The organism is Limimaricola soesokkakensis, from assembly GCF_900172345.1.
GTDB lineage: Bacteria > Pseudomonadota > Alphaproteobacteria > Rhodobacterales > Rhodobacteraceae > Limimaricola > Limimaricola soesokkakensis.
In genome coordinates this window covers 112,582-222,332 of record NZ_FWFY01000004.1, presented here as the reverse complement: position 1 = coordinate 222,332, position 109,751 = coordinate 112,582, and the positions used below count along the sequence as shown (strand labels likewise).

Here is a 109,751-nt window from a genome sequence, read left to right as displayed (position 1 = left end):
AGCTTGGCGCCGCCGGTATAGAATTCGGGGGCGTTGCCCTCGTCATGCTCGATATGCGCGTGTTCGGAGCAGAAGACCGCGTCCCAGGGCTTGGCCATGCAGCCGAGGATCAGCGCGTTAGCCGCGGTGCCGGTCGCCACGAGATGCACTTCGGCCTGCGGTGCCTCGAAGATCTCGCGGATGCGTGCGCGGACCCGGTCCATCGCGCTTTCCGAGCCATAGGCGCGCTGGTGGCCGTCATTGGCCTTGGCGATCGCCTCGAGAATCGCGGGATGGGCCGGTCCGGCATTGTCGGAGGCGAACTGCATCAGACGGGTTCCTCGATGATGTGATCTTCCCAGTCGTCGTCATCGACCTGGGTTTCCGGCACGGTACGGCCCGCCATTGAAACCCCGGCGCGGTGCACCGCCTCCCGGTCGCCCGAAATCAGGTGGTGCCAGTCATGAAGTGGCCGGCCCTCGGCGCGCAGCCGGTAGGCACAGGTGGCGGGCAGCCAATACATCGTCTCGGCGATCTTCTCGGGCGTCAGCACGATGCATTCGGGCACGTATTTGTGCCGCGTCGCGTATTTCGTGCACAGGCAGGTCGCACCGTCGAGCAGGCGGCAGGCGACGCGGGTCAGCGCCACCTCTCCGGTGTCCTCGTCCTCGATCTTGTTGAGGCAGCACTTGCCGCAGCCGTCGCAGAGCGCCTCCCATTCCTTGCGGTCCAGCTGTTCGAGCGGCAGTTCCCAGAACCTGTCACGCATCGGCCAATACCTTCCGGGCGCGGGCGCAGTCCGCGTCCATCTGGGCAATCAGCGCGTCGAGGCCGTCGAACTTCTCCTCGCCGCGCAGATACTCGACCAGCGCCACCGAGATCTCGGCGCCGTAGAGATCGCCCTTGAAGTCGAACAGGAAGGTTTCGCAATTCGGGTGGTTCTCGCCGAACATCGGGCGCACGCCGATCGAGGCAGCGCCGTCATAGCTGCCGGCATGCGGCCCGGTGAGCACGTCGACCTTGACCGCGTAGACGCCGAAGCGCGGCAGGTGCAGCCCGTCGATGGTCATGTTCGCGGTCGGAAAGCCCAGCTCGCGGCCGCGTTTCTCGCCATGGATCACCTCCCCCTCGAGCCGGTGCAGGTGGCCGAGCATGGCGGCGGCGTCGCGCGGTCGGCCCTCGGTCAGGGCGCGGCGGATCGCGGTCGAGCTGACCTCGCCCGCATCGAGAGCCACCAGCGGCGAGACGGTGACGCCGAATCCGTGCTCGCGGCCCAAGTTCTCCAGCATCGCGGCGTCGCCGGCGCGGCCCTTGCCGAAGCGGAAATCGGCGCCGATCACGACATGGCGCAGGCCGAGACCCTTCGCGATCACGTCGCGGGCAAAGGCGTCCGGGGTAAGCGCCGCAAGGGCGGCATCGAAACGCAGCTCGAACAGCCGCTCGACGCCGATCTTTTCCAGACGGTGCGCCCGCGCGACCCGGTTCATCAGCCGGAAGGGCGGCGCATCGGGCGCGAAATATTCGCGCGGATGCGGCTCGAAGGTCATCACCCCCAAAGGCGCGCCGAGACGCGCGGCCTCGGTGCGGGCCAGGTCGATGACCGCCCGGTGGCCGAGATGCACGCCATCGAAATTGCCGATCGCGGCAGCGGCGCCTCGATCAGTGGCGGGGATGTCGGTGAAGTCGCTCAGGATGCGCATGGCGCCCTGCGTAGCGGCGGGGCGGGGCGCGCGCAAGCGGGGCACGCGCCGCCGCTCATCTCAGCGCAGGAAGCCCATCGCATAGGCCGGCGCCTGCCGCTCTTCGCGAAGATGCGCCTCGAGCCGGCCGGCATCGGGCTGGCCGCTCGGCGCGGTGCCGGTCTCCTCGGCCGAGAGGCCGCCGGTGATGAACAGCGCGTCGAGCCCGGCGCCCGCCGCGCCGGACACATCGGTCTGCGGGCCGTCACCGATGCAGATGATGCGGTCGTCGGCAATATCGGGATTGATCTCGGCCAGCCGGCGCCGCGCCAGATCGTAGATCGGCGCGTGCGGCTTGCCGAAATAGAGGCTCTCGCCGCCCATCTCAGTGTAAAGCCGCGCCAGCGCGCCCGCGCACCAGACCCGCTCGTCGCCGCGATCGACGATGATGTCGGGATTGGCGCAGAGCAGCTTCAGCCCGCGCGCGATCGCCTGCTCGAATTGCGGGCGGTAGACGTCGGGCGCGGCGTGCTCGTCCTCGGGGCCGCAGCAGACGATGCCTTCGGCCTTTTCGAGATCGGTGCGGGTGACCGGAACCGGGTCCTTGATGATCTTCAGCGGCTCGAAGAAGGCCTCGTCGCGTTCGTCGCCGATGAACCAGACCTTCTCGCCGACCACGCCCTCATACATCGCGGCGCGGGCCGAATCGCCGGAGCTGGCGATCGAATCCCAGCAGTCGCGCGGCACGCCGAGCCCTGCGATCTGGCTCTCGACAGAGGCGCGCGGGCGCGGCGAGTTGGTGACCAGGATCACCTTGCCCCCGGCTGCACGAAAGCCGCGCATCGCGGCGACCGCGGCCTCGTGAGCCCGCACGCCGTCATGCATGCAGCCCCACAGATCGACGAAGGCGGCGTCGTAATCGCCCGAGATCTCGGCGAAGCTCTCGATGATCCTGGTCATGCGCCTCAGACCTTCAGCACGGGGATGATCTGCTTCTTGCGGCTCATCACGCCGGGCAGCACGACGCTGTCGCCCTCGACTGTCGCGTCGAAGCTCTTTTCGGCGATCGCCTTCACCGTGTCGTTGGGGATCAGCATCGTCGCCTGCTCGGCCAGGATGTCGACCACGAACAGGAGCACCTCGTCGGCGCCGTCCTCGGCCGCGACCTTGGGCATCGCCTCGAGCAGCGCCGCCTTGCGCGACAGCACCTGGTCGGGCGAGGTCGTCTCGAGCACCGAGACGCGCAGCTTCTTGCCCTCGATGGTGGTTTCCTTGCTGTCCATGCGCAGCAGCTCGGCCTCGGAGAAGGCCGAGACGTCGGATTTGGCGGCGAACATCTCGGCCGCGTAGTCCGAGACGTCGAGGCCGAGATCGGCGGCGAGGCGCTCGGCCAGCGCCTGGTCGGCCGGGGTCGTGGTGGGCGAGCGGAATTCCAGCGTGTCCGACAGGATGCAGGACAGCATCAGCCCCTTGATGCCCTCGGGCATCTCGGTCGCGACGTGGCCCATCAGGTCGTGCATGATGGTCGCGGTGCAAGCCAGCGGCTTGATGGTGATGTCGATCGGGCCCTTGGTCTCGAGCCCGCCGAACAGCTTGTGGTGGTCGATGATCGCGGTGATGTCGGCCTTGTTGATCGAGGCGGGCAGCTCGGCGGGGTTGTTGGTGTCGACGATCACGACCTCCTGGCCCTCTTCGACGTCGTCGATGATCTGCGGCAGCTCGAAGCCCCAGCGCTCGGCCACGAATTTCGCCTCGGTGTTGGGCTCGCCCAGAAGCCGGGCCTCGGCGGACTGGCCGCGCTGCGACAGGTACCAGGCCCAGATGAGCGGCGAGCCGGTCGAATCGGTGTCGGGCGCCTTGTGGCCGAAGACGAGCGTGGTCATGGGGGAAATCCTTCGGAGAGATACGGGTGAACGGGTCGCGCGCCTTATAGGCAGGGGCACGAGGCTTGTCACCCGCCCGGAGGTCCGCCGGCGGCAGGGGTGGCGCGTCGGGGAGGGGCGGCGCGGTGAGCCGCGCCGCCCCTCGTTTCACCGGACGGGCTCCGTCATTGGCCTGCGGCTCACCAGCGCCCGCAGGCGCGGCCAGATGCCGCCCGCCGTGGCGCGGGCCGCGGGGGGATCGTCTTTTGCGGCACGCAGCAGGGCCAGACCGGTGCCGGTATGCGGCATCTCCAGATCGAGCCGGGCGGGCCCGCCGCGCCGGACCCGGGGGCGATCTTCCCACGGGGCGGGGCTGTCGGGCTGAGCGCGGTGATCGACGATGTAGAAAGGCGGATGCATGGGATGTTCCTTTTCATCCTTGGGTTGAGTTTCCGGACATGGCTCGGCCGTGTCCGGGGTGGTGCGGCCACGCCTCTCCCGGCCGGTGGCGCGGGTCGCGCCGCCAGGGCAGGATGGAAACGGCCGCTTGCGGGTCTCGCCCTAGAGCGGGGAGGCGCGCGGGGGATGGAGGATCGTCGCGCAACTGCCTGCGCGCGCAGGCGTGCCGGATCGCGGCCGCCCGGAGGCGGCGCAATGCGGCACGGTCTGGCGCGATGCGCGTCGCGCGATGCGACAGGCAGCGGCGGTCGAGCGATCGACCACGTCAATACGGGGGGTCATGGACTGGGCCCTGGAACTGGTAAAATCGACAGGCGGAGGCGGGGGCAAACCGGCCTTCCGCCAGAGGCGGTGGCGCGGCATTCAGCCGTGAGAGAAATATCCTCGAGTCATAAGCCGCCCTCCCGATCCGGGGTTGTCCTGACGGCATCATGCACGAACGCGCCGTTCTGAGAAGCCCCTTTTTCAGGTTTCTCGTGCGCGCCCGCGAGGCGTGACATTTCCGCGTCGCGGGACGCTTGACAGCTCCGTGAGCCCTGCTTACCTGTCTCGTCGTTGGCACTCACCGACAGGGAGTGCTAATGCCCCTCCCGGGGGCATGGGAACATACATACTGCTGAGGAGCTGCAGAGATGGCATTCAAACCGCTTCACGACCGGGTCCTGGTGCGTCGCGTCGAGGGCGAAGAGAAGACCAAGGGCGGTCTGATCATCCCCGACAACGCCAAGGAAAAGCCGGCCGAGGGCGAAGTGATCGCCTGTGGCGACGGCGCCCGCAAGGACAATGGCGAGCTGATCGCGATGGCCGTCAAGGAAGGCGATCGCGTCCTGTTCGGCAAGTGGTCCGGCACCGAGGTCACCGTCAACGGCGAAGAGCTGCTGATCATGAAGGAAAGCGACATTCTCGGCATCATCGCCTGAGACCCTCGCTGACCCTTTCCCACTGAATTCAGATCAAGGAGCACTCACATGGCTTCCAAGGACGTCAAGTTCGACACCGATGCCCGCAACCGCATGCTCAAGGGCGTCAACACGCTCGCCAACGCGGTCAAGGTGACCCTCGGCCCCAAGGGCCGCAACGTGGTCATCGAGAAATCCTTCGGTGCGCCCCGCATCACCAAGGACGGCGTTACCGTCGCCAAGGAAATCGAACTCGAGGACAAGTTCGAGAACATGGGCGCGCAGATGGTGAAGGAAGTTGCTTCCCGCACCAACGACGAAGCGGGTGACGGCACCACCACCGCCACCGTGCTGGCCCAGGCCATCATCAAGGAAGGCCTGAAGTCGGTCGCCGCCGGCATGAACCCGATGGACCTCAAGCGCGGCATCGATCTCGCCACCGCCAAGGTCGTCGAGGCGATCAAGGCCGCCGCGCGTCCGGTGAACGACAGCGACGAAGTCGCCCAGGTCGGCACCATCTCCGCCAACGGCGAAGCATCGATCGGTCGCCAGATCGCCGACGCGATGCAGAAGGTCGGCAACGAGGGTGTCATCACCGTCGAGGAGAACAAGGGCCTCGAGACCGAGACCGAAGTCGTCGAGGGCATGCAGTTCGACCGCGGCTACCTGTCGCCCTACTTCGCGACAAACCCCGACAAGATGGTCGCCGAACTCGAAGACTGCATGATCCTGCTGCACGAGAAGAAGCTCTCCTCGCTGCAGCCGATGGTGCCGCTCCTCGAGCAGGTTATCCAGTCGCAGAAGCCGCTGCTGATCATCGCCGAGGACGTCGAGGGCGAGGCTCTGGCCACGCTCGTCGTCAACAAGCTGCGTGGCGGCCTGAAGATCGCCGCCGTCAAGGCGCCGGGCTTCGGTGACCGTCGCAAGGCCATGCTGCAGGACATCGCGATCCTGACCGGCGGCCAGGTGATCTCGGAAGATCTCGGCATGAAGCTCGAGAACGTCACCATGGACATGCTCGGCACCGCCAAGAAGGTGTCGATCACCAAGGACGAGACCACCATCGTCGACGGCCATGGCGACAAGGCCGAGATCGAGGCGCGCGTTGCCCAGATCCGCACCCAGATCGAGGACACCACCTCGGACTACGACCGCGAGAAGCTGCAGGAGCGGGTTGCCAAGCTCGCCGGTGGCGTCGCCGTCATCCGCGTCGGCGGCATGACCGAGGTCGAGGTGAAGGAGCGCAAGGACCGCGTCGATGACGCGCTCAACGCGACCCGTGCTGCGGTGCAGGAAGGCGTGATCGTCGGCGGCGGTGTCGCCCTCGTGCAGGCCGGCAAGTCGCTCGAAGGTCTCGTGGGCGAGAACTCCGACCAGAACGCCGGCATCGCCATCATCCGCCGCGCGCTCGAAGCGCCGCTGCGCCAGATCGCCGAGAACGCCGGCGTCGACGGCGCCGTGGTGGCCGGCAAGGTCCGCGAGTCGACCGACCTGACCTTCGGCTTCAACGCGCAGACCGAGGAATATGGCGACATGTTCAAGTTCGGCGTGATCGACCCGGCCAAGGTGACCCGCACCGCGCTCGAGGACGCAGCCTCGGTCGCCGGTCTGCTGATCACCACCGAAGCCATGATCGCCGACAAGCCCAAGAAGGACGAGGGCGGTGCCCCGGACATGGGCGGCATGGGCGGCATGGGTGGCATGGGCGGCATGATGTAATCTGCCGCGATCTCACCGATCCGAAGGGGAAGGGGGCCGAAAGGCCCCCTTTTTCCGTTTGCGCAAACCCCCTTGCCCCCGGTGCATGCGCGCGGCATGGATCGCCCGGTCCGCGCCGGATCGATGGGAGACCCCATGCTGTTCTTCGTCACGATCACCATCTCGGGCCTGCTCGCCGGCGCGCTCAACGCGGTCGCCGGTGGCGGCACCTTCCTGACCTTCCCGGCGCTGGTATGGCTCGGCCTGCCGCCGATCATGGCCAACGCCACCGCCACCATCGGCGCGCTGCCGGGCTATGCCAGCTCGGCCTGGGGCTACCGCTCGGATGTCAGCGCCGAGGGCACGCTGGGGCTGCGCGCGATCATCGGCCTGGGGGCGCTGGGCGGCCTTCTCGGAGCCGGGCTGCTCCTCGTGACGCCGGGCGCGGTGTTCGAGGGGCTGGTGCCGTGGCTGCTGCTCGTCGCCACCGTGCTGTTCGCCACCGGACCGCGGGTGCTGGCCTTCGTGCGGGCGCGCGGCTTCGGCCCGGCGGGGCCGGTGCTGTCGGGGGCGGCGGTGCTCGCCGTGTCGATCTATGGCGGCTATTTCAACGGTGGCCTGGGCATCCTGCTCTTGGCGATGCTCGGGCTGATCGGCTTCGTGAACCTGCACGGCATGAACGGGCTCAAGGTGCTGCTCTCGGCGGTGCTGTCGCTGGTCTCGGCGGCGGCCTATGCCGCGGCCGGACTGATCGACTGGGACGCGGCGCTGATCATGGCGGTGGCGACGACGATCGGCGGCTATCTGGGCGCGCGCGGTGCCAAGCTCATCCGCATGGATCACCTGCGCATCGGCATCACCGCCGTCGGTCTGGTGATGACCCTGCTATTCTTCGCGCTCTAGAGCAGGATCGGCTCGAGCGGATCGTAGCCCGGCGCGTCCCCGTCTTCCCAGGCGACGGCGGCGAGGCTGTCGGGCTTGACCCTGAGCCCGGCCATTTCGGCGCGCGTGACCCAGCGGCGATGGCTCACCACCCCCTCGGGATCGATCCAGTCGCCATGCGGATCGCCCGAGACCAGTTCGCAGCGGAAGTAGAGATCGACCTGATGGAAGCCGCGCCGCTGGTGGTGGAACTCGTTGACGAGGCAGGGCGCGCCCACCGCGACCTCCAGCCCGCATTCCTCGCGCAGTTCGCGCGCGAGATTGTCGGGCAGCGAGGCATGCGGTTCGACGCCGCCGCCCGGGGCGCACCACAGATCGTCGCGGCCCCTGTAAGCATTGACCAGTAGCAGGCGGTTCTCGCGCATCAGGATCGCGCGCACGGCGAGGCGGACGGGGGCTGTCATGGCGCGACCATGGCCGTGGCGGCGGGCGCAGGCAAGACCGGCCTGTGCGCGGCCGCCGCGCCACCTATGTGATGTGCATGATACGCCCCGTCCTGATGCTGTCCGTCTGCCTCGCCCTGCTCTCCGCCTGCGCCCGCGCCGCGCCGGAGGAGACGGCGGATTGCGTCGTGTTCCTCCATGGTCTGGCGCGCACCGATCTCAGCTTCGCGCCGATGGCAGAGGTGGTCGAGGCCAACGGCTACAAGGTGGTCAATCGCGGCTACCCCTCGACCGAGGCGCGGATCGAGGATCTGGTCAAGGCGGTGCCCGACGACGTGGCGGCCTGCGGCGACCGCACCGTGCATTTCGTGACCCATTCGATGGGCGGCATCCTCGCCCGGCTCTGGCTCACCGATCACCGCCCGGCGAAGATGGGCCGGGTGGTGATGCTGGCGCCGCCCAACAAGGGCTCGGAGCTGGTCGACGTGTTCGGCGAGTTCGAGCCGTTCGAATGGATCAACGGCCCGGCAGGGTTGCAGCTCGGCACCGACCCGCAGAGCCTGCCGAACCGGCTCGAGCCGCTGCCCTCCTACGAGGTCGGCATCATCGCCGGGGATTCTTCGCTCAACCCGGTCTTCTCGGCGCTGATCGAGGGGCCCGATGACGGCAAGGTCTCGGTCGCCTCGACCCGGCTCGACGGCGCGGCGGACCACATCACCCTGCCGGTGAGCCACACCTTCATGATGAACAATCCGCTGGTGATGGCGCAGGTGCTGGCTTTCCTGCGGCAGGGCCGTTTCGACCGTGAACTGAGCCTCGGCGGCGTGCTGTTCGGTCTCGACTAGGGCGGCGGGTCTTCGCGCGGTCCTGTACCGCGTCGGAACCGCGCCATGGATCGGTGGTTCGACTCATCACACACGCGCTGCGCGACCGAACTGCGGGCGGCGCGGTCCCACCGTCCAGGAGGAAGGCTGCGATGACCTACAGGACCTTTGAGGAGGACCGGCGCGCCCGGCGCGCACGCCATGCGGCGCAGCCCGGCGGCGCGGCGCTGGCAGTCGGCCTCGGATTGCTGCTGCTCGGCGGCCTGGCGGCCCGGCAATACGCCGGGCAACAGGCGCCGCGCCGCCCGGCCGACAGCGCCCCCGGCCGCACCGCCCGGCGAAGACGCTTCGGCGATTACGCCGTCACCGGTCGCAGCGTGACCATCAACCGTCCCCGTCGGGATATCTACGATTTCTGGCGCGACTTCTCGAACCTGTCGAAGTTCATGGAAAACATCGAGAGCGTTCACGCGTCGGGCGATATCACGCGCTGGACCATCAGCGCCCCGATGGGCCACGCGGTCGACGTCGTCACCCGCATCGTCAGCGACCGCCCCGGCGAGGAAATCGCCTGGCGCTCCACCGAGGACAGCGAGATCGACACCGAGGGCAAGGTGATGTTCCGAGATGCGCCCGGCGCGCGCGGCACCGTGGTCGAAACGGTGATCGCCTACCGCCCGCCTATGGGCGAGCTGGGCCGGATCGTGGCCACGCTGTTTCAGGACGAGCCGGGCGTGCAGGCGCGCCGCAACCTGAAGCGGCTGAAGATGCTGCTCGAGACCGGCGAGATCGCCACCAATCGCAACCGCAACGACGGCTGAGGGGGCCAGAGACATGCGCGCACTCACCTATCATGGCAGCCACGACGTCCGCGTCGACACCGTGCCCGACCCCGAGATCGTCAACCCGCGCGACGCGATCATCGAGGTGACCTCGACCGCGATCTGCGGCTCGGACCTGCATCTCTATGACGGGGTGATCCCCGGTGTCATGTCGGGCGACATCCTCGGCCACGAATTCATGGGGCGCGTGGTCGAGACCGGCTCGGGCTCGACCCTGAAGAAAGGCCAACGCGTGGTGGTGCCCTTCACCATCTCCTGCGGCCAGTGCTTTCACTGCAAGATGCAGCAGTTCTCGGCCTGCGATAATTCCAACCCGGCCGAGAAGCAGGACCTGACCGAACCGCTCTATGGCCATCCTTTGTCGGGCTTGTTCGGCTATTCGCACCTGACCGGCGGCTATCCGGGCGGGCAGGCGGAATATGTCCGGGTGCCGTTTTCGGATGTCGGTCCGATCGTCATCCCCGAGGGCATGGATGACGACGAGGTGCTGTTCCTCTCGGACATCCTGCCGACGGGCTGGATGGCTGCCGAGAATGCCGACATCACCGAGGGCGACACCGTCGCCGTCTGGGGTTGCGGCCCGGTCGGGCTCTTCGCGGTACAAAGCGCGCGGATCATGGGGGCGCATCAGGTGATCGCCATCGACCACCATCCGCACCGGCTGGAGCTGGCGCGGCTGATGGGTGCCAAGGTGATCGACTACACCCAGACCCATGTGCTCGAGGCGCTGATGGAGATGACCGGCGGCATCGGCCCCGACGCGGTGATCGACGCGGTCGGCATGGAAAGCCACGGCTTCGCGCCCGACAACGTGTTCGACACGATCAAGCAGAAGGTGGGCATTGGCGCCGACGCCCCGCATGCGCTGCGCATGGCGATCATGGCGGTGCGCAAGGGCGGACGCATCTCGATGCCCGGCGTCTATGGCGGCTTTGCCGACAAGTTCCCGCTGGGCGCGTTGATGGAGAAGGGGCTGCAGCTCAGGACCGGCCAGACCCATGTGCAGCGCTACACCAAGGACCTGCTGCGTCGGATTCAGGAGGGCGAGATCGACACCACCTTCCTGATCTCACACCGGCTGCCGCTCGAAGAAGCCCCGCGTGGCTATGCCAACTTCAAGAATAACCAGAACGAGTGGACCAAGGTCGTGCTCAAGCCCGGCACGGCGGCGGTCTAAATTCGGTATGTGCCCGAGAGTCGAGGGGCGGGTTTCCCGACCCCTCGGCGCGTAGGGGGCGGCCAACCGGGCGGTTGGCCGAAACCGCGAGAAGGGGTGCGTCTCGTGGAGAATAGCCGCGGTTTCCATCGTGCCGCCGCTTGAGCTCGTGGAGAGCGCGCTGGCAAAGCGCTTGGCTTACTGGAATGGCGGGCCTCGCCCCTAAGGCGGGGCCATGGTGAGGCACCGGCCGTCCCTGCATGCGCGAAGGTGATCCTCCGCCCCTTGTTTTGCGGCGCGCGGGCGCTTCTTATGGGATGTATCGCAAGCCTCGGGGGCACCGCCTCATGGAGATCCATCTCGAGAAGATCGACGCGCGGCGCAATTGCTACCGCTTCTACGAGATCACCGTCGAGCCGGATCTCTTCGCGCAGGCGGCGCTGGTGGTGCGCTGGGGCCGGATCGGCGGACGTGGGCGTTCGCGCATCGCCGGTTCGGGATCGGTGCGCGAGGCGCAGGATCTCGCGACACGCCTGCTCAAGCTCCGGCTGCGCCACGGCTACGCGCTGCGCTGAGCGCCGCCGTGGTAGCTGACAGGCGGACGGTTTCGATCTCCATCCACCGAGCTTGACCGGTCGACCCTGTCCGGCCGGAGCGCGACGGCCGCACCTCCGGCCGGTGCCGTTCTCAGGGCCAGAGCGCCCAGAGATAGATCCCGTAGCCGGCCAGCAGCAGGGCACCCTCGCGGCGGGAAATCCGCAGCCCGGTCCAGGCGAGGCCGACGACGGCGAGCGAGGCGGCGATCATCACGAGGTTGTCGAAGCTCAGGATCTCGCTCGGCACGTTGCCGGGCGACACCATGGCGGTGACGCCGGCGATGCCGAGGATGTTGTAGATGTTTGAGCCGATAATGTTGCCGAAGGCCATGTCGGCCTGCTTGCGGATCGCCGCCATCACCGACGTCACCAGTTCCGGCAGCGAGGTTCCGATCGCGACCACGGTAAGACCGATCACCGTCTCGGAGATGCCGAAGCTGCGCGCCAGAGTCGTCGCGCCCTCGACCAGCAGGTAGCCGCCATAGACCACCAGGGCGAGACCGCCCAGCGCGGTGAGGAGCGAGACGGGCAGGGAGGTGGTGCCGTCGGGCGCCAGCGCCGGGTCGGCGCTCTGGGCCGCATCGGCCTTTTCGCGCACGGCACCACGGCTCTCCTGGCGGAACGCCATGTAGATGTAGAAGGCGAGCGCGGTGACGAAGGCGGCGCCCACCGCCACGCCCAGGGGCATCAGCAGGCCCAGCGCGGCGAAGCCCAGCGCGACCACCACCATCACCGCGCCGTCGCGCTTGAGCGCGGCCGAGGCCACGGCGATCGGGGTGATCAGCGCGGCGCCGCCCATGATCAGCAGGATGTTGGCGATGTTGGAGCCGACGACGTTGCCATAGGCGATGCCCGGCGCGCCCTTGAGCGCCGCCTGCACCGAGGTGACGAGCTCGGGCGTCGAAGTACCGAAGCCCACCAGCGTCAGGCCGATCACCAGCGGCGACACGCCCAGCCGTTCTGCGACGCGCACCGTGCCGCGCACCAGAAATTCGCCGCCGAGCACCAGCAGCACAAGGCCCGCGACCAGCGACAGCCACATTCCCATGTCGGATTCCTTCTCACCATCCCGAGGCCGTGGTTCCGGCCTTGCGCAGAGATGGGATGGCGGGCGGGGGTCCGACAAGCGGTCGGACCCCTCGGGGCGCGAATATCTTTGCGCCGTGTCGTCGAGCGTGCCGTCAGGCGGCGCGCAGCCTTGCCGGCATCAGTCCCGTTTCTTCCATCGAGACGGCGCGGCCCTCGCGGATCGACATCTGCGCGGCGATGCCCATGGCCACGGCGGCCCAGCCATCCTCGAGCGTCACCTCGGCGCGGGCGCGCTGGCCGCGCACCAGTTCGAGGAAGCGCGCATGCTGGTAGAAGGTCGAGCCGTTGTGGTCGCCCGCCTCCAAAAGCGCCGGATCGACCGGGATCTCGCGGATCTCTGGGCCCTTGGGCTCGCGCGGGCTGATGATCAGCTGCGGCACCGGCGGCTCGCCCAGATGCTCGGGCCAGAACCGGCCCGGCCCCGGCACGAGCGCGTCGATCCGTGCCCGCGGCCCGACCGCCGTAACCTCTTCCTGGTAGCGCGCGCCCTCGGCGAACATGCACAATTCCAGCAGGGCACGACCGCCGCGCGCGAAATCGACGATCACATAGCCATTGTCGAGCACGTCAGGCGCCACGCCCTCGTAATTCTCGTCCTGGTGGTTCACCGCCTGGCTGCCCGAGGCCATGACCCGCACCGGCTCGTCGCCAAGCGTGAGCCGCATCAGGTCGAAGAAGTGGCAGCACTTCTCGACGAAGGTGCCGCCGGTGAAGCGGTTGAACCGGTTCCAGCCGCCGACCTTGTGCAGGAACGGGAAGCGATGCTCGCGGATGGTGAGCATCTTGATGCCCCCCGTGGCTGCCTGCGCCTCCTTGAGGAAGGCCGCGATGGGCGGCATGTAGCGGTACTCCATCGCCACCCAGACCGGGGCGGGGTAGCTGTCGCGGAACGCCGCGAGCCGCGCCGTCTCGGCCGGGTCGGTGAAGAGCGGCTTCTCGACGAGGACCGGCAACGGCCGGGTGCGGGCGATCTCCTCCATCTGCTCGAGATGGCGGAAATTCGGGCTGGCGATCAGCAGGCAGTCGAGCCCCTCGGTCGCCATCAGATCGGCGACCGAATCGCACAGCCGCGCCTCGGGCGCGAGCGCCTGCGCCTGCATCGCCATCTCGGCGTCGGGCTCGAAGATCGCTGCGACGCGCGTGCCGGGCAGCAGCGCGATGTTGCGCAGGTGCTCCTGTCCCATCATGCCGCAGCCGATGATGCCGTAATTGGTGGGCGTGGTCATTGATCCTCCCTCAGATCAGGCGTTGCACGTAATGGGCGCGCGCCGTGTCGAACCATGTTCGCGAGAACTCGACCGGCGCCGGGCCCTGCGCCCAGCTCAGCCGCTCGATGTATCCGGTGATCGTGCCGGGGCGCAGCGTGAAGGCCGAGGGCGCCCAATGCGGCACCTCCCCGATGGTGACCCGATCCTCGGCGCGGGTGATCCAGAAACCGAGATGGGTCTTGTAGTAGAGGTAGAGCGAATCCGCGAGTTTCGCGGGGTCGATCGCGCCGGCCGCGCCGTCGAGCCAGATCTCCTCGATCGCGATGATCGTGTCGTTGAGACGGCGCAGGCGGCGAATCCGCGTGGCGTCCGACGCGGTGCCGAAGCCGGGCAGGTCGGCGGGCTTGTCCATGCGCGCGAGATCGAGCACCTCGGCGCGGGGCAGGCCGCCGCCCTCGGGCAACTCCAGCCGGAACATGGAATAGACGCTTTCGGCCTGGGCATTGCGGCGCACGTAGTTGCCCGAGCCCTGCACCCGCTCCAGCATGCCCTTCTCCGACAGCTCGGCCAGCGCCTTTCTCAGCGTGCGCACCGAAGTGCCCAGACGCTGCGCGAAGTCGCGCTCGGGTGGCAACCGCTCGCCTTCGACCAGCCGCCCGGAGGCGATCTCGCGCACGAGAAGTTCGCTGATCTGCTGGTGGATCGGCAGGGCGGCGGGCGCTTCGGGCATCTGGCGAAAATCTCGCGGTCAAAATTGATGCACCATTGATTTGCATTTGCCGGACTGTTACGCAAGTTGAAATTGCACGCTTGGAGGAGCCCCCGCATGACCGTCGTCCCCATCACCTCGCCCGATCTCGACGCGGTCGAGGTGTCGTGGTTCGCAGCGCTTTGCTCGGATGATTACCGGCTTCTGGGCAAGCCCGACGGCGACCTGCGCTCGTCCTGGGCGCATTGCTCGGAGATCGTGAAGACCGCCGAGGAGCAAGGCTTCCGCAACATCCTCTGCCCGTCCTCCTATCAGGTCGGGCAGGACACGCTGAGCTTCGTCGCGGGCTGCGCGCCGATCACCTCGAAGATCAATCTGCTGGCCGCGATCCGCTGCGGCGAGATGCAGCCGATCATGCTGGCGCGCACTGTCGCCACGCTCGACCACATGCTGGAAGGCCGCCTGACGCTGAACGTCATTTCCTCGGATTTCCCGGGCGAAAAGGCCGAGAGCAGCTTCCGCTACCAGCGGTCGCGAGAGGTTGTGGAGATCCTCAAGCAGGCCTGGACCCGCGACGAGATCAACTACAAGGGCGAGGTCTACGACTTCCAAGGCCTGACCACCGACCCGGCCAAGCCCTATCAGGAAGGCGGCCCGCTCCTGTATTTCGGCGGCTACTCTCCCGACGCGCTGGAGCTGTGCGGCCAGCATTGCGACGTCTACCTGATGTGGCCGGAAAAGAAGGACGATCTCGCCGACCGGATGCGGGCCGTCCACGCGGTGGCCGAGAAATACGACCGCACCCTCGATTACGGCCTGCGGGTGCATGTCATCGTCCGCGAAACCGAGGCCGAGGCGCGCGAATACGCGCAGCATCTCGTTTCCGAGCTCGATGACGAGCAGGGCCGCACGATCCGCGAAAGGGCGCTCGATGCCACCTCGCTCGGCGTGTCGCACCAAGCGCGCAACCGCGAGCTCGCGGATATGGAGGGCTTCATCGAGCCCAACCTCTGGACCGGCGTCGGCCGGGCCCGCTCGGGCTGCGGCGCGGCGCTGGTGGGATCGACCGACCAAGTCTATTCGAAGCTCGAGGAATACCGGAAGATGGGCATGCGGGCCTTCATCCTGTCGGGCTATCCGCATATCGACGAGGCCAAGCATTTCGGCGCCCGCGTGCTGCCGATGATCAAGACCTGCTCGCTGCCGGAGGCCTATGGCCGCGTCCCGGCGGGCACCCCGAAGACGCCGCTCGGCGCAGGAGAACGACGCTGATGGATCGTATCGAGATTTCGCGCGACGTGGCGCTGAGCCGCCTCGTCTATGGCATGTGGCGCATCGCCGACGATTCCGACACCTCGCCCGCCCATGTCCGGGCCAAGATCGACGCCTGCCTCGAGCAGGGTATCACGACGATGGACCAGGCCGACATCTATGGCGGCTACGGCGCCGAGGCGGTGCTGGGCGCGGCGCTGAAGGAGGATCCTTCGCTGCGTGACCGGATCGAGATCGTCAGCAAATGCGGCATCGTCGCGCCGATGGGTCGCCATGCCGACAAGACGGTCAAGCATTACGACACCTCGCGCGCCTATATCGAGCAGGCGGTCGAGACGAGCCTGCGCGACATGGGCATCGAGTATCTCGACCTGCTGCTGATCCACCGCCCCGACCCGATGATGGACCCCCGCGAAACCGGCGCCGCGCTCGACGCGCTGGTGGCGAGCGGCAAGGTCCGCGCCGTCGGCGTCTCGAACTTCCGGCCCTGGGACGTGGAACTGCTGGAATCGGCGATGGACACGCCGCTCGCCACCAACCAGATCGAGATCTCGCTGAAGGAGCTCGCGCCCTTCACCAATGGCGATCTCGCCTATCACCAGCGCCGGAACATCCCGCTGATGGCTTGGTCGCCGCTGGGCGGCGGCGACCTGATGAGAGGGCAGGGGCCTGTGGCCGAGCGTCTCGACCGCATCGCGAGGGCGCAGGGCGTCGACCGCGCCGCCGTCGCGGTGGCCTTCCTGCTGGCGCATCCGGCGGGCATCTTGCCGGTGCTGGGCACCAACAACGTCGAGCGGATCGCGAAGATTTCCGACGCGCTCAAGGTGGAGATCGACCGCGAAACTTGGTTCCTGCTCTACGAGGCCGGTCTCGGCACCGAAGTGCCATGAGCGCGGCGGCCGAGATCACCGGCTTCGTGCCGGATGCGGAGAACACGCGGCTCCTGCGCGATGCCTTCGGCCGCTTTGCCACCGGCGTCACCATCGTCACGGTGGCCGGCGAGGACGGTCCCGTGGCGATCACCGCCAACAGCTTTTCGAGCCTGTCGCTCGACCCGCCGCTGGTGCTGTGGTCGCCCGATCGCAAGTCGCGCCGCTTCGGGCATTTCGCCCATGCCACGAATTACGTGATCCACGTACTAGCCGCCGAGCAGGCCGATCTGTGCTTCGGTGTCTCCAAGGACGCCTGGAAGCTGGGCGAGCACGATCTGGAGGTGAACGCCGACGGCGTGCCGGTGATCCCCGGCGCGCTGGCCCGTTTCGACTGCACGCGCGAGGCCACGCATGACGGCGGCGACCACGTGATCGTCGTGGGCCGGGTCGATCGTTGCGAACTGCGCGACGGCACCCCGCTCGTCTTCTACGCGGGCAAGACCGCGCGGATCGCGCAGGACTGAGACACCGCCGTATCCTGGGGAGGAGCGGCCACCCGAAAGGGAAGGGGAGAGGAATGGGAGGAGTTCTGGCCGTGCTGGGGCCGCTGGGGCGGCTAAATGCGGCACTCTGCACCGCGGGCCGCGCGATCGGCGTCGTGGCCATCACCGTGATGGTGGCGGTGACGCTGTTGCAGGTCGTCATGCGCTACGTGTTCAACAACGCGCTGCCCTGGCCCGACGAGGCGGCGCGCTTCTGCATGCTGTGGATGACTGGGCTGATGGCCCCCACCGCGCTGCGCCATGGCGGTTTCGTCGCCATCGACAGCCTGCTGATGGCGCTGCCAGTGCGGCTGTCGTCGCTGCTGTCGCTGATCCTGCTCTCGATCTCCATGTTGGTGCTGGTGATGGGGCTCTCAATCGGCTGGGCCGAGGTGAACGGGCTCGGCGGACGTTTCGACACCGCCTCGCTCTATTTGCCGACCTCGTGGTCCCTCGAAAGCTGGTACCGCATTCCGCGCAGCTGGATGATGCTCTCGCTGGTGGTGGGCTTCGCAATGCTGATCCTCGTCAATCTCGAGCTGATGCTGCGCGCCCTGATGGGGCTCTTCGGGGCCGCCGACCGGCTGCCAATGGTCCGTAATCCCGTTCTGGGGAGCGCCGAATAATGCTGGTCCTGTTCCTTCCGGTCTTCCTGTTCTTCCTGATGGTCGGCCTGCCGGTCTTCTTCGGCCTCTTGTTCGCGCCGGGCATCCTGCTCTGGCTCAACGGCCAGGAGCGTGATCTCACGCTGCTGTACCGCAACCTTTACAACGGCATGGACAGCTTTCCGCTGATGGCGATCCCGTTTTTCATGCTGGCGGGCGAGCTGATGAACCGCGGCGGCATCACCCTGCGCCTCGTCGAGTTCAGCCAAGCCCTGATGGGGCATTTCCGCGGCGGCCTCGCGCATGTGAACATCCTGTCCTCGATGCTCTTCGCGGGCCTTTCGGGCTCGGCGGTGGCCGACACCTCGGCGCTGGGCTCGATGCTGATCCCGGCGATGGAGAAGCAAGGCTATACCCGCCGCTTCGCCGCCGCGATCACCGCCGCGTCCTCGGTCATCGGCCCGATCATCCCGCCCTCGGGCATCATGATCATCTACGCCTATGTCATGGGCGAGAGCGTCGCCGCGCTGTTCCTCGCGGGCATCGTGCCGGGCATCCTCGTGGGTGTGGGCCTGATGCTGATCGTCAAGCTGATGGCCGACCGCTACGACTTCCCCATCGCCTCGCGCCGCCATACGTGGGGCGAGCGCGGTCAGGCGAGCCTCAAGGCCTTCTTCCCGCTGCTGACGCCGGTCATCATCCTCGGCGGCATCCTGTCGGGAGTGTTCACCCCGACCGAGGCCGCCGCCGTGGCCGTGGCCTACGCGCTGATCATCGGCCTCTTCGTTCTGCGCACGCTCAAATTCTCCGAGTTGTCGGACGTGCTTTCGAAGGCGGGCATCACCTCGGCGGTGGTGCTGCTGCTGGTCGGCGCGGCGATGTCGTTCAAGACCGTGGTCTCGCTCTCCCATGCGCCCGAGCTTCTGGCCGACTTCATCCTGACCCTGACCGAGAATCCGCTGTTGCTCTTGTTCCTGATCAACCTGCTGCTGTTCGCGGTGGGCATGTTCCTCGACGCGGGCCCGGCGATCATCATCTTGGGTCCGATCCTCGGGCCGGTCTTCACCTCTCTGGGCGTCGACTCGGTGCATTTCGCGATCATCATGTGCGTGAACCTGACCGTGGGGCTGGCGACGCCACCGATGGGGCTCGTGCTCTTCGTCGCGGCCTCGGTCTCTGGCGAGAAGGTCGAAACCATCTCCAAGGCGATCCTGCCCTTCCTCGCGGTCGAGATCCTGGTGATCATGCTGATCACCTTCGTGCCCGAGATTTCCATGACGATCCCGCGCCTGACGGGCTTCGCCGACTGAACGACGACAAGAACAAAGACGACGAGAGCAATAGGGAGGACACCATGCTCAGCACCACATTCAAGGCCGCCGGCCTCGCCGCGCTTCTGGCCGGGACCGCGCTGCCCGCCATGGCACAAGACATCAAGCTGCGCGCCACCGCCAACTCGAACGAGAACGACGAGGATTACGACGGTCTCGTGGTTTTCAAGAACTACGTCGAGGCGGCCTCCAACGGCGCCATCGAGGTCGAGATCTTCATGGGCACGCAGCTGTGCTCGAACGGCGCGGAGTGCCTGCAGGGCGTGGCCGACGGCTCGATCGACATCTACATCTCGACCTCCGGCGGCGCCTCGGGCCTGTTCCCCTATGTGCAGGTGCTCGACCTGCCTTACGTGATGGCCGATGACCGTATCGCCGAGGCCGTGCTCTCGGGCGGTTTCACCCGCACCATGCGCGACATGGCGCTCGAGGATTCGGGCGAAAGCATCCGGCTGATGACGATCGGTAACACCGGTGGCTGGCGCAACTTCGCCAACACCCAGCGCCGGATCGCCACGCCCGCCGACATCGAGGGGCTGAAGATCCGCACCGTTGTCGCCGACCTGCCGCAGGAGTTGGTGCGGGCGCTGGGCGCCTCGCCGACGCCGATCCCGTGGCCCGAGCTGTTCACCTCGCTGCAGACCGGCGTGGTCGAGGGCACCAAGAACGGCATCACCGACATCATGTCGATGAAGTTCCCCGATGCGGGCCTGCAATACGTCACGCTGGACGGCCATGCCTATATGGGCGCGCTGTGGTGGATGTCGAACCAGCGCTTCCAGGAGCTGCCGGACGACATGAAGCGCGTCGTGGTCGACGGCTTCTACCAGCTGCAGCAGGCCACTTTCGCCTCGCCGAAGCGCAAGTCGATCCAGGCCTACGAAGATTTCGTCGCCGGTGGCGGCGATCTCTACGTGCCGACCCCCGAGGAGAAGGCCGCCTTCGCCGAGGCGGCGCAGCCGGTCTACGAGTGGTTCACCGCCAACGTCGAAGGCGGGCAGGAGATCTACGACGCTCTGACCGCCGCCGTGGCCGAGGCCGAGACCGAACTCGAGGCGGTCCGCGCCGCCGACATGAAGTAAGGCCTTCCTGACTGCGCCCGGGGGCGGTGGCCGCCCCCGGGCCTTTCTCGGTGCCGCCAGACCCGTCTGGGGGCATCGATCCTTTCCGAAATCCGTCCTTTCCGCGCCCGGGCAAAGCCCGGCATTACCCCCGCCATGCCCGCCCGCCATGTTCGAAGGAGCCGCCATGACCCGCCTCGCCGATACCGCCCGGAGCCTGTTCCCGGGCGTGGCCCTCGCGGCTCTGGTGGCGATGGCGGCGCAGTTCCTGTCGGAGCATTACGGCGCGCCCGCGATGCTGATGGCGATCCTTCTGGGCATCGCGCTGGCCTTCCTCTCGGAAGAGCCGCGCAGCGCGCCCGGCATCGCCTTTTCCTCGCGCGTGCTGCTCAGGATCGGCGTGGCGCTTCTGGGCGTACGAATTTCCACCGGCATGGTGCAGGAGCTGGGGCTGGGGCTTGTGGGTCTGATCATCGGCGGCGTGCTCGCCACCATCGGCGCCTCGATCCTCGCGGCTTGGGTGCTCGGTCGTGACCGGCTCTTTGCCTTTCTTTCGGGCGGCGCGGTGGCGATCTGCGGCGCCTCGGCAGCGATGGCCATTTCGTCGGTGCTGCCGCGGCGCGAGGAGGGCGAGCGCGACCTGATCTTTACCGTGGTCTCGGTGACCATGCTCTCGACGCTGGCGATGATCGCCTATCCGATCCTCGCCGATCGGCTCGGCTTCGACATGCGCCAGACCGGAGTGTTCCTCGGCGGCACGATCCATGACGTGGCGCAGGTGGTGGGGGCGGGCTACTCGGTCTCCGAAGAGACCGGCGATCTCGCGACGCTGGTCAAGCTGATCCGCGTCACCATGTTGGCGCCCATCGTGCTCGGCGCCGCGCTGGTCATGCGACGCCGCGCGCCCGAGGGGGCCAAGCGTCCGCCTCTGGTGCCGGGCTTCGTTCTGGGGTTCTTGGCACTGGCGGCGCTGAACTCGGCCGGGCTGCTGCCGGGCTGGTTCTCCGAGGCCGCGAGCGCGGTGTCGCGCTGGGCACTGCTGACCGCGATCGCGGCGGTGGGGATGAAGACCTCGCTGAAGAAACTCCTCGATGTCGGCGGCCCGGCAATCGCTCTCGTCGCGGCGCAGACCGCCTTCATCGCGGTGCTGCTGGGCGTGGGGATCGCCATGATCGCCTGAACGGTTTCGCACGACCGGAAGCGCGGTAATATTTGTTGACCAAATTTTGGGTGGCGTTAGGTTTACCTTACGTAAAGTGAGGGAGGACACGATGCGTATTTCCCAGATGACGGCCGCGTTTCTGATGACCGCGGCATTGCCGGTATCTGCGCTCGCGCAGGGCGGCAATGATAGCCTGCAGAAGATGCGGGAGTTCCGGACCACCGGCACCTCGCTCGACATCCCGCAGATCGAGCAGACCGGCGAGAAGGCCGAACGCCTGAAGAGCATCCTCGAGAACATCGAGATGCCCGACGGTTTCGAGATCGACCTCTTCGCCATCGTTCCCGACGCACGCCACATGGCGCTGGGCAACTCGGTGCCGGTGGTCTTCGTCGGCACCCGCAAGGACAAGTTCTGGGCGGTGACCGATCGCGATGGCGACCGCGTCGCCGACGAGGTCAAGGAATTCGCCCCGGCGCTTGATCTCGCCGTCCCCAACGGGCCCTGCATGACCCCCGACGGCTTCCTCGTGCTGGTCGAGCACAACCGGGTGCTGATGTTCCCGGCGGCCGAGTTCTTCTATGAATCGCCCGACGTGGCGGTGGCCGAACTGGTGCCGCAGGGCGAGCTGATCCCGGTCGCGGAAGAGAGCTTCAACCATGGCGCCCGGGTCTGCGACATCGGCCCCGACGGCATGCTCTACATCGCGCTAGGCCAGCCGTTCAACGTGCCCGCCAAGGAGAAGATGGACCTCTATAACGAGCAGGGGATCGGCGGCATCATCCGCATGAACACCGACGGTTCGGGGCGCGAGGTCTATGCACGCGGCATCCGCAACTCGGTCGGCATGGACTTCAATCCCGCCAATGGCGAGCTGTGGTTCACCGACAATCAGGTCGACGGCATGGGTGACGACATCCCGCCGGGCGAGATCAACCGCATCACCGCTGCGGGCCAGAACTTCGGCTTCCCGTGGTATGGCGGCGGCACGACCCGCACCAATGAGTACATGGACGAGGGAATCCCCTCCGACGTGGTGAATCCCGAGGCCGAGTACACCGCCCATGCCGCCGATCTCGGTATGGCCTTCTACGCCGCCGACAGCTTCCCTGCGAAGTATCACGGCGGCATCTTCTCGGCCCAGCACGGCTCTTGGAACCGGACCGAACCGGTCGGTGCGCGAGTGATGTTCACGCCGGTGAACGAAGATGGCTCGGCCGGCGAGCCGGAGGTCTTCGCCGAGGGCTGGCTGACCGAGAATGGCGAGTATCTCGGCCGCCCGGTCGATGTGGCGGTGATGAAGGACGGCTCGCTTCTCGTCTCCGATGACTTCGCCGGGGCGATCTACCGGATCTCCTACAGCGGCAGCGAGGGCGGCTCGGCCGGCATGTCGGGTGGCTCCATGGGCAACGCGGCGATGGAGGGCGAGATGCACGAGAACATGGAGGGCATGCAGGAAGGCATGGGAGAGATGGAGGACATGCAGGAGCACATGGAGGAGATGCAGGAAGGCATGGAAGGCATGGAAGGCATGGAGCACGACGCCGGAAGCGACACGGGCAATTGACACCTTCCGCCCCGCGGTTCGAAGCCGCGGGGCTCCTATCGGAGAGCATGATGACGAGATACCTGATCGGGCCGGTCGTGGCCGGGCTGATACCGATCGCCGCCATGTCGCAAGGCGACGCGCAGGCGGGAAAATCCGCGGCCGGCGCCTGCGCCGCCTGCCATGGTCGCGACGGCATTTCGATGGCACCCGATGCGCCCAATCTCGCCGGGCAACCGGCGGATTACCTCGCCGCACAGTTGCGTGCTTACCGCGACGGCGAACGGGCGCATGAGCAGATGACGCTGATCGCGCAAGGCCTCGAGGATGGGGAGATCGACAATCTCGCCGCCTATTTCGCGGCCATCGAGATCAGCGCGACGATCCCCGACGCGTTGCAGTGAGCCTCACGGCGCGGCGCCGCCCGTTTCGGGAAAGGCGTCGCGCCAGCGGGCCCGGAACAGCGCCTGCTTGTGCGCGTCGAGCGCGATCAGCAGCGCCGGGCCGAGGGCGATGGGGCGCTGCAGGGTCTCGGCCGCCCCGCCAAGATCAAGCGCCGTGCTCTCGCCATCCTCGAGCCGCACGATCAGAAGCGCCTGCTCCAGCGCCACGCGCCCCTCGGGCGAGAGCAGGAAATCGACGAGTTGCGTCGCGGCGCGGGGCTGACCGGCGGTGCTCGGGATCATCGCGGCGCGCGACAGCACCAGCGTGTAGTCCAGCGGCGCCACTACTCCGAGACGCGGGTCGCGGCGCGCGCGGACCAGCGCATAGGACCCCAGCACGTTGTAGGCCACGAGGTAGCGCCCCTCGGCCACGCCGTCGATGATCTCGGCCGAGCAGCAGGTGGCGATGGCCCCCGAACGGCCGAAGCTTTCCATCAGGCCGCCGAAGGTGGTGGCCTCCATGGAGTCCGCGAAGGCAAAGAGGTAGCCCAGCCCCGAACGCTCGATGTCGTAGGTGGCGACGCGGCCGCGGAACGGGCTTTCGGTCGGGCGCAGCAGGTCCAGCAGGTCGAAGCGCGAGCGCGGCACCTGCGCGGGCGGCACGAGATCGCGGTTGTAGACCATCACCGCCGGTTCGCGGGTGACGCCCCACAGCTCGTCGCGCCAGACCAGCGGATCGGGCAGCGCGGCGGTGATGGCCGAGCGGTGCGGCCGGGCGCAGCCCTCGTTCACCAGATCCACCATTTGGTGCACTGCCGAGGAGATCACCAGATCGGCCCCGGCACGCCCGGCGGCGCAATCCGACGCTTGCAGCCCATAAAGCGCGTTCGAGCCCCATTGCTCGTAGGCGACGCGCAGACCGGGCCGGGTTTCGAGAAAGCGCTCGATCACCGGGCCCAGCACCGCGATGTCGGTGGTGGAGCGCAGCCGCAGCGTCTCGGTCGCGCTCTCCGGTCCGAAATCCCGGACCAGCTCCTGAGCGGCCACGGGCGCGGTCATTAGCGCCCAAGCGATAAGAGCGGCGCGGATCACGCGACCGCCCTCGGCAGCGACAGCGCCGCTTCGAAGCCATCCTCGCGCGGGCCGAGCCGCAGCGCGCCGCCATGGCTCTGCGCCACCTCGCGCGCGATGGCGAGGCCAAGCCCGGCACCGCCCGGCGCATGCGAGGCAAAGCGCGCCCCCAGACCTTCGAGGATCGCGGGCGCGGGGCCGGGGCCACCATCGCGGACGAACAACAGGAGGGTGCCGTCCTCGCGCGCCACGCCGAGCCGGATCGGCGCGCGGCCATGGGCCAGCGCGTTGGCGGCGAGGTTCTTGCCGGCCTCGACCAGCGACAGCGCATCGCCGCGCACCACGACCGGGCCCGGCGGCAGGTCGAGCCGGATCGCGGCGCCGCCGGGCGCGTCCTCCAGCGCCTCGTAGATCTCGAGCGCCACGTCGCGCAGGTCGATGGCATTGCGCGGTGCGGTGTCGCTGCGATGGATGATCATGGCACGGTCGAGCATTCGGTCGAGCAGCCGCGACAGCCCGACGCTGCGTTCGTGGATCCGTGCCAGAAGCCGGTCGCGCCGCGCCGGGTCGGTCTCCTCCTGCGCGTCCTGCGCCTGCGCGCGGATCGCCGCGACCGGGGTGCGCAGCTGGTGCGCGGCGTCGCCGATCAGGTTGCGACTGGCGGCGGCCTGCCGGTCGAGACGGCCCATGAACCCGTTCAGCGCGCCCAGCATCGGCGCGATCTCGGTAGGCATCGGCAGGGTGATCGGTGTCAGATCGACCGGATCGCGCCGGGCCAGCGCCCGGCCCAGCCGCTGCAGCGGGCGCAGCGCCGAGAGCGTGGCGAGCCAAGCGAAAAGCCCGATGGCGAGCCCCGCCGTCGCCAGGACGACGAGCGCGCCGCCGGCGATGTCGCGCGCCAGCGCCTGCCGCGCCCGCAGCGTCTGGCCGATGATCACCCGCACCGGTCCCGAAAAGCTGCGCTCGGCAAAACGGCGGGTGACGGCGACGTAGCGCCCGGGCTCGGCCCCCAGTGCACCGTCGTAGAATACCGGCCCGGTGCCGTCCTGACGCGGTGGGGCGGGGGCGTCCTCGGCCCCGGTGAGCGTGGTGCCGTCCGGGCCGGTGACGCGGTAGCGGATCCGATCCTCCGGCGCGAGCGCCAGCATCTGGAAGGCCGAGGCCGGCATGTCCACCAGCGCCGCGCCGTCGCGGATGCTGATCGAGGCGGCGATGTCGCTGGCCGCGCCCAGAAGCAGCCGGTCATAGGCCTCTCGCGCCGCCTGCCGCCCATAGGCCAGCGCCACCGACAGCACCACGATCCCGCCCAGCCCCAGGACCGCGCCCACCGCCAGCGCCACCCGCGCCTTGAGTGACCAGCTCCGCGTCTCAGCCATCGAGGTCGAGCCGGTAGCCGAGGCCGCGATGGGTCTCGATGGAGACCCCGGACCCGGCGAGTTTCTTGCGGAGCCGTGCCACGTAGAGTTCGATCGTGTTGGTGCCGACATCGGCGTTCTCGAAGCCGAACAGCCCGTCGAACAGCCGGTCCTTGGGCATGATCCGGCCGCGATTGGCGATCAGCAGGTTCAGGAGCGCCAGTTCGCGCCGCGTCGCCGTCACCGCCGCCCCGTTCACCCGCAGGCTTTGCGCGCCCGCGTCGAAATCGAGCCCGGCCAGCGCGATCCGGTTCTCGGCGCGCCCGGCCTCGCGCCGGATCAGCGCCCGCAGCCGGGCCTCCAGCTCGCGCAGGTCGAAGGGCTTCACGAGATAGTCGTCCGCACCCTCGTCGAGCGCGCCGACTCGGTCCTCGACCGAGAACTGCGCGGTGAGCACCAAGACCGGGATGAGATCTCCCGCGCGGCGGCGCTCGCGCAGGAAATCGCGGCCCGAGCCGTCCGGCAGGTTCAGGTCGAGCACGATGGCGGCATAGCCGGTGATGTCGATGCAGGCGCGCGCATCTGCCAGCGTCGCGGCGATGTCGCAGGCAAAGCCCGCCCGCCCTAGGCTCGCGCTCGCGGCCTCGGCGACATCCGGCGTGTCCTCGACGATCAGTATCCGCATGCGCTCCTCCGGCTGCCCAGCATAGGGGCGTCGCGGCGCGGAAAGAAGCCCGAAGCCGTGGCATGACAGCTTGATGACAGCTTGACGCGGCACAAGGGCGGACGAGGCTGCCGGAGAGTGCTCCGGACGGCCAGAGACCACAGGGAGGACAGACATGACCATCACGTTCCGCCGCGGCCTGATCGCCGCCGCGTTCCTGGGCACCGCGCCCGCCGCGCTTATGGCGCAGGACTTCACGCCCGAGAACCCCGAATGCATCGCCCCCGCCAACCCGGGCGGCGGCTGGGACTTCACCTGCCGCCAGGTCGGCAAGACCCTGCAGGATCTCGGCCTGATCCCCTCGACCATGCAGGTCGTCAACCTCGCCGGCGGCGGCGGCGGCGTGGCCTTTGCCGAGGTCGTCAACAAGCGCAAGGATGACAACGGCCTGATCGTTGCGGCCTCTTCGGCCACCGCGACCCGGCTGGCGCAGAACGCCTATCCCGGTAACACCATGGACCAGGTGCGCTGGCTGGGCTCGGTCGGCGCCGATTACGGCGTGATCGCGGTCTCCGCCGACAGCGAGGTGCAGGACCTGCCGCAGCTGATGGAAATGATCAAGAACGACCCGACCTCGGTGTCGATCGGTGGCGGCTCGGCCGTGGGCGGCTGGGATCACCTCAAGGTGCTGATCGCGGCGCAGGAAGCCGGCATCGAGGATGTGCGCGGCGTCAAGTACATCGCCTTCGACGGCGGCGGCGAGGCGGTGACGCAGCTGCTGGGCGGCTCGCTGCAGGCCTTCACCGGCGACCTGTCGGAATCGACCGGCTTCATCGAATCGGGCGACATCCGCGTCCTCGCCGTTCTGGCGCCCGAGCGGCTCGCCGGCGAGTTCTCTGAGATCCCGACCGCCAAGGAGCAGGGCATCGACGCGGTCGGCGCCAACTGGCGCGGCTTCTACGGCCCGGGCGAGATGTCGGACGCGGCCTATGACTACTGGTCCGGCGCGATCGACCAACTCTATTCCAGCGAGGAATGGCAGGCGATCATGGAAGCCAACGGCCTCGCGCCGCTCGACCTGCAGGGCGAGGAATTCCAGGCCTTCGTGCAGGAATCGGTGAGCGAGATCACCGAGCTGTCGAAAGAGATCGGCATCATCCAGTAACCGCCCCAAGGGGCAGGGACGGGACGCCGCCTTCCGGCGCGCCCCGTCCCGCAATTCCGGGAGGGTCGCATGAGCGATCGCATCTTCGGCGGCATCGGTCTGATGCTCTCGCTTCTCTACATCTGGCGCGCCACCCTGATCCCCGACAGCTTCATGTCCGACGCGGTCGGGCCGCGCGCCTTTCCCTATGGCATCGCCGCCGTCATGGCGCTGGCCTCGATCTGGTTCCTGATCAAGCCCGACCCCGAGCCGGAATGGCCCCGCCTCGGCCGGCTGGCCGAGATCGGATTCGCGGCGATGGTGATGATCGCCTACGCGCAGCTGCTGCCCGAGTTGGGCTTCGTCATCTCGACCGCCTTTGCTGCCGCCTACCTGACCTGGCGGCTCGGCTCGTCGCCGCTGCAAAGCGTGCTGATCGGTGTCGGCACCTCGCTCGGGATCTACGCCATCTTCCATCTCGTCCTCGGGCTCAGCCTCGCCCGTGGGCCCCTGGGCTTCTGAAGGAGCGATCATGGAACTGCTCGCATCACTCGGCGACGGCTTCGCCGTCGCCCTCACCTGGCAGAATCTCGGCCTCGCGCTGATGGGCTGCTTTCTCGGCACGATCATGGGCGCGCTGCCCGGCCTCGGGCCGTCCAACGGCGTCGCCATCCTGATCCCGCTGGCCTTCACGCTGGGCCTTGGCGCGACGCCCTCGCTGATCCTGCTGACCTCGGTCTATTACGGTGCCATGTATGGCGGGCGGATATCGTCGATCCTGCTCAACATCCCGGGCGACGAACCGGCGATGATGACTTGTCTCGATGGATATCCGATGGCCCGCAATGGCCGCGCCGGCGAGGCGCTGGCGCTGTCGGGCATCGCCTCCTTCGTCGGTGCCTTCTTCGCGACATGGGGCCTCGTGCTGCTGGCTCCGCAACTCGTGAAGGTGGCGCTGCTGTTCGGCCCGGCGGAGTATTTCGCGCTCTTTGCGCTCGCCTTCATGACGCTGGGCGGCGTGTCCTCGACCAACCAGGCGAAATCGGCCTTCGCCGCGGCGCTGGGCCTCGGCCTCGCCATGGTCGGCGTCGACACCCAGACCGGCGTGCCGCGCTTCACCTTCGGCGAGGTGCACCTCTATGACGGCATCGACTTCCTCGTCGCCATCGTCGGGCTGTTCGCGCTCTCGGAGGTGTTCATCTTCCTCGAGCATCGTGGCACCGACAAAGATGCCAGCACGGCGCCGAAGCTGAACATCGGCCGCATCACCCCGTCCTGGAAAGTGTTGAAATCCTGCACGCCGACGATGATCCGCACCACGATCCTGGGCTTCATCGCGGGCGTGCTGCCCGGCGCGGGCGCCTCGCTCGGCTCCTTCATCTCCTATTCGATGGAGAAGAAGCTGGTCGATCGCGACAACACCTTCGGCACCGGCGACCCGCGCGGCGTGGCGGCCCCCGAGGCCGGCAACAACGCCGCCGCCGGCGGGGCGCTTGTGCCGATGCTGGCGCTGGGCGTGCCAGGCTCGGGCACCACGGCGGTGCTGCTGGCGGTGCTGCTGTCGCTCAACATCACGCCCGGCCCGCTGCTGTTCACCCAGAACCCCGACGTGGTCTGGGGCCTGATCGCTGCGTTGTTCATCGGAAACTTCATGCTGCTGGCGATGAACATCCCGATGGTGGGGCTGTTCGTGCGGGTGCTGATGGTGCCGCCGCGCATCCTGATGCCGATCGTCGCGATGGTCTCCTTCGTCGGCATCTACGGCATCTCCGGCTCCAGCTTCGACCTGATGGTGATGGTCGCCTTCGGCGTCGCCGGCTGGCTGCTGCGCAAGCTCGACGTGCCGCTGGTGCCGGTGATCCTCGGCACGCTTCTGGGCAACGCCATGGAGGTGAACATGCGCCGCGCGGTGACCATCGCCGATGGCGACTACTCGGTGCTGTTCGGCTCCTGGCTGACGCTGGCGCTCTGGGCCGTGGCGATCATCGGCTTCGTGCTGCCGATCTTCGTGGGCGGCGTGGTCAAGGCGCGGATGCGCGGCGCGGCCCAGCGCGAGGCGGCGATCACCGACTGATGCAAGCGGACGGGACGGGGGCGAGAGACCCCCGCCCGGAGCGGGGGAGAGGCACGGGCCGCGCGAGGATGCGCGGCCTGTGCGCGTTCAGGCGAGCCCCACCGCCCGCAGCAGCGCCTCCTGCCCGAAGGGCTTGGTCAGCACCCGCGCCTGCGGCAGGTTCTCTGCGCCGGGCACCGTGTCGCGGCCGGTGGCGAAGATCACCGACAGATCCGGCTGGCGCGCCACCGCGTCGCGCGCCACCTCGAGGCCGGAGCGGTCCGGCAGGCCCACATCGATCAGGAGCCGGTCCGCCGGTGCCGCCTCCAGGAGCGCCAGCGCCTGCGCGCCCGTCGCGGCCTCGCGCACCTCGGCGCCCGCGGCCATCAGCATCTCCACCAGATCCAGCCGGATGAAGGTGTCATCCTCGCAGACCACGACCCGCAGGCCGCCAATGCCCTCGGTCCGCGCAGGCATGACCGGGGCCGGGGCCACAGCCGGGGTAGGCGCAGGTCTCGGCGTCGCCTTGCTCGGAGCGGCGGCGCTCTCCGATCCGGCCGGTCGGTCGAGCAGTTCGCGCAGCCGCCGCGCCAGGGTCTCGCGGCGATAGGGTTTGGGCAGCAGCTGGATGCCTTCGTCGAGACGGCCGTCATGCACGATCGCATCGCGCGAATAGCCCGAGGCGAACAGCACCGGCAGCCCCGGCCGCAGCGCCTGCGCCCGCTCGGCCATTTCGCGGCTGGTGAGCCGCCCGGGCATCACCACGTCGGTGAGCAGCAGGTCGAAGCCGCGATCGGATTCGATCACGCCAAGACCGGCATCGGCATCCTCGGCTGTGATCACCGCGTAGCCCAGATCCTCCAGCATCTCGGCCGCAACCTGCCGCACGTCGAAATCATCCTCGACCAGCAGCACCGTTTCGCGACCGCCGAGCACCGGCCCGGCGCTGCGCTGCGGCGCCGGGGCCGCGGTCCTGAGCGAGCGGGGCAGGTAGACCCGTACCGTCGTGCCGCAGCCCGGCGCGCTGTCGATCGTCACATGGCCGCCGGACTGCTTCACGAAACCATAGACCATCGCCATGCCGAGCCCGGTGCCCTTGCCCTCGGGCTTGGTGGTGAAGAAGGGCTCGAAGATCTTCTCGATCACTTCGGGCTCCATGCCGCTGCCGTCATCCTTGACCGAGAGCCGCACGTATTCGCCCGGCACCACGTCGGTCATCGCCCGTGCGGTCCCGGCATCGATCTCGGTGTTGCCCAGCTCGATCGTGAGCCGGCCCTGGCCCTGCATCGCGTCGCGCGCGTTCACGACGAGGTTCAGGAGCGCGTTCTCGAGATTGGCGGCGTCGACCAGCGTGTTCCACAGCCCCGGCGCCACCCGGGTTTCGACCCGCACGCCCTCGCCCACAGCCGAGCGCAGGATCGGGGTCAGCTCGTCCAGCATCCGCCCCAGATCGACGGCGCGCGGCTCGAGCGGCTGGCGCCGGCCGAAGGCCAGGAGTTGCGCCGCGAGCGTGGCGCCGCGTTCGACCGCGCCCATAGCCTGGCCGATCCGCCGCGCCGCCGGCGCATCGGGGCCAAGCTCGCGCTGGGCCAGCTGCAGGCTGCCGGTGATCGCCTGCAGCAGGTTGTTGAAATCATGCGCAACGCCGCCCGCGAGATTGCCGATCGCCTCCATTTTCTGGCTCTGGCGCAGAGTCGCGTTGACCTCCTCGAGCGCCCGGTTGCGGTTCTCGACCCGTTCCTCGAGCGTTGCGTTCAGCTCGGCCAAAGTCGCCTCGGTCGCCTTGCGGTCCTCGATGTCGGTATTGGTGCCGATCCATTGCGCGATCCGCCCTTCGGGGTCGCGCACCGGCACCGCGCGCACCAGGAACCAGCGCCAGCTGCCATCCGCCCGCCGCAGGCGGAATTCGGTCTCGTAAGTCTCGCCACGCGCGATCGAGCTCTCCCAGACCGGAACCACCTGCGCCAGGTCGTCGGGATGCACGATCCGGCCCCAATCCTCGCCCAGCAGCTGGCCGTCGCTGGTGCCGGCATAGGCATGGATCGGGTCGCTGACCCAGTCGAGCATCCCGTCCGGCCGGGCGGTCCAGACATGGGCCGGCATGTTCTGCGCCAAGGTGCGGAATCGCTCCTCGGCGTTGCGCAGCTCGGTCACCGCGCGATGCTGGGCGGTGACGTCGTGGCCCTGTATGAGGATACCGATGGTGCGACCGTTGGGGCCGAAGAGCGGCTGGTAGACGAAGTCGGCGAAGACTTCCTTGCGCTGGCCCTCATCGTCCTCAAGATATGCCTGCACGCCGTGCATGGTGAGCGGCTCGCCGCTGTGCCAGACCTGATCGAGCAGCTCCATGAAGCCTTGCTCCACCACCTCCGGCAGCGCCTCGCGGGCAGGCCGTCCGATCAGCTGCCGGTCGACGCCGACGATCTGCATGTAGGCGCGGTTCGCGAGGCGGAAGACGTGATCGGGTTCGCTGACGATGGCGATGAAGCTCGGCGCCTGGTCGAACACCGTCTCGAAGAACCGCGTTGCCATGCCGAGCTCGAGGTTCTGCTGCGCCACGCTCTCGGCCCGGAGCAGCATCTCGCCTTCCTTGCCGCGCTCCGCGAGCTGCTTTTCGCCGGGCTCTCCGCGATGCGCCCGCATGTACAGGTCGGTCACGTCATGGGTGTTCTGAAGCAAATACTGCACCCGGCCGTCATCCCCCGGGATCGGCGTATGGGTAGCGCTCCAGTAGCGGTGCTCGGCCTGACCCTCGGCATCGGCGATCGGGTAGGGGATCAGCGGCAGGTGATCGGTCCGGCCACTACGAAATACCCGTTCGAAGGAGGCGTGCAGCATCGCCTCGGCTTCGCCCTGGGCGGGAAACACTTCGGGTACGCTGCGGCCCAGCAGCTGTTCGGGGCTGCGCCCGGTGACCTCGCAATAGGCCCGGTTCACCCAGACATAGCGCAGGTCGCGATCGATCAGCATGTAGGCCGTCGCGGCCGATTCGAAGGCCGTGCTGATGTCGAGCGTCATCGGAAAATTCCTGCGATTGCCAGCCCGCCAGATATATCGGCATCGCGCCCGCGAACAAGGAGGAGGGCGGGCCGCAATGCAAATCGGAGCGCGGGGACGGGCGGAACTAGACGCGGCGCCGATCTGGTCAAGAATAATTACCAGTTGCGTTTACGTGGCCGAACCTCAATGATCATGGTGGCCGCGCGGGGGAGCGCCGGCCCAATTGGATATCTGGGAGGAGTTCATGACAGTTACCCCGAAGAAGACCGCGCAGGTGTCGCGGCGTTCGTTCCTGCGCAAGGGCGCGCTCGGCGCGGGCGTCACCGCGGCCGGCGGTCTCGCCGCACCCGCCGTGCTCGCCCAGAGCCCGATCGTCGTGAAGCTGCAGACCTCCTGGCCGGCCTCGGACATCTGGCAGGAAATGGCGCAGGCCTATGCCGATCGCGTCGAGGCGATGTCCGGCGGCAGGCTCAAGGTCGACGTGCTGCCCGCCGGCGCCGTGGTCGCGGCGTTCCAGGTGATGGACGCGGTGAGCGACGGCCTGATCGACATGGCCCATTCGGTGCCGGTCTACTGGTACGGCAAGAACAAGGCCGCCTCGCTGTTCGGCACCGGCCCCGTCTTCGGCGGCTCGGCCGACACCATGCTGGGCTGGTTCTATGCCGGCGGCGGCAAGGAGTTCTACGCCGAGCTGATGGACACGATGGGTCTCGACGTCGAGGGCATGCTCGGCTTCCCGATGCCGGCGCAGCCCTTCGGCTGGTTCAAGAGCGAGGTCGCCAGCGTCGACGATATCAAGGGCCTGAAGTACCGCACCGTGGGCCTCGCGGCCGACCTGATGCAGTCGATGGGCATGTCGGTGGCGCAGCTGCCGGGCGGCGAGATCGTGCCCGCCATGGAGCGCGGCGTGATCGACGCCTTCGAGTTCAACAACCCGACCTCCGACAGCCGCTTCGGCGCGCAGGACGTGGCCAAAAACTACTATCTCTCGTCCTACCACCAGGCCTCCGAGAGCTTCGAGTTCCTGTTCTCCAAGAGCTTCATGGAAGGGCTCGACCCCGACCTGCAGGCGATCATGCGCCACGCGGTCGAAGCCGCCTCGACCGCGAACTCGGCGACCGCGCTGGATCAGTATTCGCGCGACCTGCAAAAGCTCTCCGAGAGCGGCGTCACCGTGCACCGCACGCCGCAGGCGATCCTCTCGGCCCAGCTCGACGCCTGGGACGCGCTGATCCCCGAGCTCGAGCAGGACGAGTTCATGAAGCGCGTGCTCGACAGCCAGCGCGAATGGGTCGAACGCGTGACCTACTACACGCTGATGAACTCGCCGGACTACACGCTCGCCTACGAGCACTACTACCCCGGCAAGCTGGCGCTCTGAGCCAAGCCTGACCGCCCGGCGGCGCGACCGCGTCGCCGGGCCCGCAACCATACGGGACGCGAATGCTCGGATACATCAAATTCGCCGACGCCCTCTCCGCCGCCTTCGGCAAGGTCTTCGGCTGGCTCATCGTGCTGATGACCTTCGGGGTCAGCTACGAGGTCTTCGTGCGCTACGTGCTGGGTGCGCCCACGCCCTGGGCGCTCGACCTCTCCTTCATCATGTACGGCACCTTGTTCATGATCGGCGGCGCCTACACGCTGTCGCGTGGCGGTCATGTGCGCGGCGACTTCCTCTACCGGCTCTGGCCGGTCAGGGTGCAGGCCGCGGTCGATGGCCTGCTCTACATCATATTCTTCTTTCCCGGCGTCTTCGCGCTGATCTTCGCGGGCTGGAAATACGCCTCGCGCTCCTGGCAATACGGCGAGGTTTCGGTCAACAGCCCGGCGGGCGTGCCGATCTACCAGTTCAAGACGGTGATCGTCGCCGCCGGTATTCTGCTCGCAATCCAGGGGATCGCGCAGGTTTTCCGCTGCATCCTCGCGATGCGCGACGGCGTCTGGCTCGCCGCGGCGGAGGATGTCGAGGAGACCGAGCAGCTTCTGATGAAGCAGATGACCGCCCCCAGCGATCACCCGGACATGAAATGACGCGCGGCTTCCGCGTTAACCCGATACGGAGCGCACGCACGTGACCGAACCGCAAATCGCCCTGATGATGCTGGGCGTCTTCATCTGCCTCGTCTTCCTGGGCTTCCCCATCGCCTTCACGCTGATGGCGCTCGGCATCGGCTTCGGCTACTACGCCTATTTCGATGCCGGCCGCATGTGGCGCAACTTCGACCGCCTCGAACCCGAGATCGCCAGCTGGTGGGAGAGCACCTCGACCTGGATCGAGGGGTTCCTGAACAACCGCGTCTTCGACCTGTTCATCAACCAGACCTACACGGTGATGTCGAACGAGGTGCTGACCGCGGTGCCGCTGTTTTTGTTCATGGGCTACATCGTCGAGCGCGCGAACATCGTCGACCGGCTGTTCACCACGCTCAACATCGCCTCCAAGAACGTGCCCGGCTCGATGGGCGTCGCGGCCCTCGTGACATGCGCGCTCTTCGCCACCGCCACCGGCATCGTCGGCGCCGTGGTGACGCTGATGGGCCTGTTGGCGCTGCCCGCCATGCTCAAGGCGCGTTACGAGCCCTCCTTCGCCGCGGGCATCATCTGCGCCGGCGGCACGCTGGGCATCCTGATCCCGCCCTCGATCATGCTGATCGTCTATGCCGCGGCCTCGGGCGTCTCGATCGTCCGGCTCTATGCCGGCGCGCTGCTGCCGGGCCTCGTGCTCGTCGGCCTCTACCTGACCTATGTAGTCGGCCGCTCGATCCTCCAGCCCTCGGTCGCGCCGCGTCCGACCAAGGACGAAGTGCCCGACGTGCCGCTGGGCAAGCTCCTGTGGATGCTCTTCACCTCCTTCTTTCCGCTGGCGGTGCTGATCCTGTCGGTGCTGGGCTCGATCCTCTTCGGCCTCGCCACCCCCACGGAGGCCGCCGCGATCGGCGCGCTGGGCGGCATGGTGCTGGCGGTGATCTACCGCGCCATGACCTTCCAGCGGCTGCGCGAGAGCGTCTATCTTACGGTGCGGACCACGGCGATGGTGTGCTGGCTCTTCGTCGGCTCCTACATCTTCTCCTCGGTCTTCTCCTATCTGGGCGGCGAGCACCTGATCTCGGAGTTCGTCTCGGGCCTCGACCTGACCCCGGTGCAGTTCCTGATCCTGGCGCAGCTGATCATCTTCCTTCTGGGCTGGCCGCTGGAATGGTCGGAGATCATCATCATCTTCGTGCCGATCTTCCTGCCGCTGCTGGAGATCTTCGGGGTCGATCCGCTGTTCTTCGGCATCCTCGTGGCGCTGAACCTGCAGACCTCGTTCCTGACCCCGCCGATGGCGATGTCGGCCTACTACCTCAAGGGCATCGCGCCCCCCGAGGTGCGGCTGACGCAGATCTTCAAGGGGATCATGCCGTTCCTCGCCATGGTCGTGGTCTCGATGGTGCTGGTCTACATCTTCCCGAACCTGGTCTTCGGACTGCCGGAGCTGTTCTATGGGCGCTGAGATGAAAGCGAAGCCGATGCCCAAGGGTCATGTCGCGATGCTCGACCTGTCGGCGCGCGAGCTGCGCGATCGGATGGCGAGCGGGGCGCTGAACGCCACGGATCTGGTGCAGGCCTGCCTCGACCGGATCGCGGCGCTGGAGCCGGAGATCCAGGCCTGGGCCTGGCTCGACGGCGGCTACGCGATGCAACAGGCGCAGGCGCTCGACGCGGCGCGCCGCGCGGGGCGGCCCACCGGCCCGCTGCACGGGCTGCCGGTGGCGCTCAAGGACGTGATCGACACCGCGAAGGTGCCCACACAGAACGGCACCCCGCTCGACGAGGGCAGGGTGCCCCAGCGCGACGCGGCGCTGGTCGAACGGCTGCGTGCCGCCGGCGCCGTCATCCTCGGCAAGACGGTGACGGCGGAGCTGGCGTTCCTGCATCCGGGCAAGACCCGCAACCCGCACGACGCCGCCCGCACCCCGGGCGGCTCCTCCTCCGGCTCGGCCGCCGCGGTGGCCGCCGGCATGGTGCCGCTCGCGGTCGGCACGCAGACGGGGGGCTCGGTGATCCGGCCCGCCTCGTTCTGCGGCACGGTGGGATTCAAGCCGAGCTTCGGCGCGATCCCCCGTACAGGCGTGCTGAGCCAGTCGCCATCGCTCGACACGATCGGCGTCTTCGCACGCAACGTCGAGGACGCGGCGCTTCTGGCCGAGGCGCTTTATGGCCACGACGCGGGCGACCGGGCCACCAGCCTCGCGCCGCCGCCCCGGCTGCATTCCACCGCCATGACGGAACCGCCGGTGCGCCCGACCTTGGCCTTCCTGCGCCCGCCGGGCTGGGATCGGGCCGATGCCGACACGATTGCGGGCTTCGGCGAACTGGTCGAGGCGCTGGGCGAGCAATGCTTCGAGACCGCGCTGCCGGGCGCGTTCGAGGAGGCCGCGACGATCCGCGAGCGGATCAACCTCGCCGAGATGGCCAAGTCCTATTACGGCTATGAAAAGCGCGGCCGGGAGCGGCTCTCAGAAGAAATGCGGGAGGCCCTGGATCGGGGCAAGACGATCCCCGCGCGCGACTACATCGCCGCGCTCGACTGGTCCGACGTGCTCTATGCCGGGCTCGAGGAGATCTTCGAGCGCTGTGATGCGATCCTGTGCCCCGCGGCCCTAGGCCCCGCGCCAGAGGGACATGCCAGCACCGGCGATTCCATCTTCAACGGGCTCTGGACGCTGTGCGGCACCCCCGCCGTCACGGTGCCGATCCTGCAATCAGAAACCGGCCTGCCGATGGGCGCACAGCTCGTCGGGCGGCGCGGCGACGACGCGCGGTTGCTGCGCACCGCGCGCTGGCTCGAAGGGCTGCTGGCCGAGGAGACCGACCCATGCTGAACCGCATCATGACCATCGTGGCGCTGGTCTTCTTTCTCGTGTTCCTGTGGATCCTGATCTCGCACATCCCGCGCCTCGATCTCGGCGGCGTGCTCGTCGTGACGGTGGCGCTGGTACTATGGGACGTCTACACGAGCTCCCGCGAAAGCTGAGACCGGCCTAAGCGCCTGGAACGAAAAAGGCCCCCGCACGCTGCGCGGGGGCCTTTTTTCATTGCTGGATCGGCAAGAGCTCAGACGCCGTGGCCGTGCCAGGGCCCGTGCTTGTCTTCGATGCCGTCGATGCGCTCGAAGCCATGCTCGCCGAAATAGTCGCGCTGCGCCTGGATCATGTTGGCGGTGCCGCGCGCGGTGCGCATCGTGTCGAAGTAGCTCAGGCCGGAGGACAGCGCCGGCATCGGGTGGCCATAGCGCGCGCCCAGCGCCACCAGCTCGCGCAGCGCCAAGTGGCCCTCGCGCAGATAGCGCGCGAAGACCGGCGCCAGCATCAGGTTGCGATCCTCGTCCTCGGCCAGCGCCGCGGCCATGTCGTCGAGCATTGCCGAGCGGATGATGCAGCCCTCGCGCCAGACCTTGGCGATCTCGGGCAGGGGCAGGGCCCAGCCGAACTGCTCGGAGGCGGCGGCGATCATGTCGAAGCCCTGCGCGTAGCACAGCACCTTGCCGGCGATCAGTGCCCGCTCGAGCATCTCGTCGGAGACCTTGCCCTCGGGGATCTGCATCGGCGCGGCGCCGAACAGCTCCTCGCCCTCGCGGCGCGCCGCGACGCGGCTCGACAGGTTGCGCGCCACCACGGCGGCCTCGATCGCCGGGATCGGCGCGGCGAGATGCTGCGCCTCGATCGCGGTCCAGCGGCCGGTACCCTTCTGGCCCGCCTTGTCGAGGATCAGGTCGATCATCGGTTCGCCGGTGTGCTTGTCGGCGGCTTTGGTGACGATCGAGGAAATCTCGATCAGGTAGGATTTCAGCGCGCCCTCGTTGAAGCGTGCGAAGGCGTCGCCGATCGCATCCGCCTGCATGCCGAGACCGTCGCGCATCATGCCATAGACCTCGGCGATCATCTGCATGTCGGCGTATTCGATGCCGTTATGCACGGCCTTCACGAAGTGGCCCGCGCCCTCGCGGCCCATCCACGCGGCGCAGGGCTCACCCTTGAACTTGGCCGAGATCGCTTCGAGGATCGGCGAAACGCGGTCCCACAGTTCCTTTTCGCCGCCGCCCATGATGGCGGGCCCGTGCCGCGCCCCGGCCTCGCCGCCCGAAACGCCGATGCCAAGGAAGGACACATCGTCGAGCTCGCGCACGCGGCGGTTGGTGTCGTGGAAATTGGCATTGCCCGCGTCGATGATCAGGTCGTCGGCATCGAGCAGCGGCCTGAGCGCCGCGATCTGCTCGTCGACCGGCGCGCCGGCGGGCACCATCAGGACGATCGCGCGCGGCTTCTCGATCGCGGCGACGAGTTCCTCGTAGCTCTCGGTCGGGATCACCCGCTCTGCGAGGTCGCCCGCCTCGGCATGAAAGGCGCGGGTGACGTCGCTGCGACGGTTCCACACCGCGATGGGAAAGCCCTTCTCGGCGATGTTGAGCGCCAGCGCGCTGCCCATGGTGCCAAGGCCGATCAGGCCGATCTTCGCTTTGTCCTGCTGTGCCATGAGCGGCGCCTCCCTAGTGGTATACCGGGGGGAGACTTAGCGGCGCGCGCGCTCGGGAACAACCGAACTTGCGGCACGCATTCGCGAATTGGCGCGAGGGCAGGAGGCGGCAATGTCGGGGAAACAAGGCGTCGTGGCAGCCCGTAGGGGAATCGAACCCCTCTTTCCAGGTTGAAAACCTGGCGTCCTAACCGATAGACGAACGGGCCACTCTGACGACGGAACCGGTTTCCCGAAAGGGACCTTGATCCGTGAACCGATGGCAGCCCGTAGGGGAATCGAACCCCTCTTTCCAGGTTGAAAACCTGGCGTCCTAACCGATAGACGAACGGGCCGCTCGTCGGTGAGGCGGTGTTTAGGGAAACAGCCTCGGGGTCGCAAGGGGAAAATCGCGCTGGCGCGAAATTGCCGTGGGGGCAGATTTGTCCCGTTTCTCAGCCCGCAGACGCAGCGTCGTCGAGCCTGAGCTGCACCGAGCGGCGGCCCTTCCAAATGTTGAGATCGAGCTTGCCCGCGAGGTGGAACCGCGCGCCGCCATGGCGCGCGAAGGCCGCGCCCATCGGCCCGTCCATCGCGCCGAAGGCGATGCCGTCGAGCCGCCCGCCGATGCCGTCGCCGAAGGAGATCTTCAGATGGCCTTGGCCGACCTCGCGCACGTGGTGCAGCATCACGTCAGGAAAGGCGAAGCGCGGGGCCGGAGCGGCGGCGCCGAACGGGCCCGCCGCCTCGATCCGTTCCACCAGTTCCAGCGAGGCCGCGCCGGGCATCAACACCGAATCGAGCCGCAGGTCGCGTGGTCCCCCGGCACCGGCACCCTGCTTTTCCAAGAGTTCGGAGAGCCGCGCCATCGCCGCGTCGATCATCCCCTCCTCGACGGTGAGGCCGGCCGCCATCTTGTGGCCGCCGCCACGGATCAGAAGCCCCTCGGCCGCGACGCGGTGGATCGCGGCGCCCAGATCGATACCCGGCACCGAGCGGGCCGAGCCCTTGCCGATGCCGTCCTCGATGCCGATCACCACTGCGGGGCGGTTCGTCGCCTCCTTCATCCGCGCCGCCGCAATCCCGACCACGCCCGGATGCCATCCCGCCCCAGCGGCCCAAGCGAGGGGACCCTCCACGCCGCGCGCCTCGGCCTGCTCCAGCGCGGCATCTCGCACCCGCGCCTCGATCTCGCGGCGCTCGCGGTTGAGGTGGTCGAGCTTCTCGGCCAGCGCCGCCGCCTCGTGCGGATCGTCGGTCGCCAGAAGCCGCGCGCCGAGATCGGATTTGCCGATGCGCCCGCCCGCATTGACGCGCGGGCCCAGCAGGTAACCCAGATGATAGGCGGTGGGCGGCACGTCGAGACCCGCCACGTCGGCCAGCGCCACCAGCCCGGCGCGCTGCCTGCGCGCCATGACCTGCAGCCCGGTGCGCACCAGCGCCCGGTTGACGCCGATCAGCGGTGCCACGTCGGCCACGGTGGCAAGCGCCACCAGATCGAGCATCGCCATCAGGTCCGGCCCGGGCTTGCCCGCCTCGCGCAGCCGCCGGTTCAGTTCGACCAGCAGCAGGAACACCACCGCAGCGGCGCAGAGATGCGCCAGATCGCCGCTCTCGTCCTGCCGGTTGGGATTCACCACCGCGACCGCCTCGGGCAGCGTCTCGCCGCCCAAATGGTGGTCAAGCACGACCACGTCGGCGCCCTTGGCGGCGGCGATGGGCTCATGGGACAGCGTGCCGCAATCGACGCAGATGATCAGGTCGTGGTCGCGCGCCAGCTTCTCCATTGCCGGCGCGTTGGGGCCATAGCCCTCCTCGATCCGGTCGGGCACGTAGAGCGTCGCCTGCAACCCCATCCGGCGCAGCCAGACCAGCAACAGCGCCGCCGATGAGCCGCCATCGACGTCGTAATCGGCAAAGATCGCGATGCGCTCGCGGCGCTGCACCGCCTGCATCACCCGCTCCGCCGCCGCGCCCATGTCGCGCAGGCTCAAGGGGTCGGGCAGGAGGTCGCGCAGCGTGGGCGCGAGAAAGCCTGCCATGGTCTCGGCCGAGACGCCGCGCCCCACCAGCGCGTGACACAGCGGCAACGGCAGGTCGCAGCCTTGGGCCATGGCTTGGGCGAGGCGGTCAGCCTCGGCGGCGGGCCCCACCCAGCGGCGGCCGGTGAGCGAGGCGGAGACGTTGAGAAAATCTGGCATGAGGCCGGTGTCGCGCGAAAGCGGCGCCGATGGCAAGCCCGGACGCGACGCCTCGCGGTCACCACGCCGCGACCGTTCGGCGGCGATGAGGGAGCGTAGAAGGGCGCGACCGCCGCCGCGCCCCCTCGTTCATCTTTCCCGAATACGCCGGGGGGAGCCCCGAAGGGGCGGGGGGCAGCGCCCCCGTCCGCGGGCGGGCCTCAGCGGCCGGGCTGGCTGCGATCGATCGGGTTGCGGTAATACATGCGCCGCACCGAGCCGGTCTTGGAGCGCATCAGGATCGTCTCGGCGGTGAGGTAGCCGCCATCGCGGCGGATGCCCGGCACGAGATTGCCGTCGGTGACGCCCGTAGCGGCGAAGATCACGTCGCCGGTGACCAGTTCGTCGCGCGAATAGATCCGGTCGAGATCCTCGATCCCGGCCTTGCGGGCGCGGCCTACCTCGTCCTCGTTGCGGAACAGCAGCCGGCCGAAGATCTGTCCACCCATGCATTTCAGCGCCGCGGCGGCAAGAACCCCCTCGGGTGCGCCGCCGGAGCCCATATACATGTCGATCCCGGTCTTGGCGGGCTCGGCGCAATGCATCACGCCCGCCACGTCGCCATCGGTGATCAGCCGGATCGCCGCGCCGGTCGAGCGCAGCTCGGCGATCATTTCCTCGTGGCGCGGCCGTTCCAACACGCAGACGGTGATGTCACCCGCATCGGTGCCCTTGGCCTTCGCCAGCGCCGCGACCCGCTCGGCCGGGCTCATGTCCAGCGTGACCACGCCCGGCGCAAAGCCCGGCCCGATCGCGAGCTTGTCCATGTAGACGTCGGGCGCGTGCAGCATCGAGCCGCGCGGGCCCATGGCGATCACGGTGAGCGCGTTGGGCATGTCCTTGGCGGTGAGCGTCGTGCCCTCGAGCGGGTCGAGCGCGATGTCCACGGCCGGGCCCTCGCCGGTGCCGACCTCTTCGCCGATATAGAGCATCGGCGCCTCGTCGCGCTCGCCTTCGCCGATCACCACGCAGCCCGCGATGTCGAGCATGTTGAGTTGGGTCCGCATGGCGTTGACGGCGGCCTGATCGGCGGCCTTCTCGTCGCCGCGACCGATCAGCGGCGCACAGGCGATGGCCGCGGCCTCCGACACCCGGGCGAGGCCGAGCGACAGCATGCGGTCGTGGAATTCGGGAGCTTGGGGCATCGGGGAGATCCTCGGGCAATCGTGAAGCGTTGCCTCGACCTAACCGGGCCGCCGATGCGGTGACAAGCGCGTGAGGATATGTTTGCGCAAACGGTGCGCGCAGAGGCGACGCGCACCCGACCGCCGCCACGGAAATCCGCGGATTTGGGCCTGTTTCGAGGGGGGGCCCTCGCCTCAGACCTGCTCGATACGGATCGCGACGGGTGTGCCCTGCACCACGCCGGTGGCTTCGAAGCCCGACAGCGCCTCTTCGAGGGCCGATCGCGTGGTCTTGTGGGTCACGATCAGCACCGGGGCCGAGACGTCCTCGTGGTCGTATTGCCGCATCCGGTCGATCGAGATGCCGGCCTCGCCCAGCACTCGCGCGACCTTGGCCAGCGCGCCCGGCTTATCCAGAAGGCGCATGCGCAGATAGTAGGGCGCGGGCACGGCGGCCTGCGCGGCGCGCGCGGCGCGCAGCCCCGAGGCGGGCTGGCCGAAGACCGGCAGTCGCAGCCCGCGGGCGAGGTCCATCACGTCGCCCATCACCGCGCTCGCGGTCGGGCCCGCGCCGGCGCCGGGGCCGCGCAGCACCACCTGGCCGATCGCGTCGCCTTCGAGCACCACCATGTTGGTGCCGCCCTCGAGTTGGCCGAGCGGCGAGGAGGCGGGCACGAGGCAGGGCGACATGCGCTGCTCCAGACCGCGCCCGGTCATCTGCGCCACGCCCAAGAGCTTGATGCGAAAGCCCATGTCGGCGGCGTGATTGATGTCCTCGATGGTGATCGCGCCGATGCCTTCGAGCTCGACACCCGAGAAGTCGACCTTGGTGCCGAAAGCGATCGCGGCGAGCAGCGCCAGCTTGTGCCCGGCATCGATGCCGCCGACATCGAGCTGCGGGTCGGCTTCGAGATAGCCCAAGTCGGCGGCTTCCTGGAACACCTCGTCATAGGGCAGACCGGCGCTCTGCATCCGGGTCAGGATGTAGTTGCAGGTGCCGTTCATCACACCCATCACACGGGTCATCTCGTTGCCCGCCAGCGATTCGGTGAGCGCCTTGATCACCGGGATGCCACCGGCGACGGCGGCCTCGAAGCGGATCACTCGGCCTTGCGCCTCGGCCCGTTCGGCCAAGGCCTGGCCATGATGGGCGAGCAGCGCCTTGTTGGCGGTGACCACGTCCTTGCCGTGATCGAGCGCAATCTCGACCACGCTTTTGGCGATGCCGTCATGCCCGCCCATCAGTTCTAGCACCACGTCGACATCGTCGCGCGCGGCGAGCTTGGCGGCATCCTCCTCCCAGGCGTAGGCCGAGAGATCGACGCCCCGGTCACGGGTCCGGTCGCGCGCCGAGACGGCGGTGATCTCCACCGCGCGCCCGGCCCGGGCAGCGAGCAGCTCGGGATGGGTCTGGACAATGCGGACGACCCCCGCGCCGACGGTTCCGAGACCGGCGATTCCGAGGCGAAGGGGAGAGGTCATGGGAGGCTCCGGTCTGTCTGGCTGCGCCGGACTGTTAGCCCGTGAAGGGGATCACTGCAACGCGGCAGGGGGCGTCACGCCCGCATCGAGCCTGTCGCGTGCCGAGGGGTCGATCACCGGCGCAGCCCGCAGCGCCTCGGCCCGCGCGGTCAGGGCCTGCAGCCGGGCGTCCCGCGCCGCGCCTGTCGCGGGCGCGTTCGGCACCGGTCGCGTCGCGAGGACGGCGGCCCGCGCCGCCAGATCCTCGGCGCTCTCGGGCGTGACCCGCTGCGATTGCCGTGCCGCATCGGCCTGAGCCAGCAGCGGCACCACGTCGATCAAGGCGGGCGGCGGGCCCGTACGCTCGGCCTCGGGCACGCGGGCGTCGATCTCGGGGAATTGGGTGCAGCCCACGATGATGAGGACGAGCGGCGCGAGTGGGAAAAGGCGGGGCATCTGGGTCCGGGGCTTGGGCGGTCGGAGCTTAGGCCGGGCCGCGGGTGGCGGCAAGCCGGGGCAGGGGTACTGCAGCGGTGGGGGTGACGGGGCCGCGGGGCCGGGCTATGCCAAGGCCGCAACAGCGGGGACGTGGCGATGAAGATCGAATTGCGGGCGGCGCCCGCACGGCGGGCGATGGCGGTGGGCGTGCTCTACGGCTTTGGCGGCGTTGCCATTTACACCGCGCTGTCCGAGGCCTCGGGCCTCGTCTGGGCGCTGGCGCTCTTGTGCCTCGGGGGTGCCGGACTGGGCGCCGGCGAGGCGCTGCGCCGCGCCACGCGGCTGGGGCTGCAACTCGACGAGGCCGGGCTTTCCGACAGCGCCGGCACGCTGCTGGCGCCCTGGCAGGACATTGTCGCGATCGAGCGCGGCAGCTTCTCGCTGCGACCGTCCAACGGCTTTACCCTTCGGCTGGCGAAGCCCGGCGCGCGGGCCTGGCGGCCAGGGTTGTGGTGGCGGCTTGGCCACCGGCTCGGCGTCGGCGGCGTGACATCGGCCAACGAGACCAAGGCGATGGCACAGGCGATCGAGATTCGCCTCGCCGACCGGGTCGCACCGCTCCCCTAGCAGAGCCTGTCGTCGAGGCTTGCCGTGGCGCTGAAGCATAGCTGGTTCGCGAAGCGCAGCTGCGTCACGGCGCGGTCCTCGAAGGTGAAGGGCGCGAGCCCCACGTCGAACAGAGGCATGTAATCGACCCAGGTCTCGATCAGCGTGGCGACCCTGCGATCGGGCATGTCGGGCAATTCGTCGCGTATCTCGGCCAGCATCGTGTCGGTCAGTTCCGGGATGCCCGTGCCACGCGCTTTGGACCAGCGGACCGTGTAGAGGTCTTGGGCGGCGTCATAGGCGAAGACGCTCACCCGGATCCGTGGCACCCGCCCGTCGACCACCAGGAATTGCTGCAAGCTGTGCAAGCTGTTCAAGTAGGTCGGAGAGATGTAGTTGGACTCCCGGCTCAACGCATCGCCGATCGTGTAGGCGGCGCGCGCGTTGGTGGCCTTGGCGCGGAAGGCGTCGAAAAAGACCCAAGACCCGGCGAAGGCCCAGATCAGCAGCGGCAGCATCAGTACTGCCTCGACCACCATCGCCCCCTCGTCACGGCGGCGCAGGCGGCGGGCGAGCCGCGCGGCGATGGAAAACGGCCCCCTCATGGTTCGATCACGAAGGCAGAGGCGGAGGCCAACGCATAAGCGCCGCCCGACTGGCGCGGCAGCGTCGCGCCCAATCCGCTGGTGGGGAAATAGGGATCGAACAGCGAGCAGGCGCGTAACAGCATCAGCTGGTTCTCCACACCGGCGATGAAGCGGCGCACGGGGATCGAGGTGTCGGCACGGTCGACGCAATCGGCCGCGGCAGGCGGCATGAGCCAGGAAAGCGGATCGAGCGGCGTCATCTCGAGCCGCAGGTTGAGCGCGCAGTCGGGCAGCAGCAACGCGTGTTCGCAGATCGAGGCGCTCACGGTCTGATGCGTGACCGGGGTGAGCGTTCCGAGCCGGATGTCGCGCACGGTGATTTCCAGCCCCCTGTCGAGCATCACCTGCCTGAGCGTCACCATGCCCAGCTCGAAGGTCGACATGACCGCCAGCATCAGCAGTGGGAAGATCATCACGAACTCCACCGCGGCGGCGCCGTCGCGGGCGCGCATCAGGCGGCGCAGCAAGGGGGGCAATCGGTTCATTGGATCAGCCTCAGCGCGTTGATCTGGGTGGCGATCGACGTGAAGGCCGAAGCGATCTCAAGCCCCTCGACGCGGTAGAAATGCGAGGGCGAGGAGGCGCAGTCGGCCATCACCCCGGCGGCATGGGCATCGACCTCGAAGCCGATGGTGAAGACGACGATGCCGTTGGCACGGGCGGCGGCGCAGATGGCCTTGGTCCGCAGATCCTTCTGGGTCGACCAGGTGGTGTCGTAGATGCTGTTCCAGTAATCCTTCACCAAGGAGTTATAATTCTGCCGATAGCGCAGATGATGCGCGTGTTCGCCTATGGACATGCGGTTGAAGAGTTCGGCCCAACTCAGCCGCGTGCCGCGCGGCGCCGTGACCCATGTACGATCCTTGGCCCGGAAATATTGGAGCGGCGCGACATAGACGTAGTAGTCATCCGTGCCGTCGAGCCAGACGTCCGAAGGGGCGATCGTGTTGTAGGGTGGGCGGAGCGTATAGTCGCGGGTGTTCTCGCCATCGGTCATCACGACCAGCACCTTCATCCCCTCGGGGTGGTTGAAGTCGCGCGGCCAGCCTGACAGGTCTCCCGAGACCCGACCCAGCCCGAGCATGCCATTGAGCACGCCGCGGGCGGTGGGGTCGAGCAGCGCCGCGCCCCAGTTCACCCCCATCTCGATCGAGGTCCAGCCACTGGCGCTCAGATTCGCGATCTTGCTCTGCAGCGCGTTCCGATCGTTCGACCACGCCATCACCTCGAAAGGGGAATCGGTGCGGCAGACCGGGTTGTTGTTACGCATGCTGCCATAGCTGCCGGAATTGGTGTTGGCCTCGAAATGGCCAGCCTGGATCAGACCGACCGGCAGCTGCGCGGTGGTCAGATAGGCGGTGGGCGGCAGATCCACGCAGTAGCTGTAGTCATGGCCGCCGAGCAGGCCGTATTGCCGCCCAAGGTCGCGCCCAAGATTGACCTGGGTGGAGTAGGGCACGATCGAGATCGACAGGTTCTCGGGCAGGACGCTCGCGAACATGGTGTCGATGAACTCGGCGCCCGCGCTCTTGAGCCGGGTCAGGCGGTTGTTGCTGCCCATCGAGCCCGAGACGTCGAGCACGAGACCGATCTCGATGTCGCTTACCGATTCGGTGGCCGAGCCCGCGGCGGGGGCAGGCATGGTATCGATCCCGGCCATGCGCAGGAAGGTGGCAGGGACGGGCATCTGCGCGCTGGCGCGGACGGTGCGCGAGTTCAGGGTGTTTATCACCTCGACCTCTTGGAGGGCGTCGGACAGCCCCGCCTTGGCGAAGTGATCGCGCACCACCGTTTCGGGATCGAGGCTCTGCTGCAGGTCGGCGGCGGCCAGCACCGCGCGGTCGAGCGTGGATTGCAGGTGGTTGCGCTTGGCCTCGACACGCATCGTGTCGACCCCGAGTCCGCCGACCACCAACATGATTACCATCACGAAGAGCGAGAAGATGATGACCGAACCACTCTCGTCGCGCCGCAGCCGGCCAAGGCCCTGCCGGGTGCTCAAGACCCGGATCATGCCCTTCCTCTGCCGATCATGCGCGTTTCCCATCGAAGTACCCTTTCGTCGACAGGAGCATCCAACACCGCGGGCATGACCAAACTGGGGCGCTGATTGGTCCGGATCGGTGCATTCCGCCACGCCATTGCCGCAAGGGGTGGTCGATTCTCGCGTTTAGCGGTCTAGGATCGGTCAGGGACCGCCGGGACAGGCCGGCAAGATTGGGAGAATCATTCGCCATGACAGAGCACCAGCCTCAGATGGCAGAGCCGGGCTTTCGCGACTCCGTCGACATGATGTTCAACCGCGCCGTGGCGCTGATGGACCTGTCGCCGGGGCTCGAGGAAAAGATCCGCGTTTGCAACGCCACCTATACCGTGCGCTTCGGGGTGCGGTTGCGCGGCCAGATCCACACCTTCACCGGCTACCGTTCGGTGCATTCCGAGCACATGGAGCCCGTGAAGGGCGGTATCCGCTACGCCTCGACCGTGCATCAGGAAGAGGTCGAGGCGCTGGCGGCGCTGATGACCTACAAATGCGCGCTGGTCGAAGTGCCCTATGGCGGCTCCAAGGGCGGCCTCAGGATCGATCCGCGCGATTGGGACGAGCATGAGCTGGAACAGATCACCCGGCGATTCGCCTACGAGCTGGCCAAGCGCGACCTGATCCATCCCAGCCAGAACGTGCCCGCCCCCGACATGGGCACCGGCGAGCGCGAAATGGCATGGATCGCCGACCAGTACGCGCGGATGAACACCACCGACATCAACTCCCGCGCCTGCGTCACCGGCAAGCCGCTCAACTCCGGCGGCATCCATGGCCGGGTCGAGGCGACCGGGCGTGGCGTGCAATACGCGCTGCGCGAGTTCTTCCGTCACCCCGAGGACGTGGCCAAGGCCAATCTCTCGGGCAAGCTCGAAGGCAAGCGGGTCATCGTGCAGGGTCTCGGCAATGTGGGCTACCACGCCGCCAAATTCCTTTCCGAGGAGGATGGCGCCAAGATCACCGCGATCATCGAGCGCGACGGCGCGATCACCGACGAGAACGGCCTCGATGTCGAGGCGGTGCACCAGTGGATTGCCAAGCATGGCGGCCTGAAGGACTATCCCGGTGGCACGCATCACGCGGATGGGGCGCGCCTGCTCGAGGCGGAGTGCGACATCCTGATCCCGGCGGCTCTGGAGAGCACGATCAACCTGTCCAACGCGGACCGGATCAAGGCGCCGCTGATCATCGAGGCCGCGAACGGTCCCGTCACCGCCGGTGCCGACGACATCCTGCGCGAGAAGGGCATCGTCATCATCCCCGACATGTATGCCAATGCCGGCGGCGTCACCGTCTCCTATTTCGAATGGGTCAAGAACCTCAGCCATATCCGCTTCGGCCGGATGGAGCGGCGCGCCGACGAGGCGCGCGCGCAGCTCATCGTCGACGAGTTGGAGCGGCTCTCCAACGATGAGGGGCTGGGCTGGAACCTGTCGAAGAACTTCAAGGAGCGTTACCTGAAGGGCGATGACGAGCTCGAGCTGGTGCGCTCGGGTCTCGATGACACGATGCGCACCGCCTATCAGGCAATGCGGGAGATCTGGCACAACCGCGACGACGTGCCCGACCTGCGCACCGCCGCCTATCTCGTGGCGATCGGCCGGGTGGCGCTGAGCTACCGCTCCAAGGGTCTCTGAGACCCGGCGGCGGAGGCGGCATGGACTGGAGCGCGCCGCTCGACGGCTATTGCGAAAGGCTCGGCCCCGGTTTGTGGGCCGAGCCGCTGAACCTCGTCTCCAACGCCGCCTTCGTCATCGCCGCGATCTGGTGCTGGCACCGCTCAGAGGGGCTGGGCCTGCCGCGGCTGCTCTCGGCGCTGCTCTTCATCATCGGCATCGGCAGCGCGCTGTTCCACTCCTTCGCCACCGTCTGGGCGATGCTGGCCGACGTGCTGCCGATCGCGGTCTTCATCCTCGCCTATGTCTATGCCGCGAACCGGGTGTTCTGGCGCTGGCCCGTCTGGCTATCGGGGCTAGGTGCCGCCGGTTTCGTGCCATGGGCACTGCTGCTCACCCCTCTTTTCGCGACGCTGCCCTTTTTCGAGGTCTCGGCCTTCTACTGGCCGGTCCCGCTCCTGATCGCGCTCTACGCGGTGCTGCTGTGGCGACGCTGGCCGATGGTCGGGCGGGGGATGGCGCTGGGCGCTGGGCTGTTATGCCTGTCGCTGGCCTTCCGCTCGATCGATGAGACCTTGTGCGAGGCAATGCCCGCGGGCACGCATTTCGCCTGGCACGGTCTGAACGGCGTCATGCTGGGCTGGATGATCGAGCTGATCCGCCGGGCGCTGCTTGCGGGACCGCCCGCTGCCCGCTAAAGCCGGGACCGACCAGACAGGAGAGCCCCATGTCGATCGACACCGACACCGCCCGGCGGGTGGCCAAGCTGGCCCGGATCCGGGTCGAGGAGGAGGCGCTGCCCGCGCTCGCCTCCGAGTTCAACACCATCCTCGGCTTCATCGAGCAGCTGCAGGAGGTCGATGTCGACGGCGTCGAGCCGATGACCGGCGTCACGCCGATGCATCTCAAGCGCCGCGACGACGTGGTTACCGATGGCAGCCAGCAAGAGAAGGTCCTCGCCAACGCGCCCGACGCGCGCGAGGGCTTCTTCGCGGTGCCGAAAGTCGTGGAATAAGGGGCGCAGCGATGACCGAACTGACCAAGCTGACCATTGCCTCGGCGCGCGACGCGCTCCGCAAGGGCGAGATTTCCTCGGTCGAGCTGACCGGCGCGCTGAACGCGGCTGTCGACGGCTCCGACAAGCTCAATGCCTATGCCCACAAGACGCCCGAGATCGCCGAGGCACAGGCCCGCGCCGCCGATGAGCGCATCAAGGCGGGCGATGCGCCCGACCTGTGCGGCATCCCCTTGGGTATCAAGGACCTGTTCTGCACCGAGAACACGCCGAGCCAAGCCGCGAGCCGCATACTCGACGGCTTCCGCCCGCCCTATGAATCCACCGTCACCACGCAGCTGTTCCGTGACGGCGCGGTGATGCTGGGCAAGCTCAACATGGACGAGTTCGCGATGGGCTCGTCGAACGAGACCTCTGCCTATGGCGCGGCGGTGAACCCCTGGCAGGCCGATGACGGCGTCGCGCTGACGCCCGGCGGCTCGTCGGGCGGCTCGGCCGCCGCCGTGGCCGCCGATCTGTGTCTCGGCGCCACCGGCACCGACACCGGCGGCTCGATCCGCCAGCCGGCGGCCTTCACCGGCATCACCGGCATCAAGCCGACCTATGGGCGCTGCTCGCGCTTCGGCATCATCGCCTTCGCCTCCTCGCTCGACCAGGCCGGGCCGATGACCCGCGACGTGCGCGACGCGGCGATCATGCTGCGCGCCATGTCGGGCCACGACCCCAAGGATTCGACCTCCGCCGACATCGCTGTCCCGGATTTCGAGGCGATGCTGACCGGCGACATTCGCGGCAAGGTGATCGGCATCCCGCGCGAATACCATGTCGACGGCATGCCGACCGAGATCGAGACCCTCTGGACCCGTGGCACCGAGATGCTGCGCGATGCCGGAGCGCTGATCCGCGACATCTCGCTGCCACACACGAAATACGCGCTTCCCGCCTATTACGTGATCGCCCCGGCCGAGGCCTCGTCGAACCTCGCGCGCTACGACGGCGTGCGCTTTGGCCACCGCGCCAAGCTGGCGCAGGGCGACGGCATCACCGAGATGTACGAGAAGACCCGCGCCGAGGGCTTCGGTTCGGAGGTGCAGCGCCGGATCATGGTCGGCACCTACGTGCTTTCGGCCGGTTTCTACGACGCCTATTACAATCGCGCCCGCAAGGTCCGCACGCTGATCAAGCGCGACTTCGACCAGGTCTTCGCCGAAGGGGTCGACGCGATCCTGACGCCGGCGACGCCGTCCTCGGCCTTCGGCCTCGGCGCGATGAAGGACGCCGATCCGGTGCAGATGTACCTCAACGACGTGTTCACCGTGACGGTGAACCTCGCCGGTCTGCCGGGGATCTCGGTGCCCGCCGGTCTGGATCACAAGGGCCTGCCGCTGGGCCTGCAGTTGATCGGGCGGCCATGGGAGGAGGGCGACCTGCTCAACACCGCCTACGCGCTGGAGCAGGCCGCGGGATTCGTTTCCAAGCCCGCGAAATGGTGGTAACGGGCGCAGTCGAACAGATCAGGGCCCGGAGTGTCGCCGTGAAACCGCTTGCCTCTCGTATGAACCTCGCCGCCCTCGCCGGCGCCGCCATGGCCCTTTCGGCCTGCGCGTCGCAGCTGCCCGACAGCGGCGCACGCGCCCAGCGCGAGGCGCAGCTGACCGGCCAGAATCAGGGCCAGTATCAAGGCCAGTCCGCCACTTTCGGCGCCCCCTCGGGCGGCGTCATCGCCAGTTCCGAGCTTTCGGCGGCGGGCATCGACGTGGATCGTCGCGGCGGCGTGCAGGCGAGCCCGACCAATGCTGCGCCGGATGTGGCCGCGAACGGGGCCGCGATCTCCGACGAGCAGAGCTTCGAGGCGGTGGCAGGGCGCGAGACGATTCAGTCCGACGCCGAACGCCGAGCCCAGCAGGCGGCCGCCTACCAAGTGATCCAGCCCACCGCGCTGCCGCAGCGCGCCGGCGACACCGGGCCCAACATCGTCGAATATGCGCTGAACGCGCCCAACAAGCGTGGGCAGGAGTGGTATTCGCGCTTCGTCCTCGGAACCATGGGCAATAGGTTCGAGCGCAACTGCGCCTCCTACCGCTCGCCCGACGAGGCGCAGCGCGACTTCCTTGCGCGGGGCGGCCCCGAGCGCGATCCCAAGGGCATCGATCCCGACGGCGACGGCTTCGCCTGCGGTTGGGATCCGGCGCCCTTCCTCGCGGCGGTCGGCCGCTAAAGGCGCGATGCCCGACCCGCTGTCACCGAATCACGGGCCGCGACGCCTTGGCGCGCGGCCCGATCTCGTGGTGATCCACTACACGGCGATGACCAGCCATGACGAAGCGCTGGCGCGGCTCTGCGACCCCGCGGCCGAGGTCTCGGCGCATTGGCTGATTTCCGGCGCTGGCAAGGTGACGGAGCTGGTGCCCGAGGCACGGCGCGCCTGGCACGCGGGCGCGGGGCGCTGGGGCGCGGTGGAAGACGTGAACTCCCGCTCCATCGGCATCGAGCTCTACAACAGGGGCGACCATCCCTTCGCCGGGCCGCAGATGGCGGCGCTCGAAACACTGCTCGCGGGCATCCTCACGCGTTGGTCGATCCCGCCCGAGCGCGTGATCGGCCATTCCGACATGGCGCCAGGGCGCAAGGACGATCCGGGCCCGCGATTCGACTGGCGCAGGCTGGCGCGGCACGGGCTGTCGGTCTGGCCACAGCCGAAACCGGCACGGGGGCCGCAGCCCAGCCCCTCGGTCTTCGATACGGCCGCGCGTGGTTTCGGTTACACGGCGGAGGTCACCCATGCGCAGCGGCTCGCGGCATTCCGGCTACGGTTCCGGCCGCGCGCTTCGGGCCCGGTGGATGCGACCGACATGGCGCTGATCGCCGATCTCGCGGCGCGCTTTCCCGTTGACCGGACCGCGCCCGCACCATAGGTCAGCCGGGCGCGGATGGCTGGATGGCCGCGGGCCCCTTTCGGGTTCGAGGAAAGTCCGGACTCCACAAGACACGGTGCCGGGTAACGCCCGGCCGGGGCAACCCGAGGGAAAGCGCCACAGAGAACAGACCGCCTTGGTCAATTCATCGGGGGTTCGCCCGCGGCGAAACCAGGGCAAGGGTGAAACGGTGGGGTAAGAGCCCACCGCGGGACGGGCAACCGGACCGGCACGGCAAGCCCCACCGGGAGCAATGCCAAATAGGGACCTCGCGCGGGTGCTGATCCGGTCCGCCGGATATCGCCGCAGGGACGTCTGACCCCGAGAGGTCCGGGTTGGCAGCTTCAGGCGCGTTGGCAACAGCGCGTCGAGATGAATGGTCATCGCCGGGGGCGACCCCGGAACAGAATCCGGCTTACAGGCCATCCGCGCAAATCATCGGGCCCGTTTCGCGGTTGACAGCGCGAAGCGCACGGTTAAAAGCCGGGGCTCAGACGTATTCACGCGGGCGCCGTCAACGCGCACGCCCCGCGAGCAGGAGAGACGACCATGGCGAAGCCGACGACGATCAAGATCCGCCTGAACTCGACCGCGGGGACCGGCCACTTCTACGTGACCAAGAAGAACGCCCGCACCATGACCGAGAAGATGGTCGTGCGGAAGTACGACCCCGTCAAGCGCGAGCATGTCGAGTACAAGGAAGGCAAGATCAAGTGATCTGAGCCTCCTCGGCAGAGTTCAAGGCCGCGTTCCGAAGGAGCGCGGCCTTTTTTCTTTTGGCGACTTTGTTCCTGAAATACGCCGGGGGAGCCCCGCAGGGCGGGGGCGGAGCCCCCTCTCGCCATCTCAGACGCCCAACCGGTCGCGCAGCGAGAACCAGGTCATCGCCAGCGTCAGCAGCGGCGCACGGTATCGCGCGCCGCCCGGAAACTCCGGCACCGGCAGGCGCGCGAATGTCTCGAAGCGTCCGGCCTGTCCGGCCACCGCCTCGGCCATCACCCGACCCGCCATGCCGGACAGGGCCACACCGTGCCCCGAGAAGCCGGCTCCCGACAGGATGTTCGGCCCGATCCGCTGCAACGAGGGCAGGCGCGACATGGTGATGCCCAGCGTGCCGCCCCAGACATTGTCGATGCGCACCCCTGACAACTGCGGGAACAGGCTCTCCATCCGCGCCCGCAGCTTGGTCGTGATATCGGTCGGAAAGCCGATGCCATAGCTTTCGCGTCCGCCGAAGAGAAAGCGGCGATCCTCGCTCATTCGGTAGTAGTTCACCACGAATCGCGAATCGGCGACCGCGATGTCGTGGGCCAAGACCTCGCGCCAGCGCTCGCCCAGCGGCTCGGTCGCGGCGATGAAGCTGTTGATCGGCATCACGCGGGTCGCCACCTCGGGCATGATGCCGGGCAGGTAGCCATTGCCCGCGAGGATCACGTGATCCGCCGTCACTCGCCCCTTCGGGGTGTGCAGGATGGCAGGCGCGCCGCGCTCCACCCGCGTGACCTCGGACAACTCGTGGATCGTAGCACCCGCTAGTTCGGCCTCGCGCGCCAGCGCCCTGGCATAGCGCAGCGGGTGGAGATGGCCCGCGCCTTCGTCGATAAGCCCGCCTTGATAGGCCTCGGTCTTCACAATTTCGCGGATCTCGTCGCGGCCGAGCGGTCGGATCGCGTCATAGCCATAGGCATTGGACAGATGCTCGGCCTCGGCGCGGTCCTCGGCCGCCTCGCGCCCCGAATAGGCGCCATGCACCACGCCCGGCAGATAGCGCGCTTCCGGCGCATGGGTTTCGCAGAAGTCGCGCAGCTGCCGCTTGGCCTCTTCGGCGAGGTCCCACAGCTGCCGGGCCGGGCTTTCGCCGAGGCGCTGCTCCAGCCAGAGCTGCCCCTTGTTGAAGCCCGACCCGACCTGACCGCCATTGCGCCCCGAGGCCCCGAAACCGGCGCGATGCGCGTCGAGCACGACGACGTCGAGACCCGCCCGCGCCGCGGTCAGCGCCGCCCAGAGCCCGGTGAAGCCCGCTCCGACGATCGCAAGGTCGCAACGCCGGTCGCCACTCAGCGGCGCACGGTCGGCCGCGGGCTCGGCCGAGGCCACGTACCAGCTGCGCGGCATCTGGCCGGGGCGGTCGTTGCGGTAGAGCGGGTTCATACGTTCAAGAGCAGGTGCTGACGCTCCCATGGGCTGATCACCTGCAGGAACTCGTTGTATTCCGCCCGTTTCACGATCGAGTAGACGCGCACGAATTCCGGTCCCAGCACCTCGTGCAGCTCCTTGGCCCCGTCGAACAGGTCAAGCGCCGCATAGAGCCCTTGCGGGATCTCGTCGGCGGCCTCGTAGGCATCGCCCCGGAACCGCTTGTCGGGCCAGATCTCGTTCTTCATGCCAAGATAGCCGCAGGCCAAAGAGGCGGCGATGCAGAGGTAGGGGTTGCAGTCCATCCCGGCGAGCCGGTTCTCGACCCGGCGCGCCTGCGGCGGCGAGATCGGCACGCGGATGCCGGTGGTGCGGTTGTCGCGGCCCCATTCGAGATTGATCGGCGCGGCGTGATCGCGCACGTAGCGGCGGAACGAGTTCACATAGGGCGCGATCATCGCGATCACGCTCGGCATGTGCTCCTGCAGCCCGCCGATGAAGTTGAAGAAGGCGTCGGTCTCGCCGCCCTGCGGGCCGGTGAAGAGGTTGCGCCCCTTGGCGTCGATGATCGAGTGGTGGACATGCATGGCCGAGCCCGGCTCGCCCTCGATCGGCTTGGCCATGAAGGTGGCGAAGCAGTCATGCTTGAGCGCCGCCTCGCGGATCAGCCGTTTGAAGAAGAACACCTCGTCGGCGAGCTTCACCGGGTCGCCGTGGCGCAGGTTTATCTCAAGCTGGCCTGCACCGCCCTCCTGCGTGATGCCGTCGATCTCGAAGCCCTGGATCTCGGCATATTCGTAGATGTCGTCGATGACGGGGCCGTATTCGTCCACCGCGGTCATCGAGTAGGCCTGCCGCGCGGCGGCGGGGCGGCCGGTGCGGCCCAGCATCGGCTCGATCGCCTTGGCCGGATCGACGTTGCGACCGACGAGGTAGAACTCCATCTCGGGTGCGACCACCGGGGTCCAGCCCTCCGCCTTGTAGAGATCGACGACGCGCTTCAGGACATTGCGCGGCGCGCAGCCGACAGGGCGGCCCTTCTGGTCGTAGGCGTCGTGGATCACCTGCAGCGTGCCGTCGGCGGCCCAGGGCGCGGCGGTGGTGGTGGCGAGGTCGGGCTTGAGGATCATGTCGGGCTCGACGAAGCCCTCGGGGCCCGCCGCCTCGCCCCAATCGCCGGTGATGGTCTGGAAGAAGATCGAGTTCGGCAGGTGGAAGAACTGCTGCTTCTCCCACTTGGCCGCGGGGACTGCCTTGCCGCGGGCGATGCCGGGCAGGTCGGCGATCACGCATTCCACCTCGTCGAGGCGGTGCTGATCGAGATAGAGGCGGGCGGCTTCGGGGATCTCGTCGATCCAGTTCATGCGGCCCCCTTCAGCACGCGGGCCATGCGCGCGGCCAGCACATCGGCATCGACCGGCTTGTCGAGATTGGCCAGCGCCTCGTCGATCTGCTCCTGCGGGACCACGCCGATGGCGCGGGTCGTGGCGAGCCCCTCGATGAAGCGGGCGCCGAATTCGGGGTGGGGCTGAATGGTGAAGACGTGCTCGTCCCAAGCCAGAGCCGCATGGGCGCAGAAATCGTTCGAGGCGACGACACGCGCGCCCTCGGGGCGCTCGACCACCTGGTCCTGGTGCCAGGCGTTGAGCGCGATCTCGCGGCCTTCGAAGTCATAGGTCTTGCGGCCCACCGACCAGCCCCGGTCGAACTTCTCGACCCGGCCGCCAAGCGCCTGCGCGATGATCTGGTGGCCGAAGCAGACGCCCACGAGCGGCATCCGTTTCCCGTGAATCTCCCGGATCAACGCCTCCAGCGGCGCGATGAAGGGATGGTCCTCATAGGCGCCGTGCTTGGAGCCGGTGATGAGCCAACCGGCGCAGTCCTCCGGGCCGTCCGGAAACTCCATCGCCTCCACATCGTAGCGACGGAAGGCGAAGCCATGCCCGTCGAGCAGCCGCTCGAACAGGTCCGAATAGTCGCCAAGTTCCGGGCGCAGCGCGTCTGGCGCATGGCCGGTTTCGAGTATGCCGATCTGCATGAAGCACCGTGTCTGTGAATACCACGGAAGCTAGACCGGGCAGGGGGCCGGGGCAAGCGGTGCGCGTCTCAGCGCATCAACAACCCGAAGCCCCGCGCCCGGCGCGGCGCCGCGCCGGGCAGGTGGCGGTTCAGGCGCCGGCCGATCATCCCCATCACGCCGATCACCACCAGCGTCAGCAGCACGAAATACCCCGCGAGGATCGGGTAGGGCACGAAGGGGTTGAAGGTCTTGTCCGCGAAATAGGAGGCGTAGTAGAGCGCGTCGCCCTGCTGCCGCGACGCGGGAAAGCCCGAGAAGAATACCAGCGTCGTGGCGTGGAACAGGAAGATCGCCTCGTTGGTGTAGGCGGGCCATGCCAGCCGCAGCGTGGTGGGCCAGATCACCCGGCGGAACTTGCTCCAGCCCGACAGCCCGTAGGCGTCCGCCGCCTCGACCTCGCCGCGGGGCACCGAGCGCAGCGCGCCGTAGAAGATCTCGCCCGAATAGGCGGCGGTGTTGAAGAACAGCACCACGGCGGCGCCGAGCCATGCGGAGGTGAGCGCGTCAAAGGCCGGGACCTGCCCCTTGAGCGACAGGAACAGGAAATAAGCGAAGAAGAACTGGATGAAGAGCGGCGATCCGCGAAACAGGAAGATCACCCATTCGGCGGGCTTGCGGAACCACGGCGAGGCCGAGGCCTTGCCCACCGCGAGCGCGGTGGCGAGCGCGAAGCCCGACAGGAGCGCCACGATGCCGAAATAGACGTTCCAGATCATGCCCGAGCCGATCAGCACGAATTGCTGGCACAGGGTGAAATCCGAGCGCGGCAGCAGCCGCTCGCCATAGCCGAGCGAGCGCAGCCCGTAATCCATGAGGGTGTCGTAGCAGCTCATGGCGGGCCTGCCTTGTTCATGCCGATGGGTCCGGTGCGCTTGTGGTTGGCGAGCGTCTCCTGCCCGTGGCTGAGCCGCAGCATGATCCGGTCGAGCACGATCTCGGAGATCCGGGTGAAGCCGAGATAGAACACCAGCAGGAACAGGAAGTACCACATCCGCCAGTCGCCATGCGGGTAGTCGGTGAATTGCGGCGTCTTGGTCGAGCCGAGCTCGCGCGCCCAGTAGACGATGTCCTCGACGCCCAGGAGGAACAGCAGCGGCGAGGCCTTGATCAGCACCATCCATAGGTTCGAGAGGCCGGGCAGGGCATAGACCCACATCTGCGGCACCAGAATCCGGCGGAACACCTGCGCGCGGGTCATGCCATAGGCCTCGGCGGTCTCGATCTGGGGGCGGGGCACGGCGCGCATCGCGCCGAACAGCACGTTGGCGGCAAAGGCGCCGAAGACGAGGGCGAAGGTGAAGACGGCGAGCCAGAAGCCGTAGACCTCGTGCACCCATTGAGCCGAGGTCGAGAGCGGCATCTTGGCCTCGGCGCAGACGATGAAATCGTTGCCCTGCCGGATCGGTTGGTCCCAATCGGGGCATTTCGCCTTGTGGCGAAGCCACTCGATGCCCTGGTCGAGCGCGATCACGAAGAACAGGAAGAAGGCGATGTCGGGCACGCCGCGCACCACGGCGATGTAGCCGCGGCCCAGCCACGACAGCGGCGCGAAGCGCGAGCGCGCCGCCACCGCGCCGCCGAAGCCGAACAGCAGCGCCACCGGCGCCGTCACCGCCAGCAGCAGCAGCACCGTCCCGAACGCCCAGTAGAAGGCGATGTGCTTGCCCGTGGTAAGGTAGCACATGAGCCAGCTCAGGCCGGACAGCGTTTCGGGATCGGAGCAGGATGCGAGCATGGGCGGCTTTCAGTCGGGGCGGCCTGAGGCCGCCCCTTTGAGGGTCATTCGAAGGTCCGGACCTCTTCGCCGAACCACTTGACCAGCAGTTCGTTGAGCGAGCCGTCGTCCTTCATGGACTGGATCGCGGCGTCGAGCTTCTCGCGCAGCTCGGTGTCGCTTTCGCGCAGGCCCACACCGATGCCGCCGCCCAGTGCCACGTCCTCGCCCACGAACATCAGTTCGCCGCCCGAGGCCTCGACGATCGGCACAAGGAAGTCCTTGTCGGCGAAGACCGCGTCGGCCTCGCCCGAACGCACGGCCGCGACGGATTCGTCGGGGGTGGCGAATTCGAGCAGTGCCGCGCCGCTGTCGGCGACATGGCCGGCCTGGATCGTGGTGGCCTGCGCGGCGACGACGCCGCCGGTCAGGTCGACGTCCTCGGAGGTCGCGACATAGGCCGAGGCAGCGGGCGGGTAGTAGTTCTGGGTGAAGTCGATGACCTCGTCACGCTCGTCGGTGATGCTCATCCCGGCGATGATCGTGTCGTAGTTGCCCGAGACGAGGTTGGGGATGATCGAATCCCAGTCGTTGGTGACCCACTCGCAGGTCAGCTCGGCGCGCGCGCACAGCTCGTCGCCCACCTCGCGCTCGAAGCCGTCGACTTCGCCCGCATCGTTGAGGAAGTTGTACGGAGGGTAGGCGCCCTCGGTGCCCAGACGGACGGTCTGGCTGTGGCTCTCGGCCAGCGCGGCACCGGCGGTGAGCGCGAGCGCTGCAGTCGTGAGGATCAGCGTCTTCATCGTTGGGTGGTCTCCTGTTGGGGAAAGTGCCGTGCCCGCTCTCAGGCGGGCTGCGGATGCGGGGCGGAATGCGACAGGAACTGCCGCAGCCGCTCTGACTTCGGATTGCCGAAAAGCTCGGCGGGCGGGCCCTGCTCCTCGATCAGCCCCTGGTGCAGGAACACGACGTGGTCGGCCACGTCATGCGCCATGCGCATGTCATGGGTGACGATGATCATGGTGCGGCCTTCCGCGGCCAGATCCTTGATCACCCGCACCACCTCCTGCTCCAGCTCCGGGTCGAGCGCCGAGGTCGGTTCGTCGAACAGGAGCGCGCGCGGCTCCATGCACAGCGCGCGGGCGATCGCGGCACGCTGCTGCTGGCCGCCCGAGAGCTGCGCGGGCCAGGCGTCGGCCTTGTCGCCGATGCCGACCTTGTCGAGATACTCGCGCGCTTTGGCCTCGACCTCGTCGCGTGGCCGGCCCAGCACCGTCACCGGCGCCTCCATGACGTTCTGCAGGATCGACATGTGGGCCCAGAGGTTGAACTGCTGGAACACCATGGCGAGGTTGGTGCGGATGCGGGTCACCTGCTTGGGGTCGGCGGGGCGGCGATGCAGCCCTTGGCCCTTCCATCGCACCGGCTCGCCCTCGAAGATCACCTCGCCCTGCTGGCTGTCCTCGAGCAGGTTGCAGCAGCGCAGCAACGTCGACTTGCCCGATCCCGAGGAGCCGATCATCGACACGACGTGTCCGGCGGGCGCGCTGATATCCACGCCCTTGAGAACCTCGAGGGGCCCGTAGGATTTATGCAGATCGCGGATCTCAATGACCGGTTTGGTGTCGCTCACGTGCTCTCATGTCCCCTGTCTGGCGAGAGAGTAGGGGACAGTTTCGCAAGAAATGCAACGGGGCCTAGCCCTTTGCCCCGGCGTCAGGCACGCCACGGAAAATCGGTTTACTCAACTTTGCATCCGTTCGGCGGCGCGTTGGCGGGCGCGGGCGCTGTCGGGATCCGAGACGCCGAGCATCGGCGCGACCATCCGCATCAACGCGTCCTCCTCCTCATCGCGCTGCCCATCGGCCAGCACCACTTCCCACAGTGCCTCGATCACCGCCTCGCGTTCCTCGTAGGAGACCGCGTCCTTGATGGCGCGGGTGAAGCGCACCGTATCCGGCGCCTCCGCCTCCATCACCTCGCAATCGGCCCGCAGCGCCGCGGCCGCGCCCTCGCTCAGGGCGTAGCGCGTCCCGAGGATCCGGTCGATGCGCCGCGCCTCCTCGGCGCTGTACTGCCCGTCGGCGCGGGCAATCCGCACCAGGAGCGCACCCAGCGCGAGACGCGCATCGGCATCGGGAAGGCGCTCGGGCGCGGGATCGGTGAGGCGGCGGATGAGGTCTGCAAACATGAGAGCGAATATAGCCGCCCCCGGCCCGGGGAAAAGGGCTCAGCGCTGCGGCATCAGCGTCGCGAAGCGCGCGCTCAGCCATTGCGCCTGTGCGTGGAAGCCATAGGGCGGGTTGACCACGAAGAGACCCGAGCCGGTCATGCCATGCCCGGCGCGGGCCGGGGGAAAGGCGACCTCGTGGCGCACGCCGTCGGGAATGTCGCGCTCCAGCGCGCGCAGCATCGGTGCGTGCGGCGCGTCGCGCAGGAGAGGGTACCACAGGACGAGGGTGCCGACCGGCCATTTCTTCGAAATCCGCCGCATCGCCTGAGGGATGGCGCGGTAATCCTCCTTGATCTCCCAGCTGGGGTCGATCAGCAGCACGCCGCGCCTTGGCTCCGGCGGGGTCAGCGCCACCGCCATCTCGATGCCGTCGCGGCGGTGTACCTGGGCGCGACCCGCCATGGCGGTCTGCAGCGCCGCGTGCTCCTGCGGATGCAGCTCGGCGAGGTGCAGTCGGTCGTCGGCGCGCAGCAGCTGCGCCGCAATTTCGGGTGAACCCGGATAAGCCTGCGAGCCGTGCTCGGCGCGGGTCGCCTCCAGAACCCGGGCATAGGGGTGGTCGGGGGCGAACCAGCCCGCCACCCGGGCAATGCCCTGCGCCGCCTCGCCAGTCTTGGTGGCCTCGGCCGCGTCGAGCCTGTAGAGCGCGCGCCCCGCATGGCTCTCAATATAGCTCAGCGGTTTCGGCTTGCGCGTCAGATAGGCGAGCATCCATGCCAGCAGCGCATGCTTGTGCACATCGGCGAGGTTCCCGGCGTGATAGGCGTGCTGGTAGGACAGCATGGGCGTCTCCTTCGGGTCCCGCACTAGCGGCGGGGCGGGCGCGGGGCAAGCCGTGGCCCACGCACCACGCGCGCAAGAGAGTTGCCCGGGCGCCACGCGCACGAGGGATATGCCCGTACGGTTTGCCTCGCCGCCCGCGCGGCGTATCTTTCGGGCCAAGCCCCATCGAAAAGGACCCGTCATGCGCCGCCTTTCGCTTCTCGCCATCGCCCTCGCGCCGCTGCCTGCCATGGCGGGGGCGCTGGACCAGCCGGTCGCCGATCCGGTCATCGTGCCCGCCGCGCCCGCACCAGCGGCCCCCGGCCGGGTGCTCGCCTTCACGCTGCGCGGCGGCGTCGCGGTCTCGCCGGAATATTTCGGCTCGGATGATTACGAGACCGGCCCGGATCTCGGTTTCACGCTCGACCGGCTGCGCTTTGGCCCCTTCGACATCGGCAATGACGACCCGGATTTCGTCTCGACCGGCTTCGGGCTGCGCGGCTCGTTCCGCTATATCGGCGACCGCGATGCCGATGATGTCGACGGCGTGGCCGGGCTCGATGACGTCGATGCCGCGCTGGAGCTGGGGCTGGGCGCGGGCTACGACACCCGCAATTTCGGCGTTTTCGCGGATGTCCGGCGCGGTTTCGGCGGGCATGAAAGCTTCGTAGCGGAACTCGGCGCGGATGCCTATTTCTACCCCTCCGAGCGGCTGACGCTGCGCGCCGGGCCGCGCGCGCTCTTCGCCGAGGATGATTACGCCCAGACCTATTTCGGCACGCCGGGCTTCGATGCCGATGGCGGCCTGATCTCGGCCGGCGTCGAGGTCGGCGGCATCTACGCGTTCAGCGAGAACTGGGGTCTCGACGGCGCTGTCACCTATGAACGGCTGCTGAACGACGCTGCTGACAGCCCCATCACCGAGGATGAGGAGCAGCTCGGCGCGCGGCTGGGGATCACCCGGCGGATCGATTTCCGGTTCTGAAACAGGCGGGCTTCGTCCCTCGGATGCACGCCGTGGCCTTGGGTGCGGGACGCAACGCGCGGAGTGATGTGATGACACTGACGATCCGGCAGGTGCCGGCCGAGGAGGCTGCCAGCCTCCTGCCGCTGCTGCGGCAGGGACAGGACTTCCATGCCGCAAGGCAGCCACGGGTGTTCCGGACCGATCACGACGATGCCTCCTACACGGTGTTTCTCGAGGAATGGCTGGCCGGTGAGGGGGTGATGGCGCTCGCCGCCATGTCAGCTACGGGCGAGTTGCTCGGCTGTGCCGTGTTCGAGATCGAAGAGATCCCCGCCAAGCCGCTGCTGAAGCCCCGGCGCAACGGTCTGCTCAAGCATATCGTGGTCGATGAGAACTGCCGCGGCGCCGGCATCGGGTCACGCCTCGTCGCCGAGGTGAAGGCGCGGCTGCGCGACGCCGGGATCGATCGGCTCCGGGCGCATCATTACGCTTTCAACGAGGCTTCGGCGGCGATGCTGCGCAAGGCGGGCCTCGTGCCGCATCTCGTTACCGTCGAAGGGGACACCTGAGGCGGATATGAAAAGGTCCGGTCCTTACGGACCGGCCCTTTCGAATTCCGAAGCCGCCGTACTCAGACCAGCCGCGAGGTTTCCACGGCGGCACGCACGAAATCGGCGAAGAGCGGATGCGGCGCGAAGGGCTTGGATTTCAGTTCGGGGTGGAACTGCACGCCGATGAACCACGGATGGTCCTTCCATTCGACGATCTCGGGCAGGCGGCCATCGGGCGACATGCCCGAGAAGCACAGCCCCTTGGCCTCGAGCGCTTCGCGATACTTGGTGTCGACCTCGTAGCGGTGACGGTGGCGCTCTTCGATGCGGCTCGCACCGTAGACCTCGGCGACGCGGCTGCCCTCGGCCAGCGCGGCGGTGTAGGCGCCGAGCCGCATCGTGCCGCCCTTGTCGTCGGTCACAGCCCGCTCAACCACGTGGTTGCCCTGGATCCACTCCTTGAGATGGTAGACGACCGGTTCGAAGCGGCGCTTGCCGGCCTCGTGGTCGAACTCCTCGGATCCCGCGGTCTTGAAGCCCGCGACGTTGCGCGCCGCCTCGATTACCGCGAGCTGCATGCCAAGGCAGATGCCCAGGTAGGGAATGCCGCGCTCACGCGCGAACTGGGCGGTCTTGATCTTGCCCTCGGTGCCGCGCTCGCCAAAGCCGCCGGGCACGAGAATCGCGTGGTAGCCCTCGAGATGCGGGGCCGGATCCTCTTGGTCGAAGCGCTCGCTATCGACCCATTCGACCGTCACGCGCACCCGGTTGGCCATGCCGCCATGGGTCAGCGCCTCCTTGATCGACTTGTAGGCGTCCTCGAGCTGCACGTATTTGCCGACGATCGCGACCTTCACCTCGCCCTCGGCATGGGTCAGCCGGTCGTTCACGTCGTGCCAGCGCGCGAGGTTCGGCTTGGGCGCGGGCGCGATGCCGAAGGCGTCGAGCACGGCCTGGTCGAGCCCCTCGCGGTGATAGGCCAGGGGCGCCTCGTAGATCGACTTGAGGTCGTAGGCCGCGATCACGCTCTCCTTCCGCACGTTGCAGAAGAGGCCGATCTTCTCGCGCTCCTTTTCCGGGATCGGGTGCTCGGAGCGGCAGACCAGCACGTCGGGCGCGATGCCGATCGAGCGCAGCTCCTTGACCGAGTGCTGCGTTGGCTTGGTCTTCAGCTCGCCGGAGGCGGCGACATAGGGCAGCAGCGTCAGGTGCATGAAGATGCACTGGCCGCGCGGCCGCTCCTGCGCGAATTGGCGGATCGCCTCGAAGAAGGGCAGACCCTCGATGTCGCCGACAGTGCCGCCGATCTCGCAGAGCTGGAAATCGACCTCGTCGGCGCCGATCGAGAGGAAGTCCTTGATTTCGTTGGTGACGTGCGGGATCACCTGGATCGTTTTGCCGAGGTAGTCGCCACGGCGTTCCTTCTCGAGCACGTTCGAATAGATCCGGCCTGACGACACGCTGTCGGTGCGCCGCGCCGCGACGCCGGTGAAGCGCTCGTAATGGCCGAGATCGAGATCGGTCTCGGCGCCGTCATCGGTGACGAAGACCTCGCCATGCTCGAACGGGCTCATCGTGCCGGGATCGACATTGAGATAGGGGTCGAGCTTGCGCAGCCGAACCGTGTAGCCGCGCGCCTGCAAGAGCGCACCCAGCGCCGCCGAGGCCAGTCCCTTGCCGAGCGAGGAGACAACGCCGCCGGTGATGAAGATGTAACGCGCCATGGTCGGAAGTACCCCGTGATCGTCGAATGAGCATCGAATGGAAGACTGCCGCGAAACGAAGGCTTCGCGGCATCACGGGATTTGAGGATATCCGGATTCGGCCCGTGACCGCAACCGGGGGCGCAAGATCATGTGGCCGAAATCGGCCAACGCCCAGTGGTTGTGGTGGCCTTTACTCGGCCAACGGCACGACGGGGCCGTCGGTCGGCGCGGGCGGCAGCAGGCTGTCACCCAGATCGGTAACGGGCGCGTCCTCTTCCGCCGGGGTCCCGGTGGTCAGCCGGTCGAGCACCGAACCACCGGCCGAGTTCTCGGCGGCGATGATCGTCAGCGCGATCGAGGTGACGATGAAGGCCGCGGCGAGGCCCCAGGTGACCTTGCCCAGCGCGGTCGCGGCCGCGCGGCCCGACATCACGCCGCCGCCGCCACCGCCCATGCCGAGGCCGCCGCCTTCGGAACGCTGCAACAGAACCACGCCGATCAGCGACAAGGCGAGGATCAGGTGGACGATCAGGACGACGTTTTCCATGCGGACCTCTGCGTGCGGCGGGGTGGGGCGGAACGCGCCGTATCTAGAAGAGGGCGGCCTCTGTCGCAACCCCGAAGTGGGCGGGGGCGGCGGTCGCAGGCCAGTTTGCGGTTTCGCGGAGCCGCGCCCGGCGCTATAGGGACGCCGGATTGAAAGACCGGAGAGGGTACGTCCATGGCGAATGTGGTGGTCGTCGGCACCCAGTGGGGCGACGAGGGCAAGGGCAAGATCGTGGACTGGCTGTCCGAGCGCGCCGACGTGATCGCGCGGTTCCAGGGCGGTCACAACGCGGGCCATACGCTGGTCGTCGGCGGCGAGGTCTACAAGCTGCACGCGCTGCCCTCCGGCGTGGTGCGCGGCGGCAAGCTCTCGGTGATCGGCAATGGCGTCGTGCTCGACCCGTGGCATCTTCTGAAGGAAATCGAGGGTATTCGCGGCCAAGGCGTCGAGATCACGCCTGAGACGCTGATGATCGCCGAGAACACGCCGCTGATCCTGCCGTTCCACGGCGAGCTCGACCGGGCACGCGAGGGGCTCAACTCCGTCGCCAAGATTGGCACCACCGGGCGCGGCATCGGGCCCGCCTATGAGGATAAGGTCGGCCGCCGCGCGATCCGCGTCGCCGACCTCGCCGACGACGCGACGCTGGAGCTGCGCGTCGACCGGGCGCTGGTGCATCACAATGCGCTGCGTGCGGGTCTCGGGCTCGAGCCGATCGACCGCGATGCGGTGCTGGCGCAGCTGCGCGAGATTGCGCCGGCGATCCTCGAATACGCGGCCCCCGTCTGGAAGGTGCTGACCGAGCGCCGCCGCGCCGGGGAGCGGATCCTGTTCGAAGGCGCGCAGGGCGCGCTGCTCGACATCGATTTCGGCACCTATCCCTTCGTCACCTCCTCGAACGTGATCGCGGGGCAGGCCGCGACTGGCACCGGCATCGGCCCGGGCGCGATCGATTTCGTGCTTGGCATCGTCAAAGCCTATACCACCCGCGTTGGCGAGGGTCCGTTCCCGACCGAGCTTGACGACGATGATGGTCAGCGGCTGGGCGAGCGCGGTCACGAGTTCGGCACCACCACGGGCCGAAAGCGCCGCTGTGGTTGGTTCGACGCCTGCCTGGTGCGCCAGACCTGCGCCACCTCCGGCGTGTCGGGTATCGCGCTGACCAAGCTCGACGTGCTCGACGGCTTCGAGACGCTGAAGATCTGCACCGGCTACGAGCTGGATGGCGAGCGCTACGATTACCTGCCCACCGCGGCCGACCGTCAGGCGCGCTGCACCCCGATCTACGAGGAGATGCCGGGCTGGCAGGAGTCGACCGCCGGGGCACGGTCCTGGGCCGATCTGCCGGCGCAGGCGATCAAGTACATCCGCCGCATCGAGGAGCTGATCCAGTGCCCGGTGGCGATGGTCTCGACCAGCCCCGAGCGCGACGACACGATCCTCGTCACCGATCCCTTCTCGGACTGAGGCGGGCATGGCGCGAAAGCTCAGCCACAAAGCGCGGCGACGTTTGTCGCTCTTGATCCTGCTGGTCGGCCTACCGGGCTACATCGTGGTGGCGATCACGCTGGTCGGGTTGATCGAGCGGCCCTCGATCCTGGTCGAGCTGGCGATCTATGTCGGCCTCGGCCTGGTCTGGGCGTTGCCGTTCCGACGGATCTTTCTCGGTGTCGGCAAGGCCGACCCGGAAGAGCGGGACGACGGCTGAGACCGGCGTCGAGCCGAAACGCGAAAAGGGGCGGCACCGTGCGATGCCGCCCCTTTTCGCATGTCATGTGGCCAAGCTCAGCCGGCGCGGCGCTGCGGGTTGAAGCGGCTCGACGGAGCCACGGCAAAACGGCCGCTGCGGACCCGCGTCAGCGCACCCTGCCGTAGCAGCGTGCCGAAGCTGCGCAGCCCGTCCTCGCGGCTGACCGGCTCCGGGCTGGCCTCGCGCACCCGCTCCATCAGCTGCGGGCGCGAGACATCCTCGGCCCCTTCGATGAAGGCGGCATAGGCGGCGGCGGCTTCCAGAAGCTCGCCCAGCTCCTGCGCGCCCATTCGCGCCGCGAAGGCCGAGAAGCTTTCGGAAGGGGTGGGGGCCGAGGTCGGTTCCGCACTGGCCGCGGGGCGGGCGGGCTGCGGCGCCGGTTCGCTTGTATCGGCGACGGAGACCCGGCGCGGCCGCACCGGTGCGGCGCGCTCCTGCGACGGCGCGTCGCTCAGATCGACGCGCTGGGCGGCGACCAGCTTGAGCGGCGCGGGGCGCGGCCGCTCGGACCGGGCCTCTGCGGCCTCGTCATGACCGCGCGGCGGCAGCGCCGGTCGGCGTGGCCGGACCGCCTGGCGCAGATCGTTGCGGAACGCTTCCTCCACCTTGGCGGGGCGCTCCACATCACCCAACCGGCGCGCCGCCTCTGTGGCCGCGACGGCGGCCTTGAGCTGCGAGATCGATTCGCGGCGGCGGCCAGATTCGGGATCCGCCATGCGGGCATCCGTGGCGGACATGATGCGCGACAGATCGGCCTCGTCGGTGGCCAGCGCGTGATGCGCCGTCGACCGGCCCGCGCCCGCGACGTCGTCCTGCCGTGCCTCGACCTCGGCTTCGACGGCCTCGTCTTCATCCGGTTTGGCCTCGGCCGAAGTCTTGGTCGGTGCCGCCTCGTCGTCCTGATCCTCATCCTCGTCCGACAGCGCCGCCACCGCGGCTTCGAGATCGGCATCCGCATCCCGGGTTTCGATCTCGGTGCTCTCGGCCTCGCTCTCCGCGACGGACGATTCGTCTGCCGCGATTTCCTGGGAGGCGGGGCCATCCTGGCCGACGCCCATCTCGCGCTCCAGCGCCGCCAGCTCTTCGAGCAGCGCCCGCTCGGCCTCGGCCGACAGATCCGCGTCTTCGCTGGTCGAAGGAGTCATGTCCTCCTGCGCGGTCTCGGCAGCGGCAGCCTCGGCAGCCGTCTCATCCGTTTCGCGCGCGGCGTCCTCGGCGTCCTGCCGTGCGAGGGCCGCCATGATGTCGGCGTCGGCATCCGCGTCGTCGGAAACCGCGTTCGAAGCTTCGGCTTGGGACGGCGCGGCTTCGGTCGCCTCGCTCACGGCCCTATGTGTTTCGCCACGCGCGACGGCGCGCTCGAAATCGGCCTTGCGCATCCGCACCACGCGGGCACGCGCCGGGCGCGATGCGTCGGTCTGTTCCGCCGCCGGCTCGCTCGACTGGGCCGAAGTGGATTCGGCCTCCGCGCGCTCCTGCTTCTGCTCCTTCTCCGCTGCGGGCTCTGTCGCGGCCGGTTGCGGCGCGACGGGCCTGGGGGCCCGGACGGGGGCCGTGTCGAACAGCCCGGCGGCGGGGCGCTGGCGGGAGGCGGGCGCGATGTCCTCCTCCTCGTCATCGCTGGCAAAGGAAGGCTGGCGGCCGACCACGGCGCGGATGCGCTGCAGCTTGGCCGCGACGCTGTCGCCATCCATGGCCGGGCGCTGCGGGGCAGGGCGCGGCTGCGCCGGGGCGGGCGCTTGCTCGGCGGTTTCGGGACGCGACGCCTCTTGCGGCGCGGCGGGGCGTTCGGCCTGGGCGGGTTGCTGGGCCGGCTGCGGCTCGGCCTCGCGCGGCGCCTCGGCGACGGGCTGCGGCGCAGGTTCTGCCTGCGGCTCGTCCTGCTCCTGCGTTTCGGGCGCGGGGGCCGGCTGGGGCTGCGGAGCGGCCTGTGCGGAAGGCTGGGGCGCCGGGCTGGCCGTTGGGGCCATCGGCGGCAGGGCCTGGCCTGCGCGCAGCACGATGCCGCTCGATTCGGTGCGGGCCTCGACCCGGCGTGCGACCTCGCGCTCGGCGATGCGCGCCAGCATCTCGGCATCCGGGGTCGGGGGTTCGGCCCCGAAGTAACGGTCATCGGCGGCCAGATCGCGGAAATACTCGGCGATGGCCTTCATCGTGTCGAACGAGTCGTCGAACCCCTCCAGCGTGCAGGAAAAGGTCCCGTAGGACACCGTGAGTATCTTGCTTGATCCAACCATCTGAGTGCTCGCTTTCTACCCTGTCCGTCCCGATGTAGCAGTGAATAGGTTTGAAACGGGATCACGACATGGGTGGCCGTGGGATGATTTCATGGCAAAACCGCGGCCGACCGTTTGGTTCGCGGGGATGATGGGGGAAGGCCGTGACGATTGTCCAGTGCGCCAATGAGGTTACTCTATTGGGGGGTGGGACCCTCGGCGAGGGGGACCTCGCGCTGGCTCTGGCGCGCGCGCCGGTGCTCGTCGCGGCCGATGGCGGCGCGCGCCACGCCGCCGCTGCCGGGCTGGAGCCCCGCGCCGTGATCGGCGACATGGACAGCCTCGGCGATGCCGCCGCCCGTTTTGCCGACCGGTTGCACGAGATCGCCGAGCAGGACAGCACCGATTTCGACAAGGCGCTCAGGAACATCGAGGCGAGCTTGGTGCTGGCGGTGGGCTTTACCGGCGGGCGTCTGGACCACGAGCTGGCGGCGTTTCACGTGCTCGCAGCGCGGCCCGATCGGCGCTGTCTGCTGATCGGTACCGAGAGCCTGGTGTTTCTCTGCCCGCCCGAGATCGCGCTCGACCTCGCGCCGGGACAGCCTTTCTCGCTGTTCCCGCTGGGCGAGGTCGGCTGCGTCTCCGAGGGGCTGCGCTGGCCCACGGCGGGCATCGCCTTTTCACCGGCGCAACGCATCGGCACTTCGAACGAGGTGACCGGGCCCGTGTGGCTGCGGGTCGACGCGCCTTTGATGCTGGCCATTGCGCCGCGCGCTGCGCTCGACGCGGTGCTGTCGGGATTCAGGGGTGCGCCGGAGGGCTGGCTACCGCGCTGAGCGCACATGCTCCCCGCGCGAGGTCAACCCGGCGCGCAGCCTTGCGGGCTTTGCAAAACCGGCCCCAGCCGTTATCTGCACCAGCATCCCCGCCTCGGCCCCAATATCGTCAGGAATCGCCAGTGACCGAAAGCTTCGAGACCCCAGGCCCCGTGGAGCGCGACTGGTCCGACGCGATCAGCCCGATCGAGGAGATCATCAACGACGCGCGCAACGGGCGCATGTTCATTCTCGTCGATCACGAGGACCGCGAGAACGAAGGCGACCTGGTGATCCCGGCGCAGATGGCGACGCCCGACGCGATCAACTTCATGGCCACCTATGGCCGCGGCCTGATCTGCCTGTCGATGCCGGGCTCGCGCATTGACGCGCTGGGGCTGCCCTTGATGTCCACCAACAACTCCTCGCGCCACGAGACCGCCTTCACGGTCTCGATCGAGGCGCGCGACGGCGTCTCTACCGGCATCTCGGCGCATGACCGGGCGCTCACCGTGGCGGTGGCGATCGACGCCTCGAAGACCGCCGCCGACATCGCAACGCCGGGCCACGTGTTCCCGCTGCGCGCCCGCGAGGGCGGGGTGCTGGTGCGCGCCGGTCATACCGAGGCCGCCGTCGACATCTCGCGTCTCGCGGGGCTGAACCCCTCCGGCGTGATCTGCGAGATCATGAAGGAGGACGGGACCATGGCCCGTCTGCCCGACCTCGTCGCCTTCGCGCAGAAGCACGCGCTCAAGATCGGCACGATCAGCGACCTGATCGCCTATCGCCGACGCCACGACAACCTCGTGCGGCTGCGCGACGAGCAGCAGATCCAGAGCGAGTTCGGCGGCGACTGGACCCTGCGCGTTTACACCGACACCACCCAAGGCGCCGAGCACATCGCGCTGATCAAGGGCGACATCTCGGGCGACGCGCCGGTGCTGACGCGGATGCATACGCTCGATCCGATGCTCGACGTGGTGGGCACCGGCCCCAAGGGCCGGGCCCGCGAATTCGGCGACGCGATGCAGGTCATCGCCGAAGAGGGGCGCGGCGTGCTGGTGCTGCTGCGCGACCTGCACATGAAGCTCGCCACCACCGAGGAGCATTCGCCGCACGTGCTCCGGCAATACGGTCTCGGCGCGCAGATCCTCTCGGCCCTCGGCCTGTCGAAGATCGTGCTGCTGACCAATTCCCCCAAACCCCGCGTGGTCGGGCTCGACGCCTACGGGCTCGAGATCATCGACACCCGCAAGATCTCGGAGATCGGATGATGGCCGGCCCTACCCACCACGCACTCGCGCGTCCCGAATTCGACGAGGGTCCGAAGATCCTCATCGTCGTCGCTCCCTATTACAAGGACATCGCCGACAATCTCGTCGCCGGCGCCATGGCCGAGGTCGAGGCCGCTGGCGGAACCTACGAAGTCGTCGAGATGCCGGGCGCGCTGGAACTGCCCTCGGCGATCGGCATCGCCGCCCGGATGGGCGAATATGACGGCTTCATCGCGCTGGGCTGCGTGATCCGCGGCGAGACCACGCATTACGACACCGTATGCAACGACAGCTCGCGCGGGCTGACGCTTCTGGGGCTGCAGGGGATCTGCATCGGCAACGGCATCCTGACCGTCGAGAATTACGAGCAGGCGGCGGTGCGCGCCGACCCGCAGGGCCAGAACAAGGGCGGCGGCGCGGCAGCGGCTGCGCTGCATCTCGTCGGGCTGTCGCGCAAGCTCGCGCGTAAGGACAAGGGCCTCGGTTTCACCGCCGATCGGCTGGGAGAGGGCTGATGGCCGAATCGAATACCCAGAAGCGGCGCATGCGCTCGGCCTCGCGGATGTATGCGGTGCAGGCGCTGTTCCAGATGGAAGCCGCGGGCCAGACCGTCGACCGGGTGATGCGCGAGTTCGAAACGCATCGCTTCGGCGCCACCTATGACGAGGTGGAGTGGGAGGAGGGCGATCTCGCCACCTTCCGCAACCTGATGGAGGGCGCGGTCGAGGAGCAGGCCAAGATCGACCAGATGACGCATCGCGCGCTGGTCGCCAAATGGCCGATCGCGCGAATCGACCCGACGCTCAGGGCACTGTTCCGTGCTGCCGGGGCCGAACTGCTCGGGAAGGTGACGCCGCCCAAGGTGGTGATCGTGGAGTTCGTGGAGATCGCCAAGGCGTTCTACCCCGATGGCAAGGAATCGAAATTCGTCAACGCCGTGCTCGATCACATGGCGCGGGAGGCGCGGCCGGAGGCGTTCTGACCGGCTCAGAAAGCATCGCATTTCAAGGGGCGCGGCCGCTGGCTGCGCCCTTTTGCACGTCGGCAGCCAGATGGGACTGCGGAACGGGTCTGGTTAACCGTGCCCCGATTCGCATGCCAGATGATGCGCAGCAGAGCGGCTCGGAACTAAAGATTCCCGATCTCGCACCCCGTGGCCTCACGGATCCTCTCCGCCACAATCCGGCGATGACAGCCGCTCGCGCAGGCCTCGAAGCACAGCAGCGCCGCGTGCCGCTCCCGTGCAATGGCTATTGCCAAGGCCAAGCCGTCCTGCGCCTCGGGCGATTGCATATGCGCGTCGAAGATCGCTTCCATCTCGGTGATGCGGCCCCGACGGGCCGCTTCCCGCCCCGGCTTGGGCGTGCCGAGCCCTCGCAGATGCTCGTAGGCGATGCCCTCGGCCTCCAGTGACGCGCGCAGCATGGTCTTGGAGAACCCGGCCCGCCGCGAGGCGGCCACGGCCCGGACATCGATGACCACCTCCACGCCCGCGGTCCGCAGCTTTGCGATCACCTCAGGCAGCGTCGTGGATTCGTATCCGATGGTCGAGAGAATCATGTTCCAGCCTCCGAGGCGGCAGCCTCAGGCATATCATGACATCCGCGGTGATCCGAAGCCGCACGGCATATGCCGCGCCCTAGGGTCTATTGGCCCTGTGATGTGCCTCTCTGGGAAGATGTGGCGGGAACCGCAGCGACCGTAGGGGTGAGAATTCCCGGGGACCTGTGTATACAGGTGGGCGCCAGGTAATCGAACCAGGGTCCGAACAGAGCCAGCTCCCGTGGAATTGCTTAAGGCCTCTGGAATTTGACCCCTTGGCACGAGAAGAGCAGAACCCGCCGCGACCACATCTAGGATCGTGCCGGGGATGTGACAAGGGGCGGCATGCAGGCTTTCGCCGCTTGAAGCATGTTGCCAGATTGTTCATGATGGCGACCATGCCTGATGATTGGGATGACTGGGAAGAGGGGGAGCGCCGCGTCGCCGCGCTGCCCGATGACGCGCTTTCGGCCGAGGCGCTGTCGCGGCCGCGTGCCGTGCCGCAACCGGGGCAGATACTGGCGCGGGGCGTCTGCCGCCACCTGCTGGGCCATGGCTTCGTCACGATAGAGGAGTTCGTGCCGGCCCCGGGGCTTCGGGTCGACGTGATGGCGTTGGGGCCCAAGGGCGAGCTGTGGGTGATCGAATGCAAGTCGAGCCGCGCCGACTTCACCTCGGACCGCAAGTGGCAGGGCTATCTCGACTATTGCGACCGTTATTTCTGGGCGGTGGACGACGCGTTTCCGCTCGAGCTGCTGCCCGAGGAGACCGGCGTGATCATCGCCGACGGCTACGACGCTGAGATCGTGACCATGGCGCCGGAGACAAAGCTCTCAGGCGCCCGGCGCAAGGTAATGTTGCAGAAATTCGCGCGCCATGCGGCGCTGCGTTGGCACAAGGCGCGCGATCCGGCGATCAGCCTTTCTTCTTGAGAGACCGCGCGGCGCGCGCCGCGGCCATGATCTCCTCGGCGATGTCCTCGGCCTCCTCGGGGTCGAAATCCATCGGGATCTCGGTCGCGCCCGCCTCGATGAACAGCCGCACCATGCCCTGATCGGTGGGGCCGATCTGCAGATTCGCCTCGATGTCGCGTTCGGTGTCGATGCCCATATCGGTTCCTTTCCAAGCTGGGACGTGCCTAGCGCCCGCGCGCGCGGCGGGCAAGGCGGCGGTCGTCGCGGAAGCCGCGGCAGGGGGTTGCAATCCCCCGCCCGCGGCGCTAATTCCGCGCCAGTGCCGCCTTAGCTCAGTTGGTTAGAGCGCTGGATTGTGGATCCAGAGGTCCCCTGTTCAAGCCAGGGAGGCGGTACCATCTCCCCAAACGATGATCCCGAAAAATTGATCCTCGTCGCGCCTTTTGTGGTACCGCGGCGATCGCCATTTTTTCCTTGGGGCCGGATTTCGGCACCCGTGGCCTCAGGGCCGTTTCCCTACAGGACGGGCGGCTCGGAGAGGCCGCGAACATGCGGGCCGGGCAGGGTCCTCGCGGGCAAGGCTTCCGGCCCCGGGAGGGAGACTGCAGATGAAACATCGACATCACTGGCAGGACTGGGTGTTCGGCGTGATCGGCCTCTGGCTGATCGTCTCGCCCTGGATCCTCGGCATGACCGGCGCCGCGACATGGAGCATGATGGCGCTGGGTGCTCTGGTCGTGATCCTGGGGGCGATCGGCCTGTTGCAGACCGAGGCGCAGGACTGGACCGATTACGCGGTGGCGGTGGTCGCGCTACTGATCATCGCGGCGCCCTGGATGGTGGGCTTCACCGCCGTGGCGGTCGCCTCGTGGAACGCGGTGGTATGCGGCATCGTGCTCGCCGTGGCGGCGCTGTGGTCGCATCTGATGCCGCATGAGGGCGGACATGCCTGACTGACGCGCGGCGTTCCCGGGCGGCATGCCGCCGACCGCCGCGCGCCTTGCGCGAAACCGGGCCGAACACGCATCGCCAGGTGGAACCGCTCCCCGGCGCAACGGGTTTTCGGCGCAGGTTTCCAGCAAGGAAAATGAAACATGTTCAAGCCCTTGATCGTCGCGAGCGCGCTCGCGGCGGCGCCTGTCGGCATGGCCTCGGCGCAAGTTTCCCTGATCTCCGTCAACCTGTCGAACGTGAATATAGAGATCGCGAAGAACCTCGACCTCGACCTCGACAAGGTGCCGATCAACGTGCTGCTGCCGATCAGCGTCGCGGCGAATGTCTGCGGCATAGACGTGGCGGCGCTGGGCGGCGCGACGCTGGGTGGCGACAAGCCCGAATGCGACGCCAACAACGTCACCATGGCGACGCAGCTCGTCTCGAACCTGATCGGCAGCGGCAACGCTGCGCAGGCGCCGGAGAACTCCGTCGACACCGAACCCGGGACCGCCGACACGACCGAGAGCGGTGCCGCCGCCGAAACCCCGACCGACGAGACCACCGAACCCACCGCTGCCGATGCCGGGCAGGATGCGGCCGAACCGTCGGTCGATGCGACGGCGGGCGAAACCACGCCGTCCTCCACGAGCGATGGCGACGCCGCCGCGACATCCCAGGCCGAAACCGGGACGGGTCCCGAGCCGGTGACGGAGACCAGCGATCCCGCATCGGACCCCGCAGCCGATGCCTCGGCCGATTCCAGCAGCGAAGCGTCGCAGACCGACGCCGCGGCCCAGTGATGACCCCGGAGATGAACATGACCTTCAAGACCACCGCTACCGCCCTTGCCCTTGCCCTCGGTTGTGCCGCCGCGCCGGCCCTTGCGCAGACGTCCGGCCAGACCCTGCCGGGAATGCCCGATCTTTCGACGCTGCCGACCTCCGGCGGCGGGCAGCAGCTGCCCGGCCTCGTTTCGGTCAATCTCGAGAACATCCGCGCCGAGATCGCCAAGGATCTCGACATCGATCTGCAGAACGTGCCGATCACCATCCAGCTGCCCGTGGCCGTGGCGGCGAATGTCTGCGGCGTCGATGTGGGCGCTTTGGGCGGGGGGCAGCTTGGCTCCGACACGCCGGAATGCAGCGCCACCAACACCACCATCGCCACCCAATACGTGACCAACAGCCAGACCGCCGCGGGCGATACCGCCTCGGCACCGACCGAGCAGCCGGTGGGCAACGCGACCGATGCGGATCGCTCCGATACCACGACCGAGGGCCCGGTTGCGCCGCAGCCCCCTGGATTGGATGCGGGGGGCGAGGCACCGGACGCCGAGGCACCGGTGACCGACCTCGCGCCGAGCGATCAGGCCGAGGCAAGCACGGCGTCCGAAGACGCTACGACGGGCGCCGATGCCTCGACCGAAACTGAAGGCTCGAGTGAGGCCGACGCTTCGGGCGAGACCGCTGCCTCCGGTGATGCCGATGCACAGACCGACACTACGACCGCGAACTGATCTCGCGCGGACGCCTGAAAGCCGCCCCCTCGGGGGCGGTTTCTCATTGCAACTCGATCTCCATGCTCTGCCGCAGCGCGCCGTCGCGGCCGAAAATCAGCACCCGGTCATCCGTCGTCACCACGGCGATCCAGTCGCGTCCTTGGGTGAAGGCCATTGCCTCGGCACCTTGGGGCAGGGCGATCCGCTCGGGCAGCGGCAGCGGTTCGGCATCGAGGCGGATGACAATCGCCGCGATCAGCACTAGGAAGCCTGCGATCATCACGCCTGCTAGCGCGATCACCAGCCATTTGAGCCATCGCAGCTCTGGCGGGATCCGGGCCGGGCCGTCTGTCTCGGGAGCCTGCATGGCCGATACCTCCAACGATCCGTCCACCGTCCGCTTCATCATCGCCGACGATCCGCCGGCGCGTCTTGATAAGGCGCTGGCCCGCGATGTGCCAGAGCAGGCGGCGCTGTCGCGCTCGCGCATCGCCAAGCTTCTGGCCGAGGGTGCGGTGCGGGTCGACGGCGTGGTCGCCACGGATGCCAAGGCCGCCATCGCCGCGGGGGCCGAGGTCGAGATATCGGTGCCCGAGGCGGCCGAGAGCCATATTGGCGCGCAGGAGATCCCGCTCAACGTCGTCTGGGAAGATCACGACCTGATCGTGATCGACAAGCCCGCCGGCATGGTGGTGCACCCGGCGCCGGGCTCGCCCGACGGCACGCTGGTCAACGCGCTGATCCATCATTGCGGCGAGGATCTCTCGGGCGTCGGCGGCGCAAAGCGCCCCGGCATCGTGCACCGGATCGACAAGGACACGTCGGGACTTCTCGTCGTGGCCAAGACCGACCGCGCGCATCAAGGGCTGGCGATCCAGTTCGAGAAGCACAGCGCCGAGCGGCACTACCTCGCCCTGTGCCACGGCGTGCCCGATCCCAACGATCCGCGGCTGCGCGGCGTGAAGGGCGCGAGCTTCGAGACCGGTTCGGTGCTGAAGATCCAGACCATGCTTGGCCGTCACCGAACCGACCGGCAGCGGCAGGCGGTGAGCTTCGAGCAGGGCCGTCACGCGGTGACGCGGGTGAAGGTGATCGAGGCCTTCGCCGGCGCGGCGCTGGTCGAATGCCGTCTCGAGACCGGGCGCACGCACCAGATCCGGGTGCACATGTCGCATGCCGGGCACGCGCTGATCGGCGACCCGGTCTATGGCGGGCGGCGCAAGCTGTCGGAAAAGGCGCATGGCGCGGCCGCCGTGGCGCTGGCGGGGCGTTTCGGGCGGCAGGCGCTGCACGCGGCGAGCCTTGGCTTTGCCCACCCCGTGACCGGCGAAAGGCTGCGCTTCGAGAGCCCGCTGCCAGCCGATATGGCGGAACTCCTCTCCGCGCTGAGGGGTTGAAAGACCGTAACAGAATTCACATATGTTCGAGCTTTTCGCACGCCCCCTCGCCGGGTGGGGGGCGAAGGGTTCATCATTGCACAAGGCTGATGCGATGGCGGCGCTTGCCGGGCAGGGGCAAGGGACGTATCGCTCGGGTGACACAAGGACCGAAAGGAGGGGCCCATGGCAGAGACCTATACCAATCTCCCCGCCCCGTCGCCGGAACAGGGGCTGAATCGCTACCTGCAGGAAATTCGCAAGTTTCCGATGCTGGAGCCGGAAGAGGAATACATGCTGGCGAAGCGCTGGGTGGACCACGAGGACGCCTCGGCCGCGCATCGACTCGTCACCTCGCACCTGCGCCTCGCGGCGAAGATCGCCATGGGCTACCGCGGCTACGGCCTGCCGCAGGCCGAGGTCATCTCAGAGGCCAATGTCGGCCTGATGCAGGCGGTGAAGAAGTTCGACCCCGAGAAGGGCTTCCGCCTAGCCACCTACGCGATGTGGTGGATCCGCGCCTCGATCCAGGAATACGTGCTGCGGTCGTGGTCCATGGTCAAGCTCGGTACCACCTCGGGCCAGAAGAAGCTGTTCTTCAACCTGCGCAAGGCCAAGGCGCGGCTCGGCGCGCTGGAGGAAGGCGATCTGCGGCCGGAGAACGTCAAGAAGATCGCCACCGATCTCGGCGTGACCGAGGAAGAGGTCGTGTCGATGAACCGGCGCATGTCGGGCGGCGACGCCTCGCTCAACGCCATGGTCGGCACCGAGGGAGACAGCGCAACGCAGTGGCAGGACTGGCTCGAGGATGACAGCGCCGATCAGGCCACCGATTACGAGGAGCGCGACGAACTCGACGCCCGGCGCGAGCTGATGGCCGAGGCGATGGGCGTGCTCAACGATCGTGAGCGCGACATCCTCGTGCAGCGGCGGCTTCAGGACGAGGCGGTGACGCTCGAGGAGCTGTCGGGGCAGTACGAGGTGAGCCGCGAGCGGATCCGCCAGATCGAGGTGCGCGCCTTCGAGAAGCTGCAGAAGCGGATGCAGGAGCTGGCCCGCGAGCGGGGCATGCTCGAGAACGCCTGACGCGTTGCACTCTCGGCCACGTGAATTACCCTTCCCCGGGAGACCGGGGAGGGGTTTTCCCTTTTCGGCAGGCAGGGAAAGACCGCGATGAGTGAATCGATCCGCTGGGGCGTGCTGGGTGCCTCCAAATTCGCCTTGGGCGCCATGGCCCGCGCCATCCATTCCGCCGAGGGTTCCGAGTTCGCGGCGCTGGCAACGTCCTCGGAGGAAAAGGCGGCGCCGTTCCGTGCCTTCCAGCCCCGGCTGCGCGTTCATCTCGATTATCAAGCGCTGCTCGACGATCCGAAGATCGATGCGATCTACATCCCGTTGCCCAATGCCATGCATGTCGAGTGGACGCTCAAGGCGCTCGAGGCGGGCAAGCACGTGCTGTGCGAAAAGCCGCTGGCGATGAAAGCTGATGAGTTCGACGCGGTGATCGCCAAGCGCGATGCGACCGGGCTGATGGCGGCCGAGGCTTACATGATCGTACACCACCCGCAATGGATCCGCGCGCGCGAGTTGGTGCGGGGTGGCGCGATCGGCCGGCTGCGCCATGTCGATGCGGCATTCAGCTTCAACAACGCGGCCCAGACCGACAACATCCGCAACAAACCCGAGACCGGCGGCGGCGGGCTGCCCGATATCGGGGTCTATGCCTTCGGCTCGGTGCGCTTCGTCACCGGCGAGGAGCCGCAGGAGATCCGCCAGGCCAATATCCGTTACGAGAACGGCGTCGACGTCTATGCGCAGGTCGCGGCGCGCTTCGCGAGCTTCGACTATTCCGGCATGGTCTCGATGCGCCTGCACCCGCGCCAGGAGGTGACCTTCCATGGCGAAGAGGGGGTGCTGAAGATGCTGTGCCCGTTCAACGCCAACACCTTCGGTCAGGCCGAGATGACGCTCGAGACCGAGGGCATGCGGGTGATGCACGAACGCTGGCCCGGCATCGATCACTACAAGCTGCAAGTCGAGGCCTTTACCGCCGCGATCGGTGGTGCGGATTACGCCTGCCCGCTGGAATTCAGCCGGGGCACGCAAGCGATGATCGACATGGTCTATGCCAAGGGCGGGAACGGCTGAGCCGGATCGCGGTTGTTCCGGCGAAGATCACCGGAGGCAACCGCGATGGCTGACCAGATGAAGATCCTCGTGCTCGGCGCGCATGGCGTGACCGGGCAGGAGGTGGTGAAACAGGCGGTGGCGAAGGGCCACCATGTCCGCGCCGCCGAGATGAAATGGCCCGACGATGCGCCCCCCGCCGGCCACAACGTGGAGCGGGTGACGGCTAACGTGATCGAGGACGATCTCGGCCCCATCGTCGATGGCGTCGACGCGGTGATATCCGCGCTGGGCGTGCCGGGCGATCCCAAGACGCTGCTGGATCCGCCGCCGCTCTACACCCAGGGCACCCGCAACCTGATCGACGCGATGGCGGCGCGCGGCGTGAAGCGGCTGGTGACGATCTCGGCGAGCTTCGTGGTCACGCATGACCGCGGGCCGCTGCTGTTCCGCACCACGGCGATCCCGGCGCTGACCCGGGTGCTGCACCAGATGGGCGAGATGGAGGAGATGCTGCGCGCCAGCGATCTCGACTGGACCGCGGTGCGCCCCGGCTGGCTGCTGCCCGAGCCGTTGACGGCCGATTACGTCGTGGTGCCCGACGTGATCCCCGAGGACCTGATCCGCACTCGCCATGCCGATCTGGCGCATTTCATGCTGCATTGCGTGGAAAGCGGCGAATGGATTCGGCAGACCCCGGCGATTGCGCGGCCCGAGGCCGAGGAGTTGAGTTCGTCCTTCGAGGTGGTGAAGGAGATGCTGGCCTAGGAAAGCTCGAGCCGCATGACGTGCTGCGGCCCGGCCGATCCGCCATGGTAGAGCACGCCGTCATCGATCCAGCCGCCACGCAGATAGATGCGCCGGGCGGCCGGGTTGCGGCAATTCACGGTAAGCCAGATCCGCCGCAGCCCCGGGTGGCTCCGCCGCAGGTAGGAGGGCAGCGCCACGAAGGCGGCGCGGCCAATGCCGCGCCCCTGCGCCCGCGCGTCGATCATCACGCCGCGCAGCCCCCAGGCCCCGGCCTCCGCGAAATGCCGCCCGTCTTCGTAGTCGCTGTCGGTCTTGAACAGGCCGACCGGCACGCCTCCCGAAAGTATTACATGAAACGCGACGCTTTCGCGCGGATCGGCAAGGATCGTGGTGGCGCTGCCCGAGAATTGCACCTGCTCGGGATGCGGCGCGAGGCCGCGCAGCACCGGCAGATGCGCGGGATCGAGCGGCGCCAGCGTCACCGGCGCCGCCCCCGTCAAATCGAGGCTCACGCCTCCATCTTCTCCAGCTCGTCGATCATGCCCTCGATCATCGACAGGCCCTTGTCCCAGAAGGCCGGGTCCGAGGCGTCGAGGCCGAAGGGGGCCAGAAGCTCCTTGTGGTGCTTCGAGCCGCCCGCCTTGAGCATCTCGAAATACTTCTCCTGGAAGTCCTCGCCGCCCTCTTCGTAGACCGCGTAGAGCGCGTTCACGAGGCCGTCGCCGAAGGCATAGGCATAGACGTAGAAGGGCGAATGCACGAAGTGCGGGATATAGGCCCAGAAGCTTTCATAGCCCGGCGCGAAGTCGAAGATGGGTCCAAGGCTCTCGGCCTGTACGCTCATCCACAGCGCGTCGATATCGTCGGGGGTCAGCTCGCCCTGCGCGCGGGCCGCGTGCAGCTTGCACTCGAAGTCGTAGAAGGCGATCTGGCGCACGACCGTGTTGATCATGTCCTCGACCTTGCCGGCGAGCAGCACCTTGCGCTCGTTCTGGTCCTTGGCCTTGGCGAGCAGCTTGCGGAAGGTCAGCATTTCGCCGAACACGCTCGCCGTTTCGGCCAGCGTCAGGGGGGTGGAGGATAGAAGCTCGCCCTGACCGGCGGCGAGGCGCTGGTGCACGCCGTGGCCCAGCTCATGCGCCAGCGTCATCACGTCGCGCGGTTTGCCGAGGTAGTTCAGCATCACGTAGGGGTGCACGGTCGAGACGGTGGGATGCGCGAAGGCGCCCGGCGCCTTGCCCGGCTTCACGGCCGCGTCGGTCCAGCCCTCGTCGAAGAACGGTTTCGCCAGCTCGGCCATGCGCGGATCGAAATCGCCGTAAGCCTCCTCGACCATGGCGCGCGCCTCGTCCCAGCCGACGATCCGGTCGGTCTCCATCGGCAAGGGTGCGTTGCGGTCCCAGACCTGCATGCGGTCGAGGCCGAGCCACTTCGCCTTAAGCGCGTAGTAGCGATGCGACAGGCGCGGATAGGCGGCGACGACGGCATCGCGCAGCGCCTCGACCACCTCGGGCTCGACGTGGTTCGACAGGTGACGTCCGGTCTGCGGCGTCGGCATGCCGCGCCAGCGATCCTCGATCTCCTTTTCCTTGGCCAGCGTGTTATGAATCCGTGAGAAAAGGCGGATCTGGGTCTTGAACACCCGCGCCAGTTCCAGCGTCGCGGCCTCGCGCTTGGCACGGTCCTGCTCGGTCAGCAGGTTCAGCGTGCTCTCGATGCCGAGCTCCTCGCCATCCACGGTGAAGGTCAACCCGGCGATGGTTTCGTCGAAGACCTTGTTCCATGCGGCGGCACCGACGCTGGACTGGTCGTGAAGGAATTTCTCCAGCTCGTCGGAGAGCTGGTAGGGCTTCATCGCGCGCATCCGCTCGAAGACCGGGCGGTAGCGGTTCAGCTCCTGGCTCTGGCCGAGCAGCGTCTCGAGGTGGTCCTCGTCGAGCCGGTTGAACTCCAGCCCGTAGAAGACCAGCGGCGTGGTATAGGCGGTGATCCGGTCCTGGCAGTCCGACATGAACTTGGCCCGTTCGCTGTCGGTGGTCTGCTGGTAGTAGCGCAGCCCCGCATAGGACATGATCCGGCCCGCCACGATGTCGATGCGCTCGTAGCGCTGCACCGCCTCCAGCAGACCATGTGCGTCGAGCGTGGCGAGCTTGCCCTCGTAATCGCCAGCGAACTCGGCGCAGGCCTTCTCGAGCCAGTCGATATCGTTCTTGATCTCGGCCGAATCCGGAGCCGGGTAGAGGTCGGTCAGGTCCCATTCCGGCAGGTTGCCCAATGGGCGGCCCCCGGTCTCGGTCGCGGCGTCGAAGCGGGGGGTCTGGGTCATGGATGAGCCTTCTGTTCTGGTATCACGGAGGCGAAAGATATGGTCGGGGGCGGCACGGCTCAACCCGTCATGGCGGTCTCAGCCGTCGAAGGCGGCATCGCGCATGTTCCTGGCCTTTTCCAGCGTGGCCTGCGCCTCGGCATCGTCATCCTCGTGGATCGGCACGAAGCGCTGGTCGGTGTTGACGGTGAAGCACAGGTCGGCCCGCACCGGGTAATGATCCGAGCCGATGCCGGGCAGCACGGTGAAATCGGCCATGGCCAACCCCTGCTGCCACAGGATCTGATCGAGCGGCCACTTCATCCACCAGGAGTTTGCGTCGAAGCTGATCATAGGCCCGCGCCCCGCGCGCGGATCGATCAGTTGCCCCAGCCTGAGCACGCGCCGCGACGTGCGCTCCCAGGGGGCGGCGTTGAAATCGCCCGCGATCAGCGCCGGCAGGGTTCCGTCGCGTGCTCCGATCGCCGCCTCCAGCATGGTCGCATCGCGCAGGGTCGAGGGCTGGAAATAATGCGGCGGGCGCGGGTGGATGCCAAAGACCCGGACCTGACCGGCGGGATGCTCGAGCGTGCCGTCGAACAGCGGCGTATCGGCTCCGAAGGGGAACTTCATCTCGGTGCTGGCGAAGGGGTGCCGCGAAAAGACGTGCATGCCGTAATAGGTGGCGTCAGACGGGATATCCTGTTCGTGATGGGCGTAGTCGGCATCGAGCGGCGCCAGCGCCTCGTCCCACCATTCGTTGGTTTCCAGCACGAAGAACAGGTCCGGGTCCTGCGCACGCGCCAGCGCGATCACCTCTTCGGCCTGCCGGTTGGACCGCTGGACATTGGCGACGAGCACGCTCAGCCGCTCCTCGGGAATGCAGGACACCAGGCCGGGGTCCATCTTGGCCGCGAGCGGCTGGTAGGGCCAGAGCCGCCAGCCGTGATAGGCCAGAGCGACGATGGTCAGCACGGTCAGCCAGCGCGCAGCACCACGCCCGATACCGCCCAACGCCACCATGAGCACCCACAGGACGACAAGCCCGACCGCGAATTGCATGCGCGGAAAGTCGAGATAGCGCAGCCACCATGTATCCGTCTCCACCAACGGCAGCAGCGACGCCACGCATAGAAGCGCGAGTGCGATTCCGGCAATGACGGCAAGCACATGTCTCATGCGGTGCTATCCCCTCCATAGGCTGTGAGCATGTCCTTGAGATCGGCCAGCGTGTTGATCTCGTCGAGCGGCTTGTCATGGCGCCAGCGCAGCATGCGCGGAAAGCGCAGGCTCACGCCGGACTTGTGGCGCGGGCTGGGCTGAATGCCCTCGAAGCCGATCTCGAAGACGTGCTCGGGTTTCACGTGACGCACCGGGCCATAGCGCTCCAGCGTGTTCTTGCGCACCCATGCGGTGATCTTGCGGAACTCGGCATCGGTGAGCCCGCTATAGGCCTTGGTAAACGGGACCAGCCCATTGCCGTCCTTCACCGCGAAGGTGAAGTCGGTGAACATGTTGGCGCGCCGCCCGGAGCCGGCCTGCGCATAGACCATCACCGCGTCGACGGTGAGCGGATCGACCTTCCATTTCCACCAGTCGCCCTTCTTTCGACCTGAAAGATATGGGCTGTCGGCGCGCTTGAGCATCAGCCCCTCGGCCATCAACTCGCGCGACTTGGCGCGTTCCTCGGCGAGCTGGTCGAGGCTTTCGACCGGGACCAGCGGCGACAGGCGGAACGGTGCCTCGGGCGGCAGATCCGCCCCCAGCGCGTCGAGCCGGGCGCGGCGCTCGGCGAAGGGCAGAGCGCGGATGTCCTCGCCATCCTGCTCCAGCAGGTCGTAGCCCATGAGGATCACCGGCGCTTCGGTCAGAAGCTTCTTGGGCACCGTCTTGCGGCCGATGCGCTTTTGCAGCGCATTGAAGGAGAGCGGAACTTCCTCGCCCCATGCCAGCACCTCGCCATCGATCACCGTGCCCATTGGCAGGAAATCCTTCATCCGCGCGAGTTCGGGAAACCGGTCGGTCATCAGCTCCTCGCCGCGCGACCACAGATGGTGATCGCCGCCGCGCAGGATCAGCTGGCCACGGATGCCGTCCCATTTGCGCTCGGCCATCCATTGGGCGGGGTCGCCCAGCGCCTCCGGGTCGTCGAGCTGGTAGGCGAGGTAGAAGGGGTAGGGGCGCGACAGGCTCGCTGTCGGGTCCGGCGCATGGACGAGGCTGTGCCAGGTGATGTCGTCGGGCGTCCATGACCCCATCAGACGGTGCGTCAGCTCGGCCTCGTCGATGTCGGTGGCCTGCGCCAGCGCGCGCGTCATCAGCTTCTGGCTGACCCCGACGCGGAAGCTGCCCGTCAGCAGCTTGGTGAACAGGAGCCGCTCGGTCGGGCCAAGCCGGTCCCACGCCGCGAGGATGCCGGCCTTGCGCGCGGCATCGTCCTGCTTCGACAGCTTGCGGATCTCATCGATCCAATGGCTGAGCGGGCGATCCTCTTCGGCCTCGGCGGGCGGCAGGACGAGGGAGATGGTTTCGGCCAGATCGCCGACGATCGGATAGGCCTCTTCGAACAGCCACAGCGGAATGCCCGCCCGTTCGGCGGCCCATTCGCGCAGCACGGTCGCGGTGATGGTCCGGCGCGGCCTGCGTCCCGAAAACAGCGCGATGGTCCACAGCTTGTCGGCGTCGGGCGCCTCGCGGAAATAGGCAGTCATCGCCGCGACCTTCTTGGTGGTGCGGGTGGTCTGGTCGACGGCGCGGAACAGTTCGGCAAAGCGCTTCACGCGGCCTCTCCCTCGTCGTCGGCGTCGACGTTCTCGCCCGCATACTCGGTCGAGACGACATGGGCCTCGAAGCCCTCGCTCTCCAGCCAGCGTCGGAAGATCGAGGTATAGCCATGGGTGACGAAGACCTTCCGCGCCCCGGTTTCGCGGATCGCGGCGTTGAGGCCGGGCCAGTCGGCGTGATCGGACATGATGAAGCCGCGATCGGCGGCGCGCCTGCGGCGCACGCCCCGAAGCGCCATCCAGCCGGAGGCGAAGGCGGTGGAGGCGGGGTTGCCCGCGAGGTTGAACCGCCGCGCCCAGGGCCCGCCGAGACCCGAGGGCGTCGCCACGACCAGCGCGCCCGCATGCGCCTTGAGGTCGAGATCGGGCGTCACGCGGATCGTGTCGGGGAGCGCGATGCCCTGCGCGCGCAGCACCTCGTTGGTGTTTTCGACCGCGCCATGGGTGAGGATCGGGCCGATCGAGGTATCGGCAAGCGTCAGGATCCGCTGTGCCTTGCCCAGCGCATAGGCCCCGATCAGCGAGAACCGTCCCTCCGCGGCATTGGCCGCCCACCAAGCATTGAGATCATGCGCCAGCTCCGCCTGCGGGGTCCATTTGAACACAGGCAGGCCGAAGGTGGATTCGGTGATGAAGGCATCGCAATGCACCGGCTCGAAGGGTGTCGAAAGCCCGTCATCGATGGTCTTGTAGTCGCCCGAGGCGACCCAGACCTCGCCCTTTCGCTCGACCCGGATCTGCGCGGAGCCAGGCACGTGCCCGGCCGGGTGGAAGGAGACCGTGACGTCGCCGATGCGCCGCGTTTCGCCATAGCGGATCGTGTCGAGGGAGATCTCGCCGAGCCGGTGGCGCATTACCGGCGCGGCGATGTCGGTCGCGAGGTAGCGGGCCATGCCCTCATGGGCGTGGTCGGCATGCCCGTGGGTGACGAGCGCGCGGTCCACGGGGCGCCACGGGTCGATGTAGAAATCGCCCGCTTCGCAGTAGATACCCCGGTCGGTGAAGGTCAGAAGATCGGCCATAATCCCGAGGGTAGCGCCGGGGCCGGGGCCGGGTAGTGCGTATTTTTGGAAAGATGAACGAGGACAGCGCGCTCCCCTTGTTCATCTTTCTCCAAATACGCCGGGGGAGGGCCGAAGGCCCGGGGGCGAAGCCCCCTCGCGGCTCAGGCCACCTCGCTCAGCGTCGCCTTGGGCGCGATGCCCAGCGCATGGCAGACGTCGCGGGTAAGGTCCGGCTTGTTGAGCGTGTAGAAATGCAGATGCTCAACCCCGCCCGCGATCAGCTTGTCGCACAGCTCCGTGGCCAGCGCGGTGGCCAGCAGGTCGGCCTCGGCCTGATCCTTGGCATGCTCGAAGCCGTCGGCCACGACCTGCGGGATCGAGGTGCCACACATCGCCGCGAATTTCCGCGCGCCGTTCCAGTTCTCGATCGGCAGGATGCCGGGGATGATCGGCCCCTCGATCCCGGCCTTCGCGCAGGCATCGCGAAATCGGAAGAAGGTGTCCGCTTCGAAGAAGAACTGGGTGATCGCGCTGTGCGCGCCGGCATCGAACTTGCGCTTCAGGTGCTCGACATCGGCCAGCTCATGCGCGGCATCGGGATGCGGCTCGGGATAGGCGCCGACGCGGATCCGGAAATTGCCGCGCGCGGCCAGCGCCTCGATCAGCTCGACCGAGCCCGAGAAGCCCTCGGCATGGGGTCGGAAACCGCCGGTGCCCTTTGGCGGATCGCCCCTAAGCGCCACGATCTCCTCGACCCCGGCCTTGGCGTAGCCGTCGACGATCTCCATCGTCTCGGCGCGGGTGGCGTCGACGCAGGTCAGGTGCGCCGCGACGCGTAGATCGGTCTTCTTGTGGATCGCGTCCACCGCCTCGTGGGTCAGCTTGCGGGTCGTGCCGCCGGCGCCATAGGTCACGGAGACGAACTCCGGTCCCATCGGCGCCAGTGCCTGCACCGTGTCCCAAAGACGGAACGAGCCTTCGATGTTCTTCGGCGGAAAGAATTCGAAACTGACGGCGGGGCGGGTCATGGACGGTCTCCTGTGGGATGGGGAGCTTGTCGCAGATGGGGGGCTGTGAGACAAATTCATAACCCTCACGACGATGATGAGTTTCACTTGCATATCGAGTTCCGCCACCTGCGCACGATCAAGGCGATCCACGACACCGGCGGTCTGGCCCGGGCGGCCGATCTGCTGAACATAACACAATCGGCGCTGTCGCATCAGATCAAGGGAATCGAGGACCAAGCCGGGGTCGAGCTCTTCGTGCGCCGCTCCAAGCCGCTGAAGCTCTCGGCCGCAGGGATGAAGCTTCTGGCCGCCGCCGAGGACATCCTGCCGCGCGTCGCCGATCTGGAGGCCGAGTTCGCCGGGCTGGTCGCGGGCAAGTCGGGGCGGCTGCACATCGCGATCGAATGCCATGCCTGCTTCGAATGGCTGCTTCCAGTGCTGGAGCAGTTCCGCAAGGCCTGGCCCGAGGTCGATGTCGACATCCGCCCCGGCCTCGCCTTCGACGCGCTGCCGGCGCTCAGGCGCGAGATGGTCGATCTGGTGATCTCCTCGGACCCCGAGGATCTGCCCGAGACCGATTTCACGCCGCTCTTCGATTACGAGCCTGTCTTCGTTGCCTCGTCCGCCAATCCGCTGGCCGAGAAACCCTTCGTCGAGGCCGGGGACTTCGCGGACCAGACGCTCATCACCTACCCGGTGGAGCGGACCCGGCTCGACGTGTTCACCGAGCTTCTGATCCCTGCGAAGGTGGAACCGGCGGCGATCCGCCAGGTCGAGCTGACGGCGGTAATCCTGCTTCTGGTGGCCTCGAACCGCGGCGTTTCGGTGCTGCCCGACTGGGTGGTGCGGCAGCTGCGCAGCAACTCCGACTACGTGACGCGGCCGCTCACCGCGCAGGGCAAGACTCGCAGGCTCTATGCCGCGACCCGTTCCGACGACACCTCGCGCCCCTATATCGCGCATTTCACGCGGCTGGCGCGGCAGGAGGCGGTGAAGCTGCAAAGGGGCTAGGCCCCCTTGGGCCTCTTGCCCGGCGGAGCGCGAGCGGCTATGGCCCCGTGATCCGTACATCTCAGGGCCCCGAAGGGCCTGACAGCCCATAGCCCGAGGAGGCCCCGATGGCCCGTTCCGCCAATCTCAACGTGATGATGAAGACCGCCCGCCGCGCCGGTCGGGCGCTGCTCAAGGACTTTGCCGAGGTCGAGCAGCTGCAGGTCTCGACCAAGGGGCCCGGCGACTTCGTCACCCGCGCCGACCGGCAGGCCGAGCAGACCATCCGCGAGGCGCTGATGGAGGCGCGGCCCTCCTATGGTTTCCTGGGCGAAGAGGGCGGCCCCGTGGAGGGCGAGGACCCGACGCGGCGCTGGATCGTCGATCCGCTCGACGGCACGACGAACTATCTGCACGGCATGCCGCACTGGGCGATCTCGATCGCGCTCGAGCACAAGGGCAAGATCGTCTCGGGCGTGATCTACGATCCCGTCAAGGACGAGATGTTCCACGCCGAGAAGGGCGAGGGCGCCTGGCTCAACGAGAGCCGGCTGCGGGTTTCGGCGCGCCATCGTCTGGTCGAATCGATCTTCTCGACCGGCGTGCCTTGCGCCGGCCGCCGCACCCTGCCGGCGATGATCCAGGATCTCGCGCGGATCGCGCCCGAGGTCTCGGGTGTGCGGCAATACGGCTCGGCCGCGCTCAACATGGCCTATGTGGCGGCGGGCCGCACCGAGGGCTACTGGGAGCGCGAGCTGAAAATCTGGGACATCGCGGCGGGCATGATCATCGTCACCGAAGCCGGCGGCTTCGTCGGTGCGATCCGTGACGGTCATGACCCGCTCGAGCATGGCGACGTGGTCGCTGCCAATGCGGACATCTTCGAGAAGTTTGCCAAGCTGGTCCGCGCCCGCGAGGCCTGAGGCTTTAGCGGTCGGCGGCGTGGTTGACGCCGTCCGACCACGGGATCTCGCCAAGGTCGCGGGGGTTCAGCCCCGCGATCGCGCCCATGTTGACGCTGTATTCGTTCGGGTTCGAGCGGCGCTGGTGATGCGTATGGATGCCGCAGATGCGGCAGAACCAGTGCTTCGCGGTCATCGTGTTCCACTGGTAGAGCGTCAGCGCCTCCGCACCCCGCAATAGCTCCAGCTGATCGAGATCAACCGGCCCGGCGATGTAGCCGCGGCGACGGCAATAGGAACAATCGCAGCGATGCGCGCCGGACAGCCCGTGCTTGAGATGCACTCTTAGCTCGACCGCGCCGCAATGGCAGCTCACATGGTGGATAGGGTTCTTCAGGCTCATCTGCGTTTCCTCACGACGGGGATGTTGCTGCGGCCCAGCGGCGGCGCGGGGTCGTGCGGCGGCAGGCCATGGGTGCGGCTCCAGAAGGCCGGGCCGCCGCGCCGGAGCCAGAGCGGCACCGCGAAGGCGAGACCCGCGGCGAAGCCCCCGGCATGGGCCCAGTAGGCGATGCCGCCGGTCTCCGGGTCGGTGCCGATCCCGCCCAGCAGCTGCATTCCGAACCAGACCGCCAGCACCAGCCAGGCCGGCACCGGTATCAGCCGGATGAACACGATCAGGAAGATCAGTATGTCGATCCGGGCGCGGGGGAACAGCAGCAGGTAGCCGCCCATCACCCCCGCGATCGCGCCCGAGGCACCGATGGTCGGCACGATTGAGAACGGCTCCGAGCCGAGCTGCACGAGGTTGGCGGCGACACCGGACGCGACGTAGAACCCGGCGAAGCCGCCATGGCCCAGCTGCTCCTCCATGTTGTCGCCGAAGATGAACAGGAACAGCATGTTGCCCGCGAGGTGGAACAGCCCGCCATGCAGGAACAGCGAGCTGACCAGCGAGACCGGGTTCTCGAAAGCCGTGATCCGCGCCGGGATCATCGCCCAGCCGTAATAGAGCCGCGCCAGATCTTCGCCGGTGTCGAGCGCGACCACCATCCACAGGTAGATCGCCACGTTGAGTGCGATCAGGCTCCAGGTGACATAGGGCGTGCCGGTCGAGGGGTTGTGGTCGCGGATCGGGAACATGCGGGGTCCGGTCTGGAAAACGTGAAGCGCGGTGCCGCGCGTGGGCAGTTGACGCGCGGGGTGGCGCTTGGGCAGCATGTAGCATGATCCGCGCCGTCGCCATGGTCCTGTGCCTTGCCGCCGCCCCCGCCGCGGCGCGCGACTGCCCATTGCCTCCCGATCACACCAGCGTCATGGCGGGGCTGCTCGACCGGCTCGCCCGCGCCCCCGATCCGCTCACGGCGCAGCGGCTGATGGACCGGCTCTGGACGCTCTGGCTCATTGCACCAGATGCCGAGGCGCAGCTGCTGCTAGACCGGGCGATGGCGTTACGCGAGGCGGGGCAGGGCGAAGGGGCAATGGAGGCGCTCGACCAGCTGGTGGCCGAATGCCCCGATTATGCCGAGGGCTGGAACCAGCGGGCCTATCTGCATTTCCTGCAGGGCGACCATATGACCGCGCTCGCGGATCTCGACGTGGCGCTGAGGCTTCTGCCCGACCATGTCGGCGCGCTGTCTGGCCGAGCCTTGGCGCTGTTTCATCTGGGGCGCGAGGCCGAGGCGCGTCGCGCCCTTGACGACGCGCTGGCGCGCAACCCCTGGCTGCCGGAGCGCGGCCTGATCGAGGCGCCGGGCACCGATATCTGAACCAGGCAACGAGGCTTCCGCTGACGCTTTACCGCCGCGCCTTGGCATCGTAAGCCTGCGCCCGGGCCCGCGTGGTGAAATGGTAGACACACGAGACTTAAAATCTCTTGCTCTTCGGGGCGTGCCGGTTCGAGTCCGGCCGCGGGCACCAGGACTTTTCCTAAGGCGCTGACGACTTTCGGCTTTTGATCGGATCAAGCCGAGGCGTAGTACATGCCGGCGTACATTTCTGTTCCTCCTGCTTCCTGAAGGACGGCATCTTCTATTTCCAACATCGGGTGCCGCCGGAACTGAGTCGCCATTATACGCCATCAAAAAATTCGTAATCTCTGAAGGCGAGGTCAGCACAGGTGGCAGCTGCACGGGCCGTACGGGCGGCAGGCCAGCTCGACGACTACTGGTACCACCTACGATGCCGAGACGAGGACCTTCCGGGGACGCACATGCTGCGTTTGGGTGCGGGTGGTTCCGATGGCGGCGGGGTCAACATCGACTGTATGAGCCTCTCCGACGCTGTGGTGATATACCTGCGGCTCAAGGGTGACGGGAATGCGCCTGGCGGAAGCAACTTGGCTGCTTTGCTCGGCTGCGTTCCGTAGAATGCTTGGCAGATATCGTCGATCAGATCGGCGGCTGGAAGACCGAGGGTGGGGGTCATGGCTATGGAAACGGCTACGCGCTGTCGGTACTTCAAAAATAGACAGAATTAGCAATCACCATCGGCCATGACCCGCTGCAATAGTAACATTGTACTAGTTAACATGAGCTAAACTAGTACCGGCCCAACCGTTGACCAGTGGTAAGGCAGGGCGAATTTTGCGGAAGGGTACTTTCTACTTCCGCATGTGCAACGGGCTCGCTAAGATTGCGCAAAATCCGGGTTTTACAAAGCGCTAGCTGATGTCTTGGTGGCCGCGGTCAGCCGGCGGCCGGACGTTGGCACCAATCCCGACACAAACGAGGAACAGATCATGACCGGGGTCACGCTGATTTCGACGGGCGGTACCATCGCCTCGCGCCATTCCGAGAAGGCGGGCGCGGTGGTCGCCGGGCTGGGTGGCAGCGCTTTGCTGGCGGCGCTGCACGACCCGCTCGACGGGATCGAGGTCCGGGTCGAGGAATTCCGCGAACTCAACAGCTTCGCGCTGACGCTTCAGGATGCGCATGGCCTCGTGGCCGCGATCCGCGCCGCGCTGGCGCGGCCCGATTGCGACGGCGTGGTCGTGACCCATGGCACCGACACGATGGAGGAAAGCGCCTATCTCGCCGACCTCCTCGTGGCAGGCGACAAGCCGGTGGTCTTCACCGGGGCGCAGCGCCATGCGGGCGACCCAGACACCGATGGGCCGCGCAACATCGCCGACGCGATCCGCGTGGCGGCCGATCCGGCGACGCGCGGGATCGGCTCGGCGATCGTGTTCGAGGGCGAGATCCATGCCGCACGCGACGTGACCAAGGCGCATGCCTCGCGCACCGACACCTTCCGCTCGCCCGGCATGGGCAAGATCGGCGAGGTCGATCTGCGCGAGGTGCATCTCTATCGCCACCCCGGCCCGCGCCGGGTCGTGGAGGATGCGGGTCTCGTCGAAGGGGTCGAGCTCTTAAAGCTGGCGCTCGGCGCGACACCGGCATTCCTGGAATTCTGCGCCGAGAGCGGCGCGCCCGGCATCGTCATCGAGGGCTTCGGCCGGGGCAACGCGCCGCGCGGCTTCGCGAGCGTGGTGGCGCGGCTGACGGCCGCCGGCGTACCGGTGCTGGTGGCCTCGCGCTGCTACGAGGGGCGGACGCGCGCGGTTTATGGCGGCGACAGCGGCGCCACGACGCTGGTCGAGGCGGGGGCGCTGCTTTGCGGCACGCTGAGCGGGCTCAAGGCGCGGCTGCTGCTTTCGGCGCTGCTCGCGAAACGGGCCTCGCGCGAGGAAATCGCGACGGCGCTGGCTCGGGCCTAGCCTGGCATAAAGATCACCTGAAAGCAGAAGCCCGAAGGGTCGAAATCGAAGCTGACCTCGGCCCCCAGCTCGGCCTTCAGCACCAGCCCGATCATCTTGGTGCCGAAGCCGCGCCGTGTCGGCGGTACCACCGGCGGGCCGCCATGCTCGCGCCAGAGCAGCCGCAGCCGGCCGTCATCCTCGATGTCGAGATCGACCTGCACATGACCCTCGGCGCGAGACAGCGCGCCGTATTTCAGGGCGTTGGTGACCAGTTCGTGCAGCGCCATCGAGAGCGAGGTGGCCTGCCGCGCGCCGAGTCGCACCGGCGGGCCGTTGATGTGCAGCCGCGCTGCACCGCCCGCCTCGCGACGGGCGAAATCGAGAAGGTCGTGCAGCTCGGCGCCGGTGCCATCGGTGGCGGTGAGCGCGTCATGCGCCTGCGACAGCGCCTGCAGCCGCGACACGAATTGCGCGGCCTCGTCTCGCCCGAGGCTCTGTCGCGCGATGCCCGACACCACCCCGAGCGTGTTCTTCACCCGGTGCTTCATCTCGTCGACCATCACCCGCAAATGCTGCTCGGCGGCGTAGCGGCGGCTGACGTCTCGCAGGATGACCGACCAGTCCTCCTCGCCCGGCAGGCCGCGCTCGCCGATCGGGGCGAGCGTAACCTCGAAGGCGCGACCGCATCCATGAACGGCCTCGAACAGGATCTCGGGCCCGTCGCAGCCCGGCGCGACGCTCGCCGTGAACCAGTTCGGTCGATCCTCGAACGGGATGACCTTGTCCACCTGCCGTCCCAGCGCCGCCTCGGCATCGAGCCCGAAGAGTTGCGTCGCCCCGGCGTTCCAGCGACGTACCCGGCCCGCGGCATCGACCCGCAGGATCGCGTTGGGAGAGCTGCGCACGATCGCGGCGAGCTCGTCCGCCTCGCGTTGGGCGTGGCGCAGCTCCTCCTCGTAGACGCGGCGTTCGCGGGCGTCGAAGATGGTGTAATCGAAGCGCGTGAAGCTGCCGCCCGCGTCGCGCCGCGCGACGCCGCTGAGCATCACCGGCAAGGGCGGGCCGCCCTCCACCTCGAGCGCGCAGGATATCTCGCGTACGTAGCCCTGCAGCCGCATCATCGGGGCCATGTGGGTCTCGTAATACATCCGCCCCGGCAAGGTGAGCAGCTCGGACAGCCGGCGCCGCGGCCGCTCTGGCCGGGCGTTGAGGGCGAGCCAGTTCGACAGGGTCGCGTTGATGTATTGCAGGCGCCCGTCCGGGTCGGTCACCGCGATGCCACAGGGCGCGTCCTCGATCAATTCGGCGGCGACGTCGAGATGCCGGGGTTGAGCGAGTTCGGCCATCAGCCCGAACCGAGATAATCGCGGGTTTCGGCCGAGACGACGTCCGGCACGGTCATGTGCGGGCAGTGCCCGGTGGCGGAAATCACCCGCAGCGTCGCGCCCGGGACCTTCTCGCGCATCCAATCCGCCACCGGCATCGGCACCAGCGCGTCATCGTCGCAATGCAGGATCAGGGACGGCCTAGCCGCGCTTTCGAAATCGGCGCGGCGGTCGGCGAAGAAGGTGACATGCCCGAAATGCCGCGCAATGGCCGGGTCGGTTCGGCAGAAGCTCTGGGTCAGCTCCTCGGTCGCCTCGGAGCCGGCGGGCTGACCCGCGATGGTGGGCGCCATCTGCGCCGACCAGCCGAGGTGATTTTCGTCGAGAAACCCCACCAAGCCTTCGAGATCCGCGCGCGAGAAGCCGCCCGCATAGCCCTGTTCCGCATCCTCGAGGAATGACGGGGTGGGCGAAACCATCACGAGCCGCGACACCAGATGCGGAGCGCGGTTGGCGGCCAGCAAGGCGATCGTCGCGCCGATCGAATGCCCGATTAGCACCGCCTCCGCGAGTTGCAACTCATCGAGGATCTCGAGCAGATCCTCGGCATGGGCGCCGAGATCGGCGTAGCGGTTGGGCACATAGGCGCTGAGGTCGGATTTGCCCATGCCGGTGAGGTCGTAGACGATCAGCCTGTGGCGGTCGGCAAAGGCTGGCAGCACCTGGCGCCACATCGTCTGATCGCAGCCGAAACCATGTACGAAGACCAGCGGCGTGCCAACGGACGCACCCGTCGCGGTCACGTTGTTGCGTTCGGTCGCCCTCATCGTTCCCGTCCCATTCCCACAGTCCGAAGCCCGTGTCTCATGCTAGGACAGATATTCGATGCATTCCATGGCAATGGCGGGCTGCGAGAGCGTCCTTTGCCCCGTTCGCCCCGAGGGGGTCAGATCAGGCTCTGGTCGCGTGCCATCATGGCGGCTTGGGTACGGTTTCGGGCGCCCAGCTTGCGGCACAGCGTCTTGACGTGCAGCTTGACCGTCACCTCCTGAATGTCGCGGTCGAGCGCGATTTCCTTGTTCGACTTGCCTTGTGTCAGCCCTTCGAGCACCTGCCGCTCGCGAGGGGTGAGAAAACCGGCGGCGGGCGCTTCCTCGGCGCCGTTCATGAAATCGACCGGGGCGTAGGTCTCTCCCATCACCATGAACTTCACGGCGTTCACCAGCGAGCGCGCCGCCATGGTCTTGGGCAGGAAGCCGGCGGCACCGGCCGCCAGCGCGGCCTCGGCGACGCGGCGATCGGCGCTGCCGGAGATCAGTGCGACCGGGTTGCCGCCATTGGCGGCGAGCGCGCTGCGCAGCCCTTCGAGCCCCTGCATCCCCGGCATCATGTAGTCGAGCATCACCAGTTCGAATGGCCCCTTGCGCCGCATCTCGGCCATCGCCTCGCCATGGCTGGCGGCCTGAACGACACGCATCCCGCCATCGCGCTCGAGAAACGCCGCCAGCATTTCCCGCACGAGGTCGTGGTCATCGGCGATCAGGATATGCATGTGGTCCTCCGGTTGCAGCTGCGGTCGCGCCTGCTCAATTTATGCAGCAAGAACCTTGCCAAATCCCGGCCATTTCGTGGCAATTGGCCCTTTCATGCCATGTGACGGTGCGTTCAAAGCGGTTCAAATCGTGAACCCCTTTTGGCCCGGTATCGATGTTTCGAATTCGAGGCATTTCGGGAAACTTCCTATCCGTTCGAATAGGGAGATGACCGGATGCCTCGTGGCGCCCGGCTGGACTTTCCCGCAGAGTCGCGGTGTCGCAACCAGAGGGTGATTCGACATGCTCAAGGCTCTGACAACTGCCCTGACCATTTCCTGTCTGAGCGGCCTGCCAGCTGCCGCGCAGCCCGGCTCCATGGCGCTGAGCGTGACGGGGCCTGACCGATCGGTGACGATGCTCGATCTCGCGGCGCTCGACGCCATGCCGCAGGAGTCCTTCGTCACCGGCACGATCTGGACCGATGGCGATGCGCGGTTCTCGGGCGTGCCGCTGGCGGCGCTGCTTGAGCGGTTGGGTGTCGAGACCGAGGCCGGAACGATCGAGCTGGTGGCGCTCAACGATTACCGGGTCGAGATCCCGATCGAAGAGATCGACGACAGCGCACCGATCGTCGCCACCCGGATCGACGGGGAGACCGTTCCGGTCCGCGAAATGGGGCCCTATTGGGTGGTCTATCCCTACGATCTCGATCCGCGCTACCGCACCGAGGCGACCTTCGCGCGCAGCATCTGGCAGCTGGCGCAGGTGAACCTCGTTCCCTGATCGGTCTACGCCGCCTCCTTCTGCAAGGTTGCGCCAAGGGCAACACGACGGCATCCTCCTGTGTATCCGGCTGTGGAGGTTCCCCGTGGCATGTCCTTTGCCCGCTTCGCCCAACGTCAGCTCCGGCGCGGCCGGCGCGGCACAGGAACGAAGCCGGCCCAACCCCCTCGGGCATCTGCAAAGCGGAAATCACGACAGAGCCACCGCCTGTGGTCATCACCGGCGAGGTCGCACGAATGAAACCGGAGCGGCGATCCTGCACATCGGTCACCGGTGTGGCGCTGGTGGCGAATGGAGCTCCTATCTCAACCTATCCTGCCGGCCGGGTCTGGCCGTTGCGTCCATCACCTCGCTCAAGAGGCAATTCGAGACGATGGCGTCACAGGGCAGGGCCGTCGCGGATGGGGTGGGCGAACTCCCAAAACGCAGGCAGCGGAGCTTCGACCGGCGGGCCGGGATCGAGGCACTGCCGGACCCAGAGGACAGGCCGAGCCGGTCGACCCGAACGGCGCCAGCCCCACTTGCTTTCGCCGCCAAGTTGCAAGCGGACGCCCATTCACGGATCGCGATACGGGCGGAACTGGACCAAGCGCCCGTGCCGTAACCCGTTGACACCGGCGGACTGTTGACTTTCACGGGGGGGACATCACGCTTAGGCGAGCCAATCGCCGAGGCGACCAACGACAAGCAAGAACTCTAAGGGAGAGACATCATGAAGACCTATCTCGTCGGAGCCGCGACCGCGCTGACCCTCGCCGCTGGTGGTGCCGCCGCGCAGGACGGCCAGCAATTCATCTCGATCGGCACCGGTGGCGTCACCGGCGTCTACTACCCGACCGGCGGTGCGATCTGCCGCCTGGTGAACCGTGGCCGCGCCGATCACGGCATCCGTTGCGGCGTCGAGTCGACCGGCGGTTCCGTCTACAACATCAACGCGCTGCGCTCGGGCGAGCTGGAATTCGGCGTCGCCCAGTCCGACTGGCAGTTCCACGCCATCGAGGGCACCTCGCAGTTCGAGGAGCAGGGGGCCTTCGAGGACCTGCGCGCGGTGTTCTCGGTCCACCCCGAGCCCTTCACCGTCGTGGCCCGCGCCGATGCCGGCATCGAGACCTTCGAGGATCTCAAGGGCAAGCGCGTCAATGTCGGCAACCCCGGCTCCGGCCAGCGCGGCACCATGGAGGTGCTGATGGAAGCCATGGGCTGGACCATGGACGACTTCCAGCTCACCTCCGAGCTGCAGGCCGCCGAGCAGTCCCAGGCGCTGTGCGACAACAACATCGACGCGATGGTCTACACCGTGGGTCACCCCTCGGGCTCGATCCAGGAGGCAACCACTGCCTGCGACGCGGTGCTGGTGGACGTCTCCGGCGAGGCCGTCGACAAGCTCGTCGAGGAGAACCCCTACTACCGCACCGCCACCATCCCGGGCGGCATGTATCGCGGCAATGACGAGGACACCGCGACCTTCGGCGTCGGCGCGACCTTCGTGACCTCGGCCACCGTGCCCGAGGAGGTCGTCTACGAGGTGACCAAGGCGGTGTTCGAGAACTTCGACCAGTTCAAGGGCCTGCACCCGGCCTTCGCCGATCTCACCAAGGAAGAGATGGTCGCCGATGGTCTCTCCGCCCCGTTGCATGCGGGCGCCGAGAAGTACTATCGCGAGGCCGGGCTGATCGAGTGATCGCCAGACAACGCTGAATGATTGGCCGGGGCGCGTGTGAAACGCGCCCCGGCCCGACCCGTCTCGGCGACGGGGTTTCGGGACAACATGAGAGGGAGCGCGTCCGATGGCAGAGCAGCGCGAGGACCGGGACGACCGGCAATTTTCGGACGACGACCTTCAGGATCTCGTCACCAGCAGCGATTCCGGCGCCCGGGCGCCCGTGAACCGCGCCACCGCGATGCTGATCGCCGGCACCGCCATGGCCTGGTCTCTGTTCCAGCTCTGGATCGCCCAGCCGCAGCTGTGGTTCGGGGCCTACCTGCCGGTTCTCAACTCCTCGCAGACCCGACCCATCCACCTCACCTTCGCGATCTTCCTCGCCTTCCTCGCCTATCCGGCCTTCAAGTCGAGCCCCCGGCACAAGGTGCCGCTGGTCGACTGGGCGCTGGCCCTGATCGGCGCTTTCTGCGCCTTCTATGTCTTCTGGTTCTCCGACACGCTGGCGATGACCGCGCGCTCGGGTCTGCCCACGCAAGCGCAGGTGATCATCGGCTCGGTCGGCATCCTGGTGCTGCTTGAGGCTTCGCGCCGGGCGCTCGGCCCGGCCCTCACCGTGGTCGGCGGCCTGTTCCTCGCCTACGCCTATTTCGGCACCGGCTGGCTCATTCCAGACCTCGTCGAGCATGAGGGACTGTCCTTCACCTCGCTGATCAACGCGCAATGGCTCGACACCGCGGGTGTCTTCGGCATTCCGCTGGGCGTTTCGACGGCCTTCGTCTTCCTCTTCGTGCTGTTCGGCTCGCTCTTGGACAAGGCGGGGGCGGGCAACTACTTCATCCAGCTCGCATTCGCGGGTCTGGGCCACCTGCGCGGCGGCCCGGCCAAGGCCGCCGTCGTCGGCTCGGCGATGACCGGCCTGATCTCGGGCTCGTCCATCGCCAACGTGGTTACCACCGGCACCTTCACCATTCCGCTGATGAAGCGGGTGGGCTTTTCCAAGGAGCAGGCGGGCGCGGTCGAGGTGGCCTCCTCGGTCAACGGCCAGATCATGCCCCCGGTGATGGGCGCGGCCGCCTTCCTGATGGTCGAGTTCATCGGCATCTCCTATCTCGAGGTGATCAAGCACGCCTTCATCCCGGCGGTGATCTCCTACATCGCGCTGGTCTACATCGTGCATCTCGAGGCGCTGAAGCGCGGCATGCCGGCGCTGGGCGAAAGCAAGAGCTTCTCCGGCATGATCATCAAGTTCGCGCTGGGCTTCGTGGTGGCAGGCGTCGGCTTCACCGCACTGATCTACGGCGTCGACGCGCTGGAATCCGCGCTGCCTTCGCTCACCGCGCCGATCATGATGCTGGTGCTGGCGGCGGTCTATCTCGGCCTCGTCTGGGTCGCGGCCAAGCGGCCCGACCTGCATATCGACGATCCTTCCGACGAGGAGATCAAGCTGCCTACCGTGGCCGAGGTCTATGCCACCGGCTTGCATTACGTGCTGCCGATCCTGGTGCTGGTGTGGTTCCTGATGGTCGAGCGGCAGAGCCCGGCCAAGTCGGCCTTCTACGCCACCTGTCTGATGCTGCTGATCATCGTCACCCAGCGCCCGCTCAAGGCGCTGTTCCGGGGCAAGGGCGGCGAGATCGCCCATGAATTCGGCGCCGGGTTCCACGACTTGCGTGACGGTCTCGTCGCGGGCGCGCGCAACATGATCGGCATCGGCGTGGCCACGGCGGCCGCCGGCATCATCGTCGCCACCGTCACCAAGACCCCGATCGGCACCGAACTCGCCGGTCTCGTCGAGCAGCTCTCGGGCGGTATCCTGATCCTGATGCTGATCTTCGTGGGCCTGTTCTCGCTGATCCTCGGCATGGGGCTGCCGACCACCGCGAACTACATCGTGGTGTCGTCGCTGATGGCCTCGGTGGTGGTGAATCTGGGCGCGCAGGAGGGGCTGATCGTGCCGCTGATCGCGGCGCACCTCTTCGTGTTCTACTTCGGCATCATGGCCGATGTGACACCACCCGTGGGTCTCGCGAGCTTCGCGGCCGCCGCCGTTTCGGGCGGCGATCCGATCAAGACCGGCTTCACGGCCTTCTTCTACAGCCTGCGCACCGTCGCGCTGCCGTTCCTGTTCATCTACAACCCGGCGCTGATCCTCTACGGCATCGATCTTGGTACGTGGTTCGGGATCGGTCAGGCGGCGTTCATCTTCGTGGTCGCGACCATCGCGATGCTGCTCTTCGCCGCCGCCACCCAGGGGTATTTCCTGGCGCCGTCGAAGATCCACGAATCCGCGGCGCTGCTGGTCGTGGCCTTCACGCTCTTCGTGCCGGGCTTCTGGCTGAACCAGATGCAGAGCCCGTTCCAGACCTTCGCCCCGGCCGAATTTGAAACCGCGGTGGCCGAGGCCAACCCGGGCGACCGGCTGCGGCTCAGGATCGAGGGGCCCGACTTCAACTCGGGCGCGCTGACCTCGACCACGCTGGTGATGGATATCGAAGGCGAGGGCGGTGCCGCCGAGCGGATCGACGCGTCCGGGCTGCTGCTGTTCCCGGAGGGCGAGGTCGTGCGGCTCGACGAGCCGATGTTCGGCACCCCGGCCGCCGAGAAACTCGCCGATTTCGACTTCTACTCGGACACGCCGGTGCAGATCGCGCAGGTGCAGGCGCCGCGCGAACGGATCACCAAATACGTGTTCTACATCCCGGCGCTGCTGCTGCTGGCGGGCGTGGTGCTGCTGCAGCGCCGCCGCCAGACCGTTCCCGCCTTCTGATCCGTTCGGGCCCCGCGCGCCGGGGCCCGACCATCACGTACGCCACCGGGCAGGGACGGGGCAGGCGGCGCGCCGCCCTTACCCTTCGGTCGGAAGGGCCATGCCCAACGGACTGGGGCCGGTTTCCGCACAGATTTGCGTCAGAGAGGGCGCGCCCGGCGTGCGCAGCGCCGCGATGCGTCCATCGGTCTCGAACTGGCTTTCTTCCTCCGGCCGGGTCGATGGGCCGAGCAGCTGCCAGCTTGCCCCCGGGACGGCGCGGGTGATCGCCTCGGCCTGGCTGTTGCGGGCGCTATCGGTGAAGGGAAACAGGTCATAGGCCAGCACCGGCAGGGGAATTCGCCCGGCCAGGCGCAGCGTCACGGCGTCGATCCGCCCCACCGACCCGAGATAGAGCGGCGGCACCCCGGAGGGCACGGCCACCGGCCAGAGCCGCAGCTGGGTGCGGGGCACCGCGCCGCGCCGTTCCTGCCAGGCAAGATCGGTGGCGACGCCCTCGATCAACAGCGACGAGGCCGGCGGCAGCCCCCGATAGGTCAGCCGCAGGATCTCGGCGGGATCGAGATCATCGCCCGCATAGGTGCGGTTGCGCAGCCAGCCCAGTCCGCCAAGCAAGGCGTCGGGGGCATAGTAGCCGACGAGGGCGAGGTTGACCGGCTGCGCCGCATGCAGCGGCGTCTCGCCGGTCCGGGCGATCAGAGTCTCATCGAGCGCGCGGCAGGCCAGTTCCAGCGGCAGCGGCGCGATGCGGCCCGCCGCCTCGGCCCGGCCAGTCAGGGTGCCGAGGTTGATCGCCCCGAACATGGCCAGCGCCAGAAGCGCCGCGTGGGCGATGCGCAGCGGCAGCGCGTGGCGCGCGCGGCGCAGGATCAGCGCCCAGCCCACCAGCAGCATCAGCGCCAGCCCGATCAGCAGCCAGTAGGGCCCGAGCAGCACCAGAAGCGGCTCCTTGGGCTGCAACCCCAGCGCCGCGAGGCCGGTAGCTGAGGCATAGCCGATCGCCGCGTATTGCAGCACCGCCAGCACCGCGCCCAGCGCCGAAACCACGAGATAGGTGCGGGGCCGCATGCCCCAGGCGCCCGCCAGCACCTGGCAGAGCGTGGCGATCGGCCAGATCAGCTGCGCCAGCACCACGAAGGGCGGGCCTCGGCGTTCGAACAGGGCGCGTGCGCGGGCCATGGCGGCGGGCGCGGCGTTCATCCGCGCCAGCACCCGCGCCCCGGCCGTGCGTCCGAGCCAGAACGAGCCCTGCGCGCCGATCCATGCCCCCAGCATGCAGGCCAGCAGCGAGGTCCAGCCGCCCTGCGGAAGCTGGGTGCCGAGATAGACATAGACCGGCTCGGTCGGCACGAAGACGCTGATCACCGGCAGCTGGTTCACGATCGTCGCCAGCAGCAGCGCCGGCACGCCCCATGACAACATGCAAGGGCCCCTCTGGTGTCCCGCGGCGCCCAGGCGCCACGGGACGCATCCCTACAGCCTCAGCGGGCCGGGCGCACCCCCGATCGCGGTCCGGACGCGCCGCGCGGCCGGACCCGTGGCCCGCGCGCGTCTCAGCCCCCATCCGCCTCGGTGACGCGGGATTGAAAGCTGCGCTCGCGGTCGGGCCATGTGGACTTGATGTAGTCGAGGATCGCGTCGATCTCGGCGTCGGTCAGAATGCCTTCGAAGCCCGGCATGTCGCTTTCGTAGCCTTGTCCCACCACGGCGGCGGAGCCGCGCCGCACGATCTCGCGCAGCACCCGGTCGGGGTGGTGCCAAGTATGGCCGCTCGCGTCATGCGGCGGCGCGGGCAGGCGGCCCGAGGGGCCGGGGCGGCGCCAATCGGGCTGCCCCTCGAGCGCCGCGCCGTGACAGGACGCGCAGTTGTCGAGATAGAGCGCACGGCCATCGGCCTCCGGGACCGATGGCCAAAGCAGCAGGCCGCCCGCCGCCAATGCCACGGCCCCAGCCCCGACGGCCATGGCGATGCGCGCCTTGCCCTTCATCCTAGTTTCCCGGGCTGCGCAGGTACTTGACCAAGGCGGCCGCCGCGAGCAGCAGCACCGCGATCGCCAGCAGGCAGACCGCGCCCATGGCGAGCATCATGCCGCCGCCCATGCCGTTCATCATCATCATGTCGGTATCCATTCCATCGATTCGATATGTGGGCGGGGCCGGCGCGCCGACCCCGCCAAGGTCGGCTCACTCGGCCGGGTAGGGGTGTGACACGCCCTCGGCGTCGATCAGCATCACGTCGAGCTGCGCCTCCGGATCGTCGCCCATGCCGGGCGCACCCATCGGCATGCCAGGGAGGGTGAGGCCGATGGCGCCTTCGGGCTTTTCCTCCAGGAAGCGCTTGATCAGATCGGCCGGGACATGGCCGCTGATCGCGTAGCCGTCGACCACCGCCGTATGGCAGCCCTGCTGGCCGAGCGGTACGCCGGCTTCCTTGTTGACGGTGGCGAGGTCGTAGGTCTCGCGGATCTCCACCTCGAAGCCGTTCTCGCGCAGATACTCGGCATGCGCCGTGCAGCAGCCGCAATTTGGATCCTTGTGAAGCGTCATGGACTGGGCGAGCACCGGCAACGCGGCAAAGCCGAACACGGTGGCGGTCGCAAGGGTTCTGATGGTTTTCATGGTGATATCCTGTCGGTCGTGAATGCCGCCATCGGCGGCCTGAAAAGGCTCCCGGTCCCGGCCATCATCCGGCCCCGTTCTCCGTGCGTGAAGGGGCAGAAGGGGCGGACATGGCCGTTCCGGTTTGACGATAGCCACGCTGTGCGTGGCATGGCTTCGCGTCGCGAAACCACGCGATCGGTCAGGCCGTATCTTTCGGAGGAACGGGAATCGGGACAGGATGGCCGCCGGTTGGCGTCTCCACCGCGAAGCAGCGCGGCAACTCGCTACAGGCCGAACCAGGACCGGAAGGGTCGCTGGCCGGGGCCAGCACGCCCGGGGCCGTGGCGCAAAGCCCGTTGACCGCGCAATCCATGACAGCGCGGCTGTCGCCAGGAGCGCAGTCCGGGCAATGGGGGGAGGTCTCGGTCATCGCCATTTCGTGACCGCTCACGGGGCCCGCGGGCGCAGCCGTGGACAGCTGGACCAGGGAGCCGATCAGAAGCAGGCAGATGGCGACGAGGCGGATCATGGGACGATATGTGCGATCTTCGTCCGGCTTCGCAAGGGGAACGCGGTCACATGGCGGTGGGGCGCGCGCCGGAACGGGCGTGACGACAGGGTATTGCGCGAGAAAATGCCGAGTTCTCGCGCCTTTCGCGTTCGTCGCACCGCCGTCGCGACGATCCCCGCCGACCGTCCAGGCCGGTCGGCGGGGTGGTCTTCGAGCACGCTCGCGCTTCAGGCCCTGTAGGCGACGATCTCACCCGAGCGCAGCCGCCTGCCATAAGAGCGGAGCTCTTGGCGAACCACCTTCATCAGGAAGTAGAGGCCGAGGATGTTGACCACGGCCATCGCGAAGATCGCGGCATCGGAGAAGTCGATCACCGGCCCGAGATTGGCCGCCGCGCCGATCACCACGAAGGCGCAGAAGATCAGCTTGAAGATCAACTCCTTGGTCTTGCCCTCGCCGAACAGGTAGGTCCAGGCCTTGAGCCCGTAATAGGACCAGCTGATCATCGTCGAGAAGGCGAAGAGCACCACCGCCACGGCCAGCACGTAGGGGAACCAGCTGATCCCCTCGGCGAAGGCCGCCGAGGTCAGCGCCACGCCTGTATTGCCGTCGATCGTGGCGATCGCGGCACCGGCCTCGTCGAGCACGAAGCGGCCGGTCTGCGGGTCGGTGATGAGCTGGCCCGAGATGGTGATCACGAGCGCGGTCATGGTGCAGATCACCACCGTGTCGATCAGCGGCTCCAGAAGCGACACGAAACCCTCGGTGATCGGCTCCTTGGTGCGCACCGCCGAGTGGGCGATCGCGGCCGAACCCACGCCCGCCTCGTTCGAGAAGGCGGCCCGCTTGAAGCCCTGGATCAGCGCGCCGACCAGACCGCCCGCCACGCCGAGCCCGCTGAAGGCACCTTCGAAGATCTGTCCGAAGGCCCAGCCGATCTTGTCGTATTCGACGATCAGGATGATCAGGGCCGCACCGACATAGAGGACGCCCATGAAGGGCACGATCTTCTCGGTGACTCGCGCGATCGACTTGATGCCGCCGACGATCACCAGGAACACCACGAAGGCGAAGACGAGACCGGTGATCCAGCCTGGGTAGTCGCCGAGGATGCCGGAGATCTGGGCATGCGCCTGGTTGGCCTGGAACATGTTGCCGCCGCCCAGCGAGCCGAGGATGCAGAACACCGAGAACAGCACCGCCAGCACGCCGCCGCCCGGCAGGCCCAGCTCTCGGAAGCCCTTCGACAGGTAGTACATCGGGCCACCGGAGACAGTGCCGTCCTCGTACTCGTTGCGGTACTTCACACCCAAGGTGCATTCTGTGAACTTGGACGCCATCCCGAGGAGCCCCGCGAGGATCATCCAGAAGGTCGCGCCCGGCCCGCCGATGCCGACCGCCACCGCGACGCCCGCGATATTGCCAAGCCCCACCGTGCCCGAAAGCGCAGTGGCCAGCGCCTGGAAATGGCTGACCTCGCCCGCATCGTCCGGATCGGAGTAGTCGCCCTTCACCAGCCGGATCGAATGGCCGAAATAGCGGAACTGCACGAAGCCGAAATAGAGGGTGAACACGGTGGCTGCGATCACCAGCCACATCACGATCCAGGGGAAATCGGTGCCGTAGAGCGGCGCGAAGATGAAGCTGACGAAGGGCCCCGTGACCTCTGCGAAGATCTGGTTGACGCGCTCGTCGAGCGTCATGGCCTCCTGCGCCCGCGCGGCGCCTGCGGTCAGAAGTGTCGCGGCGAACGCCGCCATCGCGGCTGCGGTCATCTGCGGCCCCCTCATTGCACCACCGTGACCGGCAGATCGGCCCCCTTCACGAGGTTGAAGGTCGAGGAGCCGAAGATGCGGCTGGAAAAGCCGCCCTCGGAGGAGCGCGCCACGATGATCTGTGCCGCCTTCTGCTGCTTGGCAATGGCATTGAGCGTGTCGGCCACGTCGCCATGGCGCACGACGCCGGTGGCCTTGATCCCCAGCTTCTCGAGTTTCTTCACCGCCGGATCGATCACCCGGCTCATCACCGTGCTGATCTCCTCCTCGCGACGCTTGTGACGCTGCGCGTTCTCCTCGGCGGAGTGGAACGAGAATGGTGACCATTCGATCACATAGGCGACCACGAGATCGCAATCGCCGATGAGCCGGGCCTGGGTGACGGCAAAGTCGAGGGCGCGTTCCCCCGAGGCATGGCCGTCCAGACCGACTACGAGCCGTGTCGTCATTGGGGCATCTCCTGTCTTGGCGGCGGTCGGCGCCCTCGCGCCTTTCGCTTGGCATCGATCACACGGGGAAAACGCCCGCGTGAACAGCATAGTATCGCGGGGATCGGGTGTCGCCCATTCGTTTGCCCGTGTCCCAAGGCAGCGCCGCCGATCCCTCCGGTTCGGCGGCGGAGGCACGGGCGGCGGCGTGGCCGCATGTTTTTCGCGTCTGATTCATCGATCGAAGTCACCCGGTCGACAGCCGTCGGTCCGGTGAAGCGGCATGCCTTTCATGCGGGCCAGGAAGCCGCGGCCAAGACGGCTCGCCGGAGGTCCTCGGGTGTGTTTCTCACCCCGTTGCCGCAGATGGCCCCCGTACACGTGCCTGCCGTCGAGACCATCAAACTGCGGCGGTCATTTGGGCCCTAAGGAGCTGGCGCTGGCGGCGGTCTGAGTGCCGCCGCCCTCTGAAACCTCGGGCGGGGTTCGGTCTCAGCGCTTCTTCATGGCCTCGAGTAGGGCCGAGCCGAAGGCGCCGGGCTGATCCCCGCCCTTGGAAGCGCCGCGCTCGTGGCCACCTTTATGAGGCGGCTTTCCGGAGTTTCGCGGGGCATCCCGGCGCGGCGGTTGCCGGTCGCCCCGGGCGTTGCGCTCCTCTTTGGCCGAGGCACCGCCATCCTTGCGCATCGTCAGGCCGATGCGCTTGCGCGCCACGTCCACCTCGGTCACGCGCACCTGCACGACGTCGCCCGCCTTCACCACCTCATGCGGGTCCTTCACAAAGCGGTCCGCGAGCTGGCTCACATGGACCAAGCCGTCCTGATGCACGCCGATATCCACGAAGGCACCGATGGCTGCGACATTGGTCACCGTGCCTTCGAGGCGCATGCCCTCGCGCAGGTCGGTGATCTGCTCCACGCCCTCGGCGAATGTCGCCGTTTTGAAGCTGGGACGCGGGTCGCGGCCGGGCTTTTCCAGCTCTGCAAGGATGTCGCGCACGGTCGGAAGACCGAAATGCGCGTCGACATAAGCCTCCGCCTGCAGGTTTTTCAGGGCCTCGGGATTGGACTGGAGCGCGCGCAGATCGCGGCCGCAATCGGCCAGGATCCGGCGCGCCACGCCGTAGGCCTCGGGGTGGACCGCCGAGGCGTCCAGCGGCTCGCGGCCGTCGCGGATGCGCAGGAAACCGGCGCATTGCTCGAAGGCGCGGGGGCCGAGCCGGCTGACCTTCAAGAGGTCCTTGCGGGTGGTGAAGGCCCCGGCCTCGTCGCGATGGGCGACGATTGATTCCGCCAGCCCCGGCGTCAGGCCCGAGACATGCGCGAGCAGCGGTGCCGAGGCGGTGTTGAGGTCGACGCCGACCGCGTTCACCGCGTCCTCGACCACCGCTTCGAGCGATTTCGACAGGCGGCGCTGGTCGACATCGTGCTGGTACTGGCCGACGCCGATGCTCTTGGGCTCGATCTTCACCAGTTCGGCCAGCGGATCTTGAAGCCGCCGGGCGATCGAGACCGCCCCGCGCAGCGACACGTCGAGGTCGGGGAACTCCTTTGAGGCCAGCTCGGAGGCGGAATAGACCGATGCGCCTGCTTCGCTGACGATCACCTTCGTCGGCTTCTTCACGTCGCCGGGCAGCAGGGCGAGCGTGTCCGTGACCAGCTTTTCGGTCTCGCGCGAGGCGGTGCCGTTGCCGATGGCGATGAGCTCGATCCCATGCGCCTTGATCAAGCCGATGATCCGGGACTGGGCGCCCTGCACGTCCTTCTTGGGCTGGAAGGGATAGAGGGTGTCCGTGGCGAGGACCTTGCCGGTGGCGTCGATCACGGCGGCCTTCACACCGGTGCGGATGCCCGGGTCGAGGCCGAGCGTCGGCCGCGCGCCCGCCGGGGCTGCCAGCAGCAGGTCCTTGAGGTTGCGCGCGAAGACGGAGATGGCCTCCTCATGCGCCCGGGCGCGCAGCTCGGCCACCAGCTCGGTCATCATCGTCGTCGAGAGCTTCACCCGCCAGGCCCAGCTCGCGACATCGCGCAGCCAGCGGTCGCCGGGGCCGTTGCCCGAGGGGTTCAGGCGCGCGGCGACCATGGCCTCGCAGCGCGGCTCGCCGACCTCCTTGTCGGGGCCGATGTCGAAGCGGATGACGCCCTCCTTCATGGCGCGCAGCAACGCCAGTGCACGGTGTGAGGGCATGCTCGACCATTTCTCGGAATGGTTGAAATAATCCGAGAACTTGGCCCCGGCCTCTTCCTGGCCGGAAACCACCTTGGCGGTAACGATGGCTTCCCGCCGGAGGTAGTTCCGCAGGTCGCCCAGCAGCTCGGCGGTCTCCGACAGCTCCTCGGTGAGGATGTCGCGGGCGCCGTTCAGTGCCTCCTTCACATCCGGCACCGCCTCGCTCAGATAGGCTTTCGCGAGCGTTTCCGGATCGCGGGTCCGGTCCGCCATGATCGCGTCGCGCAGGGGCTCGAGCCCGTTTTCGCGGGCGATCATTGCTTTGGTGCGGCGCTTGGGCTTGAAGGGCAGGTAGATGTCCTCGAGCTGGGTCTTGGTCTCGGCGGCGCCGATCGCGCGGGACAGCGCGTCGGTGAGCTTGTCCTGCTCGCGGATCGACTTGAGGATCGCGTCGCGTCGGTCGTCGAGCTCGCGCAGATAGCCGAGCCGCTCGGCCAGCAGGCGCAGCTGCGCGTCGTCGAGCCCGCCCGTGGCCTCCTTGCGGTAGCGCGCGATGAAGGGGACGGTCGCCCCTTCGTCGAGCAGCTTGATCGCGGCCGCGACCTGGGTCGCATTCGCCCCG

General features: G+C 67.8%; 110 protein-coding genes, 4 tRNA genes, 2 other RNA genes and 1 pseudogene (2 of these 117 only partly in view). 58 read left to right on the top strand and 59 right to left on the bottom strand.

The features are described from left to right. The 6 genes from LOS8367_RS08735 to LOS8367_RS08710 form a co-directional block, all read right to left on the bottom strand. Positions 1-308: the 5' end (the start) of a threonine aldolase family protein gene (locus LOS8367_RS08735; RefSeq protein ID WP_085896104.1), read on the bottom strand. 739 nt of this gene lie to the left of the window's left edge; the window shows 308 of its 1,047 coding nt (coding positions 1-308); its start codon is at positions 306-308; its stop codon lies off the left edge, out of view. Then, the gene (locus LOS8367_RS08730) at positions 308-748 is read right to left on the bottom strand and encodes a YcgN family cysteine cluster protein (protein ID WP_085896103.1); all 441 of its coding nucleotides are present in this window, start codon (positions 746-748) and stop codon (positions 308-310) included. Before LOS8367_RS08730 ends, LOS8367_RS08735 begins: the two co-directional genes overlap by 1 nt. Further along, positions 741-1,679, bottom strand: coding sequence for a bifunctional riboflavin kinase/FAD synthetase (locus LOS8367_RS08725; protein WP_085896102.1), 939 nt, complete (start codon positions 1,677-1,679; stop codon positions 741-743). The genes LOS8367_RS08730 and LOS8367_RS08725 overlap by 8 nt, the downstream gene beginning before the upstream one ends. 60 nt (positions 1,680-1,739) lie before the next feature. Continuing rightward, positions 1,740-2,618 carry a TIGR01459 family HAD-type hydrolase gene (locus LOS8367_RS08720; RefSeq protein WP_085896101.1) on the bottom strand — a complete coding sequence of 293 codons (879 nt, stop codon included), beginning with the start codon at positions 2,616-2,618 and terminating at the stop codon, positions 1,740-1,742. 5 nt (positions 2,619-2,623) lie between these two features. Further along, positions 2,624-3,541: a manganese-dependent inorganic pyrophosphatase gene (locus LOS8367_RS08715; RefSeq protein WP_085896100.1), complete on the bottom strand. Its 918-nt coding sequence runs from the start codon at positions 3,539-3,541 to the stop codon at positions 2,624-2,626. Between the two features lie 147 nt (positions 3,542-3,688). Continuing rightward, on the bottom strand, positions 3,689-3,940 hold the full coding sequence (locus tag LOS8367_RS08710) for a hypothetical protein (protein WP_085896099.1): 252 nt from the start codon (positions 3,938-3,940) through the stop codon (positions 3,689-3,691). Positions 3,941-4,611: 671 nt separating this feature from the next. On the opposite strand from LOS8367_RS08710, the gene groES reads away from it, so the two are divergent. From groES to LOS8367_RS08695, 3 genes are all read left to right on the top strand, one after another. Continuing rightward, entirely contained in the window at positions 4,612-4,899 is a 288-nt protein-coding gene (gene groES / locus LOS8367_RS08705; RefSeq protein WP_085896098.1) for a co-chaperone GroES, read from the top strand. A gap of 48 nt (positions 4,900-4,947) precedes the next feature. Continuing rightward, entirely contained in the window at positions 4,948-6,597 is a 1,650-nt protein-coding gene (gene groL / locus LOS8367_RS08700; protein ID WP_085896097.1) for a chaperonin GroEL, read from the top strand. 135 nt (positions 6,598-6,732) lie between these two features. Next, positions 6,733-7,479, top strand: a complete 747-nt coding sequence (locus LOS8367_RS08695; protein ID WP_085896096.1) for a sulfite exporter TauE/SafE family protein — start codon at positions 6,733-6,735, stop codon at positions 7,477-7,479. On the opposite strand, the gene LOS8367_RS08690 is transcribed toward LOS8367_RS08695, so the two are convergent. Next, positions 7,476-7,922, bottom strand: coding sequence for an NUDIX domain-containing protein (locus tag LOS8367_RS08690; RefSeq protein ID WP_085896095.1), 447 nt, complete (start codon positions 7,920-7,922; stop codon positions 7,476-7,478). The genes LOS8367_RS08695 and LOS8367_RS08690 overlap by 4 nt on opposite strands. Before the next feature lie 77 nt (positions 7,923-7,999). On the opposite strand from LOS8367_RS08690, the gene LOS8367_RS08685 reads away from it, so the two are divergent. The 4 genes from LOS8367_RS08685 to LOS8367_RS08670 all read left to right on the top strand — a co-directional run bounded on the left by LOS8367_RS08685 (position 8,000) and on the right by LOS8367_RS08670 (position 11,298). Beyond that, positions 8,000-8,746 carry an alpha/beta fold hydrolase gene (locus tag LOS8367_RS08685; protein WP_085896287.1) on the top strand — a complete coding sequence of 249 codons (747 nt, stop codon included), beginning with the start codon at positions 8,000-8,002 and terminating at the stop codon, positions 8,744-8,746. Positions 8,747-8,877: 131 nt separating this feature from the next. Then, complete coding sequence (locus LOS8367_RS08680; RefSeq protein ID WP_085896094.1) at positions 8,878-9,546, top strand: SRPBCC family protein; 669 nt, start codon at positions 8,878-8,880, stop codon at positions 9,544-9,546. Positions 9,547-9,559: 13 nt separating this feature from the next. After that, entirely contained in the window at positions 9,560-10,744 is a 1,185-nt protein-coding gene (locus tag LOS8367_RS08675; RefSeq protein WP_085896093.1) for a zinc-dependent alcohol dehydrogenase, read from the top strand. 326 nt (positions 10,745-11,070) lie between these two features. Further along, positions 11,071-11,298 (top strand): WGR domain-containing protein, encoded by a 228-nt coding sequence (locus LOS8367_RS08670; RefSeq protein ID WP_085896092.1) that lies wholly within the window; start codon positions 11,071-11,073, stop codon positions 11,296-11,298. A gap of 112 nt (positions 11,299-11,410) precedes the next feature. Here LOS8367_RS08670 and LOS8367_RS08665 read toward each other — a convergent pair whose 3' ends face one another. The 3 genes from LOS8367_RS08665 to LOS8367_RS08655 all read right to left on the bottom strand — a co-directional run bounded on the left by LOS8367_RS08665 (position 11,411) and on the right by LOS8367_RS08655 (position 14,346). Beyond that, the gene (locus tag LOS8367_RS08665; RefSeq protein WP_085896091.1) at positions 11,411-12,367 is read right to left on the bottom strand and encodes a calcium/sodium antiporter; all 957 of its coding nucleotides are present in this window, start codon (positions 12,365-12,367) and stop codon (positions 11,411-11,413) included. Positions 12,368-12,500: 133 nt separating this feature from the next. Next, positions 12,501-13,634 carry a Gfo/Idh/MocA family protein gene (locus tag LOS8367_RS08660; RefSeq protein WP_085896090.1) on the bottom strand — a complete coding sequence of 378 codons (1,134 nt, stop codon included), beginning with the start codon at positions 13,632-13,634 and terminating at the stop codon, positions 12,501-12,503. A 10-nt stretch (positions 13,635-13,644) separates the two neighbouring features. Further along, entirely contained in the window at positions 13,645-14,346 is a 702-nt protein-coding gene (locus tag LOS8367_RS08655) for a GntR family transcriptional regulator (RefSeq protein ID WP_085896089.1), read from the bottom strand. A gap of 96 nt (positions 14,347-14,442) precedes the next feature. On the opposite strand from LOS8367_RS08655, the gene LOS8367_RS08650 reads away from it, so the two are divergent. The 9 genes and pseudogenes from LOS8367_RS08650 to LOS8367_RS08610 all read left to right on the top strand — a co-directional run bounded on the left by LOS8367_RS08650 (position 14,443) and on the right by LOS8367_RS08610 (position 23,120). Then, entirely contained in the window at positions 14,443-15,597 is a 1,155-nt protein-coding gene (locus tag LOS8367_RS08650; protein ID WP_085896088.1) for an LLM class flavin-dependent oxidoreductase, read from the top strand. Further along, entirely contained in the window at positions 15,597-16,487 is an 891-nt protein-coding gene (locus LOS8367_RS08645; protein WP_085896087.1) for an aldo/keto reductase, read from the top strand. Before LOS8367_RS08650 ends, LOS8367_RS08645 begins: the two co-directional genes overlap by 1 nt. Beyond that, positions 16,484-16,993, top strand: a complete 510-nt coding sequence (locus tag LOS8367_RS08640; RefSeq protein WP_085896086.1) for a flavin reductase family protein — start codon at positions 16,484-16,486, stop codon at positions 16,991-16,993. Before LOS8367_RS08645 ends, LOS8367_RS08640 begins: the two co-directional genes overlap by 4 nt. Positions 16,994-17,046: 53 nt before the next feature. Beyond that, positions 17,047-17,637: a TRAP transporter small permease gene (locus LOS8367_RS08635; RefSeq protein WP_085896085.1), complete on the top strand. Its 591-nt coding sequence runs from the start codon at positions 17,047-17,049 to the stop codon at positions 17,635-17,637. Continuing rightward, a complete protein-coding gene (locus LOS8367_RS08630; RefSeq protein WP_085896084.1) occupies positions 17,637-18,926 on the top strand; it encodes a TRAP transporter large permease in 1,290 nt (429 codons plus the stop codon). Before LOS8367_RS08635 ends, LOS8367_RS08630 begins: the two co-directional genes overlap by 1 nt. 44 nt (positions 18,927-18,970) lie before the next feature. After that, a complete protein-coding gene (locus LOS8367_RS08625; RefSeq protein WP_085896083.1) occupies positions 18,971-20,029 on the top strand; it encodes a TRAP transporter substrate-binding protein in 1,059 nt (352 codons plus the stop codon). Between the two features lie 166 nt (positions 20,030-20,195). Then, on the top strand, positions 20,196-21,188 hold the full coding sequence (locus LOS8367_RS08620; protein ID WP_085896082.1) for a YeiH family protein: 993 nt from the start codon (positions 20,196-20,198) through the stop codon (positions 21,186-21,188). A gap of 91 nt (positions 21,189-21,279) precedes the next feature. After that, positions 21,280-22,530: pseudogene (locus tag LOS8367_RS08615) on the top strand (PQQ-dependent sugar dehydrogenase); the annotation flags it as partial. A 257-nt stretch (positions 22,531-22,787) separates the two neighbouring features. Further along, complete coding sequence (locus tag LOS8367_RS08610) at positions 22,788-23,120, top strand: c-type cytochrome (protein ID WP_207569243.1); 333 nt, start codon at positions 22,788-22,790, stop codon at positions 23,118-23,120. A gap of 3 nt (positions 23,121-23,123) precedes the next feature. Here LOS8367_RS08610 and LOS8367_RS08605 read toward each other — a convergent pair whose 3' ends face one another. The 3 genes from LOS8367_RS08605 to LOS8367_RS08595 are packed head-to-tail and all read right to left on the bottom strand — an operon-like array spanning position 23,124 to position 26,210. Next, positions 23,124-24,191 (bottom strand): ABC transporter substrate-binding protein, encoded by a 1,068-nt coding sequence (locus LOS8367_RS08605; protein WP_085896081.1) that lies wholly within the window; start codon positions 24,189-24,191, stop codon positions 23,124-23,126. After that, positions 24,188-25,546, bottom strand: a complete 1,359-nt coding sequence (locus LOS8367_RS08600; protein WP_085896080.1) for a sensor histidine kinase — start codon at positions 25,544-25,546, stop codon at positions 24,188-24,190. The genes LOS8367_RS08605 and LOS8367_RS08600 overlap by 4 nt, the downstream gene beginning before the upstream one ends. Then, entirely contained in the window at positions 25,539-26,210 is a 672-nt protein-coding gene (locus LOS8367_RS08595) for a response regulator (RefSeq protein ID WP_085896079.1), read from the bottom strand. Before LOS8367_RS08595 ends, LOS8367_RS08600 begins: the two co-directional genes overlap by 8 nt. Before the next feature lie 154 nt (positions 26,211-26,364). On the opposite strand from LOS8367_RS08595, the gene LOS8367_RS08590 reads away from it, so the two are divergent. The 3 genes from LOS8367_RS08590 (at position 26,365) to LOS8367_RS08580 (ending at position 29,407) form a co-directional block, all read left to right on the top strand. Next, positions 26,365-27,354: a Bug family tripartite tricarboxylate transporter substrate binding protein gene (locus LOS8367_RS08590; RefSeq protein WP_085896078.1), complete on the top strand. Its 990-nt coding sequence runs from the start codon at positions 26,365-26,367 to the stop codon at positions 27,352-27,354. Positions 27,355-27,423: 69 nt separating this feature from the next. Beyond that, positions 27,424-27,855, top strand: a complete 432-nt coding sequence (locus LOS8367_RS08585; RefSeq protein WP_085896077.1) for a tripartite tricarboxylate transporter TctB family protein — start codon at positions 27,424-27,426, stop codon at positions 27,853-27,855. Positions 27,856-27,865: 10 nt separating this feature from the next. Then, positions 27,866-29,407, top strand: a complete 1,542-nt coding sequence (locus LOS8367_RS08580) for a tripartite tricarboxylate transporter permease (RefSeq protein ID WP_085896076.1) — start codon at positions 27,866-27,868, stop codon at positions 29,405-29,407. An 87-nt stretch (positions 29,408-29,494) separates the two neighbouring features. On the opposite strand, the gene LOS8367_RS08575 is transcribed toward LOS8367_RS08580, so the two are convergent. Beyond that, positions 29,495-32,404 (bottom strand): PAS domain-containing protein, encoded by a 2,910-nt coding sequence (locus LOS8367_RS08575; protein WP_085896075.1) that lies wholly within the window; start codon positions 32,402-32,404, stop codon positions 29,495-29,497. Positions 32,405-32,630: 226 nt separating this feature from the next. Here LOS8367_RS08575 and LOS8367_RS08570 point away from each other — a divergent pair, with 226 nt between their 5' ends. From LOS8367_RS08570 to LOS8367_RS19030, 5 genes are all read left to right on the top strand, one after another. Further along, a complete protein-coding gene (locus tag LOS8367_RS08570; RefSeq protein ID WP_085896285.1) occupies positions 32,631-33,767 on the top strand; it encodes a TRAP transporter substrate-binding protein in 1,137 nt (378 codons plus the stop codon). A 62-nt stretch (positions 33,768-33,829) separates the two neighbouring features. Further along, a complete protein-coding gene (locus LOS8367_RS08565) occupies positions 33,830-34,417 on the top strand; it encodes a TRAP transporter small permease subunit (RefSeq protein ID WP_085896074.1) in 588 nt (195 codons plus the stop codon). Between the two features lie 40 nt (positions 34,418-34,457). After that, the gene (locus LOS8367_RS08560) at positions 34,458-35,879 is read left to right on the top strand and encodes a TRAP transporter large permease (protein ID WP_085896073.1); all 1,422 of its coding nucleotides are present in this window, start codon (positions 34,458-34,460) and stop codon (positions 35,877-35,879) included. Between the two features lies 1 nt (position 35,880). Continuing rightward, positions 35,881-37,251 (top strand): amidase, encoded by a 1,371-nt coding sequence (locus LOS8367_RS08555; RefSeq protein ID WP_242665541.1) that lies wholly within the window; start codon positions 35,881-35,883, stop codon positions 37,249-37,251. After that, complete coding sequence (locus LOS8367_RS19030; RefSeq protein ID WP_165761422.1) at positions 37,245-37,403, top strand: hypothetical protein; 159 nt, start codon at positions 37,245-37,247, stop codon at positions 37,401-37,403. Before LOS8367_RS08555 ends, LOS8367_RS19030 begins: the two co-directional genes overlap by 7 nt. Positions 37,404-37,483: 80 nt before the next feature. Here the strand turns inward: LOS8367_RS19030 and gnd are convergent, their stop codons facing one another. The 7 genes from gnd to LOS8367_RS08520 form a co-directional block, all read right to left on the bottom strand. After that, a complete protein-coding gene (gene gnd / locus LOS8367_RS08550) occupies positions 37,484-38,902 on the bottom strand; it encodes an NADP-dependent phosphogluconate dehydrogenase (RefSeq protein WP_085896072.1) in 1,419 nt (472 codons plus the stop codon). Between the two features lie 134 nt (positions 38,903-39,036). Then, positions 39,037-39,111 (bottom strand) — tRNA-Glu (locus LOS8367_RS08545). Between the two features lie 51 nt (positions 39,112-39,162). After that, a tRNA-Glu gene (locus LOS8367_RS08540) sits at positions 39,163-39,237 on the bottom strand. A gap of 99 nt (positions 39,238-39,336) precedes the next feature. Next, a complete protein-coding gene (gene recJ / locus LOS8367_RS08535; RefSeq protein ID WP_085896283.1) occupies positions 39,337-41,082 on the bottom strand; it encodes a single-stranded-DNA-specific exonuclease RecJ in 1,746 nt (581 codons plus the stop codon). A 200-nt stretch (positions 41,083-41,282) separates the two neighbouring features. Next, the gene (glpX, locus tag LOS8367_RS08530) at positions 41,283-42,266 is read right to left on the bottom strand and encodes a class II fructose-bisphosphatase (RefSeq protein WP_085896071.1); all 984 of its coding nucleotides are present in this window, start codon (positions 42,264-42,266) and stop codon (positions 41,283-41,285) included. 174 nt (positions 42,267-42,440) lie between these two features. Then, entirely contained in the window at positions 42,441-43,727 is a 1,287-nt protein-coding gene (locus tag LOS8367_RS08525; RefSeq protein WP_085896070.1) for a homoserine dehydrogenase, read from the bottom strand. Positions 43,728-43,778: 51 nt separating this feature from the next. Next, positions 43,779-44,162, bottom strand: coding sequence for a hypothetical protein (locus LOS8367_RS08520; RefSeq protein WP_085896069.1), 384 nt, complete (start codon positions 44,160-44,162; stop codon positions 43,779-43,781). A 138-nt stretch (positions 44,163-44,300) separates the two neighbouring features. Here LOS8367_RS08520 and LOS8367_RS08515 point away from each other — a divergent pair, with 138 nt between their 5' ends. After that, complete coding sequence (locus LOS8367_RS08515) at positions 44,301-44,771, top strand: hypothetical protein (protein ID WP_085896068.1); 471 nt, start codon at positions 44,301-44,303, stop codon at positions 44,769-44,771. Here the strand turns inward: LOS8367_RS08515 and LOS8367_RS08510 are convergent. From LOS8367_RS08510 to LOS8367_RS08500, 3 genes are read right to left on the bottom strand one after another with little or no spacing between them, the layout of a single operon-like run. After that, positions 44,768-45,355, bottom strand: a complete 588-nt coding sequence (locus tag LOS8367_RS08510) for a TadE/TadG family type IV pilus assembly protein (RefSeq protein WP_085896067.1) — start codon at positions 45,353-45,355, stop codon at positions 44,768-44,770. The two genes, LOS8367_RS08515 and LOS8367_RS08510, sit on opposite strands and share 4 nt — an antisense overlap. Next, positions 45,352-45,882, bottom strand: a complete 531-nt coding sequence (locus LOS8367_RS08505) for a TadE/TadG family type IV pilus assembly protein (RefSeq protein WP_085896066.1) — start codon at positions 45,880-45,882, stop codon at positions 45,352-45,354. The genes LOS8367_RS08510 and LOS8367_RS08505 overlap by 4 nt, the downstream gene beginning before the upstream one ends. Continuing rightward, a complete protein-coding gene (locus LOS8367_RS08500) occupies positions 45,879-47,411 on the bottom strand; it encodes a TadE/TadG family type IV pilus assembly protein (RefSeq protein ID WP_165761421.1) in 1,533 nt (510 codons plus the stop codon). Before LOS8367_RS08500 ends, LOS8367_RS08505 begins: the two co-directional genes overlap by 4 nt. A 221-nt stretch (positions 47,412-47,632) precedes the next feature. Between LOS8367_RS08500 and LOS8367_RS08495 the strand changes: the two genes are divergently transcribed. From LOS8367_RS08495 to rpmG, 8 genes are all read left to right on the top strand, one after another. Then, positions 47,633-49,075 carry a Glu/Leu/Phe/Val family dehydrogenase gene (locus LOS8367_RS08495; protein WP_370737694.1) on the top strand — a complete coding sequence of 481 codons (1,443 nt, stop codon included), beginning with the start codon at positions 47,633-47,635 and terminating at the stop codon, positions 49,073-49,075. 20 nt (positions 49,076-49,095) lie between these two features. Then, positions 49,096-49,752 carry a ceramidase domain-containing protein gene (locus LOS8367_RS08490; protein ID WP_085896063.1) on the top strand — a complete coding sequence of 219 codons (657 nt, stop codon included), beginning with the start codon at positions 49,096-49,098 and terminating at the stop codon, positions 49,750-49,752. A gap of 29 nt (positions 49,753-49,781) precedes the next feature. Continuing rightward, positions 49,782-50,069 (top strand): Asp-tRNA(Asn)/Glu-tRNA(Gln) amidotransferase subunit GatC, encoded by a 288-nt coding sequence (gene gatC / locus LOS8367_RS08485; protein WP_085896062.1) that lies wholly within the window; start codon positions 49,782-49,784, stop codon positions 50,067-50,069. Positions 50,070-50,080: 11 nt separating this feature from the next. Continuing rightward, complete coding sequence (gene gatA / locus LOS8367_RS08480) at positions 50,081-51,565, top strand: Asp-tRNA(Asn)/Glu-tRNA(Gln) amidotransferase subunit GatA (protein ID WP_085896061.1); 1,485 nt, start codon at positions 50,081-50,083, stop codon at positions 51,563-51,565. Positions 51,566-51,624: 59 nt separating this feature from the next. Next, positions 51,625-52,287, top strand: coding sequence for a hypothetical protein (locus LOS8367_RS08475; RefSeq protein WP_242665540.1), 663 nt, complete (start codon positions 51,625-51,627; stop codon positions 52,285-52,287). A 7-nt stretch (positions 52,288-52,294) separates the two neighbouring features. After that, the gene (locus LOS8367_RS08470; protein ID WP_085896059.1) at positions 52,295-52,984 is read left to right on the top strand and encodes an N-acetylmuramoyl-L-alanine amidase; all 690 of its coding nucleotides are present in this window, start codon (positions 52,295-52,297) and stop codon (positions 52,982-52,984) included. An 11-nt stretch (positions 52,985-52,995) separates the two neighbouring features. Next, an RNA gene (gene rnpB, locus LOS8367_RS08465) (RNase P RNA component class A) lies at positions 52,996-53,418 on the top strand. Between the two features lie 115 nt (positions 53,419-53,533). Then, positions 53,534-53,701: a 50S ribosomal protein L33 gene (gene rpmG / locus LOS8367_RS08460; protein WP_017928995.1), complete on the top strand. Its 168-nt coding sequence runs from the start codon at positions 53,534-53,536 to the stop codon at positions 53,699-53,701. Between the two features lie 129 nt (positions 53,702-53,830). Here rpmG and LOS8367_RS08455 read toward each other — a convergent pair whose 3' ends face one another. The 9 genes from LOS8367_RS08455 to LOS8367_RS08415 all read right to left on the bottom strand — a co-directional run bounded on the left by LOS8367_RS08455 (position 53,831) and on the right by LOS8367_RS08415 (position 61,930). Then, a complete protein-coding gene (locus LOS8367_RS08455; RefSeq protein WP_085896058.1) occupies positions 53,831-55,135 on the bottom strand; it encodes an NAD(P)/FAD-dependent oxidoreductase in 1,305 nt (434 codons plus the stop codon). Next, the gene (locus tag LOS8367_RS08450; RefSeq protein ID WP_085896057.1) at positions 55,132-56,484 is read right to left on the bottom strand and encodes a glutamine synthetase family protein; all 1,353 of its coding nucleotides are present in this window, start codon (positions 56,482-56,484) and stop codon (positions 55,132-55,134) included. The genes LOS8367_RS08455 and LOS8367_RS08450 overlap by 4 nt, the downstream gene beginning before the upstream one ends. Next, positions 56,481-57,158, bottom strand: coding sequence for a type 1 glutamine amidotransferase (locus LOS8367_RS08445; RefSeq protein ID WP_085896056.1), 678 nt, complete (start codon positions 57,156-57,158; stop codon positions 56,481-56,483). Before LOS8367_RS08445 ends, LOS8367_RS08450 begins: the two co-directional genes overlap by 4 nt. 68 nt (positions 57,159-57,226) lie before the next feature. Next, entirely contained in the window at positions 57,227-58,033 is an 807-nt protein-coding gene (locus LOS8367_RS08440; RefSeq protein WP_085896055.1) for an ABC transporter permease, read from the bottom strand. Further along, on the bottom strand, positions 58,030-58,935 hold the full coding sequence (locus tag LOS8367_RS08435) for an ABC transporter permease (RefSeq protein ID WP_085896054.1): 906 nt from the start codon (positions 58,933-58,935) through the stop codon (positions 58,030-58,032). The genes LOS8367_RS08440 and LOS8367_RS08435 overlap by 4 nt, the downstream gene beginning before the upstream one ends. 44 nt (positions 58,936-58,979) lie before the next feature. Next, a complete protein-coding gene (locus LOS8367_RS08430) occupies positions 58,980-59,717 on the bottom strand; it encodes a transporter substrate-binding domain-containing protein (protein WP_085896053.1) in 738 nt (245 codons plus the stop codon). Between the two features lie 41 nt (positions 59,718-59,758). After that, positions 59,759-60,547, bottom strand: a complete 789-nt coding sequence (locus LOS8367_RS08425; RefSeq protein ID WP_085896052.1) for an ABC transporter ATP-binding protein — start codon at positions 60,545-60,547, stop codon at positions 59,759-59,761. 111 nt (positions 60,548-60,658) lie between these two features. After that, complete coding sequence (locus LOS8367_RS08420; protein WP_085896051.1) at positions 60,659-61,105, bottom strand: tellurite resistance TerB family protein; 447 nt, start codon at positions 61,103-61,105, stop codon at positions 60,659-60,661. Between the two features lie 39 nt (positions 61,106-61,144). Continuing rightward, the gene (locus LOS8367_RS08415; RefSeq protein WP_085896050.1) at positions 61,145-61,930 is read right to left on the bottom strand and encodes a 23S rRNA (adenine(2030)-N(6))-methyltransferase RlmJ; all 786 of its coding nucleotides are present in this window, start codon (positions 61,928-61,930) and stop codon (positions 61,145-61,147) included. A 181-nt stretch (positions 61,931-62,111) separates the two neighbouring features. On the opposite strand from LOS8367_RS08415, the gene LOS8367_RS08410 reads away from it, so the two are divergent. Next, positions 62,112-62,894, top strand: coding sequence for a MipA/OmpV family protein (locus tag LOS8367_RS08410; protein ID WP_085896049.1), 783 nt, complete (start codon positions 62,112-62,114; stop codon positions 62,892-62,894). A gap of 71 nt (positions 62,895-62,965) precedes the next feature. Beyond that, positions 62,966-63,445, top strand: a complete 480-nt coding sequence (locus LOS8367_RS08405; protein WP_165761420.1) for a GNAT family N-acetyltransferase — start codon at positions 62,966-62,968, stop codon at positions 63,443-63,445. A 62-nt stretch (positions 63,446-63,507) separates the two neighbouring features. On the opposite strand, the gene pyrG is transcribed toward LOS8367_RS08405, so the two are convergent. Both pyrG and secG read right to left on the bottom strand, forming a co-directional pair. Then, positions 63,508-65,151: a CTP synthase gene (gene pyrG / locus LOS8367_RS08400; protein WP_085896047.1), complete on the bottom strand. Its 1,644-nt coding sequence runs from the start codon at positions 65,149-65,151 to the stop codon at positions 63,508-63,510. 172 nt (positions 65,152-65,323) lie between these two features. After that, positions 65,324-65,680, bottom strand: coding sequence for a preprotein translocase subunit SecG (secG, locus tag LOS8367_RS08395; RefSeq protein WP_085896046.1), 357 nt, complete (start codon positions 65,678-65,680; stop codon positions 65,324-65,326). Positions 65,681-65,854: 174 nt separating this feature from the next. Here secG and LOS8367_RS08390 point away from each other — a divergent pair, with 174 nt between their 5' ends. Beyond that, positions 65,855-67,147 carry an adenylosuccinate synthase gene (locus tag LOS8367_RS08390; protein WP_085896045.1) on the top strand — a complete coding sequence of 431 codons (1,293 nt, stop codon included), beginning with the start codon at positions 65,855-65,857 and terminating at the stop codon, positions 67,145-67,147. A 7-nt stretch (positions 67,148-67,154) separates the two neighbouring features. Further along, complete coding sequence (locus tag LOS8367_RS08385; protein ID WP_085896044.1) at positions 67,155-67,388, top strand: DUF2842 domain-containing protein; 234 nt, start codon at positions 67,155-67,157, stop codon at positions 67,386-67,388. Positions 67,389-67,465: 77 nt separating this feature from the next. On the opposite strand, the gene LOS8367_RS08380 is transcribed toward LOS8367_RS08385, so the two are convergent. Next, entirely contained in the window at positions 67,466-69,667 is a 2,202-nt protein-coding gene (locus tag LOS8367_RS08380; protein WP_442354855.1) for a hypothetical protein, read from the bottom strand. A gap of 179 nt (positions 69,668-69,846) precedes the next feature. On the opposite strand from LOS8367_RS08380, the gene LOS8367_RS08375 reads away from it, so the two are divergent. From LOS8367_RS08375 to nusB, 4 genes are all read left to right on the top strand, one after another. Further along, positions 69,847-70,482, top strand: a complete 636-nt coding sequence (locus LOS8367_RS08375) for a thiamine diphosphokinase (protein ID WP_242665539.1) — start codon at positions 69,847-69,849, stop codon at positions 70,480-70,482. Positions 70,483-70,604: 122 nt separating this feature from the next. Further along, a complete protein-coding gene (gene ribB, locus LOS8367_RS08370; protein ID WP_085896041.1) occupies positions 70,605-71,735 on the top strand; it encodes a 3,4-dihydroxy-2-butanone-4-phosphate synthase in 1,131 nt (376 codons plus the stop codon). After that, positions 71,735-72,250, top strand: coding sequence for a 6,7-dimethyl-8-ribityllumazine synthase (locus LOS8367_RS08365; RefSeq protein WP_106535043.1), 516 nt, complete (start codon positions 71,735-71,737; stop codon positions 72,248-72,250). Before ribB ends, LOS8367_RS08365 begins: the two co-directional genes overlap by 1 nt. Beyond that, complete coding sequence (nusB, locus tag LOS8367_RS08360; protein ID WP_085896039.1) at positions 72,250-72,717, top strand: transcription antitermination factor NusB; 468 nt, start codon at positions 72,250-72,252, stop codon at positions 72,715-72,717. Before LOS8367_RS08365 ends, nusB begins: the two co-directional genes overlap by 1 nt. 146 nt (positions 72,718-72,863) lie before the next feature. On the opposite strand, the gene LOS8367_RS08355 is transcribed toward nusB, so the two are convergent. Further along, positions 72,864-73,295 carry a DUF488 domain-containing protein gene (locus LOS8367_RS08355; RefSeq protein WP_085896038.1) on the bottom strand — a complete coding sequence of 144 codons (432 nt, stop codon included), beginning with the start codon at positions 73,293-73,295 and terminating at the stop codon, positions 72,864-72,866. A gap of 123 nt (positions 73,296-73,418) precedes the next feature. Then, positions 73,419-73,576, bottom strand: a non-coding RNA gene (gene ssrS, locus LOS8367_RS19505) — 6S RNA. Positions 73,577-73,675: 99 nt separating this feature from the next. Here ssrS and LOS8367_RS08350 point away from each other — a divergent pair. Continuing rightward, entirely contained in the window at positions 73,676-74,209 is a 534-nt protein-coding gene (locus LOS8367_RS08350) for an MmcB family DNA repair protein (protein WP_242665538.1), read from the top strand. On the opposite strand, the gene LOS8367_RS08345 is transcribed toward LOS8367_RS08350, so the two are convergent. Continuing rightward, positions 74,193-74,387, bottom strand: a complete 195-nt coding sequence (locus LOS8367_RS08345) for a DUF6324 family protein (RefSeq protein WP_085896037.1) — start codon at positions 74,385-74,387, stop codon at positions 74,193-74,195. The genes LOS8367_RS08350 and LOS8367_RS08345 overlap by 17 nt on opposite strands. 125 nt (positions 74,388-74,512) lie before the next feature. Here LOS8367_RS08345 and LOS8367_RS08340 point away from each other — a divergent pair. The 4 genes from LOS8367_RS08340 (at position 74,513) to LOS8367_RS08325 (ending at position 76,643) form a co-directional block, all read left to right on the top strand. After that, positions 74,513-74,589 (top strand) — tRNA-His (locus tag LOS8367_RS08340). Positions 74,590-74,799: 210 nt separating this feature from the next. Further along, on the top strand, positions 74,800-75,144 hold the full coding sequence (locus LOS8367_RS08335) for an SPW repeat protein (protein ID WP_085896036.1): 345 nt from the start codon (positions 74,800-74,802) through the stop codon (positions 75,142-75,144). Between the two features lie 141 nt (positions 75,145-75,285). Next, positions 75,286-75,927: a RodZ family helix-turn-helix domain-containing protein gene (locus LOS8367_RS08330; RefSeq protein ID WP_085896035.1), complete on the top strand. Its 642-nt coding sequence runs from the start codon at positions 75,286-75,288 to the stop codon at positions 75,925-75,927. A 17-nt stretch (positions 75,928-75,944) separates the two neighbouring features. After that, entirely contained in the window at positions 75,945-76,643 is a 699-nt protein-coding gene (locus LOS8367_RS08325) for a RodZ family helix-turn-helix domain-containing protein (protein WP_133056307.1), read from the top strand. A gap of 43 nt (positions 76,644-76,686) precedes the next feature. Here LOS8367_RS08325 and LOS8367_RS08320 read toward each other — a convergent pair whose 3' ends face one another. Further along, positions 76,687-76,992 (bottom strand): DUF6476 family protein, encoded by a 306-nt coding sequence (locus LOS8367_RS08320; RefSeq protein ID WP_085896033.1) that lies wholly within the window; start codon positions 76,990-76,992, stop codon positions 76,687-76,689. Here LOS8367_RS08320 and LOS8367_RS08315 point away from each other — a divergent pair. From LOS8367_RS08315 to LOS8367_RS08300, 4 genes are all read left to right on the top strand, one after another. Then, the gene (locus LOS8367_RS08315; RefSeq protein ID WP_085896032.1) at positions 76,991-78,022 is read left to right on the top strand and encodes an RluA family pseudouridine synthase; all 1,032 of its coding nucleotides are present in this window, start codon (positions 76,991-76,993) and stop codon (positions 78,020-78,022) included. The two genes, LOS8367_RS08320 and LOS8367_RS08315, sit on opposite strands and share 2 nt — an antisense overlap. A gap of 165 nt (positions 78,023-78,187) precedes the next feature. Then, entirely contained in the window at positions 78,188-79,087 is a 900-nt protein-coding gene (gene rpoH, locus LOS8367_RS08310; protein WP_085896031.1) for an RNA polymerase sigma factor RpoH, read from the top strand. A gap of 87 nt (positions 79,088-79,174) precedes the next feature. After that, a complete protein-coding gene (locus tag LOS8367_RS08305; protein WP_085896030.1) occupies positions 79,175-80,149 on the top strand; it encodes a Gfo/Idh/MocA family protein in 975 nt (324 codons plus the stop codon). 45 nt (positions 80,150-80,194) lie between these two features. Beyond that, the gene (locus LOS8367_RS08300) at positions 80,195-80,896 is read left to right on the top strand and encodes an NAD(P)-dependent oxidoreductase (RefSeq protein ID WP_242665537.1); all 702 of its coding nucleotides are present in this window, start codon (positions 80,195-80,197) and stop codon (positions 80,894-80,896) included. On the opposite strand, the gene LOS8367_RS08295 is transcribed toward LOS8367_RS08300, so the two are convergent. From LOS8367_RS08295 to metF, 6 genes are all read right to left on the bottom strand, one after another. Continuing rightward, entirely contained in the window at positions 80,893-81,390 is a 498-nt protein-coding gene (locus tag LOS8367_RS08295) for a GNAT family N-acetyltransferase (protein WP_165761419.1), read from the bottom strand. The two genes, LOS8367_RS08300 and LOS8367_RS08295, sit on opposite strands and share 4 nt — an antisense overlap. Continuing rightward, positions 81,387-83,204: a M3 family oligoendopeptidase gene (locus LOS8367_RS08290; RefSeq protein ID WP_085896028.1), complete on the bottom strand. Its 1,818-nt coding sequence runs from the start codon at positions 83,202-83,204 to the stop codon at positions 81,387-81,389. The genes LOS8367_RS08295 and LOS8367_RS08290 overlap by 4 nt, the downstream gene beginning before the upstream one ends. 78 nt (positions 83,205-83,282) lie before the next feature. Beyond that, positions 83,283-84,362, bottom strand: a complete 1,080-nt coding sequence (locus LOS8367_RS08285; protein ID WP_085896027.1) for an endonuclease/exonuclease/phosphatase family protein — start codon at positions 84,360-84,362, stop codon at positions 83,283-83,285. Continuing rightward, the gene (locus LOS8367_RS08280) at positions 84,359-85,963 is read right to left on the bottom strand and encodes an ATP-dependent DNA ligase (protein ID WP_085896026.1); all 1,605 of its coding nucleotides are present in this window, start codon (positions 85,961-85,963) and stop codon (positions 84,359-84,361) included. Before LOS8367_RS08280 ends, LOS8367_RS08285 begins: the two co-directional genes overlap by 4 nt. Further along, on the bottom strand, positions 85,960-86,988 hold the full coding sequence (locus tag LOS8367_RS08275) for a ligase-associated DNA damage response exonuclease (protein WP_085896025.1): 1,029 nt from the start codon (positions 86,986-86,988) through the stop codon (positions 85,960-85,962). The genes LOS8367_RS08280 and LOS8367_RS08275 overlap by 4 nt, the downstream gene beginning before the upstream one ends. A gap of 143 nt (positions 86,989-87,131) precedes the next feature. Beyond that, positions 87,132-87,998 carry a methylenetetrahydrofolate reductase [NAD(P)H] gene (gene metF / locus LOS8367_RS08270; protein WP_085896024.1) on the bottom strand — a complete coding sequence of 289 codons (867 nt, stop codon included), beginning with the start codon at positions 87,996-87,998 and terminating at the stop codon, positions 87,132-87,134. Between the two features lie 87 nt (positions 87,999-88,085). On the opposite strand from metF, the gene LOS8367_RS08265 reads away from it, so the two are divergent. Beyond that, positions 88,086-88,991, top strand: a complete 906-nt coding sequence (locus LOS8367_RS08265) for a LysR family transcriptional regulator (RefSeq protein ID WP_085896023.1) — start codon at positions 88,086-88,088, stop codon at positions 88,989-88,991. A 107-nt stretch (positions 88,992-89,098) separates the two neighbouring features. Further along, positions 89,099-89,893, top strand: a complete 795-nt coding sequence (locus LOS8367_RS08260; protein ID WP_085896022.1) for an inositol monophosphatase family protein — start codon at positions 89,099-89,101, stop codon at positions 89,891-89,893. A 4-nt stretch (positions 89,894-89,897) separates the two neighbouring features. Here the strand turns inward: LOS8367_RS08260 and LOS8367_RS08255 are convergent, their stop codons facing one another. Next, entirely contained in the window at positions 89,898-90,275 is a 378-nt protein-coding gene (locus LOS8367_RS08255) for a GFA family protein (protein WP_085896021.1), read from the bottom strand. Further along, on the bottom strand, positions 90,272-91,015 hold the full coding sequence (locus LOS8367_RS08250) for a rhomboid family intramembrane serine protease (RefSeq protein WP_085896280.1): 744 nt from the start codon (positions 91,013-91,015) through the stop codon (positions 90,272-90,274). Before LOS8367_RS08250 ends, LOS8367_RS08255 begins: the two co-directional genes overlap by 4 nt. A gap of 83 nt (positions 91,016-91,098) precedes the next feature. On the opposite strand from LOS8367_RS08250, the gene LOS8367_RS08245 reads away from it, so the two are divergent. The 3 genes from LOS8367_RS08245 to LOS8367_RS08235 all read left to right on the top strand — a co-directional run bounded on the left by LOS8367_RS08245 (position 91,099) and on the right by LOS8367_RS08235 (position 93,590). Then, entirely contained in the window at positions 91,099-91,641 is a 543-nt protein-coding gene (locus LOS8367_RS08245) for a tetratricopeptide repeat protein (RefSeq protein WP_085896020.1), read from the top strand. A 65-nt stretch (positions 91,642-91,706) separates the two neighbouring features. Next, a tRNA-Leu gene (locus LOS8367_RS08240) sits at positions 91,707-91,792 on the top strand. Positions 91,793-92,612: 820 nt separating this feature from the next. Further along, positions 92,613-93,590 carry an asparaginase gene (locus LOS8367_RS08235; RefSeq protein WP_085896279.1) on the top strand — a complete coding sequence of 326 codons (978 nt, stop codon included), beginning with the start codon at positions 92,613-92,615 and terminating at the stop codon, positions 93,588-93,590. Here LOS8367_RS08235 and LOS8367_RS08230 read toward each other — a convergent pair. The 3 genes from LOS8367_RS08230 to LOS8367_RS08220 form a co-directional block, all read right to left on the bottom strand. Next, positions 93,587-94,918, bottom strand: coding sequence for a sensor histidine kinase (locus LOS8367_RS08230; protein WP_085896019.1), 1,332 nt, complete (start codon positions 94,916-94,918; stop codon positions 93,587-93,589). The genes LOS8367_RS08235 and LOS8367_RS08230 overlap by 4 nt on opposite strands. Further along, a complete protein-coding gene (locus LOS8367_RS08225) occupies positions 94,918-95,724 on the bottom strand; it encodes an alpha/beta fold hydrolase (RefSeq protein ID WP_085896018.1) in 807 nt (268 codons plus the stop codon). Before LOS8367_RS08225 ends, LOS8367_RS08230 begins: the two co-directional genes overlap by 1 nt. A 119-nt stretch (positions 95,725-95,843) precedes the next feature. After that, on the bottom strand, positions 95,844-96,449 hold the full coding sequence (locus LOS8367_RS08220) for a response regulator transcription factor (RefSeq protein WP_085896017.1): 606 nt from the start codon (positions 96,447-96,449) through the stop codon (positions 95,844-95,846). Positions 96,450-96,732: 283 nt separating this feature from the next. Between LOS8367_RS08220 and LOS8367_RS08215 the strand changes: the two genes are divergently transcribed. The 3 genes from LOS8367_RS08215 to LOS8367_RS08200 all read left to right on the top strand — a co-directional run bounded on the left by LOS8367_RS08215 (position 96,733) and on the right by LOS8367_RS08200 (position 101,645). After that, positions 96,733-97,215, top strand: a complete 483-nt coding sequence (locus tag LOS8367_RS08215; RefSeq protein ID WP_085896016.1) for a putative pterin-binding protein — start codon at positions 96,733-96,735, stop codon at positions 97,213-97,215. A 712-nt stretch (positions 97,216-97,927) separates the two neighbouring features. Next, the gene (locus tag LOS8367_RS08205; RefSeq protein WP_085896014.1) at positions 97,928-98,896 is read left to right on the top strand and encodes a TAXI family TRAP transporter solute-binding subunit; all 969 of its coding nucleotides are present in this window, start codon (positions 97,928-97,930) and stop codon (positions 98,894-98,896) included. Positions 98,897-99,002: 106 nt separating this feature from the next. Next, positions 99,003-101,645 carry a TRAP transporter permease gene (locus tag LOS8367_RS08200; protein ID WP_085896013.1) on the top strand — a complete coding sequence of 881 codons (2,643 nt, stop codon included), beginning with the start codon at positions 99,003-99,005 and terminating at the stop codon, positions 101,643-101,645. 78 nt (positions 101,646-101,723) lie between these two features. On the opposite strand, the gene LOS8367_RS08195 is transcribed toward LOS8367_RS08200, so the two are convergent. The 8 genes from LOS8367_RS08195 to LOS8367_RS08165 form a co-directional block, all read right to left on the bottom strand. Next, entirely contained in the window at positions 101,724-103,067 is a 1,344-nt protein-coding gene (locus LOS8367_RS08195; RefSeq protein WP_085896012.1) for a VTT domain-containing protein, read from the bottom strand. A gap of 131 nt (positions 103,068-103,198) precedes the next feature. Further along, complete coding sequence (locus tag LOS8367_RS08190) at positions 103,199-103,609, bottom strand: c-type cytochrome (RefSeq protein WP_085896278.1); 411 nt, start codon at positions 103,607-103,609, stop codon at positions 103,199-103,201. A 25-nt stretch (positions 103,610-103,634) separates the two neighbouring features. Beyond that, entirely contained in the window at positions 103,635-103,775 is a 141-nt protein-coding gene (locus LOS8367_RS19025; RefSeq protein WP_165761414.1) for a hypothetical protein, read from the bottom strand. 54 nt (positions 103,776-103,829) lie between these two features. Continuing rightward, positions 103,830-104,264: a DUF411 domain-containing protein gene (locus LOS8367_RS08185; protein WP_085896011.1), complete on the bottom strand. Its 435-nt coding sequence runs from the start codon at positions 104,262-104,264 to the stop codon at positions 103,830-103,832. Between the two features lie 181 nt (positions 104,265-104,445). After that, positions 104,446-104,775, bottom strand: a complete 330-nt coding sequence (locus tag LOS8367_RS08180; protein WP_085896010.1) for a hypothetical protein — start codon at positions 104,773-104,775, stop codon at positions 104,446-104,448. Positions 104,776-104,984: 209 nt separating this feature from the next. Next, positions 104,985-106,532: an alanine/glycine:cation symporter family protein gene (locus LOS8367_RS08175; protein ID WP_085896009.1), complete on the bottom strand. Its 1,548-nt coding sequence runs from the start codon at positions 106,530-106,532 to the stop codon at positions 104,985-104,987. A gap of 11 nt (positions 106,533-106,543) precedes the next feature. Beyond that, positions 106,544-106,981 (bottom strand): universal stress protein, encoded by a 438-nt coding sequence (locus LOS8367_RS08170; RefSeq protein ID WP_085896008.1) that lies wholly within the window; start codon positions 106,979-106,981, stop codon positions 106,544-106,546. Between the two features lie 471 nt (positions 106,982-107,452). Further along, on the bottom strand, positions 107,453-109,751 hold the 3' portion of the coding sequence (locus tag LOS8367_RS08165) for a Tex family protein (protein WP_085896007.1). 44 nt of this gene lie beyond the right edge of the window; only the last 2,299 of its 2,343 coding nucleotides appear in the window; its start codon lies beyond the right edge, outside the window; its stop codon occupies positions 107,453-107,455.

Coding starts and splice junctions, on each gene's coding strand:
- LOS8367_RS08720 (WP_085896101.1), bottom strand. CDS start 2,618: ATGACCAGGATCATCGAGAGCTTCGCCGAGATCTCGGGCGATTACGAC.
- LOS8367_RS08195 (WP_085896012.1), bottom strand. CDS start 103,067: ATGTTGTCATGGGGCGTGCCGGCGCTGCTGCTGGCGACGATCGTGAAC.
- LOS8367_RS08345 (WP_085896037.1), bottom strand. CDS start 74,387: ATGGGCATCGACACCGAACGCGACATCGAGGCGAATCTGCAGATCGGC.
- rpmG (WP_017928995.1), top strand. CDS start 53,534: ATGGCGAAGCCGACGACGATCAAGATCCGCCTGAACTCGACCGCGGGG.
- LOS8367_RS08635 (WP_085896085.1), top strand. CDS start 17,047: ATGGGAGGAGTTCTGGCCGTGCTGGGGCCGCTGGGGCGGCTAAATGCG.
- LOS8367_RS08575 (WP_085896075.1), bottom strand. CDS start 32,404: ATGACGCTCGACATCAGCACGGCCTTCGAATCGGCCGCGACGGCCTAC.
- LOS8367_RS08500 (WP_165761421.1), bottom strand. CDS start 47,411: ATGATCCGGGTCTTGAGCACCCGGCAGGGCCTTGGCCGGCTGCGGCGC.
- LOS8367_RS08415 (WP_085896050.1), bottom strand. CDS start 61,930: ATGCTGTCCTACCAGCACGCCTATCACGCCGGGAACCTCGCCGATGTG.
- LOS8367_RS08510 (WP_085896067.1), bottom strand. CDS start 45,355: ATGAGGGGGCCGTTTTCCATCGCCGCGCGGCTCGCCCGCCGCCTGCGC.
- LOS8367_RS08290 (WP_085896028.1), bottom strand. CDS start 83,204: ATGACCCAGACCCCCCGCTTCGACGCCGCGACCGAGACCGGGGGCCGC.
- LOS8367_RS08525 (WP_085896070.1), bottom strand. CDS start 43,727: ATGACCTCTCCCCTTCGCCTCGGAATCGCCGGTCTCGGAACCGTCGGC.
- LOS8367_RS08405 (WP_165761420.1), top strand. CDS start 62,966: ATGACACTGACGATCCGGCAGGTGCCGGCCGAGGAGGCTGCCAGCCTC.
- LOS8367_RS08305 (WP_085896030.1), top strand. CDS start 79,175: ATGAGTGAATCGATCCGCTGGGGCGTGCTGGGTGCCTCCAAATTCGCC.
- LOS8367_RS08365 (WP_106535043.1), top strand. CDS start 71,735: ATGGCCGGCCCTACCCACCACGCACTCGCGCGTCCCGAATTCGACGAG.
- secG (WP_085896046.1), bottom strand. CDS start 65,680: ATGGAAAACGTCGTCCTGATCGTCCACCTGATCCTCGCCTTGTCGCTG.
- LOS8367_RS08330 (WP_085896035.1), top strand. CDS start 75,286: ATGTTCAAGCCCTTGATCGTCGCGAGCGCGCTCGCGGCGGCGCCTGTC.
- LOS8367_RS08670 (WP_085896092.1), top strand. CDS start 11,071: ATGGAGATCCATCTCGAGAAGATCGACGCGCGGCGCAATTGCTACCGC.
- LOS8367_RS08675 (WP_085896093.1), top strand. CDS start 9,560: ATGCGCGCACTCACCTATCATGGCAGCCACGACGTCCGCGTCGACACC.
- LOS8367_RS08685 (WP_085896287.1), top strand. CDS start 8,000: ATGATACGCCCCGTCCTGATGCTGTCCGTCTGCCTCGCCCTGCTCTCC.
- LOS8367_RS08450 (WP_085896057.1), bottom strand. CDS start 56,484: ATGAACTGGATCGACGAGATCCCCGAAGCCGCCCGCCTCTATCTCGAT.
- LOS8367_RS08515 (WP_085896068.1), top strand. CDS start 44,301: ATGAAGATCGAATTGCGGGCGGCGCCCGCACGGCGGGCGATGGCGGTG.
- metF (WP_085896024.1), bottom strand. CDS start 87,998: ATGACCCGCCCCGCCGTCAGTTTCGAATTCTTTCCGCCGAAGAACATC.
- LOS8367_RS08655 (WP_085896089.1), bottom strand. CDS start 14,346: ATGCCCGAAGCGCCCGCCGCCCTGCCGATCCACCAGCAGATCAGCGAA.
- LOS8367_RS08285 (WP_085896027.1), bottom strand. CDS start 84,362: ATGAGACATGTGCTTGCCGTCATTGCCGGAATCGCACTCGCGCTTCTA.
- nusB (WP_085896039.1), top strand. CDS start 72,250: ATGGCCGAATCGAATACCCAGAAGCGGCGCATGCGCTCGGCCTCGCGG.
- LOS8367_RS08710 (WP_085896099.1), bottom strand. CDS start 3,940: ATGCATCCGCCTTTCTACATCGTCGATCACCGCGCTCAGCCCGACAGC.
- gnd (WP_085896072.1), bottom strand. CDS start 38,902: ATGGCACAGCAGGACAAAGCGAAGATCGGCCTGATCGGCCTTGGCACC.
- gatC (WP_085896062.1), top strand. CDS start 49,782: ATGTCGATCGACACCGACACCGCCCGGCGGGTGGCCAAGCTGGCCCGG.
- LOS8367_RS08490 (WP_085896063.1), top strand. CDS start 49,096: ATGGACTGGAGCGCGCCGCTCGACGGCTATTGCGAAAGGCTCGGCCCC.
- LOS8367_RS08220 (WP_085896017.1), bottom strand. CDS start 96,449: ATGCATATCCTGATCGCCGATGACCACGACCTCGTGCGGGAAATGCTG.
- LOS8367_RS08520 (WP_085896069.1), bottom strand. CDS start 44,162: ATGCCCCGCCTTTTCCCACTCGCGCCGCTCGTCCTCATCATCGTGGGC.
- LOS8367_RS08255 (WP_085896021.1), bottom strand. CDS start 90,275: ATGAGCCTGAAGAACCCTATCCACCATGTGAGCTGCCATTGCGGCGCG.
- LOS8367_RS08600 (WP_085896080.1), bottom strand. CDS start 25,546: ATGGCTGAGACGCGGAGCTGGTCACTCAAGGCGCGGGTGGCGCTGGCG.
- LOS8367_RS08320 (WP_085896033.1), bottom strand. CDS start 76,992: ATGCAGGCTCCCGAGACAGACGGCCCGGCCCGGATCCCGCCAGAGCTG.
- LOS8367_RS08200 (WP_085896013.1), top strand. CDS start 99,003: ATGGCAGAGCAGCGCGAGGACCGGGACGACCGGCAATTTTCGGACGAC.
- groL (WP_085896097.1), top strand. CDS start 4,948: ATGGCTTCCAAGGACGTCAAGTTCGACACCGATGCCCGCAACCGCATG.
- LOS8367_RS08715 (WP_085896100.1), bottom strand. CDS start 3,541: ATGACCACGCTCGTCTTCGGCCACAAGGCGCCCGACACCGATTCGACC.
- LOS8367_RS08410 (WP_085896049.1), top strand. CDS start 62,112: ATGCGCCGCCTTTCGCTTCTCGCCATCGCCCTCGCGCCGCTGCCTGCC.
- gatA (WP_085896061.1), top strand. CDS start 50,081: ATGACCGAACTGACCAAGCTGACCATTGCCTCGGCGCGCGACGCGCTC.
- LOS8367_RS08325 (WP_133056307.1), top strand. CDS start 75,945: ATGACCTTCAAGACCACCGCTACCGCCCTTGCCCTTGCCCTCGGTTGT.
- LOS8367_RS08420 (WP_085896051.1), bottom strand. CDS start 61,105: ATGTTTGCAGACCTCATCCGCCGCCTCACCGATCCCGCGCCCGAGCGC.
- LOS8367_RS08355 (WP_085896038.1), bottom strand. CDS start 73,295: ATGATTCTCTCGACCATCGGATACGAATCCACGACGCTGCCTGAGGTG.
- LOS8367_RS08650 (WP_085896088.1), top strand. CDS start 14,443: ATGACCGTCGTCCCCATCACCTCGCCCGATCTCGACGCGGTCGAGGTG.
- LOS8367_RS08590 (WP_085896078.1), top strand. CDS start 26,365: ATGACCATCACGTTCCGCCGCGGCCTGATCGCCGCCGCGTTCCTGGGC.
- LOS8367_RS08205 (WP_085896014.1), top strand. CDS start 97,928: ATGAAGACCTATCTCGTCGGAGCCGCGACCGCGCTGACCCTCGCCGCT.
- glpX (WP_085896071.1), bottom strand. CDS start 42,266: ATGCCCCAAGCTCCCGAATTCCACGACCGCATGCTGTCGCTCGGCCTC.
- LOS8367_RS08300 (WP_242665537.1), top strand. CDS start 80,195: ATGGCTGACCAGATGAAGATCCTCGTGCTCGGCGCGCATGGCGTGACC.
- LOS8367_RS08505 (WP_085896066.1), bottom strand. CDS start 45,882: ATGAACCGATTGCCCCCCTTGCTGCGCCGCCTGATGCGCGCCCGCGAC.
- LOS8367_RS08175 (WP_085896009.1), bottom strand. CDS start 106,532: ATGACCGCAGCCGCGATGGCGGCGTTCGCCGCGACACTTCTGACCGCA.
- LOS8367_RS08690 (WP_085896095.1), bottom strand. CDS start 7,922: ATGACAGCCCCCGTCCGCCTCGCCGTGCGCGCGATCCTGATGCGCGAG.
- LOS8367_RS08665 (WP_085896091.1), bottom strand. CDS start 12,367: ATGGGAATGTGGCTGTCGCTGGTCGCGGGCCTTGTGCTGCTGGTGCTC.
- LOS8367_RS08730 (WP_085896103.1), bottom strand. CDS start 748: ATGCGTGACAGGTTCTGGGAACTGCCGCTCGAACAGCTGGACCGCAAG.
- LOS8367_RS08445 (WP_085896056.1), bottom strand. CDS start 57,158: ATGCAGATCGGCATACTCGAAACCGGCCATGCGCCAGACGCGCTGCGC.
- LOS8367_RS08435 (WP_085896054.1), bottom strand. CDS start 58,935: ATGCTCGCATCCTGCTCCGATCCCGAAACGCTGTCCGGCCTGAGCTGG.
- LOS8367_RS08495 (WP_370737694.1), top strand. CDS start 47,633: ATGACAGAGCACCAGCCTCAGATGGCAGAGCCGGGCTTTCGCGACTCC.
- LOS8367_RS08660 (WP_085896090.1), bottom strand. CDS start 13,634: ATGACCACGCCCACCAATTACGGCATCATCGGCTGCGGCATGATGGGA.
- LOS8367_RS08580 (WP_085896076.1), top strand. CDS start 27,866: ATGGAACTGCTCGCATCACTCGGCGACGGCTTCGCCGTCGCCCTCACC.
- pyrG (WP_085896047.1), bottom strand. CDS start 65,151: ATGGCGCGTTACATCTTCATCACCGGCGGCGTTGTCTCCTCGCTCGGC.
- LOS8367_RS08725 (WP_085896102.1), bottom strand. CDS start 1,679: ATGCGCATCCTGAGCGACTTCACCGACATCCCCGCCACTGATCGAGGC.
- LOS8367_RS19025 (WP_165761414.1), bottom strand. CDS start 103,775: ATGGATACCGACATGATGATGATGAACGGCATGGGCGGCGGCATGATG.
- LOS8367_RS08235 (WP_085896279.1), top strand. CDS start 92,613: ATGACCGGGGTCACGCTGATTTCGACGGGCGGTACCATCGCCTCGCGC.
- LOS8367_RS08390 (WP_085896045.1), top strand. CDS start 65,855: ATGGCGAATGTGGTGGTCGTCGGCACCCAGTGGGGCGACGAGGGCAAG.
- groES (WP_085896098.1), top strand. CDS start 4,612: ATGGCATTCAAACCGCTTCACGACCGGGTCCTGGTGCGTCGCGTCGAG.
- LOS8367_RS08565 (WP_085896074.1), top strand. CDS start 33,830: ATGCTCGGATACATCAAATTCGCCGACGCCCTCTCCGCCGCCTTCGGC.
- LOS8367_RS08230 (WP_085896019.1), bottom strand. CDS start 94,918: ATGGCCGAACTCGCTCAACCCCGGCATCTCGACGTCGCCGCCGAATTG.
- LOS8367_RS08555 (WP_242665541.1), top strand. CDS start 35,881: ATGAAAGCGAAGCCGATGCCCAAGGGTCATGTCGCGATGCTCGACCTG.
- LOS8367_RS08570 (WP_085896285.1), top strand. CDS start 32,631: ATGACAGTTACCCCGAAGAAGACCGCGCAGGTGTCGCGGCGTTCGTTC.
- LOS8367_RS08470 (WP_085896059.1), top strand. CDS start 52,295: ATGCCCGACCCGCTGTCACCGAATCACGGGCCGCGACGCCTTGGCGCG.
- LOS8367_RS08610 (WP_207569243.1), top strand. CDS start 22,788: ATGACGAGATACCTGATCGGGCCGGTCGTGGCCGGGCTGATACCGATC.
- LOS8367_RS08430 (WP_085896053.1), bottom strand. CDS start 59,717: ATGAAGACGCTGATCCTCACGACTGCAGCGCTCGCGCTCACCGCCGGT.
- LOS8367_RS08695 (WP_085896096.1), top strand. CDS start 6,733: ATGCTGTTCTTCGTCACGATCACCATCTCGGGCCTGCTCGCCGGCGCG.
- LOS8367_RS08680 (WP_085896094.1), top strand. CDS start 8,878: ATGACCTACAGGACCTTTGAGGAGGACCGGCGCGCCCGGCGCGCACGC.
- LOS8367_RS08595 (WP_085896079.1), bottom strand. CDS start 26,210: ATGCGGATACTGATCGTCGAGGACACGCCGGATGTCGCCGAGGCCGCG.
- LOS8367_RS08245 (WP_085896020.1), top strand. CDS start 91,099: ATGATCCGCGCCGTCGCCATGGTCCTGTGCCTTGCCGCCGCCCCCGCC.
- LOS8367_RS08380 (WP_442354855.1), bottom strand. CDS start 69,667: ATGGTTGGATCAAGCAAGATACTCACGGTGTCCTACGGGACCTTTTCC.
- LOS8367_RS08260 (WP_085896022.1), top strand. CDS start 89,099: ATGGCCCGTTCCGCCAATCTCAACGTGATGATGAAGACCGCCCGCCGC.
- LOS8367_RS08475 (WP_242665540.1), top strand. CDS start 51,625: ATGAACCTCGCCGCCCTCGCCGGCGCCGCCATGGCCCTTTCGGCCTGC.
- LOS8367_RS08440 (WP_085896055.1), bottom strand. CDS start 58,033: ATGAGCTGCTACGACACCCTCATGGATTACGGGCTGCGCTCGCTCGGC.
- LOS8367_RS08315 (WP_085896032.1), top strand. CDS start 76,991: ATGGCCGATACCTCCAACGATCCGTCCACCGTCCGCTTCATCATCGCC.
- LOS8367_RS08335 (WP_085896036.1), top strand. CDS start 74,800: ATGAAACATCGACATCACTGGCAGGACTGGGTGTTCGGCGTGATCGGC.
- LOS8367_RS08215 (WP_085896016.1), top strand. CDS start 96,733: ATGCTCAAGGCTCTGACAACTGCCCTGACCATTTCCTGTCTGAGCGGC.
- LOS8367_RS08185 (WP_085896011.1), bottom strand. CDS start 104,264: ATGAAAACCATCAGAACCCTTGCGACCGCCACCGTGTTCGGCTTTGCC.
- LOS8367_RS08190 (WP_085896278.1), bottom strand. CDS start 103,609: ATGGCCGTCGGGGCTGGGGCCGTGGCATTGGCGGCGGGCGGCCTGCTG.
- LOS8367_RS08585 (WP_085896077.1), top strand. CDS start 27,424: ATGAGCGATCGCATCTTCGGCGGCATCGGTCTGATGCTCTCGCTTCTC.
- rpoH (WP_085896031.1), top strand. CDS start 78,188: ATGGCAGAGACCTATACCAATCTCCCCGCCCCGTCGCCGGAACAGGGG.
- LOS8367_RS08385 (WP_085896044.1), top strand. CDS start 67,155: ATGGCGCGAAAGCTCAGCCACAAAGCGCGGCGACGTTTGTCGCTCTTG.
- LOS8367_RS08225 (WP_085896018.1), bottom strand. CDS start 95,724: ATGAGGGCGACCGAACGCAACAACGTGACCGCGACGGGTGCGTCCGTT.
- LOS8367_RS08630 (WP_085896084.1), top strand. CDS start 17,637: ATGCTGGTCCTGTTCCTTCCGGTCTTCCTGTTCTTCCTGATGGTCGGC.
- LOS8367_RS08455 (WP_085896058.1), bottom strand. CDS start 55,135: ATGAACCCGCTCTACCGCAACGACCGCCCCGGCCAGATGCCGCGCAGC.
- LOS8367_RS08645 (WP_085896087.1), top strand. CDS start 15,597: ATGGATCGTATCGAGATTTCGCGCGACGTGGCGCTGAGCCGCCTCGTC.
- recJ (WP_085896283.1), bottom strand. CDS start 41,082: ATGCCAGATTTTCTCAACGTCTCCGCCTCGCTCACCGGCCGCCGCTGG.
- LOS8367_RS08350 (WP_242665538.1), top strand. CDS start 73,676: ATGCCTGATGATTGGGATGACTGGGAAGAGGGGGAGCGCCGCGTCGCC.
- LOS8367_RS08620 (WP_085896082.1), top strand. CDS start 20,196: ATGACCCGCCTCGCCGATACCGCCCGGAGCCTGTTCCCGGGCGTGGCC.
- LOS8367_RS19030 (WP_165761422.1), top strand. CDS start 37,245: ATGCTGAACCGCATCATGACCATCGTGGCGCTGGTCTTCTTTCTCGTG.
- LOS8367_RS08625 (WP_085896083.1), top strand. CDS start 18,971: ATGCTCAGCACCACATTCAAGGCCGCCGGCCTCGCCGCGCTTCTGGCC.
- LOS8367_RS08275 (WP_085896025.1), bottom strand. CDS start 86,988: ATGGCCGATCTTCTGACCTTCACCGACCGGGGTATCTACTGCGAAGCG.
- LOS8367_RS08170 (WP_085896008.1), bottom strand. CDS start 106,981: ATGACGACACGGCTCGTAGTCGGTCTGGACGGCCATGCCTCGGGGGAA.
- LOS8367_RS08640 (WP_085896086.1), top strand. CDS start 16,484: ATGAGCGCGGCGGCCGAGATCACCGGCTTCGTGCCGGATGCGGAGAAC.
- LOS8367_RS08180 (WP_085896010.1), bottom strand. CDS start 104,775: ATGATCCGCCTCGTCGCCATCTGCCTGCTTCTGATCGGCTCCCTGGTC.
- LOS8367_RS08250 (WP_085896280.1), bottom strand. CDS start 91,015: ATGTTCCCGATCCGCGACCACAACCCCTCGACCGGCACGCCCTATGTC.